The organism is Oceanisphaera litoralis (assembly GCF_016907015.1).
In the GTDB taxonomy this organism is placed as follows: domain Bacteria; phylum Pseudomonadota; class Gammaproteobacteria; order Enterobacterales; family Aeromonadaceae; genus Oceanimonas; species Oceanimonas litoralis.
Genome location: NZ_JAFBBE010000002.1, coordinates 111,705 through 202,434, shown reverse-complemented (window position 1 = coordinate 202,434; position 90,730 = coordinate 111,705). Strand labels below are relative to the sequence as shown.

Here is a 90,730-nt window from a genome sequence, read left to right as displayed (position 1 = left end):
TTGGCGACTTCAATGATCGCCGATTTTCATGGGTGCTCCTACCTTTTTATTTATAACCTCATGAATTTTATCAAATAATTGTGGGGATGCTTCAGCCCCAACCCTCCCCTTGCGTTGCACCCCGCTGGCATTCTGTCATCCCGAAGCTAAGGGGAGGGAGCTTGTTGCACCTCCCCCTTGGCAGCGGGAATACAGACATAACGGCGGCTTCTCGCCAGGGGGAGGCTGGGTGGGGGTGTCATTTCGGCCGAGGCATCGAACCTGCGCAACATGCAAATATTCTGCCGTAACCCCTCCCCAGCCCTCCCCTTGCGTTGCACCCCGCTGTCATTCTGCCAATCCCGAGTCAAGGGAAGGGAGCTTGTTGCACCTCCCCCTTGGCAGCGGGAATACAGACATAACGGCGGCTTCTCGCCAGGGGGAGGCTGGGTGGGGGTGTCACTTCGACCAAGACATCGGGCCTGCGGAACATGCCGATATTCTGCAGTAACCCCTCCCCAACCCTCCCCTTGCGTTGCACCCCGCCGGCATTCTGTCATCCCGAAGCTAAGGGGAGGGAGCAACAAGCTCCTCCCCCTTGGCAGCGGGGATACAGACATAACGGAGGGATCTCGCCAGGGGGAGGCTGGGTGGGGGTGTCACTCTGCCAACTCCTCACCCCTCACCTGCGAAGCTTACCGACAGCTGGAATTGGCTGCCGCTTCCCGGGCCAGCTCGATACGTTTGGCGGTGGACGGGTGGCTGGAGAAGAGGCCGCCGCCGCTGCCGGCGTGCTGCATCAGCTTTTGCTGGGCCCGCATGGCGGCGTAGGGATCCACCTTTATCTGACACAAGAATTCTACCCCGTAGGCATCGGATTCCAGCTCGTCTTTCTGGGAAAAACGGGCGCCGAGGAACTGAGTGCCAATCTCCGCATACTCGGACGCCGCCAGGGCGCCTACGGTACCACCGGCGGCCACCGCAGCCTGGCGGGCGGCGCTGGTCAGGTAGGCAGTCTTGAAGCGGTTGAGGGAATGCTCGAATTTGATGTGGCCGACTTCATGGCCGATGACCGCCATCAGTTCGTCGTCTGCCATCACATCCATCAGGCCGGAATACACCCGTACCGTGCCGTCCGGCATGGCAAAGGCGTTGATGTCGTCGTCCAGATAGACCTGAAAATTCAGCGGCGTACCCTCTATGCTGGTCAGGCCGCGGGTCAGCCTGGCCAGACGCTGGCTGTAGGCATTGCCGGCCGGGGCCAGCTTGTTTTCTGCATCCATCTGTTTGGCGGACAGGCTGGCTTCGGCCTGCAGCTGGCTCTTGCTCAGGGTCAGCCCCTGCAGCGCCGTCAGCCCGGCGCCCAGCAGGGCGTCGCTGTTGCTGGATGCACAGCCACTCAGGCCAAGGGCTACCAGTACGGCGGCAATCAGTGATTTATTCATGTTGATCCCGATAAATAGGTGACAGTGGCAATATCAGAAAACAAAAAGGGGTCGGAGTCAATTAACCGTTAATTGACTCCGACCCCTTTATTGAGGCGTGAGGCGTGAGCTCACCCCTCACTAGCCCATGGTCGAATGAATTCGACCCTACGGCTTCCGAGGTAGAAAGGGAGGATACCCCCCCCTCATTCCTTACCCCTCACCCCTCACTGGAGTGCAGCTCAGCAGTAACCGTAGCCCATCAGGCGCTGGTAACGCTGTTCCAGCAGGGTGTCGATATCCAGCTGATCCAGATCGTTCAGATCGGTAATCAGGCGTGCTTTCAGGTTTTCGGCCATCTGTAGCGGGTTGCCGTGGGCGCCGCCCATGGGTTCTTCCACTACATTGTCAATCAGCTTCAGCTCGTGGATCCGCTGGGCGGTAATGCCCATGGCTTCGGCAGCCAGCGAGGCCTTGTCGGCGCTCTTCCACAGAATGGAGGCGCAGCCTTCGGGCGAGATCACCGAATAGGTGGAATACTGCAGCATGTTGACCCGGTCGCCCACGCCGATGGCCAGGGCGCCGCCGGAGCCGCCTTCGCCGATCACGGTGCAGATGATGGGGGTCTTGAGGCCGGCCATCACTTTCAGGTTGCGGGCAATGGCTTCACTCTGACCACGCTCTTCGGCGCCCACGCCCGGGTAGGCGCCGGGGGTGTCGATGAAGGTCAGGATCGGCATCTTGAAGCGCTCGGCCATTTCCATCAACCGCAGCGCCTTGCGGTAACCTTCGGGACGGGGCATGCCGAAGTTGCGCTTGATCTTCTCCTTGGTTTCACGGCCTTTCTGCTGGCCAATCACCATGACGGGGCGGCCTTCGAAGCGGGCCACGCCGCCCACGATGGCCTTATCGTCGGCGTAGGCCCGGTCACCGGCCAGTTCGTCAAATTCGCCGAACATCATCTCCAGGTAGTCCAGGGTATAGGGACGACGCGGATGGCGGGCCAGCTGGGAGATCTGCCAGGGGCCCAGGTTGTTGAAGACCTTTTTGGTGAGCTCGTCGCGCTTGATTTCCAGACGCTTGATATCTTCACCCAGGTCGATGTCCATTTCGCCTTCGCTGACATGGCGAAGTTCTTCAATCTGGGCCTGCAGCTCGGCAATGGGTTGTTCAAAATCCAGGAAATGGTGGCTCATCAAAGATACCTTCTATTCAAAAATTAGTTCGACTTTATCCTGACCCAGCAACTGCTTCAACGACGCCAGCATCTGGTCGGTGGGGGTTACCCGCCACTCGGTGCCCAGTGTCAGCTGCGCCCGCGCGCCCGGTCGGCAATAGGTCACTCGAACAGGACAGACTCCCGCCCGCACGGGGGTGAGAATGTCCAGCAATTGGGTAAAAAAGCCCTGGTCTATCTGGCTTTTATCGATGTTCAACGCCAGGCCGCGCGCAAAACGCTCGCGGGCGTCACTGATATCAAGCACTTCTCGTGCCGACATTTTAAGGCCGCCGGAAAAGTCATCAAAGCTGACCTGTCCGCTGATGACCAGGATTTTATCCTTTTCCAGCAAAGACTCATAGCGTTCCAGTGCTTCCGAGAACAGGGTCACGTCCAGGCGACCGGATCTGTCGTCCAGGGTGAGTATGCCCATGCGGTTGCCCCGCTTGGTGGTCATCACCCGGGCGGCAATCACCAGGCCGGCGGCGGTGGTGGTTCTATCGCGGCTGGTGGCCTGCAATTCGATCAGCCGTCCCGTGGTGTAATGGCGCAGCTCTTTCGCATACTGGTTGATCGGGTGCCCGGTCAGATACAGCCCCAGGGTGTCCCGTTCGCCGTCCAGCCAGACATTGTCGGGCCAGGCCGGCACGTCCACGAAGGCGTGTTCTATGTGCGCCTCTTCCACCAGCACACCGAACATGTCGCTCTGGCCCAGGGCTTCGGCTTTGGCATGCTGCTCCGCCGCCTTCATCGCCTCGGGCAGGGTCGCCATCAGCGAGGCCCGATGCGGGCCCAGCCGGTCCATGGCGCCGGACAGGATCAGCTTTTCCATCACCCTTTTGTTCAGCTTTTTCAGATCGACCCGGTTACAGAAGTCGAACAGATCCCGGAAGGGGCCGGCCTGTTCGCGCGCCGCCAGTATCGACTCGATGGGCGCCTCGCCCACACCCTTGATGGCGCCGATGCCGTACACGATATGGCCTGCTTCGTTCACGGTGAAGCGATAGCGGCCGGAGTTGACGTCCGGCGGCAGCAAATTCAGCCCCATGCGCTGGCATTCGTCGACCAGGGTCACCACCTTGTCGGTGTTGTCCATGTCGGCGGTCATCACCGCCGCCATGAACTCGGCCGGATAATGGGTTTTCAGCCACAGGGTCTGGTACGACACCAGGGCATAGGCGGCGGAGTGGGATTTGTTGAAGCCGTAGCCGGCGAATTTTTCCACCAGATCGAAGATCTTGATCGCCAGTTCGCCGTCGATGCCGTTTTCTGTCGCCCCGGCCTCGAAGCCGGCCCGCTGTTTGGCCATCTCTTCCGGCTTTTTCTTGCCCATGGCCCGGCGCAACAGATCGGCGCCACCGAGCGAATAGCCCGCCAGCACCTGGGCGATTTGCATCACCTGTTCCTGATAGAGGATGATGCCGTAGGTCGGTTCCAGAATGGGCTTGAGCGACTCGTGCTGCCAGGTTTCGTCCGGGTAGGATACCGCCTCGCGACCGTGCTTGCGATCGATGAAGTTGTCCACCATGCCCGACTGCAGCGGGCCGGGCCGGAACAGGGCCACCAGGGCTATCATGTCTTCGAAGGAGTCAGGCTGCAGCCGCTTGATCAGATCCTTCATGCCGCGGGATTCGAGCTGGAACACCGCCGTGGTCTCGAAGCGCTTGAGCAGCTTGAACGAGGCCGCATCCGTCATGGGAATGGCGGCGATGTCGACCGGCGGCTTGCCCTCTTTGGCAAGCCGGGGATTGATCATGCCCAGGGCCCAGTCGATGATGGTCAGGGTACGCAGGCCGAGGAAGTCGAACTTCACCAGGCCCGCTTCTTCCACGTCGTTCTTGTCGAACTGGGTCACCGGGTTGCGGCCGTGTTCGTCGCAATAGAGCGGTGAGAAGTCGGTGATGCGGGTGGGCGCTATCACCACGCCCCCGGCGTGTTTGCCGGCGTTGCGGGTCACCCCTTCCAGCGCCCGCGCCATGTCGATCAGCGCCTTGACCTCTTCGTCCTGATCGTACATTTCGGGCAGCTTGGGCTCGACCTCGAAGGCCTTGGCCAGGGTCATGCCCGGATCCGGCGGTATCAGCTTGGAGATGCGGTCGACAAAGCCGTAAGGGTGACCCAGCACCCGGCCCACATCGCGTACCACCGCCTTGGCGGCCATGGTACCGAAGGTGATGATCTGGCTTACTGCGTCCCGGCCATACAGCTCGGCCACGTGCTCGATCACCTCGTCGCGTCTGTCCATGCAGAAGTCGATATCGAAGTCGGGCATCGACACCCGCTCCGGGTTCAGGAAGCGTTCGAACAGCAGATCGAATTCGAGCGGGTCCAGATCGGTGATGCTCAGCGCATAGGCCACCAGGGAGCCGGCGCCCGAGCCCCGGCCCGGGCCGACCGGAATGCCGTTATCCTTGGACCACTGGATAAACTCCATCACGATCAGGAAGTAACCGGGGAAGCCCATCTGGTTGATCACTTCCAGCTCGATCTTCAGCCGCTCGTCGTACTCGCCCCGCTTGTCGGCGCGCACGGCCGGGTCGGGAAACAGAAACGCCAGCCGCTTTTCCAGCCCTTCTTCAGAGCATTTGACCAGAAAGTCTTCGATGCTCATGTCGCCGGTAGGAAAGTCCGGCAAAAAATATTCACCCAGCCGCACCGTCACATTGCAGCGTTTGGCGATTTCCACGCTGTTTTCCAGCGCCTCGGGAATGTCGGCAAACAGCTCGGTCATCTCGGCCGGGCTTTTCAGGTATTGTTCGGGGCTGTAACGCCGGGGGCGGCGCTTGTCGTCCAGGGTGTAGCCATCGTGAATGGCCACCCGGATCTCGTGGGCGTCGAAGTCGCTTTTATCGAGAAACACCACCTCGTTGGTGGCCACCACCGGCAGGCCGTCGCGCTCGGCCACCGCCACCGCCATGTGCAGGTAGCTTTCTTCGTCCGGTCGCTCGGTGCGCTGCAGCTCCAGGTAGTAACGATCCGGAAAGTGCTGCCGGTAGAAGGCCAGGCACTGGCCGACCAATGCCTCGTTGCCCTTCAGCAGCCCTATGCCCACATCGCCTTCGCGCCCGCCGGACAGCACTATGATGCCGTCGCTGAACTCGGCCAGCCAGGCCTTGTCCACCAGGGGCCTGTGCTGTACATGACCGCGCTCGTAGGCCTTGGAAATAATCCGGGTAATGCTCTGGTAACCGTCGTTGTTCATCGCCAGCAGGGTGAGGCGAAACAGCTGTTCGCCCAGCTCGTCGCTCTGCACCCAGATGTCGGTGCCGACGATGGGCTTGAGCCCCTTGCGGTGCGCATCACCATAAAAACGCACCAGACCGCAGAGGTTCATCTGATCGGTCAGCGCCAGCGCCGGGTAGCCCAGCTCGCTCGCGCGCTGGTTGATGGAGCCAATTTTGGCCACCCCATCCACCATGGAAAAATCCGAGTGAATGCGCAAATGGACGAAAGGAGTACTCATTTTCCTGCCTCCTCCGAGGCCCTGGCGGCGGACAGCAGCGCCGCCACCGGCTTGAAGCTCTGCCGGTATTCCGGCAGCACGCCGTGCGCGGCCAATGCCGCCAGATGATCCCTGGTCGGATAGCCCTTGTGGCGGGCAAAGCCGTATTCGGGGTGCAGTGCATCCAGCGCTATCATTTCGTGATCGCGCGCCACCTTGGCCAGAATGGAGGCGGCACCGATCTCGGCCACTAGGCTGTCGCCCTTCACCACCGCCTGCGCCGGCATCGGCAAGGCGGGGCAGCGGTTGCCATCGATAAACACGAAACCGGGCTGTACCGACAACGCTGCCACCGCCCGGCTCATGGCCAGCAGGGTGGCCTGCAGAATATTCAGTTCATCGATTTCGGCCGGCGAGCAGCGGCCGATGGCCCAGGCCAGGGCGCGCTCGCGGATCAGCGGCGCCAATAGCTCGCGCTTTTTCTCGCTCAGTTTCTTGGAGTCGCCCAGACCGGGAATGGGATGATTCGGGTCCAGGATCACGGCGGCGGTGACCACGTCACCAACCAGGGGGCCGCGGCCCACCTCGTCGACGCCGGCCACCAGCACGCCCCGGGGATACACTATTTCTGACATTTGTTCTCGACCGGATCTGTCATCTTGTCGCCACCAGGGGCCTGGCCAGCTCCAGCACCGCCAGCGCCGCCTGTTCGTCGGCATTACAGCGGATCTGCTTATGCAGTTGGGTAAACTGCGCCACCAGCCCACCGGTGTCGTTCTCCAGCAGTTTGCCGACCTCGTCCACGATATGGCCGGGGGTACATTCATGCTGGATCAGCTCGCTCACCAGCATTTTATCCGCCAGTAAATTGGGCAAGGAGGCATAGGCGGTATGCACCAGCTTGTTGGCCAGCCAGTAGCTGACCGGCTTGAACTTGTAGCCCACCACCATGGGCTTTTTGGCCAGCATGGCCTCCAGGGTGGCGGTGCCGGATGCCAGCAGTATGGCATCGGCGGCGGTCATGACTTCCCTCCCCCGGCCTTCTATCAGGATCACCTCCAGGTTCGGTGCCACCTGCTGCTTGATGGCCAGAAACTCTTCGCGTCGTTTGGCACTGACCAGCGGCACCACAAACTCCAGCTCGGGATGACGCACCTTGAGCTGCTTGCAGGCCTCCAGATAGACGGGGCTGAGCAGGGTCACTTCCGCATGGCGGCTACCGGGCAGCAGGGCCAGATAACGGCCGTCGGGCTTGAGCCCCAGCCGCTCCCGGGCACCCCGGGTGTCGGGTACCAAGGGCATTTGATCGGCCAGGGTATGGCCGATGAAGCGGCAGGGCGCGTCGAAGCGGTCGTAGAAGGCTTTTTCGAACGGCAGAAAGGCCAGCACCATGTCGGTGGCGGCCTTGATCTTGTGAATCCGGTTTTGCCGCCAGGCCCACACCGAGGGGCTGACGTAATGCAGGGTGGCGATGCCATTCTTGCGTAATTTGAGCTCGACGCCGATGTTGAAGTCCGGGGCGTCTATGCCCACGAACACGTCCGGCGGGTTGTCGGTGAAGTGACGGATGATCTGCTTGCGAATGGCCAGAATGCGCGGCAACCGGCCCAGCACCTCGACCAGGCCCATCACCGCCAGCTCTTCCATTTCGAACAGGGCGGTACAGCCCTCGGCCACCATCTGGGGCCCGGCAATGCCTTCGAACACCGCATCGGGATGGCGTGCCCGCAGCTCGCGGATCAGGCCGGCACCCAGGGTATCGCCGGAGACTTCACCGGCGACGATACCGATACGCAGGGGGCGAGCCTCAGGCACGAATGATACCGCGCTCGTTTTGCTTGAGAAACTCGACCATGATGCCCACTTCCGGCTGCTGCCTGTTCAGCGCTTCCAGCTCGGGGATCACTTCGTCCACGGTTTTTCCGCTTCTGAAGATGATCTTGTAGGCCTTCTTGATGGCCGAAATGCCTTCGGGGGAAAACCCCCGGCGGCGCAGGCCTTCGGAATTGACGCCGAAGGGTTTGGCGTAGAGACCGGCGGCCATCACATAGGGCGGCACGTCCTTGTTCAGGGCGGCACAGCCGGCGATAAAGGCATGGCTGCCGACTCGGCCAAACTGGTGAATGGCCGCATGCCCCCCGAAGATCACGTGGGAGCCAATGTGCACATGGCCCGCCAGGGTGGCATTGTTGGCAAAGATGCAATCGTCGCCGATGCGGCAGTCGTGCGCCACATGCACGTTCACCATGAAGAGGTTACGGCTGCCGACGCGGGTCAGGCTTTCATCCTGAGAAGTACCCCGGTGAAAAGTGCAGGACTCGCGAATCACGTTATCGTCGCCGATTTCCAGCACGGTACGCTCGCCGGCGTATTTCTTGTCCTGGCAGTCTTCTCCGATGGAGCAGAACTGGAAGATGCGATTACGCCGGCCGATACGGGTAGGCCCCTTGATCACCACATGGGGGCCTATCCAGCAGTCGTCGCCGATTTCCACTTCGGGGCCGATCAGGGTCCAGGGGCCGATTTCGACCCCCTTGCCGATGATGGCATCCGGATGGACGATGGCGGTTTCATGAATTACTGCACTAAGCTCTGTCACACTCAGCCCTCGCGCTTGGCACACATCAGTTCGGCGGTACAGACCACTTCGCCGTCGACGGTGGCAACACCGGTAAATTTGGCGATGCCACGACGTTCTTTAAGATAGACCACATCCAGCACCAACTGATCGCCCGGCACCACGGGGCGCTTGAAGCGGGCGTTGTCGATGGAGGCGAAGTAATACAGTTCGTTGGGCTTGGGCTTGCCCACCATCTTGAATGCCAGAATGCCGGTGGCCTGGGCCATGGCTTCCAGGATCAGCACCCCCGGAAACACCGGCTTGTTCGGAAAATGACCGGTGAACATCGGCTCGTTGAAAGACACATTCTTGATGCCTCTCAGGGTCTTGCGCTCAGGGCTAATTTCATAATGTGCCACCTTGTCTACCATCAGAAAGGGGTAGCGGTGCGGCAACAGTTCCAGAATTTCCTGGATATCCAACTGATTCTGTTCGTTATTCAGTTCGTTATTCAAAATGTAACCCTACCAATGTTGCTTAATTTTTATTGTCTGACTGCTTTTCAAGCCGGTTCAACCGCTTGTGCATATCGTCGATGCGCATCACCCGTGCCGCCGTTTTACGCCACTCTTTATTGGGCTGCAACGGAATACCGGAAGAATAGATGCCGGGCTCGGTGATGGGCCGCATTACCATGCTCATGCCGGTGATGGTCACCCCATCACAGATCTCGATATGGCCATTAATGACCACGGCGCCGCCAATAATACAATATTTACCGACTTTTAGACTACCTGCCATCACGGTGCCACCGGCCACGGCGGTGCCGTAGCCGATGCTGACGTTATGGGCGACCTGACACTGGTTGTCGATAATCACGTTATCACTGATGCGGGTATCGCCCAGCGCACCGCGGTCTATGGTGGTGCAGGCACCGATTTCGACCCGGTTGCCGATGACCACGTTGCCGAGCTGGGGGATCTTGACCCACTCACCCTTGTTGTTGGCATAGCCGAAGCCGTCGCTGCCAATCACGGTCCCGGATTGTACCAGACAGTCGTCGCCCAGGGTGACTCTGTGATACAGGGTCACGTTGGCCCACAAGCGGGTGCGGGCGCCCAGACTGCTGTTTTTACCGATAAAGCAGCCGGGGCCGACCACGGCGCCGTCGCCCAGCACCACGCCGGACTCGATCACCGACTTGGCGCCGATGGCCACGCCGTCACCCAGAACCACATCGTCGGCAATCACCGCCGTGGGATGAATATCCACCGCCGGCGGCGGCGTGGTATCCAGCGCCTGGGCGGCCAGGGCAAAGCCGAGATAGGGGTCGGCCATCACCAGGCTGGCCACCGGGCACAGGTCCTGGTCGGCGGGGGTGACGATCACGGCACCGGCATTGGTACCTTTCAGCAGGTGGTGATATTTACTGTCCGACAAAAAGGCCACCTCGTCCGGACCTGCCTTGTCCAGGGTATTGACCCGGCGAATAACCCGGGCCGGATCGCCCTTGAGTTCGGCACCCAGTTGCCGGGCCAGTTCCTGTAACGTGATCTCTTGCAACGTCGGTTCTTGCAACCTAATAGTCATAACCAGATTCCCATCTAAACCAAATTCTTACCAAATCGCGCGAGAAGCCCCGTCGTTTTAGGCTGGGGAGGGTTAGCGATTGGCGCAACGCGCCAACGGTTTCTATACCTAAAGAGTGCAGGACTTGCTGGTGATTACGCCGACCTGCACCGTGTGTTATTAAGTTCAACAATGGCCTCCGTTTTCAGACCGTGCCGCTTGGCAATCCGAAAGGTAGGACTGGCAAACGAATAAGAGCGGCCCCGTTAATGGCAAGGGGCCAATTGCGGCAGGGCATTGCCGTCTAGCTGTAGGAATTCCCTTCCTTTAGGGAGGGGAGGATGTCAATTGCTGACCTTGCCAATCACCTGTTCGGTGATGTCGAGGGCCGGGGAAACATAGACGGCGGCGCCCCGCTCTATAACCAGATCCAGGCCTTTGGCCCTGGTGATCTCGTCGATGGCGGTCTTGATACGCGCCAGCATCTTCTGGCGTTCTTCATGTTCACGGCGAGCCTGATCTTCCTCGAGCTGACGACGCTTCTGCACATAGGCGCCCTGCATCTCGTTCAGCTTTTTCTGGGCGTCGGCCTTCTGCTGCTCGTTCATGAAGGCCATGTCCTTCTGCTGCTTTTCGATAAAGCTGCGGCCATCGGCTTCCATCTTCTGTACTTCCCTGACCCGGGCACCAAACTCGCTTTCGAGTTTTTTGGCCACCACCTGGCGCTGCGGCATCTTCTGGAACACGGCACCTGTGTCCACCACGGCAATCTTGCCACTCTGGGCCTGAGCCAGACCGGCCGTCAGCATCAGGGCCAGTACGCCCATCATTTTCATCATCTGTTTCAAGGTTCTCTCCTTAATTGAAAAATGTGAGGGGTAAAGGGTGAGGTGTGAGGGGCAAAGCCCCTGACACCCCACCCTTTACCCCTGGCGGTACGCCGCGCATAACGCCTACCTTGTAGGGTCCAATTCATTGGACCAGCCCAACCAGCGTGCTACACCATTGGTCGAATAAATTCGACCCTACGCCCACCTCACGGGGTTTAAAACGTCCGACCGATGTTGAAGTTGAACACTTCGGTGCGGTCGCCTTCCACTTTCTTCAGCGGGGCGGCGAGCGAGAACACCAGCGGGCCCAGGGGGGACAACCATTGCATGCTGACGCCGGCCGAGGCGCGCAGTTCGGACGGATCGCCGAAGTCGTAGATATCGTCACAATTGCTTACGCAATTGCCGGCGTAGTCTGCCGAATAATCAGTGTTCCATACGGTACCTACGTCCACGAAGACGCTGGTACGCAGCGAGCGCTGCAGGTCTTCACCGGCAAAGGGCGTGGGCACTATCAGCTCGGCCGAGGCCGCCACCAGGGCGTTGCCGCCGATGGTGCTGTCGTCGCCACGATATTGCGGGTTTGTAGCGGTGCCGTCGTTGTAAACCGCCCGCGGGCCCACCGAGTTGCTCTTGAAGCCACGCAGGGTACTGAAGCCACCGGCGTAGTAGTTCTCGAAGAAGGGCAGGCCGTGACTGCCGTTGCTGGCATCGCCGTAACCGTCACCGTAAGAGGCGCGGAACCTGCCGGTCAGCACCCAGTTATGCTCCCGATCGAGCGGAAAATAATGGGCATCGTCGAAGCTGGTCTTGTAATACTGCAGATCCGACCCGGGTACCGTTACCTTGAGCGACAGGTTCTGGCGATTACCGGCGGTAGGGAAGTAACCCCGGTTCAGGGTATTGCGGGTCCAGCCGGCGGTAAGGTCGAAGGTATTGAAGCTGATGTCGTTGTTCGCCGACACATTCTCGCCATGCAGTCTCCAGAAGTCGTCCAGCTGCTCATAGCTGTCATCGTCATCCGGCTTGCCCAGGGTATTGTGCTCGAAGCCGGCACTGAAGTTCAGGCGGTTGTCTTCGTCGATGGGGAAGCCGCTCAGGGCACGAACCCCGTAGACGGTGCTGTCGTAGTCGGCCAGGTTGGCATCGTCGGCCTCGAACTGGCGGTAGTAAATCCGGCCACCCAGGCTGACGCCATCGATGGTGAAATAGGGATCTGTGTATTCCAGCGACACGTCCTTGGAGTAGTCGTTCATCTGGGAATTGATGCCCACCCGGTTGCCGGTGCCGAGGAAGTTATCCTGCTGCAGACCCGCCTGAATGCTGAAACCGGAATCGGTACCGAAGCCGATGCCGAAGTTGATGGAGCCGGCCGGCTGTTCCTTGACGGTGACGTCCAGATCCACCTTGTCATCTTCACCGGGGATGCGACGGGTTTCCACCTCGACGGTTTCGAAGAAGCCCAACCGATTCAGCCGGGTACGGGATTGCTCCACGTCTTCACTCGACAGCCGGGCCCCTTCCATCTGGCGCATTTCGCGGCGCAACACCTCGTCTTTGGTGATGACGTTGCCGCCGAAGTTGATGCGGCGCACATAGACCCGGTTACCGGGATCGATGTTGACCACCAGCTCCACCTTCTTGCTGGTTTCATCGATCTGCGGAAAGGTGGCAATCCTGGGGTAGGCGTAGCCGAAGCGGCCGAGGAACCGGGACAGCACCTCTTCCATGTGGGCCACATCGGCGGCGGAATAGAGATCTCCCGCCCGCATCGGCACCAGCGCTTCCAGCTCGGACTGGCGGTCGATCAGGTTGCCCCTGAGGTTAACACCGGACACCGTATAACGCTCCCCCTCGGAGACGTTGAGGGTGATATAAACCCCTTCCTTGTCCGGCGACATGGACACCTGGGTGGAGGTGACTTCGGCCTTGAGATAACCCCGGTCCCGGTAGTAGGAACGCAGGGTTTCGATATCACCGGCCAGCTTCTGCTTCTGATAGCGCTGGTCGGCCATGAAGTTCCACCAGGGCACGCTGTCGGACAGTTGCAGCTGGTCCAGCAACTGTGCTTCGCCGAAGGCCTTGTTGCCGACGATGTTGATCTGCTTGATCTCCGCCGCCGGACCTTCCTCGAATTCGAATTTCAGATCGACCCGGTTACGCGGCAGCGGCGTCAGCACCGCCCTGACCCGGGCCGAGTATTTGCCCACGCCGTAGTAAAAGTCTTCCAGGCCCTGCTCGAGCGAGCTCAGGGTGGTGCGATCCAGGGGGTCGCCAATCCGTACCCCGGCGCCTTCCAGGCTCTGCTTGAGCTGCTCTTCCTTGATTTCCTTGTTGCCGCTGAAGCTGATACCGGCAATGGTCGGCCGCTCGGTTACCTGTACTACCAGTACGCCGTTATCACGCAGCAACTGCACGTCTTCGAAGTTGCCGGAGGCATAGAGGCTCTTGATGGCCTCGGCCAGGCGAGCGGCGTCCACTTCTTCACCGACCCGCACCGGCAGGCTGAGCAGGGTGGCCCCCAGGGTAACGCGCTGCAGGCCCTTGACCTGAATGTCCTGCACCACAAAAGGACTCATTCCGCCCTGTGCCTGGGCCAGCATGCTGGCGCCCAGCAGGCAGGACGCAACCAGGGTATTTTTAGCAGACCTTTTTTTCACAGACCTTTCGTTCGCAGCCCTTTTTTTTGCAGACCTTTCGTTCACAGCCCTTTTTTTCACAGACATGGTGTGACTTTATCCTTGTGTCGGTCGCCCTAGAGGCGAGCAAAATCGTTAAACAGCGCCAGTCCCATCAACATTATCAAGAGCGCGGCGCCAATCTTGAAACCGATTTCCTGTATTTTTTCCGGCACGGGTCGCCCGGTCACCGCTTCTATCACATAAAACAGCAGGTGACCGCCATCGAGCACCGGCAGTGGCAACAGGTTGATGATGCCCAGGTTCACGCTGATCAGCGCCATAAAGCTGAGAAAATAGACCAGTCCGTAGTCGGCGCTGATGCCCGCCCCCTTGGCGATGGAAATGGGGCCGCTCAGGTTGTCGACCGAAACGATACCGGTCAGCAGCTTGCCGAGCATCTGAAACGTCAGCGCCGTCAGATCCCAGGTCCGGTCGATACCGGCACCGATGGCCGCCAGCGGGCCATAGCGGTATTCGAAGCGGTATGCTTCCGTCACCGGCAGCACCTCGGGGGCCAGGCCCGCATAACCGATAACCCGGTCGCGACTTTCGCGCCGCTCCGGGGTCAGGGTCAGACTCAGGCTCTGACCCGCCCGAGTCACCTCGAGTTCCATCGAAGTCTCGGGAGAAGCCTGGATCAGCGTCACCAGCTGTCGCCAGTCTGCCAGTGGCTCACCGTTAATCGCCCGCAGGGTATCGCCGGGCTGCACACCGGCGGCGGCGGCAGGACCATTGTCGACCACCTGGGCCACGGTCAGGGTCAGCTCGGGCCCCACCGGCACCAGCCCCAGGGCGGTAATCGGCGAGGTTTCATCCGGGTCAAACTGCCATTCGGTCAGCGGAATGCGGACCTGGCTGCGCTGGCCGTTACTGTCTGCCACCTCAAACCGGGTTTCATCATCACCAAGACGACCGATCAGCGCAAAGTTCACCTCTTCCCAGGTACGTACCGGCTTGCCGTCGATGGCCAGAATTTCCATACCCGGCGCCAGCCCGCCCTCGGCTGCCGGCGAGGCCATGGTCACCTCGTTCAGCACCGGCTTCACCGCCGGCACGCCAATCAAAAACATCAGCCAGAAGGCGAAAACGGCAAAGGCAAAGTTGGCCATGGGCCCGGCCACCACTATCGCCATGCGCGCCCAGACCGACTTGTTGTTGAACGCCTGATCCTGCAGATGGGTAGGCACCTGGTCCACCCGGCCGTCCAGCATCTTGACGTAGCCGCCCAGCGGTATCATCGCCACCACATATTCGGTGCCGTCTTTCCCCATACGCCGCCAGATGGCCTTGCCGAAGCCGATGGAAAAACGCTCCACCTTGACGCCGTTGCGCCGTGCCACCCAGAAGTGGCCGTATTCGTGTACCGCGACCAGAATACCCAGGGCGACAATAAAGGCGCCCAGATTCCACAATATGCCACCCATTAGCGTTTCCTCATCGATTCTGTATCAAAGCCGTGGCACAACGGCGTGCCTCGCCATCCAGCGCGATGATCTCGTCCAGGCTGGTCGCCCGGGTGCTGCCCAGCCGTTGCATCACCGCCTCGTTGACCGAGGCTATCGCCATAAAATCCAGCTTACCGGCCAGAAAGGACGCCACCGCCTCTTCGTTGGCCGCATTCAGTGCCGTGGTGGCGCCCTGGCCGCTGGCACAGGCCTCTATGGCCAGCTGCAGACAGGGATAACGCGCCATGTCCGGCGCCATAAAGCTGAGCTCACCCAGCTTGCAGAAGTCCAGTGGCGCCACGCCGGAGGCGATGCGCGCCGGATACGCCAGCGCGTGCGCTATCGGGGTCATCATATCCGGCTGACCGAGCTGGGCCAATACCGAACCGTCCGAATACTGCACCATGGAGTGAATGACCGACTGGGGATGCACCAGCACCTCCAGCTGATCCGGGGCGGCATTGAACAGCCAGCGCGCCTCTATGTATTCCAGCCCCTTGTTCATCATGGTGGCGGAGTCGACCGAAATCTTCGGCCCCATCGACCAGTTGGGGTGCGCCACCGCCTGGGCCGGGGTCACATCGGCCAGCTGCTCTACCGGGGTATAACGGAAGGGGCCGCCGGATCCGGTGAGCAGTATCTTGCTGACCCCCGCCCGGGCCAGACTGCCCCGGCCCGGGTTTTGCTGCAACTCGGCGGGCAGGCACTGAAAAATGGCGTTGTGCTCGCTGTCGATCGGCAGCAACTGGGCACCACAGCGGTGCACCAGGTCGATGAACAGCTCGCCGCTCATCACCAGGGCTTCCTTGTTGGCCAGCAAGACCCGCTTGCCGCCCCTCACCGCCGCCAGGGTAGACAACAAACCGGCGGCGCCGACAATGGCCGCCATCACGGTGGTAACCTCCGGCTCGGCCGCCACCTCGCACAGCGCCTCGGCGCCGCTCAGCACCTCGGTCTTGCTGCTGTGCTGCGCCAGTTGCCGACGCAACTCCCGCGCCGCCGCCTCATCCACCATCACCGCATAACGGGGCGAGAATTCCAGGCAGTCGGCCAGCATACGCGCCACCTGCCGGTGGGCGGTCAGCGCGAATATATCAAACCGCTCGGGATGCCGACGCACCACCGACAAGGTGCTCTGACCGATGGAGCCGGTGGCTCCGAGTATGGTAAGGAGTTCCATCAGCTTAGTACCCGGACGACGACGATAAATACAGGTAAGGCGGCGGTCAGGCTGTCGATACGATCCATGACACCGCCATGGCCCGGCAAAATACTGCCGGAATCCTTGAGGCCCGCATCCCGCTTGAACATGCTCTCGACCAGATCCCCCAGCACGGAGGCGAACACCGCCACGACCGAGGCCAGCAGCAGTACTATTGCTTCCTGCATCGGCAGCGCCATGGCCCAGGTCACGGCCAGGGCCAGCAGGCTGGCGGCGACCACGCCACCGAGCATGCCTTCGATGGTCTTGCCGGGGCTGACCCGGGGGCACAGCTTGTGTTTGCCGAAGGCCTTGCCGACAAAATAGGCGCCGGAGTCCGCCACCCAGACCAATGACATCACGAACAGCAGCAACCAGGCACCAAAATACGGGTTCTGCTCATATTCATAGCTGCGCAGCGTCAGCAGCGCCCAGAAGAAGGGGATCAGGCTGAACAGCGCAAACAGCACCTTCAGCCATTGATGTCCCTGCCAGACAGCGGCGCTGCGCGGATAGACCAGCACCAGGGCCAGCGAAATCAGCCACCAGCAGGCACCGCCATAGAGCACCAGAGAAACGGTATCATTCAGATCCGGATTCCAGACCCGCTCTATGGGCACCATGGCCATCAGGCCAATCAACACCAGGGCAAGAGACACCATCACCACATTGGCCTTGCGCGGGTCGATAAAACGTCCCCACTCCCGGCCCGCCAGCAAAAAGACGCCACCGGCAAAGAGCGAGAACAACGGCAGCGGCAACAGAAAAATGGCGGCCAGCACCAGGGGGATCAGGCACAGGGCCGTGATGATTCTAAGCTTTAACAAAAAATATCCTCTCTCATTGAAGTGAGGGGTGAAGGGTGAGGAGTGAGGGGTAAACACCTGACTCCTCACTCCTTACGCCTCATCTCTCCGTTTTTTAGCGCCAGATTAACACCGACAACAATAATTTTCGCCAGGACATCAAACCTGCACATACTCTGCAGAAACCCCACCCCAACCCTCCCCTTACGTTGCACTCCGCCGCTATTCTGCCAGCGCCCAAGTCAAGGGGAGGGAGCTATAAGCCCCTCCCCCTTGGCAGCGGGGATACAGGTATCACTGCGGGTTCTCCCCAGGGGGAGGCTGGGAGGGGGTGTCACCGCCGGGACATCAAACCGCACGTACTCTGCAGAAACCCCTCCCCAGCCCTCCCCTTGCGTTGCACCCCGCCGCTATTCTGCCAGTGCCCAAGTCAAGGGGAGGGAGCTATAGGCCCCTAGTCCCTACACCCTCCAACCAAGGCCCGAATTTGCGCGCCGGTGCAGCCGAAGCGGCGTTCTCGTCCCACAAAGGCGGCAACGGCTTCGCTGAAGGCGGTTTCGTCGAAGTCGGGCCAGAGTACGGGGGTAAAATGCAGCTCGGCATAGGCCAGCTGCCATAACAGAAAGTTGCTGATACGCTGTTCACCACCGGTGCGGATCAGCAAGTCGACCTGTGCCAGATCGGCCATGGTCATCAGGCTGCCCAGATGATGTTCGGTGATGTCGTCAGGATCAAGCTCACCGGTCGCCACCTGTTCAGCCGCATGGCGACAGGCCTGGGTGATGTCCCAGCGGCCGCCGTAGTTGGCGGCAATATTGAGGGTCAGTCCGGTATTGGCGGCGGTTAGCCGCTCGGCATCGGCAATTTTGCGTTGCAGATGCTCGCTGAAACCGCCGTGATCGCCGATCACCCGCAGACGAATGTTGTTGCGGTGCAGCTTGTGGACTTCCGAGCCGAGCACGGCAATAAAGAGGCTCATCAGGGCGCTGACTTCGTCTTCCGGCCTGCGCCAGTTTTCGCTGGAAAAGGCGAACAGGGTCAGGGCATCCAGCTTGAGTTGATGGGCAAAGCTGACCGCCGCCCGCACCGATTTTACGCCGGCCTTGTGGCCGCTGACCCGGAACTTGCCCCGCTGCTCGGCCCAGCGGCCGTTGCCGTCCATGATGATGGCGACGTGGCGGGGTAGCTGAGATGGATCGTCAAATGCTGCCATGGTTTGACTCGCTGGCATTAAATCACTCCTGCACAAAAACAAACGCCGTGCAGGCAGCTGCACGGCGTCGGCTACTATACCCGATGTAAGTATCAGATTTCCATTAACTCTTTCTCTTTGGCGGCGAGGGCTTCGTCCACCTTTTTGATGTAGAGATCGGTCAGTTTCTGGATGTCGTCCTGGGCTCGACGGTCGTCGTCTTCGGAAATTTCCTTGTCTTTCAACAGCGCCTTGAAGTCACCGTTGGCATCGCGACGGATGTTGCGAATGGCCACCCGGCCCTGCTCGGCTTCGTGACGCACTACCTTGATCAGGTCTTTACGACGTTCTTCGGTCAGCGACGGCAGCGGAATGCGGATCATGGTGCCGGTGCTGGACGGGTTAAGACCCAGGTCGGAACTCATGATGGCTTTTTCCACCGCCTTGATCATGGTGCGATCGAATACGGTCACCGCCAGGGTGCGGGAATCTTCGGTGGTGATGTTACCCACCTGCTTCAGCGGGGTCGGCGCGCCGTAGTAATCCACATAGATGGTATCCAGCAGACTGGGGTGAGCCCGGCCGGTACGAACCTTGTTCATCTGGCCCTTGAGCGACTCAAGGCTCTTTTCCATCCGCGTTTGGGCGTCGTTCTTAATCTCGTTAATCACGGTTTTTATCCTTGTTTTATCGTAAGGGGTGAGATGTCAGGCGTGAGGAGTAAAACACCTCACCCCTTACCCTTCACCCCTCACCTGCTAATTATTTCCGGCTGATGAGGGTGCCTTCGGTTTCCCCCATCACGGCACGGCGCAGCGCACCCGGCTTGTTCATGTTGAATACCCGAACCGGCAGGTTGTGATCCCGAGCCAGGGTAAAGGCCGCCAGATCCATCACCTTGAGTTCGCGATCCAGTACGTCATCATAATCCAGTTGACTGTACAGCTCGGCATCCGGGTTTTTCATCGGATCTTCACTGTAGACGCCGTCCACCTTGGTGGCTTTCAATACTACGTCGGCTTCAATTTCAATGCCACGCAAACAGGCGGCAGAATCGGTGGTAAAGAAAGGATTACCGGTACCGGCAGAGAAAATCACCACCCGCCCCTTGCGCAGCAAGCTGATGGCATCGGCCCAGTTATAAGGGTCGCACACGCCTTCCAGGGTAATGGCAGACATTAGACGGGCATTCACATAAGCACGGTGCAGGGCATCGCGCATGGCCAGACCGTTCATCACGGTGGCCAACATACCCATGTGGTCGCCCACCACGCGGTTCATTCCCGCCTGGGCCAGGCCCGCACCACGAAACAGGTTGCCACCGCCGATCACCAGACCGACCTGAACTCCCAGTTCAACCAGCTCCTTGATTTCCTGAGCCATACGTTCCAGTACGGCGGGGTCGATACCAAAGCCTTCTTCCCCTTGCAGCGCTTCGCCGCTCAGTTTAAGAAGAATACGTCTGTATGCGGGTTTAGGATTGGTACTCATGCTTTTCTATTCCTGGTCATAGAAAGACCGCGACGAATGTCGCGGTCTGGATAGCACTAACAACGGCGGGAATTAACCCTTGGAAGCAGCGATTTGCGCCTGAACTTCGGCAGCGAAATCTTCTTCTTTCTTCTCGATGCCTTCACCCACTTCATAGCGGACAAAGCCGATGGCATCGGCGCCGGCCTGCTTGAGGCGCTCGGCAACAGAGATAGAAGGATCCTTGATGAAGGGCTGACCGGTCAGGGAGATCTCGCCGGTGAACTTCTTCATGCGACCTTCAACCATCTTCTCGGCGATTTCTTTCGGCTTGCCGGAGTTGATGGCGATGTCGACCTGAATTTCGCGCTCTTTGGCAACGACTTCTTCAGATACGTCTTCGGGCTTGACGAACTGCGGGTTGGAAGCGGCAACGTGCATGGCCACGTCTTTGGCCACTTCTTCGTCACCGCCTTTCAGGTTGGCGATAACACCGATGCGGGTGCCGTGCAGGTAAGTGGTCAGGTTATCACCTTCCACCAGCACGATGCGACGCAGGCTCATGTTTTCACCGATCTTGGCGATCAGGTTGGTCAGCGTCAGTTCAACGCTTTCGCCATTTTCGTACTCGGCCGCTTTCAGGGCGTCCAGGTCGTTGATTTTGTTTGCCAGCGCGATGTCGACAATCTTGTCACCGAAGGCGCGGAAACCGGCATCCTTGGCGACAAAGTCGGTTTCGCTGTTCAGCTCGATCATCACGGCAGTGTTGCCGGCCTGACGCATCAGAATGATGCCTTCGGCGGCGATACGGCCGGCTTTCTTGGCGGCTTTGGCCTGGCCGGACTTGCGCATCTCTTCGATGGCCAGTTCGATGTCGCCATTGGCTTCGGTCAGGGCTTTTTTACAATCCATCATGCCAGCGCCAGTGCGCTCACGCAGTTCTTTTACCAGGGCGGCGGTAATTGTTGCCATGTCTAATTTCCTCGATCTTGGTCTACAAGAAAACAGGGGCACAAGGCCCCTGTTAACCCATTACTTTCGTATGGTTAATAAAGGCTGAAGCCGAGGCTTCGGCTTTATTACTCTTCTACGACGTAGTTGTCTTCGGCTTGCACGGCCAAGTCTTGCGCACGGGCAGCAATCACGGCGTCGGCAGCGGCATTCAGATACAGCTGGACGGCACGGATGGCATCATCGTTACCTGGAATGATGTAATCGATGTTGTCCGGGTTGGAGTTGGTGTCAACAATCGATACTACCGGAATGCCCAGGTTGTTGGCTTCCTTGATAGCGATGTGCTCGTGGTCGGCGTCTACTACAAACAATACGTCGGGCAGACCGCCCATGTCCTTGATACCGCCCAGGGACTTCTCCAGCTTTTCCATTTCGCGAGTACGCATCAGCGCCTCTTTCTTGGTCAGCTTGTCGAAGGTACCGTCTTGAGCCTGGCTTTCCAGCTCTTTCAGGCGGCTGATGGATTGACGTACGGTTTTCCAGTTGGTCAGCATGCCACCCAACCAGCGATGGTTGACGTAGAACTGATCACACTTGGTAGCGGCTTCTTTGACGGCTTCAGAGGCTGCGCGCTTGGTACCAACAAACAGGATTTTACCCTTCTTGGAGGCCACGTTGCCCAGGTAGTTCAACGCATCGTTGAACATGGGAACGGTTTTTTCCAGGTTGATGATGTGAACCCGGTTGCTGGCGCCGAAAATGAACGGCTTCATCTTGGGGTTCCAGTAACGAGTCTGGTGACCAAAGTGAACGCCGGCTTTCAGCATGTCGCGCATAGATACTTGTGCCATGATTTCCTCAAATAAGTGTATTGGGTTAGGCCTCCACACATCCCATGACTCCGACCCGAAGGCACCCTGGAGCATGTGCCGATGTGTGTGTGTATTAAGAAAGTGAGTGTATGTGATGGATAAACCTGCAGGCATACCCGCAGATGCAACTATCACGGCGCGCTTTATACCATAAAACAGGACCCGGTGCCAGTGTCGGCGTTAGCCGGCTGCATACAGGTGGAAGTCGGGCGCGCTTGGCGTTACACTTTTGCCCTTTTATCGGCCATCCTTATCGGCCATTCTTATCGGAAGAGCCGATAGCCGCCCTGCCCGACGACGCAATCCTGAATAGGGCGCCCACCCACAGAGACGAATTTGATGAGCATAGTCATAAAAACCCCGGAAGAGATAGAAAAAATGCGCGTGGCCGGTCGCCTGGCCGCCGAGGTGCTGGAAATGATCGAGCCGTACGTCAAGGCCGGCGTGACCACCGATCAGCTGAACCAGATCTGCCATGACTACATCGTGAACGAGCAGCAGGCGATTCCGGCGCCGCTGAACTACCACGGTTTTCCCAAGTCGATCTGTACCTCGGTGAACCACGTGATCTGCCACGGTATTCCGGCGGACAAGAAGCTCAAGGAAGGCGACATCATCAATATCGACATTACCGTGATCAAGGATGGCTACCACGGTGATACCTCCAAGATGTTCATGGTCGGCAAGCCCAGCATCATGGCCGAGCGCCTGTGCCGGGTGACCCTGGAATGTCTGGAACTGGCCATCAAGATGGTCAAGCACGGGGTACATCTGGGCGACATCGGCGCCGCCATTCAGCAGCACGCCGAGGCGCACAACTATTCGGTAGTGCGGGAATACTGCGGCCACGGCATCGGCGCCGAGTTCCACGAAGAGCCGCAGGTGCTGCACTACGGCAAGCCGGGCACCGGTGAAGTGCTGGAAGCGGGCATGTGCCTGACCATAGAGCCGATGATCAACGCGGGCAAGCGCCAGAGCAAGATGCTGGGCGACGGCTGGACCGTCGTCACCAAGGACCGCAGCCTGTCGGCCCAGTATGAACACACCCTGCTGGTCACCGAAGACGGCTGCGAAGTACTGACCCTGCGTAAAGACGACAAGCTGCCGCGGGTTATTAAAGCTGAAAGCTAGAAGCTGAAAGCGGGAAGCGGGCACCAAACTGCCCCTCCCCAGAAACCCCTCCCCAACCCTCCCCTTGCGTTGCACCCCGCAGTGGTTCTGCCAAATTCGAGGTTAAGGGGAGGGAGTAGATCGGCGCCAAACTTGCCATCGGCACCAAACTGCCCCTCCCCCTTGGCAGCGGAGATACAGGTATAACTACGGGTTATCCCCAGGGGGAGGCTGGGAGGGGGGTGTCGCTTTGGCCGAGACATAGACCCTGCGGAACATACGCATATCCTGCAGAAACCCCTCCCCAGCCCTCCCCTTGCGTTGCACCCCGCAGTGGTTCTGCCAAATTCGAGGTTAAGGGGAGGGAGTAGATCGGCGCAGCATAAATGGCCGCTTACCGCCACAACTTAATCTGCGCCAGCATGCCATTGGTGGCGCTGTCGTGCCCTGAAGCAACCGACTCATCCGCCAAATCGTCAATCAGGCGGGCGGCGAGTTTTTTACCCAGCTCCACCCCCCACTGATCGAAGCTGTTGATGTTCCACAGTACACCCTGCACAAAGGTCTTGTGCTCATACAGGGCAATAAGAGCACCCAGGTTATGGGGGGTAAACTCGTCGCACAGAATGGTGGTGCTGGGGCGGTTGCCGTCCATCACCTTGTAGGGCGCAAGCTTTGCGATGGCCTCGGCACTCAGCCCCTCTGCCGTCATCTCGGCCTCTACCTGCTGCCGGTCTTTGCCGAAGGCCAGCGCCTGGGCCTGGGCCAGCATGTTGGCCAACAGCTTGCGATGGTGCTCCGGGTAGTCGTAACAGGAACGGGCAAAGCCGATAAACTCGGCCGGCACCACCTGGCTGCCCTGATGCAACAACTGAAAAAACGCATGCTGACCGTTGGTGCCTACCTCGCCCCACACCACGGGGCCAGTGTTGTGGGTAATCTTCTCGCCGGTATTGTTCACGCCCTTGCCGTTGGACTCCATGTTCAGCTGCTGCAAATAGGCCGGAAAACGCTTCAGATGATGGCTGTAGGGGAAAATGCCTTCGCTCTGCAGCCCCAGCACATTGATGTTCCAGATGCTGAGCAGCGCCAGCAACACCGGAATATTCTGCTCGAAGGGCGTATGGCGCAGGTGCTCATCCATCTCGTGAGCGCCCGCCTGCAGTTGCTCGAAGCGCTCGAACCCCAGCGCCAGGGCGATGGGCAGACCGATGGCCGACCACAACGAAAAGCGCCCCCCCACCCAGCTCCAGAACCGGAACATATGCTCAAGATCGATGCCGAATTCCTGCACCGCAGAAGCGTTGGTCGACACCGCCACAAAATGCTTTTTCACCTGGGTTTCATCGCCACAGGCCGCCAGCAGCCAGGCCCGGGCAGCACGGGCATTGGTCATGGTTTCATCGGTGGTAAAGGTTTTGGACGAGATCACAAACAGGGTGCGAGCCGGATCCACCTCTGCCAACACAGAGGCCAGCTGGGCACCGTCCATGTTCGACACAAAATGGGCGCGCATGCCCTTGTCCTGATACGGCGCCAGCGCCTCCACCACCATGGCCGGCCCCAGATCGGAGCCGCCGATGCCGATATTGACCACATCCGTAATGGGCTGACCGGTGTAACCGCGCCATTCGCCGGTATGCACCCGTTCGCAAAAGGCCTTGATCCGCTCCAGCTCCGCATGCACCCGGGGCACCACATTCTCGCCATTCAGCACCGCACTGGCATCCACCGGCATGCGCAACGCCGTGTGCAGCGCCGCCCGCCCTTCGGTATGGTTAAACAGGTTATCGCCGAACAGGGCCGCTATAGCCGACTCCAGCTTCATGTCTCGCGCCAGTTCACACAACTGCGCCAGCACCTCGGCAGACCAATGCTGCCGAGACAAGTCCACCCGCATATGGCTGCCAAAAGCAAAGCAAAAGCGCGAAAACCGCGCCGGATCCTCGGCAAAACGCTGCGCCAGGCTCAATGCCTGCTCCCGCGGTTTACACTCCTGTAGCGCCATAAAGCGTGGCTGCTGATATAAAGACGTCATCCCAATCCCGTTAATTATTATTTAAAATTTCGTACGCCAGGCGTGAGGCGAACATTGCAGTGCCGCCCACGATCCGTAAACACCAGGGTCGAATAAATTCGTCCCTGCGACAAACGCTATGCACCGTAGGGTCCAATTCATTGGACCAACAGTGTCATCATGCAACACTGGCAATGTGGTCGAATAAATTCGACCCTACAACAAACGCTATACACCATAGGGTCCAATTCATTGGACCAACAGCGTCATCATGCAACACTGGCAATGTGGTCGAATAAATTCGACCCTACAACAAACGCTATACACCGTAGGGTCCAATTCATTGGACCAACAGCGTCATCATGCAACACTGGCAATGCGGTCGAATAAATTCGCCCCTACAACAAACGCTATACACCGTAGGGTCCAATTCATTGGACCAACAGCGTCATCATGCAACCACTGGCAATGTGGTCGAATAAATTCGACCCTACAAGTGACTCCACCCGTAGGCGCCCATTCATGCGGCGCAAACCCGCAGGCGAATCGCACTTTACAGGCACGGCGCCTTATCTGAAAGCTCGCTGCGGCCTGATCCGCCAGCTAAAGCGGCGGCTACAGGGTGAATCCACCCCTCCCTATTCCCCAATCCCTATTCCCTATATCCGCAAGGATTCTGTGACTGCCAGCGCCAGGCATCCATCATCATCTGCTCCAGGCCCCGTTCGGCCTGCCAGCCCAGCTGTTCAAGCGCCCTGGCCGGGTTGGCCCAGCATTCGGCAATATCACCGGGGCGGCGCGGCGCCATGGCATAAGGCACGGGGCGACCGCTGGCCTGCTCGAACGCCTTGACCATCTGCAGCACAGAATACCCCTGGCCGGTGCCCAGGTTATAGATGCTCACCCCCGCATGGCCGGCAATGCGTTCCAGCGCCTTGAGGTGCCCCAGCGCCAGGTCCACCACATGAATGTAATCCCGCACCCCGGTGCCATCGACCGTGGCGTAATCATCGCCAAATACCGACAACGCCTTCAGCCGGCCCACCGCCACCTGGGCAATATAGGGCAGCAAATTGTTGGGAATACCATTGGGATCTTCGCCAATCAAGCCAGACTCATGCGCCCCCACCGGATTGAAATAACGCAGCAGGGCAATGGCCCAGCGTTCATCCGATTTGGCCAGGTCCTGCAGTATCTGCTCGACCATCAGCTTTGAGGTGCCATACGGGTTGGTGGTGCCGCCCACCGCAAAGTCTTCGGTAATCGGCATTTGCTGCGGCTCGCCATAGACGGTGGCCGACGAGCTGAACACCAGCTTAAACACCCCGGCCTTGCGCATTTCATCCACCAGCACCAGGGTGCCGTTGACGTTGTTGTCGTAATATTCCAGCGGCTTCTGTACGCTCTCGCCCACCGCCTTCAGCCCGGCAAAATGCACCACGGCCTCAATATCGTGCTCGGCAAACAGCTTTTCCAGCAGGGCCGCATCGCGAATATCGCCTTCCACAAAAGCCGGCTGCCTGCCGGTGATCTCGGTCACCCGTCGCAACGACTCGGCCGATGCATTGCTCAGGTTATCCAGCACCAATACCTGCCGGCCACTGTTCAACAGTTCCACCAGCGTATGAGAGCCAATATAGCCGGCACCGCCGGTTACTAAAATCGTCATAGTCATCCCTTTGTTTTTATTGAAATTATTTCCCACTTCCAACCTATTGGGACTCATTATTCATCCCAACATATGGAGACATGCAACACCACCAGTCAAATAAATTCGACCTACGGAAAACGGTAACAGCGAGGTTTACTTTATTGAAAATAATAACACCCATGGTGTTAATTTAAATCAATAGACAAACTGGATAGAACGCAATTTGTACAAGGCCCGGATTCCCGGCGAATAAATGCGACCCTATGGAAAACAGCCTCCGTAGGCGCCTGAAGTAGAAAAAAACACGGCCCTTGGTTGACCCCTGTAGGCCTTCGCTTTAGCGGGGCAAGCTCCCGACTGAAGCCGAGCCTGATGATGAAAACAAAGCACCACCCTGACAAGCTCACTTGTAACCCGTAACGCCACGCGATACAATCAAAGCATGATTACAGGATTCCAGCACAAAGGTCTTGAAGCCTTCTATAGAACAGGGACGACCAAAGGTATTCAAGCGGCACATGCTGCTAAGCTTCGGCGCATCCTGGCATTACTAGACGTTGCAGCAGTCCCAGAAGACCTCAACATACCCTCGTTCAAGTTGCACCAACTTAAAGGCGAACTGAGGGGCTATTGGTCAGTTAGGGTTAACGGCAACTGGCGTGTGACCTTTCGGTTTGTTGGAGTAGACATCGAATTGGTCAATTATGTTGATTATCACTAATGGAGACTAAAATGATGATGATAAATCCTCCGCACCCTGGCGAATTGTTGCGCGAAGACGTGATTGCCGAGCTTGGCTTGTCAGTCAAGGAAACTGCTGAACGGCTAGGTATGTCTCGCGTAGCCCTGTCCCGTGTATTGAACGGTCGAGCGGCGATCAGCCCTGACCTTGCTCTACGTTTGGAAATGGCAGGTGTCAGCACTGCCCGCGCCTGGCTCGCCATGCAGATAAACTATGACCTGGCGCTGGCCAGGCTGCACCCTCAACCGCCAATCCGGGCATTACAGCCAGCGATGAACGGTTAAGGGGGAAGCTTTCCCCAGCTTGATAACAAAAGCCGCCCCAGATGGAGGCGGTTTTCCTGTGAACGAAGATGCAACTTTATTATCAGACCACCACGGTCAAGCCGATCCAGAATACAATCGAGCCCCTGTACAAGGCACTGCGTCAGCTGTGCAATGTGGCGAAGCCACATCTCAACACCAATATTTTATATATCGCCGTATTACCTGACCCCGTGCACCAGATCCGGCGTTGCCTGATTTAGCAGCTAAAGCAGCTACTACAGGGGGACTAGGCTCAGCCACGCCATCCCTGCCGCGACCGGTCGGCCGAGACTCGCCGTAGACCCCTGTAGATACCACTTCAGTGGGGCGATCATTCAGCAACCAGCAAAACCTCCCGACTGAAGTCGGGCCTACAGGGTGAATCTATCCCCTATTCCCCAATCACCACATCAGTCTCCGGCAACAAGTCCCCCAACCGCGCCTGCAGCACCGCCTTGGCTTCGGCATCGCCATGGATCAACCGGATTTGCCGGGGCGCAGGGGTGATACCGGTGGCAAAGTTTATCAGATCCTCCTGGCCGGCATGGGCCGAATAGCCGCTTACCTGATGCACCCGGGCACGAATGGTAAAGCGCTCGTCGTCAAGCGTAACCCAGCCTTCTTGCGGCCCGTATTCCAGAATATCGCGACCCGGCGTGCCTTCGGCCTGATACCCCACAAACAGTACGTCGTTGCGGGGGTCTCCCAGCATCGCCTTGAGGTAATTCACCACCCGGCCGCCGGCGCACATGCCCGAGCCCGCCAGCACCACGCAGGGTTTGCGAGAGCGGGCCAGATAGTTCACCGCATTAAGATGATCCCGGTGGCTGTTTACCACCGTTAGCTGTTCGAACGACAAGGGATGCCGCCCCTCTGCCACTCGATCTTTCGCCTCATCACTCCAGAACGGCTTGAGCTTGCGATACAGGCCGGTAAACCGGGCCGCCAGCGGCGAGTCTACCACCACTTCCAGCTCGTTCCAGGGCAGGCCCGGGGCCGCTGCATCACTGCCAAACTCCGCCATCAGGCTTTCTATCTCGTACAGCAAGTCCTGAGTGCGGCCCAGGCTGAAGGCCGGGATCAGCAAGGTGCCGCCATCGGCCAACGCATGCTCAATGGCCTCCTTCAGCCGCAAGCGGCGATCGAGCCGACTTTCGTGATTACGGTCGCCATAGGTGCTTTCCATCACCAACACATCACACGCCTCCGGCGGCTCGGGGGCGATCAGCAGCGGAGAATGAGGCGCACCCAGATCACCACTGAACACAATGCGCTGGCCGCCCGCCTCGCACTCCACATAGGCCGAGCCCAGAATATGCCCGGCCCGCTGCAGCCGCACCTCAATATCGCTGCCGGCCACCGGCTGCCACTCACCATAAGGCAAAGGCACCAGCCGGAATTTGAGCATTTTCAGCACCCGATTGATCAGCTTTTTATCCCGGGTAAAGCCGATTTTAAGCGCATCTTCCAGCATGGCCGGCAATAACAGCGCCGTGGGCTGCGAGCAGATGATCGGCCCCTTGAAGCCCGCCCCCAGCAGATAGGGAATGCGCCCCACATGGTCGATATGCACATGGGTCACCACCAGCGCCTTGATATGTTTGATCTCAAAATCGATGGCCAAATCATCCCGCCGCTCTGTCCCCTGAAACAGACCGCAGTCGATGAGAATGCCGGCCCCGTTCAGTCGCAGCTCGTGACAAGAGCCGGTCACCCCCTGCACTGCCCCGTGATGCAACACCTCAAGCTTACCGTTATCCATGCCACCTCCAACCAGAATAAAACTCAGATGAAGCCAATTTTAGACCGTCGAATGCAAAAAAGCCCGGTGGGTAATGGGGAATGGTATACTCGGCAACCGCCTTATCCGATATAAAGCAGGTCGCCATGCCCTCCCCCGAACTGGTCTTTATTCCCGCCATCAGCCAAATTGATGCCACCCACTGGGATGCGCTGTTTACCGACGACTACCCCTTTATCCGCCACGGCTTTTTGCGGGCGCTGGAAGAAGGCGGCAGCCTGGGCAAAGACACCGGCTGGCTGGTGCAGCATGCCTGCCTGTATCAGGAAGGCCGGCTGATTGCCGCCATGCCCTGCTACATCAAGACCCATTCCTATGGTGAATACCTGTTCGACTGGGCCTTTGCCGAGGCCTACCAGCGCCACCAGCTGGCCTACTACCCCAAGCTGGTCTGTGCCATTCCCTTTACCCCCGCCTCCGGTCCCAGGCTGGGGCTGGCACCCGGTTATCAGCCGGCACAGGTGATGCCCTGGTTTGAGCAGGGCCTGCTTGCCCTGAGCGAACGCATTGGCGCCAGCGGCTACCAGTGCCTGTTCTGCGAGCCCGAACTGGCAGAGGCGTTGCAAAGCCAGCATTGGCAACGGCGGGTCACGGTGCAGTTTCATTGGCTGAACCGGGGCTATCGCCATATGGACGATTTTCTTGCCCGCTTCAGCTCCCGCAAGCGCAAGAACCTGCTGAAGGAGCGGGCCCGGGTGCAAAACAGCGGCATCCGTTTTACCACCCTGGGCGGCGATGCGCTCACCCCGGAAGTCTGGCGACAGTTCTACCGCTTTTACCGGCGCACCTACCAGAAACGGGCCGGTCACAACGGCTACCTGAGCCTGGAGACCTTGCTGCTGTGGGGCCAATATTGCCGGGATCAATGCGTGCTGTTCGCCGCCTGGCAAGATCACACCATGGTGGCCGGCGCCCTGTGCTTTCGCTCACACAATACCCTCTATGGCCGTTACTGGGGCTGCGAACAGGAGCTGGATTTTCTGCATTTCGAGGCCTGCTATTACCAGGGCATTGAATACTGTATCCAGCACGGGCTGACCCGCTTCGACGCCGGGGCTCAGGGCGAGCACAAGCTACAACGCGGCTTTGAGCCCCGCCTCTGCCACGGCTACTTCAAGCTGTTCGAGCGGGGCTTCAATGACGCCATTGCCGACTACTGCCGGCGGGAGCAAGAGCAGATGCACCATTACCAGGCACAATGCCGGCAACAATTGCCGTTCAAGAGCGGGGAGTGAGGGATGGGGATGGGGAATGGGAATGGGGGGTGATGATGGTGTATTTTGGCGCCGCTTCAGCTGCGCGTTTTTTTGGCGTACCGCTGCGCGCCACCAGCCAGCTGAAGCAGGCTTCTACAAGGTGCGGTGTTGTAGGCGTATACTTGTTCGCACGATTGCGTGCTCTATGCCAGGATCCGCCGAATAAACGGCCGGCCCTATCCCAGGTATTTAAACACCAGCAACCGGTTGTTGGCGGGCATGGCATGATCCGCCTGCAGGGTTAGCCCATGCTGCGCGGCCAGCGCGGTAACATCTGTTATATCCCGTATTCCCATGTGGGGATTCTGGCTGCGCAGCATGGCGTGAAAGGCCTGGTTACTCGGGCTGGTAAAGCGCCCCTCGTAGTTGAAGGGGCCATAAATACAAACTGCCGCCTCCGGCGCCAGCACCCTTTCCAACCCGGCGAACAGGGCCTTAACCTCGGGCCAGGCCATAATATGCAGGGTATTGGCGCTAAATACCCCCTGATACTGCCCGTCCGGCCAGCACGGCTGGGTGACATCCAGCACCAGTGGCGGCAGCAGATTGGGCAATGCCGCCTCGGCAAACCAGAGCGACATGCCGGGAATATTCTCGGCCCTGTCGCTCGGCTGCCACTGCAGATGAGGCAGGCCCTCGGCAAAAAACACCCCGTGCTGACCGGTGCCGCTGCCAATCTCCAGCACGATACCCGGCCGGTCAAACACCCGCGCCAGCACCGCCAGAATCGGCCGTTTGTTGTTTTCACAGGCCAGGGAAAAAGGCTTGTCGATCATGATTGTTCCTTTACGTGAATACATTCGCTCAATCAAAATGCCAATTCTGCTAGTGGCTGTCGCCATGTGCCAATTGTTTTCAGTACAATACCTATCCCATTGCAGTAAAATCTAACGACATCGTGATTATCCCTGCCCATCGCCGCCACCATATCTCTTATTATGTATGGCAACTGCTTGCTTCTCATTTACTGGGTAAAAAGGGCGATTGGGGCCGAATGGCTCGTGATAATCGGTTGTTTATTAACGCTGTATCTTAGATCTTGCGCTCCGTGGCGAGCCTTACCACCTGACTATGGCAAGGGATAGCTACCCGGTATACAAAAAACACAAGTCCGTTCGTGGCGGCAGTACAGATTCGTTGCGCAGATTGTGAGCCAACATTTATGACAACAGCCCCTAAGCGGCGGGCAGATTTTCGTTTTTTGTAGCTGCCGCTTTAGCTGGCAGGCTCTGCGTAGTAGAGCAATATCCAACACGGCACCGAGCTTGCAGGACCGTCATACCGGGCTTGACCCGGTATCTCCTACCTATAACACTAACCCCCGACAAAAAATCAATACCCTGACCTTCGTCAGGATGACGTTCTGAGTGCGTAGGATCGAATTTATTCGACCGATTTGGCCCTGAGCAAGGGCCCCTTGGTCGATTTAAATCGACCCTACGATCATTCAAGGATCACATCTGCGTGACGATGTCTTCGGCAAATTCGGAGCAGCTGCGCAGGGTGGCGCCTGTCATTTGCCGTTCAAAGTCGTAGGTGACCGTCTTGTTGGCGATTGCCCCTTCCATGCCCTTGACGATAAGATCTGCCGCCTCGGTCCAGCCCAGGTGGCGCAGCATCATTTCGGCGGATAGGATAAGCGACCCCGGGTTGACCTTGTTCTGCCCCGCGTATTTGGGCGCGGTGCCGTGGGTGGCTTCGAACAAGGCCACACCGTCGCCGATGTTGGCGCCGGGGGCGATGCCGATGCCGCCCACCTGGGCCGCCAGGGCATCGGAAATATAGTCGCCGTTCAGGTTCATGCAGGCAATCACATCGTATTCCGCCGGGCGCAGCAGTATCTGTTGCAGAAAGGCGTCGGCAATCACGTCCTTGACCACGATCTCCTTGCCGGTATTGGGGTTGTTGAACGCGCACCAGGGGCCGCCGTCGATGAGTGTGGCACCGAATTCCTCCCGCGCCAGCTGATAGCCCCAGTCCTTGAAGGCGCCTTCGGTGAACTTCATGATGTTGCCCTTGTGCACCAGGGTCAGGGAGTCACGGTCGTTGTCGATGGCGTACTGCAGGGCGGCGCGCACCAAGCGCTGAGTGCCTTCGCGGGAGGTCGGCTTGATGCCGATGCCGCAGTGGTCGGGAAAGCGGATTTTCTGTACCCCCATGTCGTTACGCAAGAAGTCGATCACCTTCTGGGCCTCGGGGCTGCCGGCCTGCCATTCGATGCCCGCATAGATGTCTTCGCTGTTCTCGCGAAAAATCACCATGTCGGTCAGCTCCGGCTGTTTCACCGGGCTGGGTGTACCCTGGTAATAACGCACCGGACGCAGGCACACGTACAGGTCCAGCTGCTGGCGCAGCGCCACGTTGAGCGAGCGAATACCACCACCCACCGGGGTGGTGAGCGGCCCCTTGATGGCCACATGATAATCGCGAATAAGCTCCAGGGTTTCTTCCGGCAGCCAGGTGTTTTCGCCGTAAACATGGGTCGCTTTTTCGCCGGTGTAGATTTCCATCCAGCTTACCTGACGCTGGCCCTGGTAGGCCCTGGCCACGGCGGCATCCACCACCAGCTTCATTGCCGGCGTTACATCCACGCCAATGCCATCGCCTTCGATAAAGGGAATAATGGGGTGATTCGGTACCTTCAGCTTGCCGGTGTCGTCCAGGGTGATCTTCTGTCCTTCTGCCGGCACCGTTACCTGTGAAGTCATGGTGTTCTCCTGTTTGTTATTTGGATACCTGGACGTAGCGTCTTTAGTTCGTCATCCTGACGAACCTGAAAGCCCGGTATGACGAATCTGCCAGCCCGACGTCTTCGCAGCATAGGACAAAAAAACGGCGATAGATATTGAGCCGATCACAGTTCACCCCCGCAGCCCGTTAGCCGACAAGAGCGGTTTTTGTTATGCTGAAGCCCCTGTTTATCAAGACGTTTCACCATGAAAGCCAGAAAGCCACGGCCCGCGTCCGGACCCAGGTCCAAACCGACCAAACCCAAACCGGCGCCCGCCGGGCCACCGACCACGCTGCTGTTCAACAAGCCCTATATGGTGCTGTGCCAGTTTACCGATGGTGACGGTCGCCAGACCCTGGCCGACTTTGTGACGGTGCCCGGTGTCTATGCCGCCGGCCGGCTGGACAGAGACAGCGAAGGCCTGCTGCTGTTGACCAACGATGGCGCCCTCAATGCCCGCCTGACCCAGCCCGGCCGCAAAACCGCCAAAACCTACTGGGTACAGGTGGAAGGCGCGCCCACCGAGGCGGAGCTGGAACCGCTGCGCCGGGGCGTAACGCTGAAGGATGGTCCTACCCTGCCCGCCAAGGTACGGCTGATGGACGCGCCTGATGTCTGGCCGCGCACCCCGCCCATTCGCGAGCGCCAGGCCATTCCGACTCGCTGGCTGGAAATCAAAATCACCGAGGGGCGCAACCGCCAGGTACGGCGCATGACCGCCCATATCGGCTTTCCTACCCTGCGGCTGATCCGCTATGCCATCGGTGACTGGACCCTGGATAATCTGCCCTCTGGCCAATGGAGAAAAGTTTGATGAGTCATCATCCCTTCGCGGTGACCCTGGCGGTGATCGTCCGTGCCAATGATCGATTTCTGATGGTGGAAGAATGGCAGCAGGGCCGGGTAATGTTCAATCAGCCCGCCGGCCATCTGGAGCCGGGCGAAACCTTGCTCGACGGCGCTCGTCGCGAGTTGCTGGAAGAAACCGGCCTGACCCTGCCGCTGGAGCAGGCGGTGGCCATCTATCAGTATGAGGCGCCGGACAACGGCACCCATTTTGTGCGCTTTACCTTCTGCACCGAGGTACCGGCGCCGCTGGCCACCCACCCGCAGGATCCGGACGGTGACATCATTCGCTGCCACTGGCTGACCCTGGCCGAAATAGACGCCCTGGGCGACCGGTTGCGCAGCCCGCTGATCATGGCCTCGTTCCACGATTACCTGGCCGGCCAACGTTTTCCGTTGAGTGCGTTGAAAAAACAAAGCTAGAAGCGGGAAGTATTCAGCAGAAACCCCTCCCCAACCCTCCCCTTGCGTTGCACCCCGCTGTTATTCTGCCAAATTCGAGGTTAAGGGGAGGGAGCAGATCGGCGTCGGGCCTGATAACTGCACCGAACGGCCCCTCCCCCTTGGCAGCGGCATCACAGACATCACGGCGGCTTCTCTTAAGGGAAAGCCGCCAGGGGGAAGTTAGGTGGGGGCATTTCCCGCTTCCATCTTCCCGCTTATGGCTTTCTTTCCCTCCCGCTGGCGGCATTTGTCTGGTAAAATGCTGGCCGTTTTGCATACAGGTAACGGCGAGTAGTGATGAGCGATAACAGTCAGCTAAAAGTGATTGTCGGTATGTCCGGCGGTGTGGATTCTTCCGTTTCGGCCTATTTGCTGCAGCAACAGGGCTATCAGGTTGAAGGCCTGTTCATGAAAAACTGGGAAGAAGACGACACCGACGAGTTCTGCTCCGCCGCCGAAGATCTGCGGGACGCTCAGGCGGTGTGCGACAAGCTCGGCATCGAGCTTCACACCATCAACTTTGCCGCCGAATACTGGGACAACGTGTTCGAGCATTTTCTGGCGGAATACAAGGCCGGGCGCACCCCCAATCCCGATATCCTGTGCAACAAGGAAATCAAGTTCAAGGCCTTCCTCGAGTTTGCCGCCGAAGATCTGGGCGCCGACTACATCGCCACCGGCCACTATGTGCGCCGCAGCTTCGACGACCAGCCCCGCATGCTGCGCGGCCTGGACGGCAACAAGGATCAGAGCTACTTCCTCTATACCCTGAGTTCGCAGCAGGTGGCCAAGAGCCTGTTTCCGGTCGGTGAGCTGGAAAAGCCGGAGGTGCGCCGCATCGCCGAGCAACTGGAGCTGGTGACCGCCAAGAAAAAAGACTCCACCGGCATCTGTTTTATCGGCGAACGCAAGTTCACGGACTTTCTGGCTCGCTACCTGCCCGCCCAGCCCGGCAAGATTGAGACGGTGAATGGCGTGGTCATCGGCGAACACCAGGGGCTGATGTATCACACCCTGGGGCAGCGCAAGGGCTTGGGGATAGGCGGTCTGAAAAACGCTACCGACGAGCCCTGGTACGTGGTGGATAAAGAACTGGATCGCAATGTGCTGGTGGTGGCTCAGGGCGATCACCCGCGCCTGTATTCCAACGGCCTGATTGCCCGCCAGTTGCACTGGGTGGATCGCATGCCCGTCAAGGAAGCCTTTCGCTGCACCATCAAGACCCGTTATCGTCAGACCGATGTGCCCTGCCTGGTCGAGCCGCTGGATGACGACACCATCAAGGTCACCTTCGACCAGCCGCAGGCGGCGGTTACGCCAGGCCAGTCCGCCGTGTTCTACCATGGCGACATCTGCCTCGGCGGCGGTATTATTGAAACCCGTTTCAGTCAGGAGCAAGCGTGAGTCACAGCCTCGAAAACCAAACCCTGGCCTTTGCCGGCATCTGTCAGGCCGCCAGTCTGGTACAGCAGGTCGCCCGCGATGGCACCATAGACGATAAAACCCAGCTCTCGTCCACCCTCAACAGCATTCTGGTCACCGACGCCGAACAGTCGGTGGATATATACGGCGGCCACGCTCAGCTTGGCCTGGGCTATCAGACCCTGATCGATCAGCTCGGCAACAACAGCAGCCGCAAGAATGCCGAGCTGACCCGCTACCTGGTCGGCATTGTCGCCCTGGAGCGCAAGCTGGCCAAACGCCGCGATTTGATGGCCATGCTGGGCGAACGCATCAATCAGGTACAACGCCAGTTGCATCACTTCGAGCTGCTCGACGAGCAGGTGCTGGCCAATCTGGCCAGTGTGTACAGCGACATCGTCAGCCCCATAGGGCCGCGTATTCAGGTAGCGGGTAACCCGAGCTACCTGCAGCAGCCGGTGGTGCAGCACCAGATACGGGCGCTGTTGCTGGCCGGTATTCGCAGCGCCGTGCTCTGGCGTCAGCTGGGCGGCAAGCGCCGCCATATTCTGTTTTCCCGCAAGCGGCTGGTGGCTCAGGCCCAGGCGGCATTGCGGTATTAATTTGTTTCACTACCCCCCAACGTCAGGAGTCCTTGTTCATGGAATTGTCAGCATTAACGGCTATTTCTCCGGTTGATGGCCGTTACGGCACCAAAACCCAGGAGCTGCGCGCCATTTTTTCCGAATTTGGTTTATTGCGCTTTCGTGTAGAAGTCGAAGTACGCTGGTTGCAGGCCCTGGCCGCCCATGCTGAAATTACCGAGGTGCCCGCCCTGTCCACCGAGGCCAACGCCCTGCTGGACGCCATTGTCGCCAACTTCAACGAAGCCGATGGCCAGCGCATCAAGGACATAGAGCGCACCACCAACCACGACGTGAAAGCGGTGGAATATTTCCTGAAGGAAAAGGTCGAAGTGCTGCCCGAACTGGCGGCCGTCAGCGAGTTCATTCACTTTGCCTGCACCAGCGAAGACATCAACAACAACGCCCATGCGCTGATGCTGAACGCCGGCCGGGACCAGGTGGTGGTGCCTTACTGCCGGCAGCTGGTCGATGAAATCAAGCGCCTGGCCGCCCAGTACCGCGACGTGCCCATGCTGAGCCGCACCCACGGTCAGCCCGCCTCGCCCACCACCTTGGGAAAGGAAATGGCCAACGTGGCCTACCGTCTGGAGCGCCAGCTCAAGCAGATTGAATCGGTGGAAATGCTGGCCAAGATCAACGGCGCCGTAGGCAACTACAACGCCCACCTGTCCGCCTATCCGGAAGTGGACTGGGCCGGTTTTGCCGAGCGCTTCGTCACCGATCTGGGGCTGACCTTCAACCCCTACACCACCCAGATTGAACCGCACGACTACATTGCCGAGCTGTTCGACGCCATCGCCCGCTTCAACACCATACTGCTCGACTTCGATCGGGACGTGTGGGGTTATATCTCGGTCGGTTATTTCAAGCAGAGAACCGTGGCCGGCGAAATCGGCTCCAGCACCATGCCGCACAAGGTCAACCCGATCGACTTCGAAAACTCCGAAGGCAACCTGGGATTGGCCAACGCCATCTTCAACCACCTGGCCGCCAAGCTGCCGGTGTCTCGCTGGCAGCGCGACCTGACCGACAGCACGGTGCTGCGCAACCTGGGTGTGGCCGTGGGCTACTCGCTGATCGCCTATCAGGCAACCCTGAAGGGCATCAGCAAGCTGGAAGCCAACCCGCAAGCGCTGGCCGCCGATCTGGATCAGAACTGGGAAGTGCTGGCCGAGCCGGTACAGACGGTGATGCGTCGCTACGGCATCGAGAAGCCTTACGAGAAGCTGAAAGAGCTGACCCGTGGCAAGCGGGTGGATGCCGAAGGCATGCGCGCCTTCATCGACGGCCTGGAACTGCCCGAATCGGTGAAGGATCAGCTGAAACTGCTGACCCCCGCCAACTACATAGGCCACGCCATCAAGCTGACCGACGAGCTTTAAACACGGCCGGAAGCGTTAAGCTGGAAGCTGAAAGTTAAAGACAAAACACCGGGCCGGTTGGCTCGGTGTTTTTGTTTGTGCTGTGAGGAAGCAGAGCGGCACCGGGCCTGCTGGCTGCGCCGAACAGCCCCTCCCCCTTGGCGCGGGGTGCAGGCATAACAGCAGGTATTCGCCAGGGGGAGGCTGGGAGGGGGTGTCATTCCGCCCTTCGTGCAGAAACCCCTCCCCAACCCTCCCCTTGCATTGCACCCCGCTGTCATTCTGTTGCTCACGAGTTCAGGGGAGGGAGCAGTTCCCCGCCGGGCCTACGCTTCCAGCTCACCACCTATCATTCTATGCTGCGTCTAGGCATAATAGCCGGCTATTCTTAAATGCATTATCCCCATCATTACAGGTCCCCATGCACAGCGCTCTGAAACTGGATATCGACGACTTTCTGGCCAATTACTGGCAACGCAAGCCCCTGCTGATCAAGGCCGGTTTTCCCGGTTTTGAAGATCCGCTCAGTCCGGACGAACTGGCCGGCCTGGCGCTGGAGCCACACATCGAATCGCGCCGGGTCTGGCGGGCCGACGACCGCTGGAACGCGGAAACCGGCCCCTTCGAGAGCTACGATCATCTGGGCGAAACCGACTGGACCCTGCTGGTGCAGGCCGTCAACCAGTGGCACCCGGCGGTACAGGATGTGGCGGAGGCGTTTCGCTTTATTCCCGGCTGGCGCTTCGATGATGTGATGGTCAGTTTCTCTACCCCGGGTGGTGGCGTGGGCCCGCATATCGATCAGTACGGGGTCTTTATCATTCAGGGCGACGGTCGCCGCCGCTGGCGGGTGGGCCTGCCACAATCCCTGAAGCAGTTTGCCGCCCATGGTGCCCTGCGCCACTGCGAGGCCTTCGAGGCGGAAATAGACGCGGTGCTGGAGCCCGGCGATGTGCTCTACATCCCGCCCGGCTGCCCGCACGAAGGCTATGCCGAGACACCGGCGATCAATTATTCCATCGGCTTTCGGGCGCCGGATGCACGGGATCTGATTTCCGGCTTTGCCGATCACCTGCTGGCACACGAGTCGGACAGCCGTCGCTTCGACGATGCCGCCATGGCACCCTGCTCGGCCCACGGTCGCATCGACCATCAGGCCATGCTCCAGGTGAAGGCGCTGATGACCGAATTGCTGGACGATCCGGTGCGGCTGGCCGACTGGTTTGGCGAGATGATTTCGGAAGCCAAGCACGACCTGGATCTGGAACCGACCGAACCGCTGTACAGCCTGGAAGAGCTGGTGCTGCGCCTGGATCACGGTGACCACCTGTACCGACTGGGCGGCGCCCGCTGTTTCTATATGGAAGGCAGCGAAGATGTGTTTTATCTGGACGGCGACCGCTACCAGCTTGACGAGCCGGATGCCGACGCCATCGCCCTGCTGTGCGATCAGGCCCGCATCTGCGGCCCGGAAGTGGCCTGCCTGAAACAACCCCAGGCGCTGCTGGAAGTACTGCTGCCGCTGGTGAACCGGGGCTACTGGTACTTCGAGGAAGACGAATAATAAATTGGGGATTGGGGCCGTCATACCGGGCTTGCCCCGGTATCTTTCCGCAGAAAACACCAGATCCAACCTACGCATTCCGGTGTCACTTTTGACCTGCATGCAAAAACCCCTCACCAACCCTCCCCTTGCGTTGCACCCCGCTGTCATCCTGTTATTACGAGTTCAAGGGGAGGGAGCTGTTTGTCCCTTCCCCCTAGGTCAGCTCATCAAACGCCGGGTGGTAGCTCACCAGGCCTGTGGGCGCCGGTTGCTTGAGTGCCAGTGCCATGAAGGCATCGCCCGCATCCGGGTAGGCGCATTTCAGACCCAGCTCGCTGGCGGGCCGAAAGCCGAAGCGCCGATAGAAGGCCGGATCACCCAGCACCACCACACCGGCCCAGTCCAGTTCGTTGGCGCTGTCGAGCGCTTCCCGGATCATGGCCGAGGCGACGCCCTGCCGCTGGCAATCGGGCCAGACGCTGACCGGGGCCATGCCCAGCCAGCCGATATCCTCGCCGTTCACCAATACCGGACTCATGACCAGATGGCCGATAATGGTGCCGTCGTATTCGGCGACCTGGCTCAGGCTGATGGCCCCCTGCTCGCGCAGGGCCCACACCAGATCCGCTTCGTCGCCGCGATCGAAGGCAGCACAGACCACCTCGTCGATGTCGTCGCCGTCACCGGGACGCTCGGTTCTGCATATCAGCATGATGACAGGTCCTAGGGTGCCAGTCGGTCGATGGTCCAGCCGTCGCCTTCGCGCTGGTACAGAAAACGGTCGTGCAGACGGTTGGCGCCGCCCTGCCAGAATTCGACGGTCTCGAACTTGACCCGAACCCCCCCCCAGAAACTCGGCAACGGCACCTCGCCGCTGGCGAATTTCTGTTTCATTTCCAGAAACTTGGCTTCCAGCAGACCGCGAGCGGAAATACGCGATGACTGCTGCGAGACCCAGGCGCCAATCTGGCTGTCTTTGGGGCGGCTGCTGAAGTACTTCATCACCTCCAGCGCCGACAGTCGTTCTACCTGACCGGTAACATGCACCTGACGTTCCAGCGTATGCCAGGGAAACAACAGGCTGATACGGGGGTTGCCCGCCAGCTGGCCGGCCTTGCGGCTGCCCATGTTGGTGTAGAACACGAAGCCGCGCTCGTCGGTATGCTTGAGCAGCACGATGCGCTGATACGGTTGCCCGCGCTCATCGACGGTGCCCACCACCATGGCGGTGGGATCGGCCAGGTTGGCGGCAATCGCCTGCTGCATCCAGGTTTCAAACAGAGACAAAGGGTTATCCGGCAAATCCTTGCGGCGCAGGCCGCCTTGCAGATATTCCCGCCGGTAGTCGGCCAGTTCCATACACAGGTCTCTCATCATTCGGGGAAGGGCTATTGTGCGTTGAGCGTGGAAGATTGGCAAGAAGGCTGCCGCCGGAGCCAGTCACGAAACCTGAGAATAGCGGGAACTGGTGGTATGATCCGGCCTGAACCGTTTTTTCGTCCTGCCCGTTACTGCGAGTACTTTAATGGCCCTGCTGATCACCGAAAAATGCATCAACTGCGACATGTGCGAACCGGAATGTCCGAATGGCGCCATTACCTTTGGCGCGGAAATCTACGAAATAGAGCCGGATTTGTGCACCGAGTGTGTAGGTCATTACGACAAGCCCACCTGCATCGGCGTCTGCCCCATCGACTGCATCATCGATCACCCCGAGCACAAGGAAACCGAAGAGCAGCTATGGGACAAATACGTACTGCTGCATCATCAGGGTTGAATGGCTTAAACCCCCGGCTCCGGCAAGGCATCCGTTCTCGGCATCAACAACCAGGCCACCAGTCCGGCAAAGGCCAGCAGCAGGCCGCCCAGCACCGACTGGTTCATTTGCGGCAAGGCCCCCTGCACCAGCAGAAAGAGACCGCCGCCCAGATTGGAACTGCCGCCGAGCAGGGCGCCGGCGGTACCACTGTGTTGCGGAAACGGCGCTACCGCCCTGGAAGTAGCCACCGGAAACAGCAAACCGGCACCGGCAAAGTAAACGCCGCCACCCAGTACCAGCCCGGCCACATCCAAGTCGGGTTTGAAGGCAGACGCCAGCACTATGCTCGCCCCCAGCAGCAAGGCCACCGTGGATATCCACTGCAAACGGAGGATCGACCAGCTTGCTGCCTTTACAGACGCCAGCATGGCGCCGGCAAAATACAGCGGCAGCGGCAGAATAAACAACAGGCCGATTTCGGTGCTGGTCAGCCCGCTCTGCTGGCTGACCAGAACGCCGAACACCGCCTCGTACAGGATGACACCGGCGAAGGCGGCCACCAGCATGCCGAGCTGGCGGCAAAAGGCGCTGTTGTGCAGCACATGCTGATAGGCCGGCAGCATGGGCTGGGCATGGCGACGTTCCGCCGGCAGGGTTTCACGGAAGCAGAACACCATCACCAGGGTGATCAGCAGACCCACCACCAGCAGAAACTGATACATGGACTGCCAGCCGAAGTGCAGGTTGAGATAACCGCCGATCAGGGGGGCCAACAGCGGGGCCAGCATAATGCCCATGGACACATAGCCGTTGTAGCGCACCAGATCCGAGCCTTCGAATTTGTCCCGCATCAGGCTGCGGCACAGGCTGCCTGCCGCCGCCGTACCGGCGCCCTGAATAAAGCTGCCCAGCAGCAGCATCGGAAATACCGGCCAGATCAGGATCAGGGCCGAGCCCAGCACATAAACAGTCAGCCCCACCAGCAGCACGGGTCTACGACCAAAACGGTCCGAGAGGGGGCCGTAGATAAACTGGAACAGACCATAGGGGATAAGATAAAACGCCATCACCAGCGGCAGGCTGTCGCCGGCCACCTGCAATGCCGCCGCCATGTCGCCCATGGCGGGCACATAAAGGGTTTGGGTCATCTGACCCGAGGCCACCATTAACACCGTAAGTAATACCAGGGACAGGCCTGACATGGCCGCACTCTCCAAAAGTGCCCGAACGGGCAGACTATGATTAGGATCGCATCATAATCAACGGAGGGATAAACTGGCAATAGCGGGCAGAGCGACCTTTTGTAATGGCCAGACCCAGTTTTTCTAATCATAAATCATCACGATAGATAATATTCCAGCTGCTTGCTCCGTCGTTGGGCTCCTTGATGCCAGCACTGGACAGATGCCAGGCCTCCAGTGCCAAAAATACAGCTCCCATTGGCTCTGCATTTTCGCTGCCCGGTCGGCTGAAGAAGATTTAGTCCTTGCCTGGTTCGGGTTCACGGGTATAATACGTCGCTCAAATTTCGTTCTTTAACATCAAGTGGGTTCACTCATATGCATCCGATGCTGAATATTGCGGTGCGCGCTGCGCGCAACGCCGGTCAAGTTATCGTCAAGGGTTTTGCCAATCCGGATAACGTAGAAGCACGCCAGAAAGGCCAGAACGATTTTGTTACCAATGTCGATCTCGACGCGGAAAACGCCATCGTCAATACCATCCGCAAGTCGTATCCTGAGCATACGATTATCGGCGAAGAATGTGGTGAGCTGACCGGCAGCAATCCGGATTACCAGTGGATTGTCGACCCGCTTGATGGCACCGCCAACTTCGTAAAAGGCATTCCCCACTTCGCGGTATCTATCGCGCTGCGCGTCAAGGGCCGCACCGAGCAGGCCGTGGTGTACGATCCCATTCGTGACGAACTCTTCACCGCCAGCCGCGGTGCCGGCGCCCAGCTGAACGGTTACCGTATCCGTACCGGCAAGGCCAAGGATCTGAATAACACCATTCTGGCCACCGGCTTCCCGTTCAAGCAGAAGCACCAGGCCGACGCCTACCTGGCCATGTTCAAGGACATGTTCGTTCAGTGTTCCGATATCCGTCGTGCCGGCGCCGCCAGCCTGGATCTGGTCTATGTGGCCGCCGGTCGCGTTGACGGTTACTGGGAACTGGGCCTCAAGCCCTGGGACTTTGCCGCAGGCAGCCTGATCGCCCGTGAAGCCGGCGCCATTGTGACCGACTTCGTCGGTGGCCATAACTACGAGCGTAACGGCAACATCGTTTGTGCCAACCCCAAGGTGTTGAAAACCATGCTCTCTACCATTCGCGAGCATCTGCCGGAATCTCTGGCCAGCTGAGTTAGCCCCTCGCTATCAAGCCCCGCCCCGGCGGGGCTTTTTTGTGTCCGGCGTTTGGATTGGGGACTGGGAATGAGGGATTAGGGATTAGGGATTAGGGATTCGTCATGCCGGGCTTGCCCCGGTATCTTCTAGCTGGCGACTCCAGCCCCCGCAGACAACACGAGATCCTGACTTTCGTCAGGATGACGACAAAAGCGCCTTTCGTATCTACGAAAGTTGGCCCGTAGGCGCCGCTTCAGCTGGCGCGAACCTGCATGCAAATCGGAACATTCAGGCTCGACGCATGACCTGCAGGTTCGGCGTGTTGGGTATTGCCCTGCTTCGCAGGGCCTGCCAGCTAAAGCGGCAGCTACAAAAACACAGCTCAGCCCGTAGGGTCCATTTCAATGGACCGACCCAGCCAGGGTGTGCCACACCATTGGCCGAATGAATTCGGCCCTACGGAACACGGCGCCCATAGGCGCCGCTCCAGAGATGCAAAAGCAAAAAGGCCTGCCGGTTACCCGGCAGGCCTTTTAATCGCGGTGTGAAGCGGAGATTAACCGTTCAGGCGCTTGTCGTTACGACGCGGTGAACGCGGCTTGCGGTCGTCGTTGGGACGGAAGCTGCGACGGGGCAGCGGGCCACCCTCGTACTTGGCCAGGTTCAGCGGACGCTGACAAACACGCACGTTCTGCAGCACTTTCTGCACGTCGGCGGTCATGCCTTCCGGCAGATCCACGGTCGAGAAGTCGTCGTGAATCTGGATCTGGCCGATGAAACGGGATTCCAGATCCGCCTCGTTGGCGATGGCACCGACCAGGTGGCCCGGCTTGACGCCGTGTACCCGACCCACGTCTACGCGGAAGGTTTCCATCACGACGCCGGAGACATCGTCACGGCCGCCACGGGGAGTACGCGGACGCTCGGTGCGCTCGCCACGTTCACGGTTTTCACGCACGTCGGGACGACGGGCGGCCTGTGGACGGTCTTCCATGAACAAGGGACGGTCACCTTGCAGCAGACGGGCCAGACCGGCAGCCAGCTGGGCGCTGTCCATACCATCGGCCTGCAGCGACTCGATCATTTCGACGAAAGGAGCCAGTGATTTTTCATCGGCTTCAACGCTGACACGCAGACGAGTCTTGAAGCGCTCGGCACGGATCTTGTTGATTTCGTCGGCAGACGGCATCTGCATTTCTTCGATCGGCTGGCGAGTGTGGCGCTCCAGGTTGTACAGACCGCGCTTTTCACGACCGGTGACAAACAGGATGGCGTCACCTTCACGACCGGCACGACCGGTACGACCGATACGGTGTACGTAAGACTCGTTGTCGTGCGGCATGTCGAAGTTGACCACATGGCTGATACGCTCGACGTCCAGACCACGGGCAACCACGTCGGTGGCCACCAGAATGTTCAAACGGCCGTTTTTCAGACGCTCAATCACTTTCTCACGCAGTTTCTGCGGAATATCACCGTGCAGTGCTTCACAGGCGTGACCTTCGCGACTCATCATGTCCGCCAGATCTTCGGCGTCTTTACGAGTGCGCACGAATACCAGCATGGCATCCATGTTTTCGGTCTCGACCAGACGGCACAGGCCTTCGTGCTTGTTCATGCCACGCACAAACCAGTAACGCTGACGAATGCTGGAGTTGGTACGGGTCTTGTTTTCGATCCGTACTTCTTTCGGGTTTTTCAGGTATTTTTGTGCAACACGCTGAATGGCCGGCGGCATGGTGGCCGAGAACAGGGCAATCTGACGGGTGGCCGGAGTTTGCTCCAGAATCCACTCGACGTCGTCGATAAAGCCCATGCGCAGCATTTCATCCGCTTCGTCCAGTACCAGTGCTTTCAGGTTGTCCAGCTTCAGGGTGCCACGACGCATGTGGTCCATTACCCGGCCCGGAGTACCTACTACTATGTCGACGCCGCGCTTCAGGGCGCGAATTTGCGAGTCATACGCCTGGCCACCGTAGATGGACAGGATACGGATATCTTTGCGGTACTTGGCGTAGCCTTCGAAAGACTCGGCAACCTGGATGGCCAGTTCACGAGTCGGCGCCAGTACCAGTACCTGCGGGGTAGCATTGCCACCGGTGATGGTGCTCAGCAACGGCAGTGCGAATGCCGCTGTTTTACCGGTACCGGTTTGGGCCAGACCCAATACGTCCTGACCGCTCAACAGAGTAGGAATGGCGGCAGCCTGAATGGCAGAAGGCGTCACATAACCGGCGTCGGTCAGTGCTTTCAAGACTTCAGGGGCCAGACCCAGCTCGGTGAAAGCAGGGGCGTCGGTAGCAGGTACAACAGAAGTATTTGTCATTTAACAGTTCCGAATTAATAGAATGTCGGCGGACTGATACAGTAAAAGGCCAGGGACAGCCCATGCTCACCATGGGTGAGGGCTTCCCTTTACAGAGTGTGTTTAACACTAAGATTCACAAGGCTAATCTGGCCATTTTTGTCTCAACACCGCCATGGTTGACTTCCCGGTAAAAACCAGTCCGTCTTTCTCATCATGGATGTCGATCTGCCAGACTTGTGTCGTCGCGCCCAAATGGAGGGGACGGGCAACCCGATAGGGTCGCGTCGTTTGGCGCGGACGTGATGCGTTATGTTCCTAAAAAACGCAATATAACCCGCTTCAACGCACATATTTTGGCAGCTACTAAAACCCAGGGTCTTGGCGAATGCATCTGATGAATCGCCACGTAGCATGCCGAATAGGCGGGTTATTACGATGTTCAAGCAACATATTACGGCTGAATATCGTGACCCACATCACAAAAGGTCATGCCCAACTGGGCTGAGGGCGCATTCTCTGCTAATTGGGGTGATTTGTCCAGCATTAATTGAAACTGAGCAACAGCCAAAAGCGGGAAGCAACAGACGTAACGCAGTGCCTGCACGCCGGATTGTGTTGCTTCCCGCTTATAGCTTATAGCTTTCTTTGTCTGATTTTTCCCACAATAAAGATCAAGAGCACGGCGCCGAGTACCGACATGATCAATGAGCCGATCATGCCGGTGGCCGCCAGCCCCAGCAGCCGGAACACCAGCCCGCCGAGAAAGCCGCCCACCAGGCCGACCAGAATATTGCCCAGCAGGCCGAAGCCCCGCCCCTTCATCAGGTTACCGGCGATCCAGCCCGCCAGACCACCGATAATCAAACCCAGTATCAGACCCATGATGTCTCCTTATTATTTTGTGTCCTATGACCGTAGGGTCGACTTATTTTAGGTAAGAGTATTCGACCGCTATGACAATTGGTCGATTGAAATCGACCCTACGGCTGATTCACGCCAACAAGCTTAGCAGCGCCTGCACCGGGTGCTTGATGCTCTGCCCTTCGATGCGCTTGACCTGGCTGCGGCAGGAAAAACCGGTGGCCAGGCACCGTTCCCGCGGCAACTTGTTCATCGGCTCGGCCCAGCTCATGCCATACAGCTGTCTGGAGCCTTCTACGTGCTCCCGCTCGTGGCCATAGGTGCCGGCCATGCCGCAACAGCCCACGGATACCGGTTCCAGCCTGGCGCCCAGATGGGCAAAAATGCGGCTCCAGTCCTGATGGGTGGCCGGCAGGGCGGTCTTTTCGGTGCAATGGGCAAACAGATACCAGGGCTCGCCATCCGGCGTGCTGGCCGGCAGCCGTTCCAGTTGCTGCAACAGCCACTCCTGCGGCAGCAGCACCTCGAACTCGCCCCGGGCCGGACCCAGCACCTTGGTGTATTCGTCCCGGTAACAGAGCACCAGCGAGGGGTCGACCCCCACCAGCGGAATGCCGAGCCGGGCCAGATGGTTGAGGAACTGGGCGCTGTCGGCGGCCATGCCGGCGAAGCGACGCAGAAAGCCCTTTACATGGGCCGGCTTGCCGTTGGGTTTGAACGGCAGCAGCACCGGGTTGAAGCCGAGCGCGGTGGCCAACTGCACCAGATCGAACACCACATTGGCGTCGTAGAAGGAGGTGAAGGGATCCTGCACTATCAGCAGGGTTTTCGCCTTCTGCTCGTCACTCAATGCCTGCAGCTCGGCCATGTCGAAGCGCGCCGCCGGGCTTGTGGCCAGCAGATGCTTCAGGCTGGGATCGCTCACTAAGGGCATGTCCACCATGCCCAGCAGCGACTTGGCGCCGCTCTGTACCCACTTGTGGCTCATCAGCGGGTTGACCAGTCTGGGCACCCTGGCCATCCAGGGGGTGTAAGACTCAACCCAGGACACCAGGTAATCCTTGGGCGGACGCTGGTAGCGCTGATGATACAGTTGCAAAAAGCGGGCGCGGAAGGTCGGCACATCCACCTTGATCGGACACTGGCTGGAGCAGGCCTTGCAGGCCAGGCAGCCGTCCATCGCCTCTTTGACTTCGTGAGAGAAGTCGTATTCGCCCCGGCTTTTTTGCCAGGTAAATTTCACCCGCTCCACCAACCCCTTGACGCTGGCACCGCGGCTCATCACCGCCGCCTCTTCGGTCATGGGATCGAAGCCCTGGGCCGCCAGCTGGCGCAGCCATTCCCGCACCAAGCCGGCCCGCCCCTTGGGCGAGTGGCGGCGGTCGGCGGTCAGCTTCATCGAGGGACACATGGGGGAGCGTACATCGAAGTCGAAACACAGGCCGTTGCCGTTGCAGTCCATCGGCTGGGTAAAGCCGTCGCGCACATGGACCGGAATTTGCCGGTCATAGAAACCGCGCTTGGTGGCATCCACCGACACCAGCTGATCCAGGCTGTCGAGCGGGGTGCAGATCTTGCCGGGGTTGAGCCGGTTGAAGGGGTCGAAGGCCGACTTGATGCGCCGCAGCTCGGTAAACAGGATCTCACCGAAGAAGGTGGGGCTGTATTCGGAACGATAGCCCTTGCCGTGCTCGCCCCACATGAGGCCGCCGTATTTGGCGGTCAAGGCGTTCACCCGGTCGGAGATCTTGCGCAGCATCACCTCCTGCTCGGGATCCGTCATGTCCAGCGCCGGGCGTACGTGCAGCACGCCCGCGTCCACGTGGCCGAACATGCCGTATTGCAGACCCTGCTCGTCCAGCAGGGTGCGAAATTCGACAATATAGTCGGCCAGGTTTTCGGGCGGCACCGCCGTGTCTTCCACGAAGGCGATGGGCTTCTTGCGGCCCTTGGTGTTGCCCAGCAGTCCTACCGCCTTCTTGCGCATGCCATAGATGCGGTTGAGCGAGGCCAGATCGTCACACACCTGATAGCCGATAATGCCCGCCTCGCCCCGTTCGATCAGGCCATCGAGCCGGGCGCAGAGCGCCTCAACCTTCTCGCGCTGGGCGTCACCGTCCTGATCGGCATATTCGACCATGTTGAGGCCGTCCATCACCTTGCCCGGCACATCCCGAATCAGGTCGCTCACCGAATGCCAGACGATGTCTTCCCGCGCCAGCCCCAGTACCTTCGAGTCCAGGGTTTCCACCGACAGCGCCCTGGCCTCCACCATCAGCGGCGCGTTGCGCAATGCCGACTGAAAGCTGTCGTACTTGACGTTGACCAGGGTGCGGTAAGTCGGGATGGGGGTGAGATCGAGCCAGGCTTCGGCGATAAAGGCCAGCGAGCCTTCGGAGCCGCACAGGATGCGGGTCAAGTCCAGGGTGTGAGAGGCCTTGTCATAGACGTGCCTGAGATCGTAACCGGTAAGAAAGCGGTTCAGCCTGGGAAAACGCCGTTCTATTTCGCCGGCGTTGTCGGTCACGCTGTGATAGACGCAGCGATACAGCTCCGCTTCCCGGCTGTCTTCTTCCAGCTTCTTGTCCAGCGCCTCACCGGAAACGGGGCCGGTTTCGATGATGGTGCCGTCCACCAGTACGGCGGTAACGCCCAGCACATGATCCGAGGTTTTGCCGTAGACCAGGGAGCCCTGACCCGAGGCATCGGTGTTGATCATGCCGCCCAGGGTCGCCCGGTTGCTGGTCGACAGATCCGGAGAGAAGAAGAGGTTGTGCGGTGCCACCAGCTGATTGAGTCTGTCCTTGACCATGCCGCTCTGCACCCGCACCCGACGCCCTTCCGCATCGATATCGAGCAACTGGTGCATGTGCCGGGACAAGTCCACCACTATGTTGTCGTTCAGCGACTGGCCGTTGGTACCGGTGCCGCCGCCCCGGGGCGCAAACTTGATGTCCTGATAGGCGGTTTTGGCGGCCAGCCCCAGCATCACCACCAGATCCTGGGTAGAGCGGGGAAACACCACCGCCTGGGGCAGGCTCTGATAGACGCTGTTGTCGGTGGCTACGGCCAGCCGGCTGCCATAGCTGCGTTCAATATCGCCACGAAAGCCGCTCTCGGCCAGTGCGTCGAGAAAAGCAAAATAGGTAGGGGTTATCTGCTGCTGCAGATCTATCCTTGGGATCATACGGCCTGTTCCCTGTCATTCGTTAAATACGCCCGGAGTGGCGGCCAGTATACACTCAGGCGTAACGGCTCACTAGTACACCCCGTCTCGCCGTTATACCTTCAGCCCCGCAGCCCCGCAGCCCCGCAGCCAAGGCGAGGTAGGGTCCAATTTATTGGACCAGCCCAGCTTACGAGGAACACCACAGGTCGAATGAATTCGACCCTACGAAAGAACCCTTACCGCACCTTTCAGATTTTAGCGCCCGGGCTTTTTGCCGCCGGTGCGGGCGCCGGGTCGAGCACTGGGCCGGGAGCTGGAACGCGAGTCGGGCCGACCCGCACCGGACGGCGCGGCACGACGGTCTCGTTCGCGGCTGGCCGCCGGTTTGCTTCGGCTCGCCGTGGCCGGTTTGTCCTTGATGCGCGGGCCCTGGCGGGCGGCCCTGGGCTGCTCGAGGATGGAGGCTTCTTCGGTTTTGCTTGAATCGCCGATCATGGCGTTGATCAGCGCCAGCTCCCGGGAGCTGACTTCGCGCCACTGGCCGGATTTCAGCCCGCCCAGCTCGATATTCATGATCCGCACCCGGCGCAGGCTGGTGACGCTGAAGCCCAGATATTCGGCCATGCGGCGGATCTGCCGGTTCAGGCCCTGGGTCAGTATGATGTTGATGGTCTTGGGGCCGACCTTTCTGACCTTGCAGGGCTTGGTCACGGTATCGAGAATCGGCACACCGGCGCTCATGCGGGCGACAAAGTCGTCGGTAATCGGCTTGTCCATCGAGACGATATATTCTTTTTCGTGGGCGTTGCCGGCGCGCAGTATCTTGTTGACGATATCGCCGTCGTTGGTCAGCAGGATCAGGCCGCAGGAGGGTTTGTCGAGCCGACCGATGGGAAAGATCCGCGCCTTGTAGTTGACCGCATCGACGATGTTTTCCGGAATCGCCCTGTCGGTGGTGCAGGTGATGCCAATCGGCTTGTTGTAGACCAGATACACCGCCTTCGGCTTGGCCCGCAACGGCTTGCCGTTGACCGTCACCTTGTCGGCGTCGGTGACCTTGACGCCCATGCCGGCCACGTCGCCATTGACGGTGACCCGGCCCTGCTCGATCAGCCGGTCGGCTTCGCGCCGGGAGCAGATGCCGGTTTCGCTGATGAATTTATTGAGGCGGGTCGCGCCCGTGTCTTCGCTCATGGCGTCGGAGTTCTCTTGCTATGCCTGCTCGGGCAGGATCTATGATGAAAATATGATGAAAAGCGGCCAGTGTAAAGTTGCCGGCTGAGGGTCGCAAGTCCGGCCGCCCGACAACCCGTGTCGGCCCCCCTAAAGCCAGCGCCGCACCCGACGGCAATAGTCGAGATAGTCGGCACCGAACCTGGCCGCCAGCGCCCGTTCTTCCGCCCCTATCTGTACCTTGTTCATGTAACCGACAAACAGCGGCAACCACAGCAGGCCGAGGCCATTGCCCAGCCAGACCGCCCATGCCAGCAGCAGCAGAATATCGCCCAGATAAATGGGATTACGCGAGTAACGAAAAATGCCGCCGGTCACCAGACGACGGCTCTTGCCGGGATTGAACGGCAGCACGGTAGTCCCGGCCCGGAACAGGGCGCTGGCGGCCAGCCCCATCAGGCTCAGCCCCACCAGCAGCAATAAACCCGATATCGACTGCTGACCGGCAAAATGACGTGTCCAGACCGGTGCCTGCTGCTCGGTCAGCCACATCATGATGGCCGTCAGCGCCACCACCCCGGGTGGCGGCAGCCACAGGAGTCGACTCGGCCCCGTGGTCATCGGGGCAGGTCCCGCGGATTGAACGCCGCCGTCGGCAATTTCACCGCCTCCTCGACCCGGGCTTCCAGTAGGGGCATGGCGGCTTCTGGCCCCGACTCTGCCATCCGCATCTTCACGCCGGTATCGGCAGACCCCGACTGTTCCGGCTTCATCTTCACGCCGGTATCGGCGGCTGCCTTGTCTGTTTTATCTTCTTTGCCCACCTTGCCTTCTTTGCCTGCCTTGCCCTCTTTACCTGCCTTGCCTTTTTTACCTGCTTTATCTTCTTTGATTTTGGCTGCAACTTCAGCTTCCTCGGCTTCTGTATCTGCCCGGGTATCATCATTCGTGCCGGCGGGCTCTGGCGCCCAGTGATGGCGGGTGATGCGCAGGGCCTGATACAAGTCGGGATACACCGGAATGCCTTCGTCCCCCACCCGGATGCCCGCCTGTTTCAGCCAGTGAGTCATCTGACCCCGCCGCCCCGCCATCACCATATGTACACCGCGCCGTCTCAGTTCTTTATACAGCTCCCCCACCATGCTCATGACGCTGATGTCCTGATGGGTAAAACAGGACACAGCGTCGATGATCAGACACTTGGGCGGATGGGCTTCGCCACCCAGCAACAGCAGGACCCGCCGCTTGAAATAGGCGGCATTGAAGTAGGTCAGCGGTGAGTTGAAGCGGTAAATCAGCACCCCGGTAATAGCCTTTACCTCTTCGTTATGGCCCAGGGTGTGCACCACGCCTTCGTCGTTCATGCCCATCAGTTGATCGGTCGGGCGCATGACATTGCGCAAAAACTGGAACAGGCCCAGCAGCACCGCCAGGGTAATGCCGGGGATCACCCCCATGAACAGTACACTGGCGAAGGTAATCCAGGCCAGCCAGAAGGCCGAGCTGTCCGAATGGCGCAGTGCCCACAGGCTCCTGAAGTCGGTCAGCGACAATGACGCCATGATCAGCACCACGCCCAGGGCGGCGGTAGGAATATACTGCAGCGGCGCGGTCAGAAAGAAGGTCACCACCGCAATCACCAGCGCCGCCACAATGGACACCAGCTGACTCTTGCCGCCGTTGGCGTCATTTACCGCGGTGCGCGAGTCGGCGCCACTGATGGCAAAGCCCTGGGACACCGCCGAGGCCAGGTTGGCAAAGCCCAGCGCCCGGAATTCCTTGTCGGCATCGATATCGTAGCCGTTCTTGGCGGCAAAGCTGCGCGCCGTCAGCATCATGGACACAAAGCTCACCATGGCCAGGTTAAGGGCCGGCAACACCAGCTCCCGTATCAGGCCGGGGGGAAATTCGGGAAGCTGCAGCTGGGGGAGTCCGCCACTCAGGGAGCCGACCACCGCCACCTCGAGTCGTGATGGCTCCAGCCACCACAGCAGGGTGGCGGCAACCGCCAGTCCCAGCAGCGAGCTGGGCCACTGGGGCCGAAAGCACCGGCTCAGCGACATGACCACCAGGGTCAGTGCACTGATACTCAGGGTCGCAGGATGCACCTGGGAAAGGTAATCCGGCACAGCCAGCAGTCGCTCTATCAGGCCGGTCTGGGTGAAGCTGAAGCCGAACACACTGGACAGCTGGCCGACGATAATAGTGATGGCCACCCCGTTCAGCAGCCCCATCAGAATGGGCCGGGATAAAAAGTCGGCCAGCACCCCCAGCTTTAACCGGCTGGCAATCAGACACCAGAAACCGGTCATGGCGGTCATGGTCATCACCAGTTGCCAGTGGCGGGTAGGATCACCCGCGGCCAGTGGCGTCACCACGGCGGCAATCACCGCACAGGTGGCGGCATCGGGGCCGATGATCAGCTGGCGGGATGACCCGAACAGGGCATAGGCCATCATCGGCAAAATGCAGGAATAGAGCCCCACCACGGCACCGACGCCGGTCAGCTCGGCGTAGGCAATGGCCACGGGGAGCGCCACCGCCGCCACGGATACGCCGGCCCGCACATCCGGCAATAACCAGGCCCGCTGGTATCCCAGCAAGGCAACCAGACCCGGCATCCATCGTTCCAGAGAGAAAAATTCGTTCATTTTTCAACCAATTATAATTGTTTGTCTATTGTTCATTATAGGGCGAGCTAACACTAAAATGCCTGACCTCCCACCAAAATGATTTTTCGTTCAGTCATCATCAAAATGGTGGCCCGCAAATAAAAACAACCAACACATCAGAGTGAAAAAAGACTTTTACTTGTTAACTGTTAACTGTTAACTGTTAACCAGACTAAAAGTGTGGTTGAATAATATCTTCGGCTTCAATCGACGCTATTCTTTCTATCAGTACAGGCACCTCGGCATGACAATCCGCATTCTGATTTGTGACGACTCCGCCCTGGCGCGCAAGCAAATGGCAAGAACGCTGCCTTTCGACTGGGACGTAGAGATCGCGTTTGCCAGCCAGGGAAAAGAAGCCCTCGAGCTGCTGCATAATCAGGGTGCCGATCTCTTGTTTCTCGATCTCAACATGCCGGTACTGGACGGTTACGGCGTATTGGAGGTCATCAGGAAGCAGGAGCTGCAAGTCATCACTGTGGTGGTTTCCGGTGATATTCAGCCTCAGGCCATGTTACGGGTCCGGGCCCTGGGCGCCATCGGCTTTATCAAAAAAACCATCGATGCCGACGAGCTGGCCCGGCTGCTGACGCAATACGGGCTTTATCAACCCAATACCGGTGCCCGCCAAATCCCGTCCGAGGCCTTGCCCTCGCTCACGCTGTCGTTGCAGGATTACCTGCAGGAGCTGGCCAACGTCGCCATGGGACAGGCCTCGAACCTGCTGGCCCGGCTGCTGAATGTATTTATTCTGCAACCCGTTCCCAGAGTCGCGATGATCGCCCGCAGCGAACTCCGCATGACGATCTCGGCAGTAGAAGGCAACAGCCAGTACTCAGCCGTTTGCCAGGGGTTTGTCGGCGCCGGCGTATCTGGCGAAGCACTGCTGTTGTTCTCCGATTCCAGCATCGAGGCCATGGCGCGTTTACTGCATTATGACCAACACGATAATCCGGCACCGGATATGGAAATCCTGATGGACATGTCGAGCATATTGTTTGGCGCCTTTCTCAAGGGACTGGGCGATCAGCTCGATATCCACTTCGGGCTGGATCAACCGACCATACTTGGGCAACACCAGCAGCTTGAGGTCTTGCTCGAGCATCATCGTCAGCAGGCCGAGCAACTATTGTGCATCGAAATTCCCTACGAACTGGAACAGCAACATATTTCCTGCAACCTTCTGGTGCTATTGACAGAAGACTCGGTCAACCGGCTGGAGCAACGGTTGATTTACCTGACGGAGTAAACGATGTCTCTCGATAAACTGGATGCACATGCCTTTCATTTTCTGGTGGATATGCTGGGGTCGGTCGAAATCGGCCTGGTGGTACTGGATCTGGACTTCCGGGTACAGCTGTGGAACGGCTTCATGGAAAACCACAGCGGCCTGACCTCGACTACGGTACGGGATAAAAACCTGTTCAGCCTGTTTCCCGACCTGCCCCAGACCTGGCTTCGCCGCAAGGTGGATACCGTGGTTACTCTGAAAACCCGGGCCTTCACCTCCTGGGAACTGCGCCCCTATCTTTTTCGCTTCGGCACCACCCGCCCGGTTACCGGTACCGAACCCATCATGTATCAGAACCTGACCATCAGCCCGCTGGCCGAACCGGATGGCAACGTCAAGCGGGTGTGTCTGATGATCTACGATGTCACCGATGTGGCCGGCAGCCGACTGGCGCTGGAACAGGCCAACAAACAGCTGGCCCGACTGAGCATCACCGACAACCTGACCGGCCTGCTGAACCGGGGCGCCTGGGAAAATCTGCTCGATGCCGAGTTTTGCCGTTACCAGCGCTACGGCCATACTTGCAGCCTGATACTGATCGATATCGATAACTTCAAGTCAATCAACGATCAATATGGTCACCCGGCCGGTGATGAAGTGATTCGTCACCTGGCCGCCACCATTCGCGGCGTCTTGCGCAGTACCGACCAATCGGGGCGCTACGGCGGCGAGGAATTCGGCATCATATTGCCGGAAACCGATACCGAAGGTGCTGTGGTCATCGCCGAACGGCTGCGACGGGCCGTCGAAGCCGCGGTGATAACGACCCAGAGCATCGAGATTCGCTATACCATCAGTTCCGGCATTGCCACGCTGGACAAGAACATCTCTCATACTACCGAGTGGCTGCGCCAGTCCGACACTGCGCTTTATGCCGCCAAGCGTGGCGGCAAAAACCGGGTAGAGCTCGCCTGACGAAAGCCACAACCAGCACCAACATCCAGCACCAACATCAGTCGAAAATGCTTTCCAGAATGAAACGGACATTGTCGGTGGCCAACTCCACCAATATCGCCTTGTCTCCCGCCCGCCGCCATTCGTGGCCTTCATAGTAGGGCAGCCGTTCGCGCAGTCGGGGATCGAAACGCTTGGCGATACCCGGTGGCAACGGCTTGCCCTGTTGCAGGTTCTTTCGAATACCCGGCGGCAGTGCATCGCGCCGGCGATCGTAGTCCACCCAGCTTCGGTGCTCGCGGAATATCAGGCGCAGGGCTACCTCATCGATATCCGGGTAGCGCCGCTCGCCCCGCCAGTCACGATCCTGCTCATGTCGATGATCCCGGTCGTGGACATCACCCCGGCGATATTCCGGATTCCGCTCCCGATACTCGTCGTTACGCCATTTCTGCTCTTTCAGCTCTTTCTGCATCTTCTGCTGACCGGGCGCCTTGTCCGGCCCTTTGCCTTCCGGTGGCTGTGCCTGCACAGACAGTGGTGCCATCAGCAGCAAGCCTGTAAACAGCAAGGAACTCAATATCATGCTGGCCTTCATGAAACCTCCCAATACGGTTGACGTTATCATCACTTTACTCACGCCCCCTCTTACCGGCAAATGAACGCATTAAAAAAAGCCCCTGCCGGAAGCATCCGGCAGGGGCTTTATCGGATAAAGCGGCTCAGTCTCAGGCCAGTTCAATCACCTCGAACTCGACTTCGGGGCTGACGTCGGCATCGTAATCCACGCCGGTCAGGCCGAAACCAAACAGACGCAGAAACTCGTCCTTGTAGCCCTGGTAGTCGGTCAGCTGGTAGATATTGTCATCTTGCACCTGGGCCCAGATTTCACGGCAGGCGTTCTGTACTTCGTCACGCAGTTCCCAGTCGTCCAGACGCAGACGGTTCTGCTCGTCGACCGGCGCCGGCTCACCGCTGTAGAGGCGGGTTTCAAACAGACGCTGGATCTGTTCGATGCAGCCCTCGTGGATGCCCTGCGCTTTCATGATCTTGAAGGCCATGGAGATATAGAGCGGCATCACCGGAATGGCGGCGGAGGCCTGGGTAACCACCGACTTCAGCACGGCCACGTGGGCGTTGCCGCCCTTGGCCTTGAGCTTGGCGTCGATGGCGTGGGCGGCGCGATCCAGATCTTCCTTGGCCTTGCCCAGGGTGCCGTGCCAGTAGATGGGCCAGGTCAGATCGGTACCGATATAGGAATAGGCCACGGACTTGGCACCCTCGGCCAGCACACCGGCATCGGCCAGCGCGTTCATCCACAGTTCCCAGTCCTGACCGCCCATCACCTTGATGGTGTCGGCAATTTCCTGCTCGTTGGCCGGCTCGACCACGGCTTCCACCAGCACGTCCTTGTTGGTATCCAGGGCGGTGGACTTGTAGGGTTCGCCGATGGGCTTGAGGGCGGAACGGACCAGTTCACCGGAGTCGGGCATCTTGCGTACCGGCGACGCCAGGGAGTAGACCACCAGATCGATCTGACCCAGGTCCTGCTTGATCAGGTCGATCACCTGGTCACGACACTCGTTGGAGAAGGCATCGCCGTTGATGCTCTTGGCGTACAGGCCTTCTTCCTTGGCGGCCTTGTCGAAGGCGGCGGCGTTGTACCAGCCGGCGGAGCCGGTCTTTTTCTCGGTGGCCGGCTTTTCAAAGAAAACGCCGATGGTGGCGGCACCGCTGCCGAAGGCGGCGTTAATGCGGGAAGCCAGGCCGTAACCGGTGGATGCGCCGATCACCAGTACCTTTTTGGGACCCTGTTCAAGCTGCCCCTTGGCTTTGACGTAGGCGATCTGCTCGCGTACATTCGCCTCACAACCGACCGGATGGGTGGTGGTACAGATAAAGCCACGGACCTTGGGTTTGATGATCATAAAGATGTTTGCCTCGGTTATTCTCGGATAGACGCTAAAGATACCTTATTCCGGGACAAAAGTGAGGCCTGACGTGTTTCATCGCTGTAAGCGTTAAGCTGTCTGCCTGTCTCTTGGTCACAAGTCTGTCAGTCCGTAAAATATGCTCAGAGGCAACTGGGTAGCCTCTTCCGACACGCTAAACCGCATCCCTGCGACGCTCAGCACATGACGTCCGACCGCCAAGGATGGCGGGAGTGTCAGCATTGCAGGAGCCGTTGTTGACCTGTCATGTGATGGTCGGCTGAGGCTATCCCAGTCACCTCTTTTTTGGCTCCGAGTCGTCGGCCAGCACCACTGACAGGCAGCACAGCAGCTTCACGAAGTGGCAGCGGGGATTGCCGGAGCCGACCGTTAAATGCCAGGGATGGCATTTGCCGAGCGTCCCATGGATGGGCTTGAAGCGTGTCGGCGGAGCGCAACCGCGCTGCTGCTTCGCATGGCGCTCATTCTCAATGACTTGTGACTAATAGACAGGCTTACAGCTGCTCTTTCTCCATGCTCAGCGTGATAATGCCGAATAAAACGCAGAGAGAACATATGTTTACCCTTCGCCCCTATCAGCAGGATGCGGTGAATCGCACCCTGGAGTATTTTCGCCGTCATGACGATCCGGCGGTACTGGTGCTGCCCACCGGTGCCGGCAAGAGCCTGGTGATCGCCGAGCTGGCGCGCCTCGCCCGCGGCCGGGTGCTGGTGCTGGCGCACGTCAAAGAGCTGGTGGAGCAGAACCACGCCAAATACCAGAGTTACGGCCGGCAGGCGGCGATTTTTTCCGCCGGTCTCGGCCGGAAACAGGCCCATACCCAGGTGGTGTTCGGCTCTGTGCAGTCGGTGGCCCGCAATCTGGAGCATTTCTCCGATTTCAGCCTGGTGGTGATCGACGAATGCCATCGGGTGTCGGATGACGACGACAGCCAGTATCTGAAGGTCATCAAGCACCTGCGTCAGTCCCATGCCCGACTCAAGGTGCTGGGGCTGACCGCCACCCCCTATCGGCTGGGGCTGGGCTGGATTTATCAGACCCATTATCACGGCATGGTACGCAGCCGCTCGAAACGCTTCTTCAAACACTGCCTCTTCGAGCTGCCGCTGCGGCTGATGATCAAACAGGGCTATCTGTGTCGACCCGAGCTGATAGACGCCCCCGTGGTGCACTACGACTTCTCCCGCCTCTATGAGCAGGGCCTTTTTACCGAGCAACAGCTGGAAAAAGAACTGGCGCGCCAGCCCAGAGTCACCCCGCACATAGTGCAGCAGATTCAGGATTACGCCGTCGACCGGGTCGGGGTCATGGTGTTTGCCAGCACGGTACGCCATGCCGCCGAGGTGGCCGGCCTGCTGCCGCACGAGCAGACGGCGCTAATCACCGGCGACACCCCCGGGCCGGAACGGGATGCCATTATTCGCCGCTTCAAGGCCCGGGAGCTGAAGTTTCTGGTCAACGTCTCGGTGCTGACCACCGGCTTCGATGCGCCCCATGTGGATATGATTGCCCTGCTGCGGCCCACCCAGTCGGTGGCGCTCTATCAGCAGATCATCGGCCGGGGTCTGCGCCTGAGCCCGGACAAGACCGACTGCCTGGTGCTGGATTATGCGAGCAACAACATGGACATTTTCGCCCCCGATGTGGGCGAGCCCCGTCCCCACCCGGACACCACCCAGGTGCAGGTACTGTGCCCCGCCTGCGGCTTCGCCAATATCTTCTGGGGCAAGACCGACAGCGAAGGCCGGGTGCTGGAGCACTTCGGCCGCCGCTGCCAGGGCCTGTTCGAGGATGACGAGGGTGGGCTTGGTGAGCCCTGCGGTTATCGTTTTCGCTTCAAGTCCTGCCCCCAGTGTCTGGCGGAAAACGACATTGCCGCCCGCGAGTGCACCGACTGCGGCCATCTGCTGGTGGATCCGGACAAGAAGCTGAAAGAGGCGCTGGCGCTCAAGGATGCGCTGGTGCTGCGTTGTGCGGGCCTGAGTCTGGAGGAAGCCAGCGGCAAGTTCGGGCCGGCACTGAAGGTCACCTATCACGACGAGGATGGCACCGAGCTGCAGCAATGGTATGCTTTCGACACAAAGGGCAGGCGCGGTCGCTTTTTTCTGGAATTTGTTCGCCCGCACTGGCCGGCCCCCGGGCTGGAGCCGGCGTTTGCCTCGCTGGCCGAGGTGGTGGCCTCTGCCGCACGCTTTCGCCACCCGGACTTCGTGATTGCCAGAAGCCACAAGCGGGGCTGGAAGATAAGGGAAACCCTGTTCGATTATCAGGGCCGGTTTCGTACCGCCCATTCACTTTGAAAAGACCCATTCACTTTGAAAAGACCCATTCACTTTGAAAAGAGAAGTATGCATCCTTATGTAACCGGCCTCGCCGCCGCCATCTTCAGTATCAGCGTGCAGGCGGTGGCGCCGCAGGAAATAAACCAGACGGCGATTCCGCCGGCGCACGGCCAGGCGGCCTGGATACTGGCCGACGCCACCACGGGCCGGATAGAGTCGGCACACAATGAACAATTGCTGCTGAAGCCGGCCTCGACCCAGAAGCTGCTCACCACCCTGGCCGGCGCCTTGGCGCTGGGCCCGGACTGGCACTACACCACCCAGATTCGCTACCGGGGCAAGCTGCACAACGGCAAACTGGTCGGCGACTTGCTGATCGACTTCGTCGGTGATCCCTCGTTAACCAGAGAACAGCTGCGAGCGCTGCTGCAAGGCACCGGTGTGCGTCAGGTAAGCGGTAATGTACTGCTGAATCAGCAACGTTTCGCCGGCTACGACCGCGGCAATGGCTGGTCCTGGAACGATCTGAGCGTCTGCTATACCTCGCCGGTATCGGCCCTGATCCTGGATCGCAACTGTGTACAGGGCGCCCTTTACGCTCGCCCGGGACAACCGGCCCGCGCCACGGTACCGTCCCATCAGCCGGTTGAGGTCAGCGCTGCGGTCGAGGTGTTGAGTCGTGCCGAACAGCAGCAACGCTTCTGCGAGCTGGAGGTGGAGATGAGCCCGCCCAACCGCTATCGCCTCACCGGCTGTATCGGTCCGCGCAAGGATCCCTGGCCCCTGCGCTTTGCCATTCAGGATGTGGACGCCTGGGGAGAGCAACTGACGCGCTGGGCCCTGGGCCAGGCCGGAGTCAAGGTGTCCGGCGGTATCCTGGCCAGCCGTATCGAGGCCAGTGACTGGCCTGTGCTGGCCCATCACGACTCGCCCCCATTACGGGAGCTGAGCCGGCGGATCCTGGAACATTCCGATAACCTCTATGCGGACAGCCTGCTGCGTACTCTCGGCGCCGAGCACTTCAAACAGCCCGGCAGCTTTCGCAACGGCACCCAGGCGGTGCGCGACATTCTGCAAGCAGAGGCCGGTATCGATCTGGGTCCGTCCTGGCTGGCGGATGGCTCAGGGCTGTCGTCCCACAACCTGCTGCGCGCCGAAGATCTGCTGGCGGTATTGCTGGTGATGGCACAGGACCCCCGCGCCAACTGGCTGATGGGCGTCTTGCCGGTCAGCGGTGAAAGTGGCACCCTGCGCTATCGTCGCAGCGTGCTTGGCCCCGCCCTCAAGGGTAGGATCATGGCCAAGACCGGTACCATAGCTCATGTACAGAATCTGGTCGGCTTTATCGATACCGATGGCGGCCGGCGCAAGGCCTTCGTGCTGCTGCAAAACGGCCTGTCCATCAGCCCCGATCATGAGCAGAACATCGCCGCCGGTCGGGGGGAATGGCCCGCCCGAGGTTTTGAGCGCCGCTGGCTGGAGTCGGTGGTCACGCAAGAGCCCATTGTTAAAACCAATCAATCAGCAAAAAACTAACGATTTATATAACGAGAGCACAGTCCCTATACTGTGCTCCATCCATCAACAGTCAGGAGAGAGCCCATGTTTGCAGTGATTTTTGGTCGTCCCGGTTGCCCCTTTTGTGTTCGCGCCAAAGAGCTGGCAGAAAAGCTGACCGAAGAACGGGATGATTTCAACTTCCGTTACATCGATATTCATGCCGAAGGCATTTCCAGGGAAGATCTGGAAAAGACCGTCGGCAAGCCGGTAGAAACCGTGCCGCAGATTTTTCTGGATCAGCAGCACATCGGCGGCTATACCGAATTTGAAGCCCACGCCAAGGCGCATCTGGGGCTATATCAGTAAGTTTTAATGCTGTGAGGGGTGAGGCGTGATGGGTGAGGAGTGAGGGGTAAAACACCGAATCTACAAGCTCGGTGTTTTTCTTCCGATTTTGTCTTCGAGAAGATACCGAGACAGGCTCGGCATGACGGCAGAAAACACAGCGGCCAGAAAACCATTCTTTTGCTTGTCTGCCTCACTTCTTACCCCCTCACTCCTCACGACCCGTTGTGTTTTTTCGTCACAAGCCGCTGATTACCCCTTTTCATCTTGGCTGCAAAGTCTCATCATTGAACCTATCACTAGTCTTACCGGCCGGTGGCTCCCGGATAGCTTTTTTGCCCACTGCGCATGAACACCATGCCGCCCGGGTGACACTTTGCCTGCCGGTACCCCCCCTGGCCGGTGCGTAATCCGAGGCCGTCAGTACCCATGTATTCCGTAGAAAAATCGCACAAACTGGACAACGTCTGTTACGACATCCGCGGGCCAGTCCACAAGGAAGCCCGCCGCCTGGAAGACGAAGGCCATCGGATCCTCAAGCTCAATATCGGCAACCCGGCCCCCTTCGGCTTCGAGGCACCGGAAGAGCTGCTGAAAGACATCATCGTCAACCTGCCGACCAGTCAGGGCTATTGCGATTCCAAGGGGCTGTTTTCGGCGCGCAAGGCGGTGATGCAGTATTACCAGCAGAAGGGATTGCGTACCACGGATCTGGACGATATCTACATCGGCAACGGGGTGTCGGAGCTGATCGTGATGGCAATGCAGGCCCTGCTGAACAACGGCGACGAAATTCTGGTGCCCTCCCCCGACTACCCGCTGTGGACGGCCGCCGTGACCCTATCCGGCGGCAAGGCGGTGCATTACCTCTGTGACGAGCAGGCCGACTGGTATCCGGATCTGGACGACATCAAGTCCAAAATCACTCCGCGCACCCGGGGCATAGTGCTGATCAACCCCAACAACCCCACCGGTGCCGTCTATGGCAGCGAGTTCCTGCTGGAAGTGATAGAAATAGCCCGCCAGAACAAGCTCATCATCTTCGCCGATGAAATCTACGACAAGATCCTCTATGACGATGTGGCCCACCACTCGGTGTGTACCCTCTGTGACGACGTACTGGTCGCCACCTTCAACGGCTTGTCGAAGAGCTATCGTGCCGCCGGCTTCCGCCAGGGCTGGATGATGCTCAGCGGCCCCAAGCACCAGGCCAAGGGCTATATCGAAGGGCTGGAGATGCTGTCGTCCATGCGGCTGTGCGCCAACGTGCCCATGCAGCATTCCATTCAGGCGGCGCTGGGCGGCTATCAGAGCATCAATGAGCTGGTGTTGCCCGGCGGCCGGCTGCGGCGGCAGCGGGACAGAGCCTGGGAACTGCTGAACGAGATCCCCGGCGTGAGTTGCGTCAAACCCAAGGGCGCCATCTACCTGTTCCCCCGGCTGGATCCCAAGATGTACAACATCAAGGACGATCAGAAGATGGTGTATGATCTCTTGCTGCAGGAAAAAATGCTGCTGGTACAGGGCACCGGCTTCAACTGGCCAACCCCGGACCATTTCCGCCTCGTTACCCTGCCGCGGGTAGAAGAGCTGGAAGATGCCATCGGCCGCCTCGCCCGCTTCCTCAAGCATTACCGGCAGTGAACAAGCTGGAAGTTGTAAGCTAGAAGCCGGAAGTTAACTACAAGCGGCGCCGTATATTACGGCGCCGCTTCTTTATAACAAGACATCCTGTTCTTCTGTCGTCATTTCCGCGCAGGCGGGAATCCATGAGCCCGGCTCCTGCCTGTTGATTACAGGCCCAAACATGGACCCCTGCCTTCGCAGGGGTGACAAAAACGCGGGGGTGACGGCACGGCTCTGCTTAACGCTTCCGGCTTACCGCTGAACGCTGTTACAGCAGCGGGCTCAACAGGTAGAACAGGTTTTCCGCTATTCGCTTGCGCAGCGGGCGCTGACGCCATTCCAGCCAGGACACCGGCTCGGCGTCGCTCAGGTAACTGTCGGCCAGTTGCAGCAATTCGCCCATGGCCTGGCCATCGTCTATAAGCAGCGTCATTTCGAAGTTCAGCCACAGGCTGCGCTTGTCCAGGTTCACCGTACCCACCAGCGCAAACTGATGATCCACCAGCACGCACTTGGTGTGCAGCAGGCCGGCGCCGTACAAGTGAATCTCCACGCCCGCAGACAGCAATTCGTCGAAGAAGGCGTTGCAGGCATAGTTGACCATGCGCGAGTCGTTTCTGGCCGGCAGTACCAGCTGCACCTCCACTCCCCTGTCCGCCGCCGAGCACAGGGCCGCCACCAGGGGATCGTCGGGCACGAAGTAAGGGGTGATCAGCACCAGCCGGCGTCGGGCCTGATAGATGCTGGTCAGCAGGCTCTGCTGAATGGCATCGCCGCCCATGAAGGGGCCCGAGGGCAACAATTGCAGCTTGAGCTGGTTATCCAGGCAACTGATGGGGTGATATTCCAGCTGCTCCAGCAGCCGCTCGCCGGTTTCCATTTCCCAGTCCCATACGAACAGCGACCAGAAAATGGGCACTATGGGCCCCCGGATGCGCAGCATGATATCGACCCACTGGCCCACGCCCGCGTTTTGTTTGAAACAGGCCGGATCTACCAGGTTCATGGAGCCGGTGTAGGCCACGTCGTCGTCGATCACCACCAGCTTGCGGTGCATGCGCAGATCCTGACGCTCGAACAGCAGCCGGAATGCCCCCACCGGCAGCACTTCCACCACCTTGACGCCCGCTTCCCGCAGCCGGCGCGGCCAGTGACTGCGAAAGAAATCGGCACTGCCGACCGAGTCCAGCAACAGCCGGCAGTCGACGCCCCGGCGGACCGCGTCCATCAGCTCGAAGGCAATGGCATCGGCCCGGCCACCGGGGTACCAGATATAGTATTCGAGATAGCAGGAACTGCGCGCCGCCCGAATGTCGGCCTGCAGCGCCGCCAGAATCTCGCCCGGTTGTTGCAACAGCGTCATACCGTTACCGCTCAGCATCGGCATATTGAGCCGGGCCTTGACCAGCTCGTAGATAGGCCGGGCCGGATCGCTGACCACGAACTGCTGGCCGGGAAAGCGCGCCACCAGCACGTTGATCCAGTCCGCATGGGGCCGATACATAGCCTTGGCCCGCTCCGCCCGCTTGCGCCCCAGCCGCACCTCGCCAAACAGGATATAGGTTGCCACCCCCAGAATGGGAATGGCATAGATCAGCGCCAGCCAGGCCAGGGATACCCCCACCGGGCGGCGTTTCATGATGACCCTGAGCGTGACCCCGACCACCAGGCTGGTATGGGCTGCAAACAGCAACCAACCGAGCAGCGTATAGATATAATCACTCAAAAATGCCTTGCTCCTCTCAAGCGGCACGGTGCAGACTGATTAAGGTACAGAAAACCGCGACAGGGATACAGACCGATGAAAATTATACTTTTTTTAATTGCCCTTGGGGTAAGCAGCCTGGCTTGGGCCCAGAGCCTGACCCTGACCGAACAACAACTCAACCAGGAACTGAACCGGCAGCTTGGCAAGGAGTTTCCCTTTTCTCTCGGATCCTGGCTGTCGGCGGGGATAGAGCTGAAACAGCTCAGTATCGAGCTGGGCCGCCAGGAAGCGGACAAGGCCCGTGTTCAGGGACAGGGAATACTGTCGATGCAGCAGGGACAGCAACGCAGTCAGTGGGACATTGAGGGAAATTTCAGTGCCCGCCCCCGCTACGACAGCGAGCAGGGCGCCTTGTTTCTGGATGAGTTCACCCTGCTGAGTTACCGGCTGAATCAAGAGACCAGCTCGCCGCAGGCCGGTATGATGCTTCCCTTGCTGCTGCAGGGACTCGCGGGTTATTTATCCCGGTATCCGGTCTACACCCTGGATGACAAGCATCCCCTGCAGCGCCAGTTGAAAGACAGGGTGCTGAGCCTGGAGATAGCCCCGGGAGAGCTGCTGCTGCACGGTATCGACTGACGGAGCGGCTGCCGCTCGTTAATCCAGCTCAGCAGAAAGGCACGATTGGCCGTGCCGGTCAGAATATCGTGATGCGCCAGATAGCTGAGCTGATCCATCTCTTTACTCTGATCATTGAATGAGTAACTGAAACCGGCATCTGCCGTTTCTTGCCCGGTGACAGGCACCCCGAGGCGGCGTGAGGTGGTTGTTTTTCGGACACCGCTATATTACAGACTCACTTGAGAAATAAAAAGCCCGCATCGCTGCGGGCTTTTCATTATGAGAAACAAGTGGCACATTTAGCCGAGATTTTTTCTAGCCGAGATTTTTTCGGGCGTTGCGGAAGATGCGCATCCAGCCACCGTCTTCGCCCCAGCCATCCGGGTGCCAGGAGTTGGCCACGGTGCGGAACACCCGCTCCGGGTGCGGCATCATGATGGTGACGCGACCGTCCTGGTTGCTGAGACCGGTAATGCCGTTGGCGGAGCCGTTCGGGTTGAACGGATAGCGCTCTGTGGCCTGACCCTGGTTGTCCACGAAACGCAGGGCCACGGTACCGCTGGCCTCAATGGCGTTGATGTCGGCATTGAGGGTCTGCACCCGGCCTTCGCCGTGCGATACGGCGATGGGCAAACGAGAGCCGGCCATGCCGGACAGGAACAGGCTGGGTGACTCCTGTACTTCCACCAGGCTGAAGCGGGCTTCGAACCGCTCCGAGGTGTTGCGCACGAAGTCCGGCCAGTGGGCGGCACCGGGGATCAGATCCCGCAGACGGGACAGCATCTGGCAACCGTTGCAGACGCCGAGGGCGAAACTGTCTTCACGGGCGAAAAAGGCTTCAAACTGAGCCCGCAGTGCCTCGTTGAACAGCACCGACTTGGCCCAGCCGCCACCGGCACCCAGTACGTCACCGTAAGAGAAGCCACCACAGGCGACCATGCCGGCAAACTCGTCCAGCCGGTAACGACCGCTTTGCAGATCGCTCATGTGCACGTCCACGGCGGCAAAACCGGCGCGATCGAAGGCGGCGGCCATCTCCACATGGGAGTTGACGCCCTGCTCGCGCAGTATGGCCATGCGCGGGTGCACGCCTTTGGCGATAAAGGGCGCGGCTATGTCTTCTTTCGGATCGAAGCTGAGCGACACCGACAGGCCGGGATTGTCCGCTTCCTGCTTGACGTCGAACTCGCTCCGGGCGCAGTCCGGGTTGTCGCGCAGGGCCTGCATCCGGTAGCTGGTCTCGGACCAGAGGCGGCGCAGTTCGGTGCGGGACTCGGCATAGACTTCCTCTCCGGCGAAGAAGAAGCGCAGCTGGTCGTCCTGATTCGGCTGACCGATGACGTGGCTGCAGGCAGCCAGGCCATGACCGGCCAGACAGGTCAGCACCGCTTCCTTGTCTTCGCGACGCACCTGCAGCACGGCACCCAGTTCTTCGTTGAACAGCGCCGCCAGTTGATCGGCACCCAGCAGATCCAGCTCGATATCCAGACCCGTGTTACCGGCGAACGCCATTTCGGCCAGGGTGGCGAACAGGCCGCCATCGCCCTTGTCGTGGTAGGCCAGCAATTTTTTGTCGGCGATCAGGGTCTGCATCGCATAGAAAAAGCCTTTCAGCTGCTCCGGGCTGTCCAGATCGGCGGGCTTGTCCCCCAACTGACGGTACACCTGGGCCAGCGCCGAAGCACCCAGGCGATTCTTGCCGTTACCCAGATCGATAAGAATAAGGTCGGTGTCGCCCAGATCGCTGCGCAACCAGGGGGTGACGGTGGCACGCACATCATTAACCTTGGCGAAGGCGGTGATCACCAGCGACAAGGGAGCGGTAACCGATTTGTCTTCGCCATTTTGCTGCCAGCGGGTCTTCATCGACATGGAATCCTTGCCCACCGGTATGGTCAGTTCCAGCTCGGGACACAGTTCTTCGCCCACGGCCTTGACCGCTTCGTACAGGCCGGCGTCTTCACCGGGGTGACCGGCGGCAGACATCCAGTTGGCAGACAGCTTGATGTGCTTGAGCTCGCCGATGTCGGTGGCGGCAATGTTGGTGATGGCTTCCGCCACCGCCAACCGGGCCGAGGCCGCGTAGTCGAGCAGGGCCACCGGGGCCCGTTCGCCCATCGACATGGCCTCACCGGCATAGGTGTCGAAGGCGGCGGCAGTCACGGCGCAATCGGCCACCGGCACCTGCCAGGGACCGACCATCTGATCCCGCGCCACCAGACCGGTGACGGTACGGTCGCCGATGGTGATCAGGAAGCCCTTGTCGGCCACGGTCGGCAGTGTCATGACCCGCTCGGCCGCGTCCTTGAGATCGATCCCCCTCAGCTCCAGTGCCGGGCTCCGGTGTTGGGCCGTGATGACGTCACGCTGCATCTTGGGCGCCTTGCCCAGCAGCACTTCCAGCGGCATGTCGATGGGCTGATTGCCGAAATGTTCGTCGTGCAGGCTCAGGTGCGGCTCGGCGGTGGCTTCGCCGACCACGGCAAAGGGGGCCCGCTCGCGACGACAGATGGCTTCAAATTCCGCCATGCGATCGTTCGCTACCGACATCACGTAACGTTCCTGGGACTCGTTACACCAGATTTGCAGCGGGCTCATGCCCGGCTCGTCGTTGGGAATATTGCGCAGTTCGAAACGGCCGCCACGGCCGCCGTCGTTGACCAGCTCGGGCATGGCGTTGGACAGGCCGCCCGCGCCCACATCGTGGATAAACTGGATGGGGTTCTGCTCGCCCATGGCCCAGCAGCGGTCGATCACTTCCTGACAGCGGCGTTCCATTTCCGGGTTGTCCCGCTGTACCGAGGCAAAGTCCAGATCTTCGCTCGACTGGCCGGAGGCCATGGAAGAAGCGGCACCGCCACCCAGGCCGATGTTCATGGCCGGGCCACCCAGTACCACCAGCTTGGCGCCGACGGTAATCTCGCCCTTCTGCACGTGTTCGCCGCGAATGTTGCCCAGGCCACCGGCCAGCATGATCGGCTTGTGATAACCGCGTACTTCTTCGCCGTTGAAGCTGGACACCTTCTCTTCGAAGGTACGGAAGTAGCCGAGCAGTGCCGGACGGCCGAATTCGTTGTTGAAGGCCGCGCCCCCCAGAGGGCCGTCCGTCATGATATCGAGCGCACTGACGATGCGCTCGGGCTTGCCGAAGTCCTGCTCCCAGGGGCGGGCATAGCCCGGTATCTTCAGGTTGGACACGCTGAAGCCCACCAGACCGGCCTTGGGCTTGGAGCCGCGACCGGTGGCGCCTTCGTCACGGATTTCACCGCCGGAACCGGTGGCCGCACCGGCATAAGGCGAAATGGCGGTGGGGTGGTTGTGGGTTTCCACCTTCATCAGGATGTGAATGTCTTCCTGATGGTAGCGGTATTCACCGGACTCGGGGCTGGGGAAGAAACGCCCGGCGGTGGAGCCGGTCATCACGGCCGCGTTGTCCTTGTAGGCCGACAGCACATGCTCGGGCACCTGTTCGAAGGTGTTCTTGATCATCTTGAACAGCGACTTGGGCTGATCGACACCGTCTATGGTCCAGTCGGCGTTGAAAATCTTGTGACGACAATGCTCGGAGTTGGCCTGAGCGAACATGTAGAGCTCGATATCGTTGGGATTACGGCCCAGGCCGGTAAAGCCCTCGTACAGATAATCGATTTCGTCTTCGGCCAATGCCAGACCCATGCTGGCGTTGGCCTCGGCCAGGGCGTCGCGGCCGCCGGTCAGAATGTCTACAGCGGTTACCGGTGCCGGCGCTGCCTCGGCAAAGAGGCAGCTGGCATCTTCCAGTGCATCAAGGGTCACTTCGGTCATGCGGTCGTGCAGCATGTCGGTGACCGCATCCAGCTCGGCGGCACTGGGGCTGCGCTCGAAACTCAGATAATAGGAGATGCCGCGTTCGATGCGCTTGACCTGGGTCAGGCCGCAGTTACGCGCGATATCGGTGGCTTTACTGGACCAGGGAGACAGAGTACCGGGACGGGGAGTCACCACCACCAGCAGACTGCCGGCGGCAGGCGTCATGCCCTGGGCCGGGCTGTCGAGCAGTTGGCTCAATGTTTGTCGACTGTCGGCCTCGAGGTTGGCATTCAGCGCAACAAAGTGCACATACTCGGTTTCGATGGCGACCAGCGGCAGGTTCTGCTGCTGGGCGCGGCGAACCAGGGTCCGGGTTCTGAAACCGGATAAGGCCGGTGAGCCTCTCAGTATTTCCATAGTGGCAGTTCTCAAAGCGTGAGTGAATGGGGGGTTGAGAAATTGCCGGTATTATAGGTTTACACCCCTGCCCTGTCGACGCTCATTTCCGGGACCTTATTCTGCCGGCTTGCCCGAAAAAATCGGCCTTTGCCTGACGAAGTGGTCAACTTCTGCTATAAAATGCCGACCGTCTTGAACAAGGACTCGCTTGTGCGCCTGATACCGATGCTTTTCAGAACCCCGCTGCTGCTGGGGTTACTGATCCTGAGCGGCTGCGATGCCCACGAAAAACGCCAGACCCAGCAGGGACAGATCCAGAGCCGTGGGGCCTTGCGGGTCGGCACCCTCTATCATCCACTGCATTACTTTTTGCGCGACGGTCAGGAGGAAGGGCTGGATTACGAGCTGGCACGGCTCTTTGCCGACTCGCTGGCCGTCGATCTGACCATGGTCCCGGCCTATAGCCTGGACGAGCTCTTTTCACTGCTCGACACGGGCAAGGTCGACATGCTGGCCGCCGGCCTCACCATCACCCCACAGCGACGCCAGCAGTACCGCTTTGGCCCCAGCTATTACGACATAGCCCAGACGCTGGTGTATCGCAAGGGCAGCTCCCGCCCCCGGGATCCTGGCCAGATAGAGGGCGAGATCCGGGTGCTGGCAGGCTCCAGTCAGGCCGAGTCGCTGCATCAACTGCAGCAGGAGTTGCCCGGGCTGCACTGGGAAACCCGCCGGGACACGGATGAAGAAGATCTGCTGCGCCAGGTCTCGGAAGGCCGGGCCGACCATACCCTGGTCACCGATGTCATGCTGGCCCGCACCCAACGCTATTATCCCAATATCGATGCGGCCTTTACTCTGGGCGAATCCCTGCCGGTCGCCTGGATGCTGGACCGGCGTGCCGACGACAGCCTGCTCGGCCAGATGCTGACATTTTTTGCTCAACAGCAGGACGCCGGCACCCTGGCCCGACTGAATGAAAAATACTTCGGTCATGTGCAGAGCTTCGATTACGTCGATACCCGCACCTTTTTGCGCCGAACGGAAACCATACTCCCCAGCTACCAGCCGTTGTTTGAGCGTTATGCGGGGGAGCTGGACTGGCGCCTGCTGGCGGCCGTCAGCTATCAGGAGTCGCACTGGGATCCGCTGGCCCGTTCCTATACCGGCGTGCGCGGCATGATGATGCTGACCGAAGACACCGCCAGACAGGTGGGGGTTTCCGACCGGCTGGATCCGGAGCAAAGCATTCGTGGGGGCGCCCGTTACCTGGCATCGCTGATGGACCGGCTGCCGGACGCGATTCCCGAAGATGAGCGTATCTGGTTTGCGCTGGCCGCCTATAATATCGGCCTGGGACATCTGCTGGATGCCCGTCGACTGACCAGACTGCGCGATCAGGATCCCGACTCCTGGACCGCAGTAAAGGAAAACCTGCCGCTGCTGCATCAGCCCAAGTGGTACAGCAAAACCCGCTACGGTTATGCCCGGGGTCGGGAAACGCAGCAGTTCGTCAAAAAAATCCGTCAGTATTATCAGAGCCTGCAATGGCAGGACAAGCCAGGTACGGATCCGGGCCTGACCGCCCAGCATGAGAATTTACCGGCAGAACCGGAAAGTTAACAATAATGTCACTTTACCCGGGCCGCGCAAGCTGATATCTAGTGCAGTAACGCCGCAGTCTATTGCCGACTGCACACTAAGTAATGCTGCATAACAGCTGTGGCTCAGTCGTCATTCCCGCGAAGGCGGGAATCCAGGACTTGTGGCGCAGAACGGTCAGGCTGCTGGTTGCCTGCAAAGGCACTGGACCCCCGCCTTCGCGAGGGTGACAATAAAGGCAAACCAGCGCCAGAATCCATATCAGTTATAGGGTGTTGCTTATTGCCGACTGCACATCAGGTTTGTCGCCGACAGCGGTATCGATTTAAAGAGAAATGCACAATGAGGAATGCACCATCATGTTGAAACGAAGACGCGCCCTGCTGAAGCAGCGCAAACCGGCGAGCTGGTCGCCCCGCCGCAAGATACTGCTGCAAAATGTTCGCCGCAAGGTACTGCGCCGTAACAATGCCTTTTTTCTGACTACTATCGACAACAAGTCGGCGGCCTGACGCCGCCGTCACCCGGCGCTTGCCGTTCATGTCCTGCCTGGTCATGAACCATCGACAAATCATTCACTATCAGTCATTAACTATTAATCATTAACTATTAATCATTAACTACCAGGCATTAACCATTAACGTACCGTAATAACGCCGCACCCGGCGCCGTGACTCACCTTGTGGGACACGCTGCCCATCACCAGGCCGGCCAGATCCCCCAGTCCACGACAGCCCATGACGATCACATCGACACCGAGCGTCTTCGCCTGCTGCATAATGGCACGCGCCGGCTCACCCCGCGCTATATGAGTCTGAACATGAGTCGCGCCGAGCTTTCGAGCCTCGGCTTCGGCCCCGGCGATGATTTTCTTGCCGGCCTCGTCCATTTCCTTGCGTTCATCTTTGATGGTAACGGCGCCAATGCCCCAGATCAGGGTCGCTTCGTGCGGCAAGACTTCGGGAACATGCAGAATATGTACCGCTGCATCGTCCTGACGCGCCAGGTGACAGGCCAGTATCAGCGCCTTTCTGCCGTGTTCGGAGCCGTCCACGGCCACCAACAGTGATTTATACATACCCTCTCCTTTTGTCCATAAAGGCTCCCGCAGCCCTGCTATCCATACTAGACCAAGAACTTTATCTGAGGGGGGGGGGGAGGAGTAAGGCGGGAAGGGTAAATCCGACATCTGCAGGCGGTGCTTGTTTATACCAAGCCCACTAAAAAAGTGATCAATTTCTGACAATAATGTCGTGTTTAAAACTCTGTCATACCGGGCTTGACCCGGTATCTTTCAGCAGGAAGATCCTGACTTTCGTCAGGATGACAGCCTGACCAAATGATTAACCCGTTTGGTATTACACCTCCCCCCTATCCCCTCACTTTTTCTAATAAAAACGCCGGCTTAGCCGGCGTTTGAAGGGTCATTTTTTCTTGTTGAAGCGCATCATGCGTTTGCGTTTGCGCATCTGGGTTTCGGTCAGCTTGTTCTTGATGCCCTCGTACGGGTTGGCACCCTCATTGAACTCGACCCGAATCGGCGTACCCATCACCTGCAGCGAGCGCCGGAAGTAGTTGATCAGGTAACGCTTGTAGGACTCCGGCAGATCCTTGACCTGGTTGCCGTGCACTATGATGCGCGGCGGGTTGTAGCCGCCGGCATGGGCATACTTGAGCTTGACCCGGCGACCCCGTACCAGCGGTGGCTGGTGATCTTCCTGCGCCATCATCATGATACGGGTCAGCATGGAGGTGTTGACCCGCTTGGTGGCCGATTGATAGGCCTCCACCACAGAGCCGTACAGGTTGCCCACACCGCTGCCGTGCAGTGCCGAGATAAAGTGCAGACGGGCAAAGTCGATGAAACCGAGGCGACGATCCAGCTCGCGCTTGATGTCTTCCTTCACGTCCTGATTCAGGCCATCCCACTTGTTGACCGCCAGCACGATACTGCGACCGGCATTGAGCACGAAGCCCAGCAGGCTGAGATCCTGATCGGAAATCCCCTCGTGGGCGTCCAGTACCAGCAACACCACGTTGGCGTCTTCTATCGCCTGCAGGGTCTTGATCACCGAAAACTTTTCGACGGTTTCATGAACCTTGCCCCGGCGGCGTACCCCGGCGGTATCGATCAGTATGTAGTCCTGCTCGTCCCGCTTCATCGGAATGTAAACGGAGTCGCGGGTGGTGCCCGGCATATCGTACACCACCACCCGGTCTTCACCGAGAATACGGTTGGTCAGGGTGGACTTGCCCACGTTGGGGCGACCGACGATGGCCAGCTTGATCGGCAAATCCTCGAACGGCACCGTCTGTGCCTCGTCAATCCTGTCCATTGCCTCGATGACGCTATCGATGTCGTCGCCGTCGAAATCCAGCTGATCGAAATCGAATTCATCGGCTTCGGCATCGTCCGCTTCCGCTTCGGCTTGAGCCTGGGCCTGGGCTTGGGCCTCGGCAGCCAGTTCTTCCAGCTGGGGGGCCAGTGCCGTTTCCAGCAGGCTCAACACGCCCCGGCCGTGGGAGGCCGCGATGGGGTAGAGATCGCCAAGGCCCAGCTGATAAAATTCGCTGACGGCCGAATCGGCATCGATACCGTCCGTTTTATTCACCACCAGCAGGGTGTCTTTCTGGCAGCGACGCAGGTGGGCGGCGATGGCTTCATCGGCCGTGGTCAGGCCGGCACGGGCATCGACCATGAACAGCACCACATCCGCTTCGTCGATGGCCGCCAGCGACTGCTCGGCCATTTTCAGCTCTATGCCTTCTTCGGTGCCGTCGATACCACCGGTGTCGACCACGATAAATTCCAGTTCGCCAATCTTGGCCTGGCCGTATTTACGGTCCCGGGTCAGGCCGGGAAAGTTCGCCACCAGCGCATCACGGGTGCGGGTCAGGCGGTTGAACAGGGTGGATTTGCCCACATTGGGGCGGCCCACCAGAGCCACTACTGGCATCATAAAATCAGTCTCCAAAAAACAATAACGGCTCCTGATCCGAGATCAGGAGCCGGTGTGTCAGGTCCGCCGGGATCAAGGCTGGCCGATGGCCACCAGATCTCCGCCGCGGCTTTGCACATAAAGGGTATCGCCGGCCACGACAGGCGCCACATACAAGCCCTTACTGTCGATACGCTGCAACGATTCGAGCACGCCGCTTTGACGATCAAACCAGTACAGATAACCCTCACCGTCGCCTGCCACCAGATAATCACCGAACACGGTCGAGGCCGTCAGCTGGCGATTTTCCAGCTCGGTATTCGACCATAGCTCCATGCCACTGCGCGCATCCACCGCAAACAGATGACTGCGACTGTCGCTGATATAGAGCTGGCGACCATCGGTACTCAGATCCTGAGAGCCCTGATACTGGCGCTTCCACAATTCCTGCCCCGAAATCAGCTGATGGGCGGTCAATTGGCCATTATAAGCGATAGTGAACAGGATATCGCCCAGAATCACCGGTTTCGCGGCCACATCGACCATGCGCTCCAGCTCGGTGGCGCCACGAGGGCTGGCGATACGGGTATCACGTACCGGCTGGCCATTGGCCAGCAACGCCACCCCCAGACGACCGTCGGCCCGGCCGTAGAGCACGGCGCCGCCGACCGTGACCGGCGTGGCCATGCTGCGCAGGGTCAGGCTGGGTTGCTCGTTACGCAACTGCCACTGCTGTTCGCCGCTGACGGCATCCAGCGCCACCAGATTACCGGCGCCGGTATGCACCACTACCTTGCCTTCGTCCACCGCCGGGGCGGCCAGCACCTCACCGGGCACCTCGCGGGTCCAGAGCAGCGTGCCGTCCAACTGTGATACCGCATAGACGACGCCGTTCTCGGAACCGAAATAGAGGTTGCCATAGGCCGCGGTCAGTCCGCCGGAGATGCGCGGGCTACGCTGGTTGTCGTTGATGTCCAGCTTGTCCAGTCGCAGCTGCCACTGCCGCTTGCCGCTATCGCTCGCATAGGCGGCCAGCACGCCGTCGCGGGAGGCGGCGAACACCCGCTCACCGTTTACCACGGGGCTCAACTGGGAATAGAAGTCACCGACCCCATCGCCGACCGAGGCCGACCAGCGCGGCTTGGTATCCAGGGTATTCCTGACGTCCGGCAAGGGACTTGCCGGTGCCACTTCCGGCTGGCTGGAACAGGCGCTCAGGCCCAAGCCCAGTACCAGCGGCAACATCATGGTCAACCGTTTATGCATGATCACTCCTCGTCACCCAGCTCGGCAGAGACCGCCAGGTTGTCGAGTTTCAGCTGCAGACCCGGATTATTGGTCAGGCCGCCCGCATCCCGCGCTGCACGATAGGCGTCACGGGCATCATCGACCTTGCCGTCGGCCATAAAGAGGTCACCCTGCACTTCGCGGAGCTGGGCAGCGAAGGCGTCGGCCTCGATGGCGTCAAGATGGGACTGGGCCCCGGCCAGCTCGTTCTGCGCCAGTAATACCCGGGCCAGGCGCAGACGAATGGTATCGCCCAGGGCCGCATCCTGGATGCCGGCCAGGGCCAGCTCCAGCTGTTGCTGAGCCAGTGCAAGATCGTTGACCTTCACCGCTTCGGCCGCCAGCAGCAGCGCCGCCAGCTCGCCATAGTTGTTGCCCTGGTTCTGCTCGACGAAGGCTGCGGTATCGTCGAAGGCCGCGGGGCCCTTGGTCGCCAGTTGCTCGCTGACCTGAGCGAAGGCCTCGGCACCGGCCGAACGCGTCTCAATCTGATGACTCTGGTAGTAACGCCAGCCAAACAAGCCACCCAGGCCAATCACGGCGCCCAGTATGATGGACTTGCCATACTCCATCCACCAGCGCTTGAGGGTTTCCAGCTGCTGCTCTTCCGTCGCGTTAATATCCATTTAGATCCCCTTCTTGAGCTGTTCAATCATGTCGTTAACCGCCAGGATCTGTTGCTCGCCCTGGCCGCGCAGATACTTGACCGTGACCTGGCCCCGGGCAATTTCATCTTCGCCCAGGATGAGGGCGATGCCGGCCCCGCTCTTGTCGGCCCGCTTCAGCTGCTTCTTGAAGTTGCCGCCGCCACAGTGGCTCATCACCCGCAAACCCGGCAGCTGATCACGCAGTTGTTCGGCCAGGGCAAAACCCGCCGCCTGACTGTTGTCGCCCATCATCGCCAGATACACATCGGCCAGCGCCGGCTGTGCTTCTACCCGGTCGAGGGTGTCCAGCAGCAGCACCAGTCGCTCCATGCCCATGGCAAAACCGACGGCGGGCGTGGCCTGGCCACCCAGTTGCTCGACCAGGCCGTCGTAACGACCACCGCCACAGACGGTGCCCTGGGCACCCAGGCTCTCGGTGACCCATTCGAACACGGTCAGGTTGTAATAGTCCAGACCACGTACCAGACGGGGGTTGATCTCGAAGTCGATGCCGGCCGACGTCAGCAGCGCCTTCAGTCCCTCGAAGTGGGCCCGGGTCTGCTCGCCGAAGTAGTCACCGAGTACCGGTGCGTCCTGCAGCAGCGCCTGAACCTGCGGGTTCTTGCTGTCCAGCACCCGCAAGGGGTTGCTGTAGAGACGACGCTGGCTGTCTTCGTCCAGCTGGTCTTTGTGCTGTTCCAGATACGCCACCAGGGCCTCACGGTATTCGGCCCGCTCTTCGGGCTGGCCCAGGCTGTTCAGTTGCAGCACCAGATGTTCATTGACCCCCAGCGTTTTCCACAGCCGGGCGGTAAGCATGATCAGCTCGGCGTCGATGTCCGGCCCCTGCAGACCGAAGACCTCGACCCCAAACTGATGGAACTGGCGATAGCGGCCCTTCTGGGGACGTTCGTAGCGGAACATGGGGCCCATGTACCACATGCGGCGTTCCTGGTTGTAGAGCAGACCGTGTTCGATACCGGCGCGCACACAGCCGGCGGTGCCTTCGGGTCTCAGGGTCATGCTGTCGCCGTTGCGGTCGTCGAAGGTATACATTTCCTTTTCGACCACGTCGGTGACTTCACCGATGGCCCGCTTGAACAGGCCGGTGACTTCCATGATGGGCATGCGCACTTCGGCGTAACCATAGGCACGCATAAGGTCACGCAGTACCGCTTCCGCCTGTTGCCAGGCCGGGGTCTGTTCCGGCAGGCAGTCGTTCATTCCACGAATTGCTTGAATCTGTTTGGCCACGAAAATATCTCTATGGTTGACGGCTTAAAATAAATTGAATGCTAATCGGTCTGGAATCAAAAGCGTGTTAGTGGTCTGAAGAGGTGAAGCACGCCAGCAGCAGGAGGCACACCGACACGCCGTAAACCCATCCCTGGGGGCTCGGACATGCCGTCCCTGGCATGTCACGGTCGGCTTAGCCACTCTGCTGCCGGCGCTCAATCCGGCACCCAGTCTGACCACGCGTCTCAGTCTTTGGTTTGCACCGGAATACGGGCGGCCGGATCCATCATGGCCACCTTGGCCCGGATGCGGCTTTCCAGCTCGTCCACCAGGTGGGTGTTATCGAGCCGGCCCACCCGCTCGCCGCCGTCGTAGAGGGCGCTCTTGCGCTGGGCGCCGGCCAGGCCGAGGTCGGAGATCAGGGCTTCACCGGGGCCGTTGACCACACAGCCGATAATGGACACGTCCATCGGCACCACTATGTCCTCGAGCCGGCTTTCCAGCTCGTTGACGGTGCTGATCACATCAAACTCCTGACGGGAGCAGGACGGACAGGCGATAAAGTTGATGCCCCGAGACCGAATGCGCAGGGACTTGAGAATATCGAACCCGACCTTGATCTCTTCCACCGGATCGGCGGCCAGCGAAATACGCAGGGTGTCGCCTATTCCCTCGGACAGCAGCATGCCCAGACCGATGGCGGACTTGACCGCGCCGCTGCGAAAGCCACCGGCTTCGGTAATCCCCAGGTGCAACGGCTGCTCTATCTGACGGGCCAGCTCCCGGTAGGCGCCGACGGCCAGAAATACATCCGATGCCTTGACGCTGACCTTGAACTGATCGAAATTGAGTCGATCCAGGATCTCCACATGACGCAGCGCCGATTCCACCAGCGCCGCCGGGGTAGGCTCGCCGTATTTTTCCTGCAGATCCTTTTCCAGCGAGCCGCCGTTGACCCCGATACGAATGGGAATGCCCTTATCTCTGGCACAGTCCACCACGGCGCGAATTCGGTCTTCCCGACCTATGTTGCCCGGGTTGATACGCAGACAGTCGGCACCATATTCGGCCACCTGCAGGGCGATGCGATAATCGAAGTGAATATCGGCCACCAGCGGCATTGTGGTGCCGGCACGGATCAGCTTGAAGGCCTCCGCCGCCTCCATGGTCGGTACCGATATCCGCACTATGTCGGCGCCGGCCTTTTCCACCGCCCGGATCTGGGCCAGGGTCGCAGCCACATCCGTGGTCAGGGTATTGGTCATGGTCTGTACGCTGATGGGGGCATCACCCCCCACCAGCACGGAGCCAACGCGAATTTGTTTGGATAGGCGACGAACGATGGGGGTTTCATGTAGGGACATCATTTACTCTTGCGTTAATCAGGATTTCGGTACGGTCAGGCGGGCTACCCGGCCGGCGCTGAAGGAGGACAGATCCACCGCCTCGTTCATATACTCGACGCTGGCGGCATGGGGCGCGCCCAGGATCAGACGAAAGGGAGGTTCACCTTCCAGGCTAAGGGCCTGCTGGGCCTTTTGCACCCCTTCGACCAGTACCCGACCACGGCTATCGGTCACCTTGATCCAGCAGTCGTCGGTGAAGCTCATGGCCAGCAGACGAGGATCGGCCGCTGGCTTGGCAGCTTCGATAATGGCAACCGGCTCTTCCGCCAGCTCGGTAACCTCTGCGGCCGGCTTGTCGTCCATGGCGGCAAGGGGCGCCCGGGGGGCAGGAATCGCCTCTGCCGTGGTATCGGCATCATCCGCCATCGGGGCGGCGGGAAGCGTCAGCGGGGGCGCAACCAACGGAATATCCGCCTCTGGTGCCAGCGCCTCCTGGTGCCGGGCACTGGCGTCCTGGCCAGGTTCCATGTGGCTGACCCCGCTGTCCTGCCACCACCAGTAAACCAGCGATCCCAGCAGGCCAAGCAGCACCAGCCAGCTGATCCGCTTGAGCCAGTTGTCGTTGGCCTGTTGCCGGGTCTTTCTGGAAAAGCTCTGCATGGGAGCCGCGGCCTTGATTTGCTCGATGCCACTCATGCCGTCGAACGCGGCCAGCGCCTCTTGTTCGCTGACCCCCACCACCTTCGCATAGGCTTTTACATAGCCGCGCAGAAACGTAAGGGCGACCCCGGCCTTGTATTGATCGTCGTCGATGGACTCAATCACCGCCAGCCTCAGATTAAGACGACGGGCCACTTCGGCCTGAGTCCAGCCTTTGGCTTCCCGGGCTTCACGCAACAGGGCCCCGGGGCCGACCGTGGTGACTGCTTCTGGTTCAGCCTGAGGCTGCGGGTCTGCTTCGTTAATAGTCATTTGATAGGAATCGCCTGGCCTGTTCTGAATCCGGAAATAACCGCACCAGCTCGGCACCGGCCAGTTGGGCTTGCGCCACACTGCCTTGTGCTTCTGCGGTACGCACTGTTAACCATAAACTCTGTGCACTGGGCTGATGCTCGTCCCGGTAGCGGGCAAGATAGTCGAGCGCGCCCCCCTCGTCCCCCTGCTCTGCCAGCAGCTCTGCCGCCCCCAGCAGGGCCTTGGATCTGCCCGGACTGTATTCCAGTGCTCGCCTGAAATAGTCGAGTGCGAGCTCCGGTTTACCATCTCGAATGGCACACATGGCCGCATTTTCGTAGCTGTCGGCCACCTGCACATAGCCAGGTGACACTATCGCCCTCCTGAACATGACATCCGCTTCGGCGAAACGTTCCCGTCCACACAGAAAAACACCGTAATTGTTCAGTCCATCGCCATGGCCGGGATCGAGCTTCAGTACCTGACGATAACTTTGCTCTGCCTGTTCAACATCGGATACCGACTGATAAAACCAGGCGCGAGCAAGATGCACATCGGCATTGCGAGGATCCTGAGCCAGGGCCCGGTCAAGATTGAACTTGGCCTGCTCCGCATCTCCCCGCCGCAAATAGGCCAAGCCAAGATTCATTCGAGTCAATGCCGCATCCGACGGCTTGAACATCACTTCCCGAGACTGACGTCCATCAGACAAGTATGTGGTTTCGTGAACACAACCACTCAGGATGGATCCCAGCAGTAACGCCGGCAACAGAGTAAGCGTTCGCATTCCCTTTACACCAATGATTTTATTCTTAAACCATTGTGACGGATATACTTTGTTCCTGCATCCGTTTTTTCATGGTGCGCTTGGTCCGGTCGATAACATCCCCGACCAGCTGGCCACAGGCGGCATCGATATCATCCCCCCGCGTCTTGCGGATGGTGACGGTATTGCCGTACTGCATCAGCACCTTGTTGAAGCGATCGATACGGCTGTTGCTCGGTTTTTCGTAATCGTTGCCCGGGAAAGGGTTGAACGGGATCAGGTTGATCTTGCAGGGCAAGTCCTTGAGCAGTTCGGCCAGCTCATGAGCATGCTGCATGTCGTCGTTGACATGATCAAGCAGCACATACTCTATGGTGACCTTGCCGTGGTTGGCGTTGGACTTGGAAATGTAGTTGCGCACGCTGTCGAGCAGGGTGGCAATATTGTACTTGTCGTTGATCGGCATGATCTCGGAGCGCAGCTTGTCGTTCGGCGCATGCAGGGATACCGCCAGTGCCACATCAATCATGTCGCCCATCTTGTCCAGCGCGGGTACCACACCGGAGGTAGACAGGGTCACCCGACGCTTGGACAGGCCGAAACCGTAGTCTTCCAGCATCAACCGCATCGCCGGCACCACGTTGTTCAGGTTGAGCAGCGGCTCGCCCATGCCCATCATCACCACATTGGTGATCGGCTTGCGACCGGAGTCACGTACAAAGCCCACCCGGCTGGCGGCGCGCCACACCTGGCCGATGATCTCGGACACCTTGAGGTTGCGGTTGAAACCCTGCTGGGCAGTCGAGCAGAATTTGCAGTCCAGGGCACAGCCCACCTGGGAAGACACGCACAGGGTGGCCCTGTCACCATCGGGAATATAAACGGTTTCCACTTCCTGGCCGCCGACCTGCATGGCCCACTTGATGGTGCCGTCGGCGGATTTTTTCTCGACGCTGATTTCCGGCGCGCGTATTTCGGCCTGCTGTTGCAGCTTGCCGCGCAGCACCTTGTTGATGTTGGTCATCTGCTCGAAGTCGTCACAACCGAAGTGATAGATCCATTTCATCACTTGATCGGCACGGAAGGGCTTTTCGCCCAGTTCACTGAAGAACGCACGCATGCCGTCACGATCCAGATCCAGCAGGTTTATTTTTGTTTCACTCATCGGTTGCCTCTCGCTTTCTGACCAGAGCCCACAGGGCGCGAAATTGTACAGAATTTATGATCCCTGCACCTAACCCTTTGAACGCATTGATTTTTTCAGTTCGTTGTAATTTTGGGGGTCATCCAGGGTCCAAAAGTGCGTCACTTTGGGGATGATATGGCCGTAATGCCGCCTCACCATGTCCACGTTCGCATGACCCAGGAACTGGGCTACATACGACTCACTTTCACCGGCCATCAATGCCCAGCTCGCAAAACTGTGGCGCGTAGTGTACGGCTTCAAGTACGGAATACCAAGTTTTGACAAAATGGTTTTCCACCGTTTTCTGCCCAACACCTTCGCATTGGCAAAGGGTTCATGGTTATCACCCCGGCAGAACACATACTCCTGCTTGCTGGTGTAGGGCCGCTGGGCTTCAAGTGCCTCCATCGCCCTGGCCGGCAGGATCAGCGTTCGGGCGGCATGGGTTTTCGGTGTCTGCAGCTCGCCCTGTTTCATGGTGCGGGTCCGGCGAATGGTCACGGTGCCTTCGGTGGCATTGACGTCTGTCCAGCGTAGTGCCGACGCCTCCCCCGGACGAACACCGGACCAGAACAAAAAGGACAGCAGGTTTTGGGTTACCTGCTCGGTATAGGCGTCGATGATGTTCTCGGCTTCTTCGATGGTGAACACCCGCATCGGTTCGTCGTCCACTTCCTCGGCGCCGACGTTACTGTTCTTCTTGCTGAGCGGTTCTATATAAAGGAAGGGGTTGTTCAGGACCAGCTTCGCCCGCACGGCTTTGGCCATGACGTTACGCATGATTCCCACCAGGGCCACGGCCCGGTTATGGGAATACTGCTCGGACACCTGCCGTTGAAAAGCAGTCAGCTTCGGTTCTGTCAGATCGGATAACTGCGCTCGAGGAAATAGCCGGTCGAGGGTTCGAACATAACTTTCGTGCTGCCGCCGGGTGCTGTTCTTCCACGACCCTTGTTTCAGGTGCAGTTCAACCATGGCGTCGGCCAGGGTTGGGTTTTCGTTGCGTACCTGCTTGTCGTTGGGGAAATGGTCTTCCCACTTGAAGGTGCCGCGAAGGATGGCCAGCTTGATCTCGGCCAGCTTCATTTCCGCCAGGTCGATGTTCTTGACCGTGGGCATAATCCCGAGGGAGCGTTTGGTTTGTTTGGTGTCACCCGGCAGGGTGAAGGCGATACGGAGCTTGTCGCGGTGGACGGACACCCCTTTGGCAGTGGACAGACGTTTCTTGGTTCTAGGGTCCATGATTCCTTCTTTATATAGGTGGGCCTCCTGCATAAAGAAAACCCCCATTACTGGGGGTCAGTATAAACAGTATTACTTAACTATGCACGACGCTGGGCAGCACCGTCAGCGGAACTGGTCGCGTGGCGGCTTGGGGTTGAGCGCCCGCATTTTCGCCAGATAGGCTTCGGCCTCCTGCACCTTGGCCATGATGGTGCTCCGATCTGCCTGCAGCGGAAGCGACCAGGATTTATTTCGCTGCGGGAAGTTACCCTTGGCATTGCGCCCTTCGGCATACGCCGGCCAGTAACAAAGCACCCGCAGGACCGGGTAGGGTCGCCGGTGTTTCGGGCGCACCACGGTGACGTAGCAGGATATGCCTTTAGGGAGGTCAGCGATCACAGCGGCAATGCGGCCCCGCGAGACATAGGGCCAGGTCTCCCATAGCTGTGACCCTATCTCGTTGCGCCAAGCCACCAGGTCGGCTATCAGCTCCCAGGTGTCCCCGTCACCCAGCATCCGCGAGTGGGTGATAACGGCCCCTTTGCGCGTCGGGTTGGCGACCCGAGCCATGATCCGCTCTGGGTTCGCCTTGTTGGGGTGCAGGCTCAACCCTTCCGGTAACTCGGGTATCTCCATAATAGTCCCGTTCTACTGTCCAACAAAAAAGGCCCCTTCAAGGGGCCTATCTTAACCACGCACGGTGTCGAATGGTATCTCGGCCCGCAGCTGCTTCCAGCCCCGGAAATTCCGTGACCGTCGCCAGCCACCGAACAGCAGCGGCGTACCCTGATGCTCGAACGGGCTGGCGTGAACCGGGCGGCTCTCGACCAGGCGTTGATAGATGGCATCGGCCTTGCCCCAGCCCAGGTCGGCCTTGCGGTAACTGGTCTGAGCGGCGGCGCTGGCACTGATGCGCTTGGCTTCCGCCAGGGTGATCACGTCGCCGTCCACCGAATACACCATCTGACCCCGGTGCCGTTCCCGGTCGACGAACGGCAGGTGCCACTCGCCGCGTTTCAACCGCAGCGGCTGACTGGTATCCATCGCCTGCTTGATGGCCACGGCCAACAGCTGGGTTTCGGGCTGGGTGTCGTGATGCTCTCGCAACGCGAAGAAATTATCCCAGTCGGTGGCCGTGATCAGCACCTTGATATGTTGGTAGGGTTCGAGCAGGCGGTTGGTTACCTGCTTGTGGACCCCGATCTCGTCCAGTTTCTGCGCGTAAAGCCGGGCGCTCCTGGCCGCCTGCTGCCACACCAGCCGGGCTTCGTGCTGTTCGCGCTTGCCCAGCTCCTTCTCGGCCTGCATGCCGCTCTGCTTGGCGCCCCAGTGTGACGGGTATACCGGGTTGGTCTTGGTCTGTTTAATGACCTCGATAACCGGGATGGCCCGAGAGCTGGAGCTGTTGCGGCTGAACGCCCGGTGGGTGAGCACCTGGGCATGGACAAAACGCGGGTATTCCACCAGCACCGACGTGATGCGTACCGGTCGGCCGAACAGCGGCTTGTAATAGGAGTCCTGAACAACCTCTACCTGCATCATACCTGCTCCGCTGAGGCCAGCCAGGCGTTGAAGGCTTGCGGGTTAATCACTACCCGGTTGTCCGGGGCCTTGCGCCAATGTACACCCTGCACCAGTTGGCCACGGTTAATCTTGCCGCGAAACGCGGCGGGGGTGTAGCCGAACAGCTCTTTGGCTTTGTTCAGGGTTACCCAGGTATCAGTCATCAGTAAGGACATAGTCGACAACCACTCCGGTTTCAGAAAAAAGGGCTTCCGCCTTCGCCAGTGACTCTTGCCACCGACCGTTGCCATAGGGCACGGATACCACGCGGGTTATCCCGGCCTGAATAATGTGGGACGCGCATCGCACACAGGGCGACAGCGGCCAGACGTACAGGGTGAAACCATGCAGCGGTTCACGGGCGAACAGGAGGGCGTTCATTTCCGCATGCACCGTCAGGTCAATCTTCACTTCACGGTTATGCAGCCGGTGGTCGTCATGGGCATTTCGCGGTAAACCGTTAAAACCCATGGTCGCCACCGTCTTGTCCAGGCGAACCACAACTGCCCCCACTTTCGTGGAAGGGTCTTTGCTCCAGCTCGCTACATGCTGGGCGAGGTTAATAAAGCGCAGATCCCAGTTAGTCACCCCACTTTGCTCCACCGATCCCGGTCTCTACCGTCTTTGGGGCGGTTGGGGTGATGGTGACACCGGACAGGTCCACGTTACCTACGGTGTAGTTGAAGTACCCCCGCTGCTTCTCTTTATAGATAATGGCCCCTGCCAGATAGACGATGGCCCCCAGCAGTTCGGCAACGTCACGGCCTTCGGGTAGGCGCTGGGACTCTTGCGCTTTTTTGATGGCTTGGTATATCAAGCCATCTGCCGAACCGACCAAATCCGAGATCACCTGCATAGGCTGCTGGTCAAAGGGTCGGTCAACAGCGTGGCGCTCTTTACCTTTCCCGGTCGCCGCCTGTAGGTAAGCCTTGTTCAGGACGTTGGCCAGGCTCTCATAACCAGCGGCACTGTTCTCAATATTCATTATTAACAGTATTCCTTGTTTTACAAGACCAAAAAGAGGTCGGCGAACCGACCCTTAAATCAGGCAGCAAATGCCCGACGCTTACTCTGTTTGGGTAGTTGCGTCCCGATCACCCGCGCTGGCACTTGTCCGGCACTCAACACGAATCGTTCCACTCCCTGCACTACCAGCATTTCCACGTACCACTCGTCCACCAACTCGTTATAGCCCAGTTGGCCGTAGCGGTACCCGGTTTCGCCTTCAACTACCACCATGTCGCGATCACATGGCGGGTCACTCGGGTCCACAAGCAGAAGGGTACCTTTCGGGTATCCTGTGCCGGCTACGTCAACTTCCACACAAAACTCGGCATTGTTATTTTCGCTAATGATCCCGGCCACCAAGGCTCTCCCATGCGAAGGCTCCCGTCCCGATAGCGTCCCTGTTACCGGTAGGTAGGTCTTTGTCAACCCCGGTTTGCTCAGCCCCCCGAGTTGTGGGTGGATGTTGGCAGGGTCGTCCTCGACCAATGCCGCAAATCGGAGCAAGAAATCAGTGTTAAGGGGTATCTCGCCGCGCAGGTATTGGCCAAAGGCAGACGTGGAAATCTGCAGGACCTTGGCCGCGTCCTTTTGGGTCGCGGCATGCTGTCTCTTGTAGTCTTTCCAGGCTCGTTGGACCCTTGTAAGGGTCTCCTCCCCGTACACGCGCTTGTTATTCATGCGTTATCCCCCGATAACATGCTTACTTGCTTGATGATAATAACAGGGTAGCTTGTATTCCTCCAAGGGACAATTATTTTTTTATTTCTTCCGTTGCAACTGCTTGTTTTATAAGCCCGGCGATGACCCCGTAATCACGTAGCCGATGGCGAAGCTCTCCTGACGGTACTCCATCCAGCGCCTCGTCCAGGGTTAACCACACCCCTTTATTACCTACGCCTAACACCACGGCGACCAAGTCCCCTGCAGCCTGCGCGAAGCCAAGCCATCGTTTTTGCTGCTCACTCAGGTCTGGGACCACCAGGGTGGTGTCTCGTTTGGGGAGCGCCTTGAGGTATTTGTATTCGATCCACAGTGTCGGGCCGGGGAGACCATCGTTGCGACGATAATAGGCGTCAGGTACCCCGCCTTGGTAGTCATCACGTATTTTCCACTTGAACACCTCGGGGGCCAGCTTCTTGTGCACCGCTTGAGTGTACTGGCTTTCGGTCATGCGGCCACCTGCAGAGTGTCGGGGACCATCAGCGACCCTTTGGTGACATATTTAAGGGAATGGGTTTCCACCTCGGGGCGGAAGATCAGGAAGCAACTCCCTTTCGGGTTGCCCTTCATTTCCTTGCCGGTTACCGGGTGAATGAAGTCGATGCGGCCGCTACGCCACTTGCCACGGGCATCGTTATAGCCGGTGATGATACGCAGCTCCTGGGCCTCGGTACCCGGCCACCAGCCGGCGGTCGCGTCCATGGGTACCAGCATCACTGTGGTCAGCCCGTTCCGGCGCTCGGCCTTGGCCTTGGTTACCCACGGGGTTATGTCCGAATAGGGTGGGTTCAGCCACACGTTACTGTTGCTCCGCATCGGGTGCAGCTGGTCGGCCCACGGCACCACCAGGCTGTTCTCTGCCGGGGTCAGGTAAGCGTCGGGCACCAACGCGGTGTCGGGCATGGCCGCCGCGTCGAGGGCGAAGTCGAATTCCCGATCCAGGGCGTCGAACAGCCATAACGGGGTCCGGGTCTGGTCCCGCGTCAGTTCCGGGGTGGTAGATCCGCCGTAATCAGCCATGGTTTTCCCCCTGTGTGCGGTGCTGGCTGTGCCAAATCCGGTGCCAGCGGCGTGTATGTCGTTTCATGATCCACCTCGATAAAAGGCCCGGAGGGTACCGGGCCTGCATGTTAGGGTTTGTGCTTGGCCGAGACCAGCGGCCACAGCAGGGAGCCGAGGACACCGGCCAACATCAGATCGACCCCCACGGACAGGATGCGGCTACCGAAGTCGATGAGCACCAGGGCAACCAGCATCACCACGATCAGGGTTTTGCGATAGGCGATATTCATCTTCTATACCCCCGCCGGTTGTGCCACGGCGCGAACCAGGGCCATGATGCCTTTCTGAATATCCGTCTTGCCGATGGCTGCCCAACGCAGAGGGTCGGCCTCTTGCAGTCGCGCATATTCGGCATGATTGCTTTCATTGACCGCCTGCTCCACCTGGCCACGGACCAGGGTATCAAGTACCTGTTGCAGCTCCAGCAACTCACGGCCCTTAACCTTGATCTGGTTCATCAGGTCGATTTCTTCCTGTCCCAGCTCCCGGTACCCGGCGATTTTACGGTGTTGGTTATCCATCACTCGATCCCGAATTCACGCAGGTTGACACCCAGCAACTGGCCCACTTTCTTGAGCACCGCGACTTCGGCATCCTCTACTTCCCCGTCAGCCTGGGCGATGGTCAGCATGGCCACGAACACTTCCTCGGATTCCTCCTTACTGGTCTTAATGTCGGCGATTTCGCGCATCACCTTCATCTGACCGATAAGGGGGCCGGCTTCAAACATCTGGGTGAACTTGGACAGGATGGCGTTGATTTCGCCGCCGAAGCCTTCCAGCGCCGGGTTGGCGGCGATTTGTTTTTCGAGGTTGTCCAACTCGGCCGCTTCCAGCTCACCATCGGCATAGGCCACCAGCAGGCAGCCGCCCACAAGGGCTTCCATAAGGTCCCGATTCTCCAGCTTTTTCACTTCGGCCTTGGCAGCGGCGACTTTCTTACCAAACAATTTACCCAGCATGTGTGCTTCCTTCCCCACGATCATAAAAAAACCGGGGTTAGCCCCCGGCACTGTCTTTCCCCATCCGGCTGATCACCGTGCTCACGGCTACGTTTACTGGCACCCGCTGTTTGGGTAGCTCCGTGCGGTGACCATGCGGTTGGGTGCCTGTCTTTCCAGGCTGTCCGTCGCGTCAGTGTGTTGGATGCACACCCGCGACTGGTGGGGTTACTCAGCCCGCCACCCCATCCTGGGCGGGATTGCAGCACCCGTAATGGCAAGCGCACCGTCGGTACCCTTGCTCTTAGAGGTAAGAAAGGCCCCGGTAACGGGGCCTTCTGTCTTATGCCGCTTCGGCTCGGCCACCGAAGAAGGCATCGAACGCAGCCTGAGCAGCGGCGTAGATTTCGTCCGGCGCGATAACCACAAAGTCCACATCGAAGTTCGAGTAGGAACCGTGCTGGTTACTCTCGGAAACGGATTTCAGCTCCCACACGCATCCGAAACGTGGGTTGCCAGCCTGTTCCTGCTCGGCAATCAGGGAGTTCCAGCGACGGGATACCTTGGCCTTGGTGCCAGGCATATCGAGCAGGGCGACGCCTTTCGGCTCACCGTCATCGCTCAACAGCAGGACCAGGTGGGTGGGGTTGTCCACTATGTCGAACTGGGCTTCCTGTTCACCGGCTTCGGCCAGTGCGGCCTGTGCTTCTGCCTCGGTCTCGAACGCGCCGAACATACCGCCACCGAACTTGCGTTTCTTCCACACCACTACCTTGCGGTCGTAATGCAGGTTGATAACGAAAGCGGCGTTGAACAGCTCGGAGTTCAAGCTGTTCATCATCATGCCCGTTTCGGCACCCTCGACGTACTGAGCGTGGCTCTTTTGTACTTCGGGAGACAGCGGCTGCAGGACCTTGATGCGCGGGATAGCCAAGTCAGAGGCACGGACGTTTTCGGACCCTTGACCTACGCGACTGGCGCGTTCTTCGGCGTTGGTTACGGTACCTTTAATGGCGACGGCGGTTGATTCTTTAGTCATGGTTCGGTTCTCTCTTATGTAGGTTCTTGGTTCGTTTGGAACGGTGTGATTATAGTAGAGCTGTTTATATCAAAACAAGCTACACTTGTTTTTTAACGCAAATATTTAGCGGGCCTTGGTCACAGACAATTTAGCCTGCGTGAACGGCACCGCACCTGGTACATCGGCACCCTGCTCCCACAGCTCGCGCACCGCGTTGTTGGCGGGTCGGCGCTGCAGCAGGTAGAAGGCGTCATTGTCACGGATATAGTGATAGAAGCTCTCCCAATCCTCGACGTTGGCTACCGTTTCGGTTTTCCATGATACGGTGCCGAGACCGCGTACACTGGTCTTGTCGATACCCGCTTCCTGCAGGCTGGCCAGCACCTCGTAGGCCAAGGTGTCATATTCTTTCTTGGCGTCGGCGGCGGCCTTGTTGGCGTCGTCCAGTGCTTTCTTGGCCTCGAACAAGGCGGTCATCAGTTCATTGTTCATGCTGCTTGCTCCAGGTTATCCGTTTCTTTGTCGGCGTCAGTGTCCAGCAGTGGCATGGCGACGTCTTCCCATTGGTCCAGCCTGCGGGCTGCTTCGTTGATGCTGTCCTCCAGCTCCAGCTTCTTGTCGTGGTTGTCGGCGATAATCTTGTGGTGCTTCTTCACAGCGGCGTTGTAGGTGGCCACAGCGTCGAAGTCGTCCCGGTCCATGGCTTCCTGCATGGCTTCCTTGGCGGCCAGGTAGGCGTCCTGCGCTTCGGCGTACTTACGCTCCATTCCTTGGTATGCCGCCACGTTCTTGCGGGTTTCTTTCAGGAATTCAATCAGGTTGTCGATAGATTTAACGTCGTTGATTCTCATGGTGTTGCTCCTTGGTTATACGGTTACAGCGTCTTTGTTGAAATGGCGGGCCAACTCGGTGTAGCCCCCCAGGTATTCCGGCTTACCACCGGGGTGTTCCAGGTATATCTGCGGCAGGGTCCCCTGCTTGCGCTCGATGAAGGCGTCGTACTTTAGCTGTGACGCCTCCGAAGCTAGC

Annotated in this window: 81 protein-coding genes and 3 pseudogenes (1 of these 84 running past the window's edge); 23 read left to right on the top strand and 61 right to left on the bottom strand. The window is 59.3% G+C overall.

The window, feature by feature from the left end; translation table 11 throughout:
• Nucleotides 1-674 precede the first annotated feature (674 nt).
• The 18 genes from HNR62_RS02110 to rpsB form a co-directional block, all read right to left on the bottom strand.
• Entirely contained in the window at nt 675-1,424 is a 750-nt protein-coding gene (locus HNR62_RS02110; RefSeq protein ID WP_239552522.1) for a M48 family metallopeptidase, read from the bottom strand.
• Between the two features lie 221 nt (nt 1,425-1,645).
• Nucleotides 1,646-2,599 carry an acetyl-CoA carboxylase carboxyl transferase subunit alpha gene (accA, locus tag HNR62_RS02105; RefSeq protein ID WP_204794438.1) on the bottom strand — a complete coding sequence of 318 codons (954 nt, stop codon included), beginning with the start codon at nt 2,597-2,599 and terminating at the stop codon, nt 1,646-1,648.
• Between the two features lie 12 nt (nt 2,600-2,611).
• Nucleotides 2,612-6,085: a DNA polymerase III subunit alpha gene (gene dnaE, locus HNR62_RS02100; protein ID WP_204794437.1), complete on the bottom strand. Its 3,474-nt coding sequence runs from the start codon at nt 6,083-6,085 to the stop codon at nt 2,612-2,614.
• On the bottom strand, nt 6,082-6,699 hold the full coding sequence (gene rnhB, locus HNR62_RS02095) for a ribonuclease HII (RefSeq protein ID WP_204794436.1): 618 nt from the start codon (nt 6,697-6,699) through the stop codon (nt 6,082-6,084). The genes dnaE and rnhB overlap by 4 nt, the downstream gene beginning before the upstream one ends.
• A 19-nt stretch (nt 6,700-6,718) precedes the next feature.
• Entirely contained in the window at nt 6,719-7,879 is a 1,161-nt protein-coding gene (gene lpxB / locus HNR62_RS02090; protein WP_204794435.1) for a lipid-A-disaccharide synthase, read from the bottom strand.
• The gene (lpxA, locus tag HNR62_RS02085) at nt 7,872-8,663 is read right to left on the bottom strand and encodes an acyl-ACP--UDP-N-acetylglucosamine O-acyltransferase (RefSeq protein WP_204794434.1); all 792 of its coding nucleotides are present in this window, start codon (nt 8,661-8,663) and stop codon (nt 7,872-7,874) included. Before lpxA ends, lpxB begins: the two co-directional genes overlap by 8 nt.
• 2 nt (nt 8,664-8,665) lie before the next feature.
• Nucleotides 8,666-9,127 (bottom strand): 3-hydroxyacyl-ACP dehydratase FabZ, encoded by a 462-nt coding sequence (gene fabZ / locus HNR62_RS02080; RefSeq protein WP_071473405.1) that lies wholly within the window; start codon nt 9,125-9,127, stop codon nt 8,666-8,668.
• Between the two features lie 34 nt (nt 9,128-9,161).
• Nucleotides 9,162-10,187: a UDP-3-O-(3-hydroxymyristoyl)glucosamine N-acyltransferase gene (lpxD, locus tag HNR62_RS02075; protein WP_204794452.1), complete on the bottom strand. Its 1,026-nt coding sequence runs from the start codon at nt 10,185-10,187 to the stop codon at nt 9,162-9,164.
• A gap of 350 nt (nt 10,188-10,537) precedes the next feature.
• A complete protein-coding gene (locus HNR62_RS02070; protein ID WP_239552530.1) occupies nt 10,538-11,032 on the bottom strand; it encodes an OmpH/Skp family outer membrane protein in 495 nt (164 codons plus the stop codon).
• A gap of 206 nt (nt 11,033-11,238) precedes the next feature.
• Nucleotides 11,239-13,626: an outer membrane protein assembly factor BamA gene (gene bamA, locus HNR62_RS02065; RefSeq protein WP_204794451.1), complete on the bottom strand. Its 2,388-nt coding sequence runs from the start codon at nt 13,624-13,626 to the stop codon at nt 11,239-11,241.
• Between the two features lie 152 nt (nt 13,627-13,778).
• Nucleotides 13,779-15,128, bottom strand: a complete 1,350-nt coding sequence (rseP, locus tag HNR62_RS02060) for a sigma E protease regulator RseP (protein WP_204794432.1) — start codon at nt 15,126-15,128, stop codon at nt 13,779-13,781.
• A gap of 10 nt (nt 15,129-15,138) precedes the next feature.
• Nucleotides 15,139-16,329: a 1-deoxy-D-xylulose-5-phosphate reductoisomerase gene (gene ispC / locus HNR62_RS02055; RefSeq protein WP_204794431.1), complete on the bottom strand. Its 1,191-nt coding sequence runs from the start codon at nt 16,327-16,329 to the stop codon at nt 15,139-15,141.
• Nucleotides 16,329-17,177 carry a phosphatidate cytidylyltransferase gene (locus HNR62_RS02050; protein WP_204794430.1) on the bottom strand — a complete coding sequence of 283 codons (849 nt, stop codon included), beginning with the start codon at nt 17,175-17,177 and terminating at the stop codon, nt 16,329-16,331. The genes ispC and HNR62_RS02050 overlap by 1 nt, the downstream gene beginning before the upstream one ends.
• Nucleotides 17,178-17,610: 433 nt before the next feature.
• Entirely contained in the window at nt 17,611-18,369 is a 759-nt protein-coding gene (gene uppS, locus HNR62_RS02045) for a polyprenyl diphosphate synthase (protein WP_204794450.1), read from the bottom strand.
• A gap of 92 nt (nt 18,370-18,461) precedes the next feature.
• On the bottom strand, nt 18,462-19,019 hold the full coding sequence (gene frr / locus HNR62_RS02040; protein ID WP_204794429.1) for a ribosome recycling factor: 558 nt from the start codon (nt 19,017-19,019) through the stop codon (nt 18,462-18,464).
• Nucleotides 19,020-19,110: 91 nt separating this feature from the next.
• The gene (gene pyrH / locus HNR62_RS02035) at nt 19,111-19,839 is read right to left on the bottom strand and encodes a UMP kinase (RefSeq protein WP_204794428.1); all 729 of its coding nucleotides are present in this window, start codon (nt 19,837-19,839) and stop codon (nt 19,111-19,113) included.
• A gap of 72 nt (nt 19,840-19,911) precedes the next feature.
• Nucleotides 19,912-20,790: a translation elongation factor Ts gene (gene tsf / locus HNR62_RS02030; RefSeq protein ID WP_204794427.1), complete on the bottom strand. Its 879-nt coding sequence runs from the start codon at nt 20,788-20,790 to the stop codon at nt 19,912-19,914.
• 107 nt (nt 20,791-20,897) lie between these two features.
• Nucleotides 20,898-21,623, bottom strand: a complete 726-nt coding sequence (gene rpsB, locus HNR62_RS02025; RefSeq protein WP_204794426.1) for a 30S ribosomal protein S2 — start codon at nt 21,621-21,623, stop codon at nt 20,898-20,900.
• A gap of 360 nt (nt 21,624-21,983) precedes the next feature.
• On the opposite strand from rpsB, the gene map reads away from it, so the two are divergent.
• A complete protein-coding gene (gene map / locus HNR62_RS02020; RefSeq protein ID WP_204794425.1) occupies nt 21,984-22,775 on the top strand; it encodes a type I methionyl aminopeptidase in 792 nt (263 codons plus the stop codon).
• 373 nt (nt 22,776-23,148) lie between these two features.
• Here map and pgi read toward each other — a convergent pair whose 3' ends face one another.
• Nucleotides 23,149-24,792, bottom strand: a complete 1,644-nt coding sequence (pgi, locus tag HNR62_RS02015) for a glucose-6-phosphate isomerase (RefSeq protein ID WP_204794424.1) — start codon at nt 24,790-24,792, stop codon at nt 23,149-23,151.
• A gap of 631 nt (nt 24,793-25,423) precedes the next feature.
• Entirely contained in the window at nt 25,424-26,440 is a 1,017-nt protein-coding gene (gene galE, locus HNR62_RS02010; protein ID WP_204794423.1) for a UDP-glucose 4-epimerase GalE, read from the bottom strand.
• 424 nt (nt 26,441-26,864) lie between these two features.
• On the opposite strand from galE, the gene HNR62_RS02005 reads away from it, so the two are divergent.
• The 3 genes from HNR62_RS02005 to HNR62_RS01995 all read left to right on the top strand — a co-directional run bounded on the left by HNR62_RS02005 (nt 26,865) and on the right by HNR62_RS01995 (nt 27,690).
• Nucleotides 26,865-27,143, top strand: coding sequence for a type II toxin-antitoxin system RelE/ParE family toxin (locus HNR62_RS02005; protein WP_204794422.1), 279 nt, complete (start codon nt 26,865-26,867; stop codon nt 27,141-27,143).
• Between the two features lie 11 nt (nt 27,144-27,154).
• Nucleotides 27,155-27,448, top strand: a complete 294-nt coding sequence (locus HNR62_RS02000) for a HigA family addiction module antitoxin (RefSeq protein ID WP_239552521.1) — start codon at nt 27,155-27,157, stop codon at nt 27,446-27,448.
• A 68-nt stretch (nt 27,449-27,516) separates the two neighbouring features.
• Complete coding sequence (locus tag HNR62_RS01995) at nt 27,517-27,690, top strand: hypothetical protein (protein ID WP_204794421.1); 174 nt, start codon at nt 27,517-27,519, stop codon at nt 27,688-27,690.
• Between the two features lie 170 nt (nt 27,691-27,860).
• Here HNR62_RS01995 and HNR62_RS01990 read toward each other — a convergent pair whose 3' ends face one another.
• Entirely contained in the window at nt 27,861-29,231 is a 1,371-nt protein-coding gene (locus HNR62_RS01990) for an MBL fold metallo-hydrolase (RefSeq protein WP_204794420.1), read from the bottom strand.
• Between the two features lie 125 nt (nt 29,232-29,356).
• On the opposite strand from HNR62_RS01990, the gene HNR62_RS01985 reads away from it, so the two are divergent.
• Nucleotides 29,357-30,505, top strand: a complete 1,149-nt coding sequence (locus HNR62_RS01985) for a GNAT family N-acetyltransferase (protein ID WP_204794419.1) — start codon at nt 29,357-29,359, stop codon at nt 30,503-30,505.
• 197 nt (nt 30,506-30,702) lie between these two features.
• On the opposite strand, the gene HNR62_RS01980 is transcribed toward HNR62_RS01985, so the two are convergent.
• A complete protein-coding gene (locus HNR62_RS01980) occupies nt 30,703-31,302 on the bottom strand; it encodes a DUF938 domain-containing protein (protein WP_204794418.1) in 600 nt (199 codons plus the stop codon).
• 125 nt (nt 31,303-31,427) lie between these two features.
• Between HNR62_RS01980 and HNR62_RS16095 the strand changes: the two are divergent.
• Nucleotides 31,428-31,602 (top strand): annotated as a pseudogene (locus HNR62_RS16095) (IS5/IS1182 family transposase); the annotation flags it as partial.
• 378 nt (nt 31,603-31,980) lie between these two features.
• Here the strand turns inward: HNR62_RS16095 and icd are convergent.
• Nucleotides 31,981-33,234, bottom strand: coding sequence for an NADP-dependent isocitrate dehydrogenase (gene icd, locus HNR62_RS01975; RefSeq protein WP_204794417.1), 1,254 nt, complete (start codon nt 33,232-33,234; stop codon nt 31,981-31,983).
• 228 nt (nt 33,235-33,462) lie between these two features.
• Between icd and rluE the strand changes: the two are divergent.
• From rluE to HNR62_RS01945, 6 genes and pseudogenes are all read left to right on the top strand, one after another.
• Nucleotides 33,463-34,062 (top strand): annotated as a pseudogene (rluE, locus tag HNR62_RS01970) (23S rRNA pseudouridine(2457) synthase RluE); the annotation flags it as partial.
• An 8-nt stretch (nt 34,063-34,070) separates the two neighbouring features.
• Complete coding sequence (locus tag HNR62_RS01965) at nt 34,071-34,526, top strand: NUDIX hydrolase (RefSeq protein WP_204794415.1); 456 nt, start codon at nt 34,071-34,073, stop codon at nt 34,524-34,526.
• A gap of 318 nt (nt 34,527-34,844) precedes the next feature.
• Nucleotides 34,845-35,951 carry a tRNA 2-thiouridine(34) synthase MnmA gene (gene mnmA / locus HNR62_RS01960; protein WP_204794414.1) on the top strand — a complete coding sequence of 369 codons (1,107 nt, stop codon included), beginning with the start codon at nt 34,845-34,847 and terminating at the stop codon, nt 35,949-35,951.
• Complete coding sequence (hflD, locus tag HNR62_RS01955) at nt 35,948-36,571, top strand: high frequency lysogenization protein HflD (RefSeq protein ID WP_204794413.1); 624 nt, start codon at nt 35,948-35,950, stop codon at nt 36,569-36,571. Before mnmA ends, hflD begins: the two co-directional genes overlap by 4 nt.
• Before the next feature lie 38 nt (nt 36,572-36,609).
• Complete coding sequence (gene purB, locus HNR62_RS01950) at nt 36,610-37,977, top strand: adenylosuccinate lyase (protein WP_204794412.1); 1,368 nt, start codon at nt 36,610-36,612, stop codon at nt 37,975-37,977.
• Between the two features lie 400 nt (nt 37,978-38,377).
• Nucleotides 38,378-39,520 carry a ribosomal protein uL16 3-hydroxylase gene (locus HNR62_RS01945; protein ID WP_204794411.1) on the top strand — a complete coding sequence of 381 codons (1,143 nt, stop codon included), beginning with the start codon at nt 38,378-38,380 and terminating at the stop codon, nt 39,518-39,520.
• 196 nt (nt 39,521-39,716) lie between these two features.
• On the opposite strand, the gene HNR62_RS01940 is transcribed toward HNR62_RS01945, so the two are convergent.
• On the bottom strand, nt 39,717-40,214 hold the full coding sequence (locus tag HNR62_RS01940) for a GNAT family N-acetyltransferase (protein ID WP_239552520.1): 498 nt from the start codon (nt 40,212-40,214) through the stop codon (nt 39,717-39,719).
• 11 nt (nt 40,215-40,225) lie between these two features.
• The gene (gene pdxH, locus HNR62_RS01935) at nt 40,226-40,861 is read right to left on the bottom strand and encodes a pyridoxamine 5'-phosphate oxidase (RefSeq protein ID WP_204794410.1); all 636 of its coding nucleotides are present in this window, start codon (nt 40,859-40,861) and stop codon (nt 40,226-40,228) included.
• A gap of 166 nt (nt 40,862-41,027) precedes the next feature.
• Here pdxH and HNR62_RS01930 point away from each other — a divergent pair, with 166 nt between their 5' ends.
• Entirely contained in the window at nt 41,028-41,279 is a 252-nt protein-coding gene (locus HNR62_RS01930; protein WP_204794409.1) for a YfhL family 4Fe-4S dicluster ferredoxin, read from the top strand.
• Nucleotides 41,280-41,284: 5 nt separating this feature from the next.
• Here the strand turns inward: HNR62_RS01930 and HNR62_RS01925 are convergent, their stop codons facing one another.
• A complete protein-coding gene (locus HNR62_RS01925) occupies nt 41,285-42,463 on the bottom strand; it encodes an MFS transporter (RefSeq protein ID WP_204794408.1) in 1,179 nt (392 codons plus the stop codon).
• 357 nt (nt 42,464-42,820) lie between these two features.
• Here HNR62_RS01925 and suhB point away from each other — a divergent pair, with 357 nt between their 5' ends.
• A complete protein-coding gene (gene suhB, locus HNR62_RS01920; RefSeq protein ID WP_204794407.1) occupies nt 42,821-43,624 on the top strand; it encodes an inositol-1-monophosphatase in 804 nt (267 codons plus the stop codon).
• 541 nt (nt 43,625-44,165) lie between these two features.
• On the opposite strand, the gene HNR62_RS01915 is transcribed toward suhB, so the two are convergent.
• From HNR62_RS01915 to HNR62_RS01890, 6 genes and pseudogenes are all read right to left on the bottom strand, one after another.
• A complete protein-coding gene (locus tag HNR62_RS01915; protein WP_204794406.1) occupies nt 44,166-45,935 on the bottom strand; it encodes a DEAD/DEAH box helicase in 1,770 nt (589 codons plus the stop codon).
• A gap of 615 nt (nt 45,936-46,550) precedes the next feature.
• Nucleotides 46,551-46,799, bottom strand: coding sequence for a GlsB/YeaQ/YmgE family stress response membrane protein (locus HNR62_RS01910; RefSeq protein WP_204794405.1), 249 nt, complete (start codon nt 46,797-46,799; stop codon nt 46,551-46,553).
• Nucleotides 46,800-46,908: 109 nt separating this feature from the next.
• The gene (gene ydiJ, locus HNR62_RS01905; protein WP_204794404.1) at nt 46,909-49,965 is read right to left on the bottom strand and encodes a D-2-hydroxyglutarate dehydrogenase YdiJ; all 3,057 of its coding nucleotides are present in this window, start codon (nt 49,963-49,965) and stop codon (nt 46,909-46,911) included.
• Nucleotides 49,966-50,202: 237 nt separating this feature from the next.
• A complete protein-coding gene (rluF, locus tag HNR62_RS01900) occupies nt 50,203-51,141 on the bottom strand; it encodes a 23S rRNA pseudouridine(2604) synthase RluF (RefSeq protein ID WP_204794403.1) in 939 nt (312 codons plus the stop codon).
• Between the two features lie 129 nt (nt 51,142-51,270).
• Nucleotides 51,271-51,741: a methyltransferase family protein gene (locus HNR62_RS01895; protein WP_239552519.1), complete on the bottom strand. Its 471-nt coding sequence runs from the start codon at nt 51,739-51,741 to the stop codon at nt 51,271-51,273.
• A 296-nt stretch (nt 51,742-52,037) separates the two neighbouring features.
• Nucleotides 52,038-53,771: pseudogene (locus HNR62_RS01890) on the bottom strand (SulP family inorganic anion transporter); the annotation flags it as partial.
• Between the two features lie 265 nt (nt 53,772-54,036).
• Here HNR62_RS01890 and HNR62_RS01885 point away from each other — a divergent pair.
• On the top strand, nt 54,037-55,041 hold the full coding sequence (locus tag HNR62_RS01885; RefSeq protein WP_204794402.1) for a response regulator: 1,005 nt from the start codon (nt 54,037-54,039) through the stop codon (nt 55,039-55,041).
• A gap of 3 nt (nt 55,042-55,044) precedes the next feature.
• Nucleotides 55,045-55,998: a GGDEF domain-containing protein gene (locus HNR62_RS01880; RefSeq protein WP_204794401.1), complete on the top strand. Its 954-nt coding sequence runs from the start codon at nt 55,045-55,047 to the stop codon at nt 55,996-55,998.
• 37 nt (nt 55,999-56,035) lie between these two features.
• Here HNR62_RS01880 and HNR62_RS01875 read toward each other — a convergent pair whose 3' ends face one another.
• Together HNR62_RS01875 and fabV are read right to left on the bottom strand one after the other, a co-directional pair.
• Nucleotides 56,036-56,575: an anti-virulence regulator CigR family protein gene (locus HNR62_RS01875; RefSeq protein ID WP_239552518.1), complete on the bottom strand. Its 540-nt coding sequence runs from the start codon at nt 56,573-56,575 to the stop codon at nt 56,036-56,038.
• Nucleotides 56,576-56,705: 130 nt separating this feature from the next.
• Nucleotides 56,706-57,905 carry an enoyl-ACP reductase FabV gene (fabV, locus tag HNR62_RS01870; RefSeq protein ID WP_204794400.1) on the bottom strand — a complete coding sequence of 400 codons (1,200 nt, stop codon included), beginning with the start codon at nt 57,903-57,905 and terminating at the stop codon, nt 56,706-56,708.
• A 579-nt stretch (nt 57,906-58,484) separates the two neighbouring features.
• On the opposite strand from fabV, the gene radD reads away from it, so the two are divergent.
• The 4 genes from radD (at nt 58,485) to HNR62_RS01850 (ending at nt 63,701) form a co-directional block, all read left to right on the top strand.
• Nucleotides 58,485-60,230, top strand: coding sequence for a DNA repair helicase RadD (gene radD / locus HNR62_RS01865; RefSeq protein WP_204794399.1), 1,746 nt, complete (start codon nt 58,485-58,487; stop codon nt 60,228-60,230).
• Nucleotides 60,231-60,278: 48 nt separating this feature from the next.
• Nucleotides 60,279-61,748 (top strand): D-alanyl-D-alanine carboxypeptidase/D-alanyl-D-alanine endopeptidase, encoded by a 1,470-nt coding sequence (dacB, locus tag HNR62_RS01860; RefSeq protein ID WP_204794398.1) that lies wholly within the window; start codon nt 60,279-60,281, stop codon nt 61,746-61,748.
• A gap of 66 nt (nt 61,749-61,814) precedes the next feature.
• The gene (locus tag HNR62_RS01855; protein WP_204794397.1) at nt 61,815-62,078 is read left to right on the top strand and encodes a GrxA family glutaredoxin; all 264 of its coding nucleotides are present in this window, start codon (nt 61,815-61,817) and stop codon (nt 62,076-62,078) included.
• A 408-nt stretch (nt 62,079-62,486) separates the two neighbouring features.
• Nucleotides 62,487-63,701, top strand: a complete 1,215-nt coding sequence (locus HNR62_RS01850) for a pyridoxal phosphate-dependent aminotransferase (protein WP_204794396.1) — start codon at nt 62,487-62,489, stop codon at nt 63,699-63,701.
• A gap of 250 nt (nt 63,702-63,951) precedes the next feature.
• Here the strand turns inward: HNR62_RS01850 and cls are convergent, their stop codons facing one another.
• Nucleotides 63,952-65,409 carry a cardiolipin synthase gene (gene cls, locus HNR62_RS01845; RefSeq protein ID WP_204794395.1) on the bottom strand — a complete coding sequence of 486 codons (1,458 nt, stop codon included), beginning with the start codon at nt 65,407-65,409 and terminating at the stop codon, nt 63,952-63,954.
• A 75-nt stretch (nt 65,410-65,484) separates the two neighbouring features.
• Between cls and HNR62_RS01840 the strand changes: the two genes are divergently transcribed.
• Nucleotides 65,485-66,030 (top strand): YceB family lipoprotein, encoded by a 546-nt coding sequence (locus tag HNR62_RS01840; RefSeq protein ID WP_204794394.1) that lies wholly within the window; start codon nt 65,485-65,487, stop codon nt 66,028-66,030.
• Nucleotides 66,031-66,327: 297 nt separating this feature from the next.
• Here the strand turns inward: HNR62_RS01840 and purL are convergent, their stop codons facing one another.
• Nucleotides 66,328-70,218, bottom strand: a complete 3,891-nt coding sequence (gene purL, locus HNR62_RS01835; protein WP_204794393.1) for a phosphoribosylformylglycinamidine synthase — start codon at nt 70,216-70,218, stop codon at nt 66,328-66,330.
• A 192-nt stretch (nt 70,219-70,410) separates the two neighbouring features.
• On the opposite strand from purL, the gene mltF reads away from it, so the two are divergent.
• The gene (gene mltF, locus HNR62_RS01830; RefSeq protein ID WP_338044062.1) at nt 70,411-71,823 is read left to right on the top strand and encodes a membrane-bound lytic murein transglycosylase MltF; all 1,413 of its coding nucleotides are present in this window, start codon (nt 70,411-70,413) and stop codon (nt 71,821-71,823) included.
• Between the two features lie 338 nt (nt 71,824-72,161).
• Nucleotides 72,162-72,314 carry a hypothetical protein gene (locus tag HNR62_RS01825; RefSeq protein ID WP_204794392.1) on the top strand — a complete coding sequence of 51 codons (153 nt, stop codon included), beginning with the start codon at nt 72,162-72,164 and terminating at the stop codon, nt 72,312-72,314.
• Nucleotides 72,315-72,439: 125 nt separating this feature from the next.
• Here HNR62_RS01825 and HNR62_RS01820 read toward each other — a convergent pair whose 3' ends face one another.
• The 25 genes from HNR62_RS01820 to HNR62_RS01700 all read right to left on the bottom strand — a co-directional run.
• On the bottom strand, nt 72,440-72,880 hold the full coding sequence (locus tag HNR62_RS01820) for a universal stress protein (protein WP_204794391.1): 441 nt from the start codon (nt 72,878-72,880) through the stop codon (nt 72,440-72,442).
• Between the two features lie 346 nt (nt 72,881-73,226).
• Nucleotides 73,227-74,762: a ribosome biogenesis GTPase Der gene (gene der / locus HNR62_RS01815; RefSeq protein WP_204794390.1), complete on the bottom strand. Its 1,536-nt coding sequence runs from the start codon at nt 74,760-74,762 to the stop codon at nt 73,227-73,229.
• A 72-nt stretch (nt 74,763-74,834) separates the two neighbouring features.
• Nucleotides 74,835-76,007, bottom strand: a complete 1,173-nt coding sequence (bamB, locus tag HNR62_RS01810) for an outer membrane protein assembly factor BamB (RefSeq protein ID WP_204794389.1) — start codon at nt 76,005-76,007, stop codon at nt 74,835-74,837.
• Between the two features lie 2 nt (nt 76,008-76,009).
• Entirely contained in the window at nt 76,010-76,654 is a 645-nt protein-coding gene (locus HNR62_RS01805; RefSeq protein ID WP_204794388.1) for a YfgM family protein, read from the bottom strand.
• A complete protein-coding gene (gene hisS / locus HNR62_RS01800; protein ID WP_204794387.1) occupies nt 76,655-77,929 on the bottom strand; it encodes a histidine--tRNA ligase in 1,275 nt (424 codons plus the stop codon).
• A 227-nt stretch (nt 77,930-78,156) separates the two neighbouring features.
• Nucleotides 78,157-79,275, bottom strand: a complete 1,119-nt coding sequence (gene ispG, locus HNR62_RS01795) for a flavodoxin-dependent (E)-4-hydroxy-3-methylbut-2-enyl-diphosphate synthase (protein ID WP_204794444.1) — start codon at nt 79,273-79,275, stop codon at nt 78,157-78,159.
• A gap of 18 nt (nt 79,276-79,293) precedes the next feature.
• The gene (locus HNR62_RS01790) at nt 79,294-80,229 is read right to left on the bottom strand and encodes a RodZ domain-containing protein (RefSeq protein ID WP_204794386.1); all 936 of its coding nucleotides are present in this window, start codon (nt 80,227-80,229) and stop codon (nt 79,294-79,296) included.
• Nucleotides 80,219-80,998 (bottom strand): type IV pilus biogenesis/stability protein PilW, encoded by a 780-nt coding sequence (gene pilW / locus HNR62_RS01785; RefSeq protein ID WP_204794385.1) that lies wholly within the window; start codon nt 80,996-80,998, stop codon nt 80,219-80,221. Before pilW ends, HNR62_RS01790 begins: the two co-directional genes overlap by 11 nt.
• A gap of 25 nt (nt 80,999-81,023) precedes the next feature.
• Complete coding sequence (rlmN, locus tag HNR62_RS01780) at nt 81,024-82,142, bottom strand: dual-specificity RNA methyltransferase RlmN (protein ID WP_204794384.1); 1,119 nt, start codon at nt 82,140-82,142, stop codon at nt 81,024-81,026.
• A 69-nt stretch (nt 82,143-82,211) separates the two neighbouring features.
• Nucleotides 82,212-83,438 (bottom strand): site-specific integrase, encoded by a 1,227-nt coding sequence (locus tag HNR62_RS01775; protein ID WP_204794383.1) that lies wholly within the window; start codon nt 83,436-83,438, stop codon nt 82,212-82,214.
• Between the two features lie 72 nt (nt 83,439-83,510).
• The gene (locus tag HNR62_RS01770) at nt 83,511-84,023 is read right to left on the bottom strand and encodes a hypothetical protein (RefSeq protein WP_204794382.1); all 513 of its coding nucleotides are present in this window, start codon (nt 84,021-84,023) and stop codon (nt 83,511-83,513) included.
• A 51-nt stretch (nt 84,024-84,074) separates the two neighbouring features.
• Nucleotides 84,075-84,929, bottom strand: a complete 855-nt coding sequence (locus tag HNR62_RS01765; RefSeq protein ID WP_204794381.1) for an FAD-dependent thymidylate synthase — start codon at nt 84,927-84,929, stop codon at nt 84,075-84,077.
• On the bottom strand, nt 84,926-85,114 hold the full coding sequence (locus HNR62_RS01760; protein WP_204794380.1) for a hypothetical protein: 189 nt from the start codon (nt 85,112-85,114) through the stop codon (nt 84,926-84,928). The genes HNR62_RS01765 and HNR62_RS01760 overlap by 4 nt, the downstream gene beginning before the upstream one ends.
• The gene (locus HNR62_RS01755; RefSeq protein ID WP_204794379.1) at nt 85,107-85,538 is read right to left on the bottom strand and encodes a deaminase; all 432 of its coding nucleotides are present in this window, start codon (nt 85,536-85,538) and stop codon (nt 85,107-85,109) included. The genes HNR62_RS01760 and HNR62_RS01755 overlap by 8 nt, the downstream gene beginning before the upstream one ends.
• Nucleotides 85,531-85,935 carry a hypothetical protein gene (locus tag HNR62_RS01750; RefSeq protein WP_204794378.1) on the bottom strand — a complete coding sequence of 135 codons (405 nt, stop codon included), beginning with the start codon at nt 85,933-85,935 and terminating at the stop codon, nt 85,531-85,533. Before HNR62_RS01750 ends, HNR62_RS01755 begins: the two co-directional genes overlap by 8 nt.
• 59 nt (nt 85,936-85,994) lie before the next feature.
• Nucleotides 85,995-86,636, bottom strand: a complete 642-nt coding sequence (locus HNR62_RS01745; RefSeq protein ID WP_204794377.1) for a helix-turn-helix domain-containing protein — start codon at nt 86,634-86,636, stop codon at nt 85,995-85,997.
• Between the two features lie 73 nt (nt 86,637-86,709).
• Nucleotides 86,710-87,129 carry a hypothetical protein gene (locus HNR62_RS01740; RefSeq protein ID WP_204794376.1) on the bottom strand — a complete coding sequence of 140 codons (420 nt, stop codon included), beginning with the start codon at nt 87,127-87,129 and terminating at the stop codon, nt 86,710-86,712.
• Nucleotides 87,126-87,698, bottom strand: coding sequence for a phage N-6-adenine-methyltransferase (locus HNR62_RS01735; RefSeq protein WP_204794375.1), 573 nt, complete (start codon nt 87,696-87,698; stop codon nt 87,126-87,128). Before HNR62_RS01735 ends, HNR62_RS01740 begins: the two co-directional genes overlap by 4 nt.
• Nucleotides 87,699-87,808: 110 nt before the next feature.
• The gene (locus HNR62_RS01730; protein WP_204794374.1) at nt 87,809-87,970 is read right to left on the bottom strand and encodes a DUF3927 family protein; all 162 of its coding nucleotides are present in this window, start codon (nt 87,968-87,970) and stop codon (nt 87,809-87,811) included.
• A gap of 3 nt (nt 87,971-87,973) precedes the next feature.
• Nucleotides 87,974-88,261 (bottom strand): Acb2/Tad1 domain-containing protein, encoded by a 288-nt coding sequence (locus HNR62_RS01725; protein WP_204794373.1) that lies wholly within the window; start codon nt 88,259-88,261, stop codon nt 87,974-87,976.
• Complete coding sequence (locus HNR62_RS01720; RefSeq protein ID WP_204794372.1) at nt 88,261-88,701, bottom strand: tellurite resistance TerB family protein; 441 nt, start codon at nt 88,699-88,701, stop codon at nt 88,261-88,263. Before HNR62_RS01720 ends, HNR62_RS01725 begins: the two co-directional genes overlap by 1 nt.
• Before the next feature lie 322 nt (nt 88,702-89,023).
• Nucleotides 89,024-89,719, bottom strand: coding sequence for a hypothetical protein (locus tag HNR62_RS01715; RefSeq protein ID WP_204794371.1), 696 nt, complete (start codon nt 89,717-89,719; stop codon nt 89,024-89,026).
• A 105-nt stretch (nt 89,720-89,824) separates the two neighbouring features.
• Nucleotides 89,825-90,193 carry a gp33 family protein gene (locus HNR62_RS01710; RefSeq protein ID WP_204794370.1) on the bottom strand — a complete coding sequence of 123 codons (369 nt, stop codon included), beginning with the start codon at nt 90,191-90,193 and terminating at the stop codon, nt 89,825-89,827.
• Nucleotides 90,190-90,552: a hypothetical protein gene (locus HNR62_RS01705; protein ID WP_204794369.1), complete on the bottom strand. Its 363-nt coding sequence runs from the start codon at nt 90,550-90,552 to the stop codon at nt 90,190-90,192. The genes HNR62_RS01710 and HNR62_RS01705 overlap by 4 nt, the downstream gene beginning before the upstream one ends.
• Nucleotides 90,553-90,567: 15 nt before the next feature.
• A protein-coding gene (locus tag HNR62_RS01700) for a glutaredoxin family protein (RefSeq protein WP_204794368.1) crosses the window boundary here: on the bottom strand, nt 90,568-90,730 show its 3' portion. 110 nt of this gene lie beyond the right edge of the window; the window shows 163 of its 273 coding nt (coding positions 111-273); the start codon falls outside the window, past its right edge — the gene reads right to left on this strand; the stop codon is at nt 90,568-90,570.

What these genes read in the sequence shown, in the direction of transcription:
- rluF (WP_204794403.1), bottom strand. Translation starts at nt 51,141, where the DNA reads ATGAGCGAAGACACGGGCGCGACCCGCCTCAATAAATTCATCAGCGAA.
- map (WP_204794425.1), top strand. Translation starts at nt 21,984, where the DNA reads ATGAGCATAGTCATAAAAACCCCGGAAGAGATAGAAAAAATGCGCGTG.
- HNR62_RS01925 (WP_204794408.1), bottom strand. Translation starts at nt 42,463, where the DNA reads ATGTCAGGCCTGTCCCTGGTATTACTTACGGTGTTAATGGTGGCCTCG.
- radD (WP_204794399.1), top strand. Translation starts at nt 58,485, where the DNA reads ATGTTTACCCTTCGCCCCTATCAGCAGGATGCGGTGAATCGCACCCTG.
- HNR62_RS01750 (WP_204794378.1), bottom strand. Translation starts at nt 85,935, where the DNA reads ATGAATATTGAGAACAGTGCCGCTGGTTATGAGAGCCTGGCCAACGTC.
- purL (WP_204794393.1), bottom strand. Translation starts at nt 70,218, where the DNA reads ATGGAAATACTGAGAGGCTCACCGGCCTTATCCGGTTTCAGAACCCGG.
- pilW (WP_204794385.1), bottom strand. Translation starts at nt 80,998, where the DNA reads ATGCGAACGCTTACTCTGTTGCCGGCGTTACTGCTGGGATCCATCCTG.
- HNR62_RS01735 (WP_204794375.1), bottom strand. Translation starts at nt 87,698, where the DNA reads ATGGCTGATTACGGCGGATCTACCACCCCGGAACTGACGCGGGACCAG.
- dnaE (WP_204794437.1), bottom strand. Translation starts at nt 6,085, where the DNA reads ATGAGTACTCCTTTCGTCCATTTGCGCATTCACTCGGATTTTTCCATG.
- HNR62_RS01730 (WP_204794374.1), bottom strand. Translation starts at nt 87,970, where the DNA reads ATGAATATCGCCTATCGCAAAACCCTGATCGTGGTGATGCTGGTTGCC.
- fabV (WP_204794400.1), bottom strand. Translation starts at nt 57,905, where the DNA reads ATGATCATCAAACCCAAGGTCCGTGGCTTTATCTGTACCACCACCCAT.
- bamB (WP_204794389.1), bottom strand. Translation starts at nt 76,007, where the DNA reads ATGCATAAACGGTTGACCATGATGTTGCCGCTGGTACTGGGCTTGGGC.
- HNR62_RS01875 (WP_239552518.1), bottom strand. Translation starts at nt 56,575, where the DNA reads ATGAAGGCCAGCATGATATTGAGTTCCTTGCTGTTTACAGGCTTGCTG.
- HNR62_RS01930 (WP_204794409.1), top strand. Translation starts at nt 41,028, where the DNA reads ATGGCCCTGCTGATCACCGAAAAATGCATCAACTGCGACATGTGCGAA.
- HNR62_RS01995 (WP_204794421.1), top strand. Translation starts at nt 27,517, where the DNA reads ATGCAACTTTATTATCAGACCACCACGGTCAAGCCGATCCAGAATACA.
- ispC (WP_204794431.1), bottom strand. Translation starts at nt 16,329, where the DNA reads ATGGAACTCCTTACCATACTCGGAGCCACCGGCTCCATCGGTCAGAGC.
- pgi (WP_204794424.1), bottom strand. Translation starts at nt 24,792, where the DNA reads ATGACGTCTTTATATCAGCAGCCACGCTTTATGGCGCTACAGGAGTGT.
- HNR62_RS01710 (WP_204794370.1), bottom strand. Translation starts at nt 90,193, where the DNA reads ATGAACAATGAACTGATGACCGCCTTGTTCGAGGCCAAGAAAGCACTG.
- HNR62_RS01715 (WP_204794371.1), bottom strand. Translation starts at nt 89,719, where the DNA reads ATGACTAAAGAATCAACCGCCGTCGCCATTAAAGGTACCGTAACCAAC.
- dacB (WP_204794398.1), top strand. Translation starts at nt 60,279, where the DNA reads ATGCATCCTTATGTAACCGGCCTCGCCGCCGCCATCTTCAGTATCAGC.
- icd (WP_204794417.1), bottom strand. Translation starts at nt 33,234, where the DNA reads ATGACTTCACAGGTAACGGTGCCGGCAGAAGGACAGAAGATCACCCTG.
- HNR62_RS01885 (WP_204794402.1), top strand. Translation starts at nt 54,037, where the DNA reads ATGACAATCCGCATTCTGATTTGTGACGACTCCGCCCTGGCGCGCAAG.
- ispG (WP_204794444.1), bottom strand. Translation starts at nt 79,275, where the DNA reads ATGTCCCTACATGAAACCCCCATCGTTCGTCGCCTATCCAAACAAATT.
- pdxH (WP_204794410.1), bottom strand. Translation starts at nt 40,861, where the DNA reads ATGGAACTGGCCGACTACCGGCGGGAATATCTGCAAGGCGGCCTGCGC.
- HNR62_RS01770 (WP_204794382.1), bottom strand. Translation starts at nt 84,023, where the DNA reads ATGGAGATACCCGAGTTACCGGAAGGGTTGAGCCTGCACCCCAACAAG.
- HNR62_RS01760 (WP_204794380.1), bottom strand. Translation starts at nt 85,114, where the DNA reads ATGACTGATACCTGGGTAACCCTGAACAAAGCCAAAGAGCTGTTCGGC.
- ydiJ (WP_204794404.1), bottom strand. Translation starts at nt 49,965, where the DNA reads ATGATCCCAAGGATAGATCTGCAGCAGCAGATAACCCCTACCTATTTT.
- HNR62_RS01805 (WP_204794388.1), bottom strand. Translation starts at nt 76,654, where the DNA reads ATGGATATTAACGCGACGGAAGAGCAGCAGCTGGAAACCCTCAAGCGC.
- suhB (WP_204794407.1), top strand. Translation starts at nt 42,821, where the DNA reads ATGCATCCGATGCTGAATATTGCGGTGCGCGCTGCGCGCAACGCCGGT.
- bamA (WP_204794451.1), bottom strand. Translation starts at nt 13,626, where the DNA reads ATGCTGGCCCAGGCACAGGGCGGAATGAGTCCTTTTGTGGTGCAGGAC.
- HNR62_RS01990 (WP_204794420.1), bottom strand. Translation starts at nt 29,231, where the DNA reads ATGGATAACGGTAAGCTTGAGGTGTTGCATCACGGGGCAGTGCAGGGG.
- HNR62_RS01980 (WP_204794418.1), bottom strand. Translation starts at nt 31,302, where the DNA reads ATGATCGACAAGCCTTTTTCCCTGGCCTGTGAAAACAACAAACGGCCG.
- der (WP_204794390.1), bottom strand. Translation starts at nt 74,762, where the DNA reads ATGATGCCAGTAGTGGCTCTGGTGGGCCGCCCCAATGTGGGCAAATCC.
- HNR62_RS01775 (WP_204794383.1), bottom strand. Translation starts at nt 83,438, where the DNA reads ATGCAGGAGGCCCACCTATATAAAGAAGGAATCATGGACCCTAGAACC.
- rpsB (WP_204794426.1), bottom strand. Translation starts at nt 21,623, where the DNA reads ATGGCACAAGTATCTATGCGCGACATGCTGAAAGCCGGCGTTCACTTT.
- HNR62_RS01820 (WP_204794391.1), bottom strand. Translation starts at nt 72,880, where the DNA reads ATGTATAAATCACTGTTGGTGGCCGTGGACGGCTCCGAACACGGCAGA.
- pyrH (WP_204794428.1), bottom strand. Translation starts at nt 19,839, where the DNA reads ATGAGTACCAATCCTAAACCCGCATACAGACGTATTCTTCTTAAACTG.
- HNR62_RS01945 (WP_204794411.1), top strand. Translation starts at nt 38,378, where the DNA reads ATGCACAGCGCTCTGAAACTGGATATCGACGACTTTCTGGCCAATTAC.
- uppS (WP_204794450.1), bottom strand. Translation starts at nt 18,369, where the DNA reads ATGGCAGCATTTGACGATCCATCTCAGCTACCCCGCCACGTCGCCATC.
- HNR62_RS02110 (WP_239552522.1), bottom strand. Translation starts at nt 1,424, where the DNA reads ATGAATAAATCACTGATTGCCGCCGTACTGGTAGCCCTTGGCCTGAGT.
- galE (WP_204794423.1), bottom strand. Translation starts at nt 26,440, where the DNA reads ATGACGATTTTAGTAACCGGCGGTGCCGGCTATATTGGCTCTCATACG.
- mnmA (WP_204794414.1), top strand. Translation starts at nt 34,845, where the DNA reads ATGAGCGATAACAGTCAGCTAAAAGTGATTGTCGGTATGTCCGGCGGT.
- HNR62_RS01825 (WP_204794392.1), top strand. Translation starts at nt 72,162, where the DNA reads ATGTTGAAACGAAGACGCGCCCTGCTGAAGCAGCGCAAACCGGCGAGC.
- HNR62_RS01840 (WP_204794394.1), top strand. Translation starts at nt 65,485, where the DNA reads ATGAAAATTATACTTTTTTTAATTGCCCTTGGGGTAAGCAGCCTGGCT.
- HNR62_RS01915 (WP_204794406.1), bottom strand. Translation starts at nt 45,935, where the DNA reads ATGACAAATACTTCTGTTGTACCTGCTACCGACGCCCCTGCTTTCACC.
- accA (WP_204794438.1), bottom strand. Translation starts at nt 2,599, where the DNA reads ATGAGCCACCATTTCCTGGATTTTGAACAACCCATTGCCGAGCTGCAG.
- tsf (WP_204794427.1), bottom strand. Translation starts at nt 20,790, where the DNA reads ATGGCAACAATTACCGCCGCCCTGGTAAAAGAACTGCGTGAGCGCACT.
- HNR62_RS01855 (WP_204794397.1), top strand. Translation starts at nt 61,815, where the DNA reads ATGTTTGCAGTGATTTTTGGTCGTCCCGGTTGCCCCTTTTGTGTTCGC.
- HNR62_RS01725 (WP_204794373.1), bottom strand. Translation starts at nt 88,261, where the DNA reads ATGGATAACCAACACCGTAAAATCGCCGGGTACCGGGAGCTGGGACAG.
- HNR62_RS01790 (WP_204794386.1), bottom strand. Translation starts at nt 80,229, where the DNA reads ATGACTATTAACGAAGCAGACCCGCAGCCTCAGGCTGAACCAGAAGCA.
- HNR62_RS01705 (WP_204794369.1), bottom strand. Translation starts at nt 90,552, where the DNA reads ATGAGAATCAACGACGTTAAATCTATCGACAACCTGATTGAATTCCTG.
- HNR62_RS02070 (WP_239552530.1), bottom strand. Translation starts at nt 11,032, where the DNA reads ATGATGAAAATGATGGGCGTACTGGCCCTGATGCTGACGGCCGGTCTG.
- HNR62_RS01895 (WP_239552519.1), bottom strand. Translation starts at nt 51,741, where the DNA reads ATGACCACGGGGCCGAGTCGACTCCTGTGGCTGCCGCCACCCGGGGTG.
- rlmN (WP_204794384.1), bottom strand. Translation starts at nt 82,142, where the DNA reads ATGAGTGAAACAAAAATAAACCTGCTGGATCTGGATCGTGACGGCATG.
- rnhB (WP_204794436.1), bottom strand. Translation starts at nt 6,699, where the DNA reads ATGTCAGAAATAGTGTATCCCCGGGGCGTGCTGGTGGCCGGCGTCGAC.
- HNR62_RS01985 (WP_204794419.1), top strand. Translation starts at nt 29,357, where the DNA reads ATGCCCTCCCCCGAACTGGTCTTTATTCCCGCCATCAGCCAAATTGAT.
- HNR62_RS01965 (WP_204794415.1), top strand. Translation starts at nt 34,071, where the DNA reads ATGAGTCATCATCCCTTCGCGGTGACCCTGGCGGTGATCGTCCGTGCC.
- HNR62_RS01940 (WP_239552520.1), bottom strand. Translation starts at nt 40,214, where the DNA reads ATGCTGATATGCAGAACCGAGCGTCCCGGTGACGGCGACGACATCGAC.
- HNR62_RS01880 (WP_204794401.1), top strand. Translation starts at nt 55,045, where the DNA reads ATGTCTCTCGATAAACTGGATGCACATGCCTTTCATTTTCTGGTGGAT.
- HNR62_RS01765 (WP_204794381.1), bottom strand. Translation starts at nt 84,929, where the DNA reads ATGATGCAGGTAGAGGTTGTTCAGGACTCCTATTACAAGCCGCTGTTC.
- HNR62_RS02005 (WP_204794422.1), top strand. Translation starts at nt 26,865, where the DNA reads ATGATTACAGGATTCCAGCACAAAGGTCTTGAAGCCTTCTATAGAACA.
- rseP (WP_204794432.1), bottom strand. Translation starts at nt 15,128, where the DNA reads ATGGGTGGCATATTGTGGAATCTGGGCGCCTTTATTGTCGCCCTGGGT.
- HNR62_RS01740 (WP_204794376.1), bottom strand. Translation starts at nt 87,129, where the DNA reads ATGACCGAAAGCCAGTACACTCAAGCGGTGCACAAGAAGCTGGCCCCC.
- HNR62_RS01910 (WP_204794405.1), bottom strand. Translation starts at nt 46,799, where the DNA reads ATGGGTCTGATACTGGGTTTGATTATCGGTGGTCTGGCGGGCTGGATC.
- HNR62_RS01850 (WP_204794396.1), top strand. Translation starts at nt 62,487, where the DNA reads ATGTATTCCGTAGAAAAATCGCACAAACTGGACAACGTCTGTTACGAC.
- HNR62_RS02000 (WP_239552521.1), top strand. Translation starts at nt 27,155, where the DNA reads ATGATGATGATAAATCCTCCGCACCCTGGCGAATTGTTGCGCGAAGAC.
- HNR62_RS01745 (WP_204794377.1), bottom strand. Translation starts at nt 86,636, where the DNA reads ATGAATAACAAGCGCGTGTACGGGGAGGAGACCCTTACAAGGGTCCAA.
- purB (WP_204794412.1), top strand. Translation starts at nt 36,610, where the DNA reads ATGGAATTGTCAGCATTAACGGCTATTTCTCCGGTTGATGGCCGTTAC.
- HNR62_RS01720 (WP_204794372.1), bottom strand. Translation starts at nt 88,701, where the DNA reads ATGCTGGGTAAATTGTTTGGTAAGAAAGTCGCCGCTGCCAAGGCCGAA.